Origin of the sequence: Rahnella perminowiae (genome assembly GCF_019049695.1) — a bacterium.
In the GTDB taxonomy this organism is placed as follows: Bacteria; Pseudomonadota; Gammaproteobacteria; order Enterobacterales; family Enterobacteriaceae; genus Rahnella; species Rahnella perminowiae.
This window is the reverse complement of sequence record NZ_JAFMOT010000184.1, coordinates 115,343-230,685: the sequence shown is the minus strand read 5'-3', so window position 1 is coordinate 230,685 and position 115,343 is coordinate 115,343. Positions and strand designations below refer to the sequence as shown.

General features: G+C 50.3%; 101 protein-coding genes, 6 pseudogenes and 1 riboswitch (2 of these 108 running past the window's edge). Of the genes and pseudogenes, 48 read left to right on the top strand and 59 right to left on the bottom strand.

What is annotated here, in order from left to right; genetic code table 11:
- Window positions 1–669, top strand: the 3' portion of a protein-coding gene (locus tag J1781_RS19265; protein WP_129953386.1) for a GntR family transcriptional regulator. 42 nt of this gene lie to the left of the window's left edge; 669 of the gene's 711 nt are visible here — the last part of the coding sequence; the start codon falls outside the window, past its left edge; it ends in the stop codon at window positions 667–669.
- A 5-nt stretch (window positions 670–674) separates the two neighbouring features.
- On the opposite strand, the gene J1781_RS19260 is transcribed toward J1781_RS19265, so the two are convergent.
- Window positions 675–1,874: an enolase C-terminal domain-like protein gene (locus J1781_RS19260; protein ID WP_217219459.1), complete on the bottom strand. Its 1,200-nt coding sequence runs from the start codon at window positions 1,872–1,874 to the stop codon at window positions 675–677.
- Window positions 1,875–2,194: 320 nt separating this feature from the next.
- On the opposite strand from J1781_RS19260, the gene J1781_RS19255 reads away from it, so the two are divergent.
- Window positions 2,195–3,595 carry a PTS transporter subunit EIIC gene (locus J1781_RS19255; protein ID WP_217234024.1) on the top strand — a complete coding sequence of 467 codons (1,401 nt, stop codon included), beginning with the start codon at window positions 2,195–2,197 and terminating at the stop codon, window positions 3,593–3,595.
- Between the two features lie 6 nt (window positions 3,596–3,601).
- Here the strand turns inward: J1781_RS19255 and J1781_RS19250 are convergent, their stop codons facing one another.
- Window positions 3,602–4,474, bottom strand: a complete 873-nt coding sequence (locus J1781_RS19250; protein ID WP_129953383.1) for a fumarylacetoacetate hydrolase family protein — start codon at window positions 4,472–4,474, stop codon at window positions 3,602–3,604.
- Between the two features lie 158 nt (window positions 4,475–4,632).
- Here J1781_RS19250 and J1781_RS19245 point away from each other — a divergent pair, with 158 nt between their 5' ends.
- Window positions 4,633–5,556 (top strand): LysR family transcriptional regulator, encoded by a 924-nt coding sequence (locus J1781_RS19245; protein ID WP_129991100.1) that lies wholly within the window; start codon window positions 4,633–4,635, stop codon window positions 5,554–5,556.
- A 16-nt stretch (window positions 5,557–5,572) separates the two neighbouring features.
- On the opposite strand, the gene J1781_RS19240 is transcribed toward J1781_RS19245, so the two are convergent.
- The 8 genes from J1781_RS19240 to parA all read right to left on the bottom strand — a co-directional run bounded on the left by J1781_RS19240 (window position 5,573) and on the right by parA (window position 14,696).
- Window positions 5,573–6,538: an ABC transporter ATP-binding protein gene (locus J1781_RS19240; protein WP_129953381.1), complete on the bottom strand. Its 966-nt coding sequence runs from the start codon at window positions 6,536–6,538 to the stop codon at window positions 5,573–5,575.
- Window positions 6,535–7,539: an ABC transporter ATP-binding protein gene (locus tag J1781_RS19235; RefSeq protein WP_217234023.1), complete on the bottom strand. Its 1,005-nt coding sequence runs from the start codon at window positions 7,537–7,539 to the stop codon at window positions 6,535–6,537. The genes J1781_RS19240 and J1781_RS19235 overlap by 4 nt, the downstream gene beginning before the upstream one ends.
- On the bottom strand, window positions 7,536–8,483 hold the full coding sequence (opp4C, locus tag J1781_RS19230) for an oligopeptide ABC transporter permease (protein WP_217234022.1): 948 nt from the start codon (window positions 8,481–8,483) through the stop codon (window positions 7,536–7,538). The genes J1781_RS19235 and opp4C overlap by 4 nt, the downstream gene beginning before the upstream one ends.
- The gene (locus J1781_RS19225) at window positions 8,483–9,442 is read right to left on the bottom strand and encodes an ABC transporter permease (RefSeq protein WP_129953378.1); all 960 of its coding nucleotides are present in this window, start codon (window positions 9,440–9,442) and stop codon (window positions 8,483–8,485) included. Before J1781_RS19225 ends, opp4C begins: the two co-directional genes overlap by 1 nt.
- A 51-nt stretch (window positions 9,443–9,493) precedes the next feature.
- The gene (locus J1781_RS19220) at window positions 9,494–11,113 is read right to left on the bottom strand and encodes an ABC transporter substrate-binding protein (protein ID WP_238483191.1); all 1,620 of its coding nucleotides are present in this window, start codon (window positions 11,111–11,113) and stop codon (window positions 9,494–9,496) included.
- Between the two features lie 390 nt (window positions 11,114–11,503).
- A complete protein-coding gene (locus tag J1781_RS19215; protein WP_217138784.1) occupies window positions 11,504–12,490 on the bottom strand; it encodes a replication initiation protein in 987 nt (328 codons plus the stop codon).
- 1,373 nt (window positions 12,491–13,863) lie between these two features.
- Entirely contained in the window at window positions 13,864–14,073 is a 210-nt protein-coding gene (locus tag J1781_RS19210) for a plasmid partition protein ParG (protein WP_014341719.1), read from the bottom strand.
- Window positions 14,070–14,696, bottom strand: a complete 627-nt coding sequence (gene parA / locus J1781_RS19205) for a ParA family partition ATPase (protein WP_014341720.1) — start codon at window positions 14,694–14,696, stop codon at window positions 14,070–14,072. The genes J1781_RS19210 and parA overlap by 4 nt, the downstream gene beginning before the upstream one ends.
- Window positions 14,697–16,566: 1,870 nt before the next feature.
- On the opposite strand from parA, the gene J1781_RS19200 reads away from it, so the two are divergent.
- Window positions 16,567–17,835 carry a 4-aminobutyrate--2-oxoglutarate transaminase gene (locus tag J1781_RS19200; protein WP_217234021.1) on the top strand — a complete coding sequence of 423 codons (1,269 nt, stop codon included), beginning with the start codon at window positions 16,567–16,569 and terminating at the stop codon, window positions 17,833–17,835.
- Window positions 17,836–18,075: 240 nt separating this feature from the next.
- Here the strand turns inward: J1781_RS19200 and J1781_RS19195 are convergent, their stop codons facing one another.
- Window positions 18,076–19,533 (bottom strand): sugar porter family MFS transporter, encoded by a 1,458-nt coding sequence (locus J1781_RS19195; protein WP_217234020.1) that lies wholly within the window; start codon window positions 19,531–19,533, stop codon window positions 18,076–18,078.
- A 352-nt stretch (window positions 19,534–19,885) separates the two neighbouring features.
- Here J1781_RS19195 and fabV point away from each other — a divergent pair, with 352 nt between their 5' ends.
- Window positions 19,886–21,082: an enoyl-ACP reductase FabV gene (fabV, locus tag J1781_RS19190; RefSeq protein WP_129953373.1), complete on the top strand. Its 1,197-nt coding sequence runs from the start codon at window positions 19,886–19,888 to the stop codon at window positions 21,080–21,082.
- A 140-nt stretch (window positions 21,083–21,222) separates the two neighbouring features.
- Here fabV and J1781_RS19185 read toward each other — a convergent pair whose 3' ends face one another.
- The 3 genes from J1781_RS19185 to J1781_RS19170 all read right to left on the bottom strand — a co-directional run bounded on the left by J1781_RS19185 (window position 21,223) and on the right by J1781_RS19170 (window position 22,991).
- Complete coding sequence (locus J1781_RS19185; RefSeq protein WP_129953372.1) at window positions 21,223–21,525, bottom strand: TM2 domain-containing protein; 303 nt, start codon at window positions 21,523–21,525, stop codon at window positions 21,223–21,225.
- A gap of 323 nt (window positions 21,526–21,848) precedes the next feature.
- Complete coding sequence (locus J1781_RS19180; protein WP_217219551.1) at window positions 21,849–22,109, bottom strand: helix-turn-helix domain-containing protein; 261 nt, start codon at window positions 22,107–22,109, stop codon at window positions 21,849–21,851.
- A gap of 576 nt (window positions 22,110–22,685) precedes the next feature.
- On the bottom strand, window positions 22,686–22,991 hold the full coding sequence (locus J1781_RS19170; RefSeq protein ID WP_129953370.1) for a YdgH/BhsA/McbA family protein: 306 nt from the start codon (window positions 22,989–22,991) through the stop codon (window positions 22,686–22,688).
- 294 nt (window positions 22,992–23,285) lie between these two features.
- Between J1781_RS19170 and J1781_RS19165 the strand changes: the two are divergent.
- The 5 genes and pseudogenes from J1781_RS19165 to J1781_RS19145 all read left to right on the top strand — a co-directional run.
- Window positions 23,286–23,659, top strand: a pseudogene (locus tag J1781_RS19165) (LysR substrate-binding domain-containing protein); the annotation flags it as partial.
- A 558-nt stretch (window positions 23,660–24,217) separates the two neighbouring features.
- Complete coding sequence (locus J1781_RS19160) at window positions 24,218–24,625, top strand: H-NS family histone-like protein (RefSeq protein ID WP_217219549.1); 408 nt, start codon at window positions 24,218–24,220, stop codon at window positions 24,623–24,625.
- 209 nt (window positions 24,626–24,834) lie between these two features.
- Entirely contained in the window at window positions 24,835–25,368 is a 534-nt protein-coding gene (gene cybB, locus J1781_RS19155) for a cytochrome b561 (RefSeq protein WP_129953368.1), read from the top strand.
- A gap of 161 nt (window positions 25,369–25,529) precedes the next feature.
- Window positions 25,530–25,990: pseudogene (locus J1781_RS19150) on the top strand (STM2901 family protein).
- A complete protein-coding gene (locus tag J1781_RS19145; protein WP_129953367.1) occupies window positions 25,975–26,319 on the top strand; it encodes a DUF1493 family protein in 345 nt (114 codons plus the stop codon). The pseudogene J1781_RS19150 and the gene J1781_RS19145 overlap by 16 nt, the downstream one beginning before the upstream one ends.
- A 21-nt stretch (window positions 26,320–26,340) precedes the next feature.
- Here J1781_RS19145 and J1781_RS19140 read toward each other — a convergent pair.
- Window positions 26,341–26,511, bottom strand: a pseudogene (locus tag J1781_RS19140) (type VI secretion system tube protein Hcp); the annotation flags it as partial.
- A 301-nt stretch (window positions 26,512–26,812) separates the two neighbouring features.
- Window positions 26,813–27,736 (bottom strand): 2-dehydropantoate 2-reductase, encoded by a 924-nt coding sequence (gene panE / locus J1781_RS19135; RefSeq protein ID WP_217138789.1) that lies wholly within the window; start codon window positions 27,734–27,736, stop codon window positions 26,813–26,815.
- Between the two features lie 82 nt (window positions 27,737–27,818).
- Between panE and J1781_RS19130 the strand changes: the two are divergent.
- Window positions 27,819–27,926, top strand: a pseudogene (locus tag J1781_RS19130) (Fic family protein); the annotation flags it as partial.
- 192 nt (window positions 27,927–28,118) lie between these two features.
- Here the strand turns inward: J1781_RS19130 and J1781_RS19125 are convergent.
- From J1781_RS19125 to rhaS (J1781_RS19110), 4 genes are all read right to left on the bottom strand, one after another.
- The gene (locus J1781_RS19125; protein ID WP_217219553.1) at window positions 28,119–29,081 is read right to left on the bottom strand and encodes an ABC transporter permease; all 963 of its coding nucleotides are present in this window, start codon (window positions 29,079–29,081) and stop codon (window positions 28,119–28,121) included.
- Window positions 29,082–29,137: 56 nt separating this feature from the next.
- A complete protein-coding gene (locus tag J1781_RS19120) occupies window positions 29,138–30,151 on the bottom strand; it encodes an ABC transporter permease (RefSeq protein WP_129953365.1) in 1,014 nt (337 codons plus the stop codon).
- The gene (locus J1781_RS19115; RefSeq protein ID WP_129953364.1) at window positions 30,148–31,662 is read right to left on the bottom strand and encodes a sugar ABC transporter ATP-binding protein; all 1,515 of its coding nucleotides are present in this window, start codon (window positions 31,660–31,662) and stop codon (window positions 30,148–30,150) included. The genes J1781_RS19120 and J1781_RS19115 overlap by 4 nt, the downstream gene beginning before the upstream one ends.
- A 68-nt stretch (window positions 31,663–31,730) precedes the next feature.
- A complete protein-coding gene (rhaS, locus tag J1781_RS19110) occupies window positions 31,731–32,723 on the bottom strand; it encodes a rhamnose ABC transporter substrate-binding protein (protein ID WP_129953363.1) in 993 nt (330 codons plus the stop codon).
- 391 nt (window positions 32,724–33,114) lie between these two features.
- Between rhaS (J1781_RS19110) and rhaS (J1781_RS19105) the strand changes: the two genes are divergently transcribed.
- The 4 genes from rhaS (J1781_RS19105) (at window position 33,115) to J1781_RS19090 (ending at window position 37,431) form a co-directional block, all read left to right on the top strand.
- Window positions 33,115–33,933, top strand: coding sequence for an HTH-type transcriptional activator RhaS (rhaS, locus tag J1781_RS19105; protein WP_129953362.1), 819 nt, complete (start codon window positions 33,115–33,117; stop codon window positions 33,931–33,933).
- A gap of 187 nt (window positions 33,934–34,120) precedes the next feature.
- Window positions 34,121–35,560, top strand: a complete 1,440-nt coding sequence (gene aldA, locus J1781_RS19100; RefSeq protein WP_217157937.1) for an aldehyde dehydrogenase — start codon at window positions 34,121–34,123, stop codon at window positions 35,558–35,560.
- A gap of 72 nt (window positions 35,561–35,632) precedes the next feature.
- Window positions 35,633–36,214, top strand: a complete 582-nt coding sequence (locus tag J1781_RS19095; RefSeq protein WP_217219548.1) for an LUD domain-containing protein — start codon at window positions 35,633–35,635, stop codon at window positions 36,212–36,214.
- Between the two features lie 140 nt (window positions 36,215–36,354).
- Window positions 36,355–37,431, top strand: a complete 1,077-nt coding sequence (locus J1781_RS19090; protein ID WP_217219547.1) for a hypothetical protein — start codon at window positions 36,355–36,357, stop codon at window positions 37,429–37,431.
- A gap of 19 nt (window positions 37,432–37,450) precedes the next feature.
- Here J1781_RS19090 and J1781_RS19085 read toward each other — a convergent pair whose 3' ends face one another.
- Complete coding sequence (locus J1781_RS19085) at window positions 37,451–38,209, bottom strand: alpha/beta hydrolase (RefSeq protein ID WP_217219546.1); 759 nt, start codon at window positions 38,207–38,209, stop codon at window positions 37,451–37,453.
- A 797-nt stretch (window positions 38,210–39,006) separates the two neighbouring features.
- On the opposite strand from J1781_RS19085, the gene pqqU reads away from it, so the two are divergent.
- Both pqqU and J1781_RS19075 read left to right on the top strand, forming a co-directional pair.
- A complete protein-coding gene (gene pqqU, locus J1781_RS19080) occupies window positions 39,007–41,160 on the top strand; it encodes a TonB-dependent receptor PqqU (protein WP_129991105.1) in 2,154 nt (717 codons plus the stop codon).
- Between the two features lie 199 nt (window positions 41,161–41,359).
- Window positions 41,360–43,759: a glucose/quinate/shikimate family membrane-bound PQQ-dependent dehydrogenase gene (locus J1781_RS19075; RefSeq protein ID WP_129953356.1), complete on the top strand. Its 2,400-nt coding sequence runs from the start codon at window positions 41,360–41,362 to the stop codon at window positions 43,757–43,759.
- A gap of 79 nt (window positions 43,760–43,838) precedes the next feature.
- Here the strand turns inward: J1781_RS19075 and J1781_RS26365 are convergent, their stop codons facing one another.
- Entirely contained in the window at window positions 43,839–44,000 is a 162-nt protein-coding gene (locus J1781_RS26365) for an SH3 domain-containing protein (RefSeq protein ID WP_240783454.1), read from the bottom strand.
- A gap of 8 nt (window positions 44,001–44,008) precedes the next feature.
- A complete protein-coding gene (locus J1781_RS19065; protein ID WP_217218908.1) occupies window positions 44,009–44,467 on the bottom strand; it encodes an acyltransferase in 459 nt (152 codons plus the stop codon).
- Window positions 44,468–44,681: 214 nt separating this feature from the next.
- On the opposite strand from J1781_RS19065, the gene J1781_RS19060 reads away from it, so the two are divergent.
- Window positions 44,682–45,044, top strand: coding sequence for a DUF596 domain-containing protein (locus J1781_RS19060; RefSeq protein ID WP_217218907.1), 363 nt, complete (start codon window positions 44,682–44,684; stop codon window positions 45,042–45,044).
- A gap of 6 nt (window positions 45,045–45,050) precedes the next feature.
- Here the strand turns inward: J1781_RS19060 and J1781_RS19055 are convergent, their stop codons facing one another.
- Window positions 45,051–45,695, bottom strand: a complete 645-nt coding sequence (locus tag J1781_RS19055; RefSeq protein ID WP_129953353.1) for a hypothetical protein — start codon at window positions 45,693–45,695, stop codon at window positions 45,051–45,053.
- 136 nt (window positions 45,696–45,831) lie between these two features.
- Between J1781_RS19055 and J1781_RS19050 the strand changes: the two genes are divergently transcribed.
- Window positions 45,832–46,212, top strand: coding sequence for a nuclear transport factor 2 family protein (locus J1781_RS19050; protein WP_217218863.1), 381 nt, complete (start codon window positions 45,832–45,834; stop codon window positions 46,210–46,212).
- Window positions 46,213–46,218: 6 nt separating this feature from the next.
- On the opposite strand, the gene J1781_RS19045 is transcribed toward J1781_RS19050, so the two are convergent.
- The 4 genes from J1781_RS19045 to J1781_RS19030 form a co-directional block, all read right to left on the bottom strand.
- Window positions 46,219–46,458: a DUF1272 domain-containing protein gene (locus J1781_RS19045; protein WP_129953351.1), complete on the bottom strand. Its 240-nt coding sequence runs from the start codon at window positions 46,456–46,458 to the stop codon at window positions 46,219–46,221.
- A gap of 164 nt (window positions 46,459–46,622) precedes the next feature.
- Complete coding sequence (locus tag J1781_RS19040) at window positions 46,623–46,994, bottom strand: VOC family protein (protein WP_217138793.1); 372 nt, start codon at window positions 46,992–46,994, stop codon at window positions 46,623–46,625.
- Between the two features lie 97 nt (window positions 46,995–47,091).
- Window positions 47,092–47,781 (bottom strand): helix-turn-helix transcriptional regulator, encoded by a 690-nt coding sequence (locus tag J1781_RS19035; RefSeq protein WP_217218864.1) that lies wholly within the window; start codon window positions 47,779–47,781, stop codon window positions 47,092–47,094.
- Window positions 47,782–47,821: 40 nt separating this feature from the next.
- Entirely contained in the window at window positions 47,822–49,243 is a 1,422-nt protein-coding gene (locus J1781_RS19030; protein WP_217218865.1) for an MFS transporter, read from the bottom strand.
- Between the two features lie 134 nt (window positions 49,244–49,377).
- On the opposite strand from J1781_RS19030, the gene J1781_RS19025 reads away from it, so the two are divergent.
- The gene (locus tag J1781_RS19025; RefSeq protein WP_129953349.1) at window positions 49,378–50,286 is read left to right on the top strand and encodes a LysR family transcriptional regulator; all 909 of its coding nucleotides are present in this window, start codon (window positions 49,378–49,380) and stop codon (window positions 50,284–50,286) included.
- Between the two features lie 78 nt (window positions 50,287–50,364).
- Here J1781_RS19025 and J1781_RS19020 read toward each other — a convergent pair whose 3' ends face one another.
- Window positions 50,365–51,438 carry a hypothetical protein gene (locus J1781_RS19020; protein ID WP_217234019.1) on the bottom strand — a complete coding sequence of 358 codons (1,074 nt, stop codon included), beginning with the start codon at window positions 51,436–51,438 and terminating at the stop codon, window positions 50,365–50,367.
- A 162-nt stretch (window positions 51,439–51,600) separates the two neighbouring features.
- Window positions 51,601–52,263: an exodeoxyribonuclease X gene (exoX, locus tag J1781_RS19015; RefSeq protein ID WP_217219041.1), complete on the bottom strand. Its 663-nt coding sequence runs from the start codon at window positions 52,261–52,263 to the stop codon at window positions 51,601–51,603.
- A 388-nt stretch (window positions 52,264–52,651) separates the two neighbouring features.
- On the opposite strand from exoX, the gene J1781_RS19010 reads away from it, so the two are divergent.
- The 7 genes from J1781_RS19010 to J1781_RS18980 all read left to right on the top strand — a co-directional run bounded on the left by J1781_RS19010 (window position 52,652) and on the right by J1781_RS18980 (window position 59,789).
- Complete coding sequence (locus tag J1781_RS19010; RefSeq protein ID WP_217219042.1) at window positions 52,652–53,806, top strand: mandelate racemase family protein; 1,155 nt, start codon at window positions 52,652–52,654, stop codon at window positions 53,804–53,806.
- A 98-nt stretch (window positions 53,807–53,904) separates the two neighbouring features.
- The gene (locus tag J1781_RS19005) at window positions 53,905–55,500 is read left to right on the top strand and encodes an ABC transporter substrate-binding protein (RefSeq protein ID WP_129953730.1); all 1,596 of its coding nucleotides are present in this window, start codon (window positions 53,905–53,907) and stop codon (window positions 55,498–55,500) included.
- 41 nt (window positions 55,501–55,541) lie between these two features.
- Window positions 55,542–56,558: an ABC transporter permease gene (locus J1781_RS19000; protein WP_129953729.1), complete on the top strand. Its 1,017-nt coding sequence runs from the start codon at window positions 55,542–55,544 to the stop codon at window positions 56,556–56,558.
- Window positions 56,555–57,460: an ABC transporter permease gene (locus J1781_RS18995; RefSeq protein ID WP_217138798.1), complete on the top strand. Its 906-nt coding sequence runs from the start codon at window positions 56,555–56,557 to the stop codon at window positions 57,458–57,460. The genes J1781_RS19000 and J1781_RS18995 overlap by 4 nt, the downstream gene beginning before the upstream one ends.
- Complete coding sequence (locus tag J1781_RS18990) at window positions 57,432–58,298, top strand: ABC transporter ATP-binding protein (protein ID WP_129991132.1); 867 nt, start codon at window positions 57,432–57,434, stop codon at window positions 58,296–58,298. The genes J1781_RS18995 and J1781_RS18990 overlap by 29 nt, the downstream gene beginning before the upstream one ends.
- A 24-nt stretch (window positions 58,299–58,322) precedes the next feature.
- Complete coding sequence (locus J1781_RS18985; protein WP_217157009.1) at window positions 58,323–59,093, top strand: ABC transporter ATP-binding protein; 771 nt, start codon at window positions 58,323–58,325, stop codon at window positions 59,091–59,093.
- A 444-nt stretch (window positions 59,094–59,537) separates the two neighbouring features.
- Window positions 59,538–59,789, top strand: a complete 252-nt coding sequence (locus tag J1781_RS18980; RefSeq protein WP_217234018.1) for a hypothetical protein — start codon at window positions 59,538–59,540, stop codon at window positions 59,787–59,789.
- Window positions 59,790–59,894: 105 nt separating this feature from the next.
- Here the strand turns inward: J1781_RS18980 and tssG are convergent, their stop codons facing one another.
- From tssG to J1781_RS18935, 9 genes are all read right to left on the bottom strand, one after another.
- A complete protein-coding gene (tssG, locus tag J1781_RS18975) occupies window positions 59,895–60,929 on the bottom strand; it encodes a type VI secretion system baseplate subunit TssG (protein WP_217219153.1) in 1,035 nt (344 codons plus the stop codon).
- Window positions 60,929–62,704 (bottom strand): type VI secretion system baseplate subunit TssF, encoded by a 1,776-nt coding sequence (gene tssF / locus J1781_RS18970; RefSeq protein WP_217219154.1) that lies wholly within the window; start codon window positions 62,702–62,704, stop codon window positions 60,929–60,931. Before tssF ends, tssG begins: the two co-directional genes overlap by 1 nt.
- 13 nt (window positions 62,705–62,717) lie before the next feature.
- Window positions 62,718–65,816 (bottom strand): ImcF-related family protein, encoded by a 3,099-nt coding sequence (locus J1781_RS26230; RefSeq protein ID WP_217219155.1) that lies wholly within the window; start codon window positions 65,814–65,816, stop codon window positions 62,718–62,720.
- A 2-nt stretch (window positions 65,817–65,818) separates the two neighbouring features.
- A complete protein-coding gene (locus J1781_RS18960; protein ID WP_217234017.1) occupies window positions 65,819–67,258 on the bottom strand; it encodes a KPHS_23130 family T6SS system protein in 1,440 nt (479 codons plus the stop codon).
- Complete coding sequence (locus tag J1781_RS18955; RefSeq protein WP_129953339.1) at window positions 67,258–67,515, bottom strand: PAAR domain-containing protein; 258 nt, start codon at window positions 67,513–67,515, stop codon at window positions 67,258–67,260. The genes J1781_RS18960 and J1781_RS18955 overlap by 1 nt, the downstream gene beginning before the upstream one ends.
- Entirely contained in the window at window positions 67,512–69,548 is a 2,037-nt protein-coding gene (locus J1781_RS18950) for a Tle3 family T6SS lipase effector (protein ID WP_217234016.1), read from the bottom strand. Before J1781_RS18950 ends, J1781_RS18955 begins: the two co-directional genes overlap by 4 nt.
- Window positions 69,549–69,551: 3 nt before the next feature.
- Window positions 69,552–70,418, bottom strand: a complete 867-nt coding sequence (locus tag J1781_RS18945; RefSeq protein ID WP_217234015.1) for a T6SS immunity protein Tli3 family protein — start codon at window positions 70,416–70,418, stop codon at window positions 69,552–69,554.
- Between the two features lie 8 nt (window positions 70,419–70,426).
- The gene (locus J1781_RS18940; protein ID WP_217234014.1) at window positions 70,427–71,317 is read right to left on the bottom strand and encodes a T6SS immunity protein Tli3 family protein; all 891 of its coding nucleotides are present in this window, start codon (window positions 71,315–71,317) and stop codon (window positions 70,427–70,429) included.
- A gap of 74 nt (window positions 71,318–71,391) precedes the next feature.
- A complete protein-coding gene (locus tag J1781_RS18935; RefSeq protein WP_217234013.1) occupies window positions 71,392–73,893 on the bottom strand; it encodes a type VI secretion system Vgr family protein in 2,502 nt (833 codons plus the stop codon).
- Window positions 73,894–74,494: 601 nt separating this feature from the next.
- On the opposite strand from J1781_RS18935, the gene J1781_RS18930 reads away from it, so the two are divergent.
- Window positions 74,495–74,761, top strand: a complete 267-nt coding sequence (locus tag J1781_RS18930) for a hypothetical protein (RefSeq protein ID WP_217234012.1) — start codon at window positions 74,495–74,497, stop codon at window positions 74,759–74,761.
- 222 nt (window positions 74,762–74,983) lie between these two features.
- On the opposite strand, the gene J1781_RS18925 is transcribed toward J1781_RS18930, so the two are convergent.
- From J1781_RS18925 to J1781_RS18890, 8 genes and pseudogenes are all read right to left on the bottom strand, one after another.
- Window positions 74,984–75,391, bottom strand: coding sequence for an SMI1/KNR4 family protein (locus J1781_RS18925; protein ID WP_217234011.1), 408 nt, complete (start codon window positions 75,389–75,391; stop codon window positions 74,984–74,986).
- The gene (locus J1781_RS18920; RefSeq protein ID WP_217234010.1) at window positions 75,388–75,990 is read right to left on the bottom strand and encodes an HNH/ENDO VII family nuclease; all 603 of its coding nucleotides are present in this window, start codon (window positions 75,988–75,990) and stop codon (window positions 75,388–75,390) included. The genes J1781_RS18925 and J1781_RS18920 overlap by 4 nt, the downstream gene beginning before the upstream one ends.
- Complete coding sequence (locus J1781_RS18915; RefSeq protein WP_217234009.1) at window positions 75,987–79,241, bottom strand: ATP-binding protein; 3,255 nt, start codon at window positions 79,239–79,241, stop codon at window positions 75,987–75,989. The genes J1781_RS18920 and J1781_RS18915 overlap by 4 nt, the downstream gene beginning before the upstream one ends.
- Window positions 79,242–79,251: 10 nt before the next feature.
- Window positions 79,252–80,112, bottom strand: coding sequence for a hypothetical protein (locus J1781_RS18910; RefSeq protein ID WP_238483580.1), 861 nt, complete (start codon window positions 80,110–80,112; stop codon window positions 79,252–79,254).
- A gap of 10 nt (window positions 80,113–80,122) precedes the next feature.
- Window positions 80,123–82,381 (bottom strand): dynamin family protein, encoded by a 2,259-nt coding sequence (locus J1781_RS18905; RefSeq protein ID WP_129952092.1) that lies wholly within the window; start codon window positions 82,379–82,381, stop codon window positions 80,123–80,125.
- A gap of 14 nt (window positions 82,382–82,395) precedes the next feature.
- Complete coding sequence (locus tag J1781_RS18900; protein WP_217234008.1) at window positions 82,396–83,370, bottom strand: dynamin family protein; 975 nt, start codon at window positions 83,368–83,370, stop codon at window positions 82,396–82,398.
- A gap of 9 nt (window positions 83,371–83,379) precedes the next feature.
- A complete protein-coding gene (locus J1781_RS18895) occupies window positions 83,380–84,276 on the bottom strand; it encodes a helix-turn-helix transcriptional regulator (RefSeq protein ID WP_217234007.1) in 897 nt (298 codons plus the stop codon).
- A gap of 631 nt (window positions 84,277–84,907) precedes the next feature.
- A pseudogene (locus J1781_RS18890) lies at window positions 84,908–85,617 on the bottom strand (site-specific integrase); the annotation flags it as partial.
- A gap of 105 nt (window positions 85,618–85,722) precedes the next feature.
- Between J1781_RS18890 and J1781_RS18885 the strand changes: the two are divergent.
- Complete coding sequence (locus tag J1781_RS18885) at window positions 85,723–85,932, top strand: hypothetical protein (protein WP_217234006.1); 210 nt, start codon at window positions 85,723–85,725, stop codon at window positions 85,930–85,932.
- Window positions 85,933–85,953: 21 nt separating this feature from the next.
- Here the strand turns inward: J1781_RS18885 and J1781_RS18880 are convergent, their stop codons facing one another.
- On the bottom strand, window positions 85,954–87,036 hold the full coding sequence (locus J1781_RS18880) for an acyltransferase family protein (RefSeq protein ID WP_217234005.1): 1,083 nt from the start codon (window positions 87,034–87,036) through the stop codon (window positions 85,954–85,956).
- 297 nt (window positions 87,037–87,333) lie between these two features.
- Between J1781_RS18880 and J1781_RS18875 the strand changes: the two genes are divergently transcribed.
- Window positions 87,334–87,603: a hypothetical protein gene (locus J1781_RS18875; RefSeq protein ID WP_217156316.1), complete on the top strand. Its 270-nt coding sequence runs from the start codon at window positions 87,334–87,336 to the stop codon at window positions 87,601–87,603.
- 181 nt (window positions 87,604–87,784) lie between these two features.
- Here the strand turns inward: J1781_RS18875 and J1781_RS18870 are convergent.
- Together J1781_RS18870 and J1781_RS18865 are read right to left on the bottom strand one after the other, a co-directional pair.
- Window positions 87,785–87,987: pseudogene (locus J1781_RS18870) on the bottom strand (integrase); the annotation flags it as partial.
- Between the two features lie 222 nt (window positions 87,988–88,209).
- Window positions 88,210–89,667 carry a hypothetical protein gene (locus tag J1781_RS18865; RefSeq protein ID WP_129952086.1) on the bottom strand — a complete coding sequence of 486 codons (1,458 nt, stop codon included), beginning with the start codon at window positions 89,665–89,667 and terminating at the stop codon, window positions 88,210–88,212.
- A 781-nt stretch (window positions 89,668–90,448) separates the two neighbouring features.
- Between J1781_RS18865 and J1781_RS18860 the strand changes: the two genes are divergently transcribed.
- Window positions 90,449–90,661 carry a hypothetical protein gene (locus J1781_RS18860; protein ID WP_129990604.1) on the top strand — a complete coding sequence of 71 codons (213 nt, stop codon included), beginning with the start codon at window positions 90,449–90,451 and terminating at the stop codon, window positions 90,659–90,661.
- Between the two features lie 30 nt (window positions 90,662–90,691).
- Here the strand turns inward: J1781_RS18860 and J1781_RS18855 are convergent, their stop codons facing one another.
- The 3 genes from J1781_RS18855 to J1781_RS18845 form a co-directional block, all read right to left on the bottom strand.
- Window positions 90,692–92,197 (bottom strand): CDP-glycerol glycerophosphotransferase family protein, encoded by a 1,506-nt coding sequence (locus J1781_RS18855; RefSeq protein WP_217234004.1) that lies wholly within the window; start codon window positions 92,195–92,197, stop codon window positions 90,692–90,694.
- 503 nt (window positions 92,198–92,700) lie between these two features.
- Window positions 92,701–93,414 carry a DUF2461 domain-containing protein gene (locus tag J1781_RS18850; protein ID WP_129952083.1) on the bottom strand — a complete coding sequence of 238 codons (714 nt, stop codon included), beginning with the start codon at window positions 93,412–93,414 and terminating at the stop codon, window positions 92,701–92,703.
- 172 nt (window positions 93,415–93,586) lie between these two features.
- A complete protein-coding gene (locus J1781_RS18845) occupies window positions 93,587–93,775 on the bottom strand; it encodes a hypothetical protein (RefSeq protein WP_238483579.1) in 189 nt (62 codons plus the stop codon).
- Window positions 93,776–94,284: 509 nt separating this feature from the next.
- Here J1781_RS18845 and J1781_RS18840 point away from each other — a divergent pair.
- The 6 genes from J1781_RS18840 (at window position 94,285) to J1781_RS18815 (ending at window position 99,331) form a co-directional block, all read left to right on the top strand.
- Window positions 94,285–95,727, top strand: a complete 1,443-nt coding sequence (locus J1781_RS18840) for a sugar porter family MFS transporter (RefSeq protein WP_255466661.1) — start codon at window positions 94,285–94,287, stop codon at window positions 95,725–95,727.
- A 48-nt stretch (window positions 95,728–95,775) separates the two neighbouring features.
- Window positions 95,776–96,330: a sugar O-acetyltransferase gene (locus tag J1781_RS18835; RefSeq protein ID WP_217218803.1), complete on the top strand. Its 555-nt coding sequence runs from the start codon at window positions 95,776–95,778 to the stop codon at window positions 96,328–96,330.
- Between the two features lie 324 nt (window positions 96,331–96,654).
- Window positions 96,655–97,050 carry a (R)-mandelonitrile lyase gene (locus tag J1781_RS18830; protein ID WP_217139555.1) on the top strand — a complete coding sequence of 132 codons (396 nt, stop codon included), beginning with the start codon at window positions 96,655–96,657 and terminating at the stop codon, window positions 97,048–97,050.
- Window positions 97,051–97,318: 268 nt separating this feature from the next.
- Window positions 97,319–98,398: a diguanylate cyclase domain-containing protein gene (locus J1781_RS18825; RefSeq protein WP_129952079.1), complete on the top strand. Its 1,080-nt coding sequence runs from the start codon at window positions 97,319–97,321 to the stop codon at window positions 98,396–98,398.
- A gap of 24 nt (window positions 98,399–98,422) precedes the next feature.
- Window positions 98,423–98,776 (top strand): hypothetical protein, encoded by a 354-nt coding sequence (locus tag J1781_RS18820; protein WP_129952078.1) that lies wholly within the window; start codon window positions 98,423–98,425, stop codon window positions 98,774–98,776.
- A 33-nt stretch (window positions 98,777–98,809) separates the two neighbouring features.
- On the top strand, window positions 98,810–99,331 hold the full coding sequence (locus tag J1781_RS18815) for a cupin domain-containing protein (protein WP_129952077.1): 522 nt from the start codon (window positions 98,810–98,812) through the stop codon (window positions 99,329–99,331).
- A gap of 39 nt (window positions 99,332–99,370) precedes the next feature.
- Here J1781_RS18815 and J1781_RS18810 read toward each other — a convergent pair whose 3' ends face one another.
- Window positions 99,371–99,616 (bottom strand): hypothetical protein, encoded by a 246-nt coding sequence (locus tag J1781_RS18810; protein WP_129952076.1) that lies wholly within the window; start codon window positions 99,614–99,616, stop codon window positions 99,371–99,373.
- A gap of 301 nt (window positions 99,617–99,917) precedes the next feature.
- Between J1781_RS18810 and J1781_RS18805 the strand changes: the two genes are divergently transcribed.
- The 4 genes from J1781_RS18805 to cspE all read left to right on the top strand — a co-directional run bounded on the left by J1781_RS18805 (window position 99,918) and on the right by cspE (window position 104,659).
- Window positions 99,918–102,017: a prolyl oligopeptidase family serine peptidase gene (locus J1781_RS18805; protein WP_217234003.1), complete on the top strand. Its 2,100-nt coding sequence runs from the start codon at window positions 99,918–99,920 to the stop codon at window positions 102,015–102,017.
- Between the two features lie 190 nt (window positions 102,018–102,207).
- The gene (locus tag J1781_RS18800; RefSeq protein ID WP_129952074.1) at window positions 102,208–103,338 is read left to right on the top strand and encodes an ABC transporter substrate-binding protein; all 1,131 of its coding nucleotides are present in this window, start codon (window positions 102,208–102,210) and stop codon (window positions 103,336–103,338) included.
- Window positions 103,339–103,534: 196 nt separating this feature from the next.
- On the top strand, window positions 103,535–104,272 hold the full coding sequence (locus tag J1781_RS18795) for a DUF2076 domain-containing protein (protein WP_217139328.1): 738 nt from the start codon (window positions 103,535–103,537) through the stop codon (window positions 104,270–104,272).
- A 177-nt stretch (window positions 104,273–104,449) separates the two neighbouring features.
- Window positions 104,450–104,659 carry a transcription antiterminator/RNA stability regulator CspE gene (cspE, locus tag J1781_RS18790; RefSeq protein ID WP_009636912.1) on the top strand — a complete coding sequence of 70 codons (210 nt, stop codon included), beginning with the start codon at window positions 104,450–104,452 and terminating at the stop codon, window positions 104,657–104,659.
- 66 nt (window positions 104,660–104,725) lie between these two features.
- On the opposite strand, the gene J1781_RS18785 is transcribed toward cspE, so the two are convergent.
- The 3 genes from J1781_RS18785 to crcB all read right to left on the bottom strand — a co-directional run bounded on the left by J1781_RS18785 (window position 104,726) and on the right by crcB (window position 107,424).
- The gene (locus tag J1781_RS18785; RefSeq protein ID WP_129952072.1) at window positions 104,726–105,913 is read right to left on the bottom strand and encodes a multidrug effflux MFS transporter; all 1,188 of its coding nucleotides are present in this window, start codon (window positions 105,911–105,913) and stop codon (window positions 104,726–104,728) included.
- Between the two features lie 9 nt (window positions 105,914–105,922).
- On the bottom strand, window positions 105,923–106,579 hold the full coding sequence (locus J1781_RS18780; RefSeq protein WP_205951551.1) for a TetR family transcriptional regulator: 657 nt from the start codon (window positions 106,577–106,579) through the stop codon (window positions 105,923–105,925).
- A gap of 461 nt (window positions 106,580–107,040) precedes the next feature.
- Complete coding sequence (gene crcB, locus J1781_RS18775; protein WP_129952070.1) at window positions 107,041–107,424, bottom strand: fluoride efflux transporter CrcB; 384 nt, start codon at window positions 107,422–107,424, stop codon at window positions 107,041–107,043.
- Between the two features lie 66 nt (window positions 107,425–107,490).
- A riboswitch (Fluoride riboswitch) is annotated at window positions 107,491–107,553 on the bottom strand.
- A gap of 83 nt (window positions 107,554–107,636) precedes the next feature.
- Here crcB and J1781_RS18770 point away from each other — a divergent pair.
- Window positions 107,637–108,059, top strand: coding sequence for a GNAT family N-acetyltransferase (locus tag J1781_RS18770; RefSeq protein WP_129990595.1), 423 nt, complete (start codon window positions 107,637–107,639; stop codon window positions 108,057–108,059).
- 4 nt (window positions 108,060–108,063) lie between these two features.
- Here the strand turns inward: J1781_RS18770 and J1781_RS18765 are convergent, their stop codons facing one another.
- Window positions 108,064–109,410 carry an aminotransferase class I/II-fold pyridoxal phosphate-dependent enzyme gene (locus tag J1781_RS18765; RefSeq protein WP_217234002.1) on the bottom strand — a complete coding sequence of 449 codons (1,347 nt, stop codon included), beginning with the start codon at window positions 109,408–109,410 and terminating at the stop codon, window positions 108,064–108,066.
- Window positions 109,411–109,619: 209 nt separating this feature from the next.
- Here J1781_RS18765 and J1781_RS18760 point away from each other — a divergent pair, with 209 nt between their 5' ends.
- The 6 genes from J1781_RS18760 to tatA all read left to right on the top strand — a co-directional run bounded on the left by J1781_RS18760 (window position 109,620) and on the right by tatA (window position 114,893).
- A complete protein-coding gene (locus J1781_RS18760) occupies window positions 109,620–110,576 on the top strand; it encodes a substrate-binding domain-containing protein (RefSeq protein WP_129952067.1) in 957 nt (318 codons plus the stop codon).
- Between the two features lie 45 nt (window positions 110,577–110,621).
- Entirely contained in the window at window positions 110,622–111,416 is a 795-nt protein-coding gene (locus J1781_RS18755) for a deaminated glutathione amidase (protein WP_217234001.1), read from the top strand.
- 194 nt (window positions 111,417–111,610) lie between these two features.
- Window positions 111,611–112,519 (top strand): ABC transporter substrate-binding protein, encoded by a 909-nt coding sequence (locus tag J1781_RS18750; RefSeq protein WP_129990592.1) that lies wholly within the window; start codon window positions 111,611–111,613, stop codon window positions 112,517–112,519.
- Window positions 112,516–113,499, top strand: coding sequence for an amino acid ABC transporter permease (locus J1781_RS18745; protein WP_129952064.1), 984 nt, complete (start codon window positions 112,516–112,518; stop codon window positions 113,497–113,499). Before J1781_RS18750 ends, J1781_RS18745 begins: the two co-directional genes overlap by 4 nt.
- Window positions 113,496–114,293: an amino acid ABC transporter ATP-binding protein gene (locus J1781_RS18740; protein WP_129952063.1), complete on the top strand. Its 798-nt coding sequence runs from the start codon at window positions 113,496–113,498 to the stop codon at window positions 114,291–114,293. Before J1781_RS18745 ends, J1781_RS18740 begins: the two co-directional genes overlap by 4 nt.
- Window positions 114,294–114,686: 393 nt before the next feature.
- The gene (gene tatA, locus J1781_RS18735) at window positions 114,687–114,893 is read left to right on the top strand and encodes a Sec-independent protein translocase subunit TatA (protein ID WP_217234000.1); all 207 of its coding nucleotides are present in this window, start codon (window positions 114,687–114,689) and stop codon (window positions 114,891–114,893) included.
- 98 nt (window positions 114,894–114,991) lie between these two features.
- Here the strand turns inward: tatA and lipA are convergent, their stop codons facing one another.
- A protein-coding gene (gene lipA / locus J1781_RS18730; protein WP_013576503.1) for a lipoyl synthase crosses the window boundary here: on the bottom strand, window positions 114,992–115,343 show its 3' end. Its footprint extends 614 nt past the window's final position; only the last 352 of its 966 coding nucleotides appear in the window; its start codon lies beyond the right edge, outside the window; the stop codon is at window positions 114,992–114,994.

Genomic DNA, 115,343 nt, shown 5'->3' with positions numbered 1-115,343 from the left:
ATTTATCAGAACAGTGGTTCGTTACCGGACAAGTTACCGCCCGAGCGCCAGCTGGCGGAAGAATATGGGGTGTCGCGCTTTACGGTGCGTAAGGCATTAGAAAAACTGGTAAGTATCGGGGCGGTACACATTGTGCAGGGCTCAGGAATTTACATTAACCCCGGCGTGAGCAGTAATCCGCTGGTATACAACTCGATCACTGAAAAGAAATTCACCGAAATCAGCTTTAAAATGCTGGACCTGCATAAGCGGCGTCCGGATAAAGAAGAACAACAGGTATTCGATCTGAATACCGATGATTTTATCTGGGCGTTCACCCGCTTGCGGCGCGTCAGTCAGCGCAACGTACAGATTGAATATTCCCGCATGCCCGCCAGAGAATTTGGCGATCTGAATCAGAAGACTATTGAGCATTCCATTCAGCAATATGTTCTTAGCAAAGGCTATGTGATTTCACATTCCCTCACCCGCTATCAGGCGGTGACGGTGAGTAAAGAACAGGCATATATTCTGGGATGTAAAAAAGGCATGGCCGCCATGCATATTACCAACAGAGGCATTTTGCAGGGCGGCAAGGTTTACGCATTCAGCGACATTATCGACATCGATTATTCCTGCACCTACGTTATCCCGTTTAATCAGGACAATTTGGCTTTCCGCCAGAAGTAAGCGTGTCAGGGCGTGTGGATCACGCCGTCCGGCAGGCGGCTTTGCGTCCATTCATGCGGACGATATACCACCGGAAACTCTGCCGCCGCCTGCGGGTTAAAGCCCACGCCGATCCCCGCGCCTTCTCCCGGATAGAAATACCCCTTCACCGGTGCCTGTGCGCCCGGAAACACCTGTTGTGTGTTGGCGGGATAGGCAACAAACTCCTGGATCGCCGCATTATGCAGATGAATATTGAGGTGCGTATTCACCGCTGCGCCAACCGGTGTCATATCCGGCGGACAATGCCACGCCAGCCGCACGCCAAAGCTCTGGCAGAAATGCGCCAGTTTCAGCGCCGGTGTGATCCCCCCGATTTGAGAAACGTGGCAGCGGATAAAGTCGATCCGGCGGTGAATGATCAGATCCTTCCATTCCGCCGGATTATTGAATAACTCGCCGGTCGCCAGCGGCACAGCTGTCTGGCTGCGGATCTGCGCCAGCCATTCGTTCTGATCCGGAGGCAGAATATCTTCGATAAAGTAAGGCCGGTATTGTTCCACCGCTTTGGCGAACTGCACTGCCTGTTGCGGGAACAGCCTTTCGTGAACGTCATGCAAGATATGGAACTGATTGCCGTATTTTTCACGCAACGCTTTAAACATCGTCAGTGTGTTATCAATGTACTGATCCTGATCGTAATAAGCGCCTGCTGTCGGTTCGCGGGTACTGTGAAGTTCACGCGCATTGCCACCGTAAAAACCCAACTGACAGCGGATGTGACGATAGCCTTCAGCCAGTAAACGATCCACTTCGCCGTATAATTCTTCCAGCGTTTCACCGGTCGCATGGCTGTACGCCGTTACGGCATCTTTAGACTTGCCGCCAAACAAGTGGTAGAGCGGCATATTTGCCAGCTTACCTTTGATATCCCACAGTGCCATATCAATACCCGCAATAGCGTTATTGATCACCGGCCCGTTACGCCAGTACGCGTTCACCATCATCATCTGCCATAAATCTTCGATATGATTCGCATCACGCCCTATCAGCAACGGTTTGAGATACTCATCCACCATCAGTTTGACCGCCAGCGGGCGCTGCTGGAATGTCGCGCAGCCAAGGCCGAAAACGCCACGATCCGTTTCAATACGGACCACCACTAAATTATGACGATCGGGGCGCGTTATCTGACATTCGATATTCGTCATCAGCACAGGCTGCATGATTAATCCTTCATAAAAGCCGTTATTTTTAATTAAAAATCGGCGGTGATATTTGTATTACCGTTATTTCAACGTATTTTTATCCTGCTTGTAAACCTTAAATTCAGGCTTTTATTTTGGTTTAAAAGCACACCTGAATATCGATAGAAAACGGACCAATTCATTCATTATGTGCGAACAAGCCCCATCTGCGTGAAGTTTTGTGATGAAGATCCTGTTTTATTGGTTTGTTTTATAAAAAGGCCGTCATTACACTCCCCTTCCATCTGACAATGAATAATGAATTTTTCGTCGCGGGGTTCAGGGTGAATACAGAAATAATGCATTCGGTTATTAAGCTGGTAGGCGGAGCGGGAAATATCAATAAAGTCTGGCATTGCATGACCCGTTTGCGCTTTGATTTACACGACGAAAATAAAGTGGCCTGGGATGAGATTAAAAATCTGCCCGGCGTGCTCGGCGCACAAAGCCAGAGTGATCAGGTGCAGATCATCATCGGGCCGAAAGTGAATGTCTGGTACGACGCCATCGTGTCACAACTGGATCCTGTGACCGGCAACGCCGAAAAAACAACAGGAAATGTTTCCACAAAAGGGCGGAAAAGCCTGGTGTCGATGTTCATGGATACCGTCTCCGGCGTCTTCGGCCCGATCGTTCCGGCCATTGCGGGCGCAGGGATGATTAAGGGTTTGCTGGCCGGACTGATTGCTTTAAAAGTGATTTCAGCCAAAAGCGAAACGGTGATGATTATCGATTTGATCGCCAGCGGCGTGTTTTACTTCCTGCCGTTTTTCCTCGCCGTTTCTGCGGCGAAGATCTTTAAAACCAATGAATATCTTGCTGCTGCCGTGGCCGCCTGCCTGATGTACCCGACGCTGACAGATGCTGCGAAATCGCTCGCCAGTCATACAGCCGGTGCACCAACTGCGCTGTATTTTATGGATATACTGCCGGTGTCCATTTTCAATTATTCGGCCAGTGTCATTCCGGTGATTTTCTCCGTGCTGGCGCTGAGTTATATCCATCGCTGGGTGGATAAAATCATGCCGGACGTGTTGAAAACCGTCTTTACCCCGACGCTCACATTATTTATTGCTGCGCTGGTGTCGCTGACACTGATTGGCCCGGCGGGGATTTATCTCGGTAAATTGCTGGCATTTGGCATTCAGGGGTTGTTCGGAGTATCAGCGGTGTTTGCAGGCTTTATTGTCGGCGCGATCCGTCCTGTGGCGATCCTCACAGGCATGCACCATGCGATGACACCGGTTGCCTTGCAGAACTTTACCGATCAGGGCTGGGATATGCTGATGCCGATGATGTTCATGGCCAACATGGCAATTGCAGGATCGACGTTTGCCATTTATTTCCACGTCAAAACCCGCGAACAAAAATCCGTCGTGCTGTCAGCCGCGATTTCCGGCTTACTGGGGATCACCGAACCGGCATTGTTTGGCGTGCTGACGCGCTACAAAAAAGCGTTTATCGCTACCACCATCAGCAGCTCCGTGGCGTCGGCCTTTATCGCTTTCTTCGGCGTGCGGCTGTACGGCTATATTCTGTCGAGCATTTTCAGTCTGCCCGCTTACATCGGTCCGTATTTTATTTACATCCTGATGGGCGTAGCGCTTTTGCTGGGGCTGTCATTTACGCTGACTTATCTGATGGTCGTCAAACACAAAAGCACCGGACAAACGGTGCCTTTGGTTAATCAAACGCGCTGAGGTTTATCAGGCCGCTGTTTTTGAATTTGTCATCTCAGACAGCGGTGCATTCTGGATAAGATTGGTCAGCCGGCCGATATTTTCAATTTCAACTTCAATCTTATCATTCTCATGCAGGAACAACGGCGGCACGCGGGTTTTTCCAACGCCACCCGGGGAACCGGTCATGATCACATCGCCGGGAGAGAGCCGGGTAAAGGTACTGATATACGCGATAATTTGTGGGATGGTGTGCACCATATTGGCGGTGGTGTCATCCTGCACCAGCCGGTCATTCAGCCAGGTTTTGATGCTCAGATTTTGCGGATCACCCACTTCATCCGGCGTCACCATCCACGGGCCAAACGCGCCTGTCGACGGCCAGTTTTTACCTGCCGTATACCACTTATGCTGCCAGTCACGCACCGAACCATCCATATAGCAACTGTAACCGGCAATATAGTCCAGCGCATCATCAGCGGAAATATTGCGACCGGTACGTCCGATAATAATCGCCAGCTCACCTTCATAATCAAACTGCTCGGAAGAAGCCGGTTTGATGATCACACCATTATGACCGACCTGCGAATCCGCAAAGCGGACAAACAATGTTGGCGCGTCGCTGGTTTCATTGAATTCTTTGCGTTTTTCTGCGTAGTTCATGCCCACACCAAAAATTTTTCCTGGCCTGTCGATAACCGGCAGGAAACTGATGGCGTTTAGATCAAGATCCGCAGGCAACTGCACGTAACGTTGCAAGTCTTCCAGCTGATAATGTGCCATGAATTCGTTAATGTCCCGGCATCCCGAGCGGGCACCGACATCGACAATCCCCTCTGCCTGGAAGATGCCGAAGCTTTTGGTGTGGTCTTTACTGATGATGAAATTAACAATTTTCATAGATGCACTTAGAGTCTTATTTTACTTAAAACAGGTGGATTTGCTGGTGTTGTCTTCGTGATGACGTCCGCGCCACTGTGAAGATCGCGAGATTATTGACCCTGCGTTTCATGCCTTCTACTATATTTTATTACCTAATCGATGAATTTCAGGAATCAATGTTAAATAACAGAGACTTAGATTATTTCGTCACTGCTGCGCAGATGATGAATTTGAGACTTGCGTCACAAAATTTAAATATAACTCAGCCTGCTCTTTCAAAATCGATCACCCGTCTTGAGCGTGAACTGAACATCAAACTGTTCAAACGGGCAGGTCGCGGGCTTGAACTGACCGAAGCAGGACGCATTCTTTATCAACGTGGTATCGCGCTGCAAAGTGCGTATCTTGAGATTGGCGAAATCATGAATGAACTGAGCAGCGGCGCGGGCGGGATCGTTCGCGTGGGCGTGTCCGGTTCAGCCACGCAATTCCTGTTACCTGAGATCTGCAAAATGCTGCAATCTCAGGTACCGAATATGAAACTGGAAATCCAGATAGGCATGAATGACGTGCTTTTTACCCTGCTGGAACGTCATGCGATTGATGTCATCATCGGCCCGCTGGTCAATTACGACAGTCCGGTGGTGCAGTTGCCCGTGACTGCCGACCGGGTGATCGTCGCCGCGTCCCGTGATCATCCGTTGGCCGGTAAACCCGCCAGTCTGCGCGAACTCAGCCGTTACGGGTGGATTTTGCCAGCGAAAACCGTGTCGATGCGCCAGTGGCTGGATAAAATGTTCTATGAAAACCACTGTCCGCCACCGGATGTGAAAGTGGAAATCAGCTCGCTGGCCTCGGTGCCGGGGCTGATTGCGAAAAGCGGATTACTGAGTTTTTTGTCGGAGAATATTTTGGTGGAAGAAGAATTTCTTTCGCGACTGATCCGTATTGATAACGATCAGTTAGTGATGGAGCGCCGCGTCGGGATCACCTGGCTGGAAGGCGCATTTCTCTCACCGGCCACACAGAAAGTGATCGACGTCACCAAAAGTGTCGGGCAAAAAATGCAGACGGAAGCCCGCCGGATTTTAGAAGACTGAAATCCGGCAAGCTTTTTTACACCAGATGGCAGGCCACGCGATGGCCTCTTTCTATTTCACGCAGTAACGGGATTTCTTTACGACAGTGGTCGGTTGCACGCGGGCAGCGGGTATGGAAACGACAGCCAGCAGGCGGTTTTGACGGATCCGGAATTTCCCCACTGACCATCGCCACCGGCTCACTGTCCGGGTCAAGCGTCGGCACTGCTGCCAGCAGCGCCTGTGTATAGGGATGCAGGGGCTGCTGGAACAACGCATCGCGGCTGGCCGTTTCCACTAACTGGCCGAGATACATCACCGCCACGTCATCACAAAGGTGCTCCACCACACCCAGATCGTGGGAGATAAACAGAAACGTCACGCCATGATCGTCACGTAAGTCAGCGAACAGATTGATGATTTGCGCCTGAATCGACACGTCCAGCGCGGAAATGGGTTCATCGGCGATAATAAAGTCCGGTTGCAGGATAAGCGCGCGGGCAATGCCGATACGCTGGCGCTGTCCACCGGAGAACTCATGCGGGAAGCGGTTGTAATGCAGCGGTGACAGACCGCAGATCTTCATCACATCCAGCACCTTTTCATGCAGTTGCGCCCGTGAACACCGTTTATGTTCCAGCATCGCTTCACCGATGGCATCACCAATGCGGATCCGCGGGTTAAGCGAACTGTACGGATCCTGAAAAACCAGCTGGATTTTCGGGCGCAGTGCTTTCAGTTGTTTCGGCTTCAGGCCGTGCAGATCTTCACCACGGAACTTCACGCTGCCCGCGGTTTTGTCATACAACCCAAGCAGCGTACGGCCCACGGTGGTTTTGCCGCTGCCGGATTCACCCACCAGCCCGAAAATCGTGCCTTTACGAATGTTAAAACTGACGCCATCCACGGCGCGCAACTGGCCGGTTTCCTGCCCGAATACGCCGTCACGGATCGGGAAATACTTTTTCAGGCCATCCACTTCAATCAGATATTCAGCATTCATGGCTGTAATTCCCTGTTTTCGATGTCACTTACGGTGCTCAGTCCGCCGTAAAAACACGCCACCTGCCGGTGCCGGCCTTCCAGCGCAGGAATGCCCTGGCGACATCTGTCAGTTGCGCGGGCGCAGCGTTCGGTGAATGCGCAGTAAGGGGGCAGTGCGGCCAGATCCGGCACCTGGCCGGGAATAGAATACAAGCGACGGCGGCGTTCGCCCGGCGTGGGTCTGGAGGCAATCAGCCCCTGTGTATAAGGGTGCAGCGGATTGCTCAGCACTTCAGCTGTCGCGCCCTGCTCCACAATTTTACCGGCGTACATCACCACAACGTGATCGGCCATTTGTGCGATCACACCTAAATCGTGGGTGATCAGCATCAGCGCCATGTGATTCTGCTGAGCCTGTTCACGCAGCAAACGCAGGATTTGCGCCTGTACGGTGACATCCAGCGCGGTGGTGGGTTCGTCAGCAATCAGTAACTGCGGCTTACAACTCAGCGCCATCGCAATCATGATGCGCTGCAACATGCCGCCCGAAAGTTGGTGCGGATAACTGCTCATCAGGCTTTCCGCCCGCGCCAGACCGACTTCGGTGATCATATTCGTCGCATGTGACCACGCCAGTTTCGGTGATTCACCGAGATGGCGGATCAGCGGCTCGACCAGCTGTTCCCCCAGAGTCAGCACCGGGTTCAGCGCGGTCATCGGCTCCTGAAAGATCATCGCCAGCTGGTTGCCGCGCAAGTCCGCCATCTGAGAGGACCGCAGCCTGAGTAAATCCCTTCCCTGAAACAGGATTTCACCGCTATCAATACGCGCAGCCTGTGGCGGTAACAACCCCATCAGCGACATCGCCGTGACACTTTTCCCGCAGCCAGATTCACCGACAATACCCACGGTTTGACCGGCCTGAACGTCAAAGGTGACATCTTGTACGGCACGCACACGGCCCTGATCACTGGAGAACGACAGAGAAAGCTGATTAAAACGGATCAACGGTTGCGTCATTTTTTGCTCCGTTTCAGTTTGGGATCAAGCGCATCACGCAGGCCATCGCCCAGTACGTTAATTGCAATCACCGTAATAAAGATCGCCACGCCGGGCGGCATCCACAACCACGGGCGACGCTGGAAATCGATGAGACTGTTCGCCGCATCCATCATATTCCCCCATGACGGTGTCGGTGGCACAACCCCGAGCCCGAGATAACTGAGCGCGGATTCGCTGAGAATGGCATTCGCCACAGCCATTGTTGCCATCACCACCAGAATTGGCACGGTATTGGGCAGTAAATGGCCAAACAGCCGACGACGCGAAGACAAGCCGAGCACCTGCGTCGCCAGCATAAAATCACGCTCACGCAGGGAGAGGATTTGCCCGCGGACCAGACGCGCCAGCTTCGGCCATTCCAGCAAGCTGAGCATTACGATCACCATATACACACGGGAATCCGGCGAAAAATCCAGTTCCGAAAGCATCGCACCCATAACGATCAGCAGCGGCAGGCTCGGAATAGTCATCACCAGATCGGCAAAACGCATGATGATTTTATCGGTTACGCCGCCCAGATAGCCGGACACCGCGCCCATGAGATATCCGAACGTCACAGATAACAACATGGTCAGCATGCCGATAATTAGCGAGATACGTCCCGCCAGCAGCAGCCGCGTATACACATCGCGCCCGAGAAAATCGGTGCCCAGACAATGTTCCGCATTTGGCGCTTTGTTGATCATCAGCGCATCGGTGGCATCATCGCGCCAGGGAGAAAAGTAAGGACCTGTTATGCACCAGACGGCCATTACCAGCAGCAAGACTAAGCAAAACATCGCCAGTCTGTTCTGACGTAGCGCCCGCCACGCCTGCCGCCAGGGTGACGGTGTCACCTGAGCAAGCGCCGGAATTTGTGCTTCGCGCAGACGGCGGTTAGTCGAAAATAAAGAGCCAAACATTATGACCTCACACGAATACGCGGGTCAGCCCACGCATACAGCACGTCGGCAATCAGATTGCCAAGAATGGTCAATACCGCCAGGAACAACGTGAATCCCATCAGAACCGGGTAATCACGCGCTGCCAGCGAATCAATATGTATATGCCCGGCACCTGGCCAGTTGAAGACCTTTTCGGTGATCAGCGCCCCGGAAAACAGCCCAGGCAACTCAAAACCCAGCAGCGTGATAATGGGCAGCAGTGCATTTCGCAACGCATGTTTCAGGATAACTGTACGTTCACGTAACCCTTTGGCACGCGCGGTACGAATGAAATCCATACGCACGACGTCGAGCATACTGGCGCGGAAATAACGTGTCAGGCTGCCTGCCTGTAGCATCACCAGCGCCACCACCGGCAATACCAGATGTGCGGCGACCTGCATCACCCATGCCCATCCTGTGGCGTCACTGCCGGTGTTGGTCATGCCCCCCACGGGCAGCCAGTGCAAATCAACGGCAAACCATTTAATCAACAGCAAACAAAGGAAAAACGTCGGGAAGGACATTGCGGCGAAGATGACCACACTGACTGCGTGATCAAACAGGGAATAAGGCTTCATCGCGGAGACAATGCCAACCGCCAGCGCGATCCCCCAGTACAGCACCATCGCAATAGTCGCGAGCAGGAAGGAATTCCAGATGTACTGATTCAGCAACTGGCTGACCGGGATCTGATATTGCAGCGAGAAACCCAGATCCCCCCGCAACAGATTACCCAGCCAGTGCAGATAACGGCTGAGCAGCGGTTGATCCAGGCCGTATAAAGCTTTCAGTTCAGCAGCGCGTTGTGCGGTCAGCGTAATATTGCCATCGATAAAGTCGCCCGGCGTTTTGGCAAACAGCATAAAGATGAGCAGCGAAGCGAGGAACAACATCGGAATGGTTTGAAGCAAACGACGCAGAATGAAATTTCTCATGACTTTCTCATTGAAGCTGCCGGAAGCGTCCGGCAGCTGCGTTATTTCTGATTATTTTACAATTTTGACGTCCGGCAGGCTGCCGGTCAGGCCGTTATAGATATCCGGTTTAAAACCGGTCACTCGGGCACTGCTGGCCGAAAGGATTTTGCGGTTACCGAGCAGGATCACCGGCGGATCGTTAGCCAGCACTTTATACAGCTCATGGTAAATCGGCTTACGCTTTTCGATGTCCAGCGTAGCGTTCCCTTCGTTGATCAGCTTATCGACTTCAGGATTGTTGTAGCCGGATTCAGTAGCTTCGGTGCTGTAATAATCCCACACGCCATCGTGCGGATCGTTAAGCGTGCTGGTGCTGAAGGAGGCCAGATCGTAATTGCCCGCTTTACGTTGTGACATCAGGGCGTTGAAGTCCACAACCTGTGGTTTCAGCAGTACGCCGATTTTCTGATAATCTTCTTTTGCAATCGGGATCAGTGCATCGTTGAGCACTTTTTTGCTGACCAGCAGCGTCAGTTCGAGACGTTTACCGTCTTTCACACGAATACCGTCACCGCCCACTTTCCACCCGGCTTCATCCAGCAATTTATTGGCCTGCGCCGGATCAAATTTGTACGGATTCACGCCGTCAGTGTTGTACGCCCAGGAAATAGGCGCGATCGGCTCAATCGCCACGGAGCCGTACCCCTGGTACACCACGTCAATCAGCTTCTGGCGATCCAGCCCGTAGATCAGCGCCTGGCGCACTTTCACATCCTGCAACGCCGGACGATGAACGTTAAATTCAATTTTGCTGTAATCACTGGATCCGTACAGGTTAATGTTGGCAAAGCCGAGCATTTTCAACTGCTCAATGTCATCCGGGCGGGAAGTGAAGGCATCGTAATCTGTATCGCCCGTCTGGAATAACTGGAAGTTAGTCGACGGATTGGTCACCCGATAAATGAAGCGCGGTGTCGGAGGGACACCGCGGTAGTAGTTTGCATTGGCGTGAAAACGGATCTCCTGCCCCGGGATATACTTATCGTATACATAAGGGCCATTCCCCAGCGGTTTACCATGAAGCGTGCGCAGGTAATCGAGATTTCCGCGTTGGTAACCTTTACCGTAATAAGCTTTCGACAGTACAGGTCCGCCGATTTTTTGCAGCGTTGTGGCTCCCGGTTGTGTGGTGGTGACCTGCAATGTCAGCGGGTCAATCACCTTCAGACCGCTGATGCTTTCTGCTTTGCCTTGCTTGTATTCATCACCACCTGCAATATGCGCCAGCGTAATATCGGTATCCCCGTCATATTTTGGGTCATAGAGCACTGTCAGCGTAAATGCGACGTCTTCGGCGGTCAGGGGTGAGCCGTCGCTGAACTTCAGGTCAGGGCGTAATGTGATGGTATAGGTTTTGCCGTCAGGGCTGACTGTCCAGCTTTGGGCCAGACCGGGAACCAGTTTTCCCTGGCTGTCCCAGTCAATCAGGCGCGCGAAAATCACGTTAGTGACGTTTTCATCCCAGCCGTTGACGAAGAAGTATGGGTTAAAGATCCCCTGTGGTTCGGAGATCCCGGCAATCACAGTATCAGTGCGCAGTTTCGCAGCAGCAGGGATCTGGCTGGCATCAGTGGCCGGTGTAATGCCTTCTCTTAAAACATCATCAGCGAATGCAAAAGAAGACAGCATCACGGCACTGGCCAGTAATGCAATTTTGAAAGAAGCAGTACGGCGCGCGCGTTGTGCGACTGGCGCGAATGCAGAGCGTAATAACGTAGCCAAAAGACATCCTCATCAAAAGTGTGCAAACGATTTACAAAACATGACAAAGAGTAAGGATGCCATTAGGCCTTGTCTAACAACGAAAAAATATGGCTTATAGCTTTTAAACAGTACGCTGGAAAAGCCGCCAAAACGGCTAATGTGGAAAGATTTTCTGATACAACCCAGTAAGCACTTACTAACCTATTAACGCTTATTCAGAGGCGTATAGACGTTAACAGTTGGGTCTTTAGCCTAAAAAAAACGGCGTATCTTTCACAAGATACGCCGTTTACTTTTATTTTCGGATCATAGCGCTCAGGCAGCGGTTTTTTTGCTGCGGGAACTGACTTCCGCAAGGATCTCTTTTTGTTTATTCTTCTCACCGATCAGCTTATACCAGCCTGACAGCTTGCGCAGATCCGGCAATGTGGCCTTTTCATCCGCATCGTAAGCGCTTAGCTTTTCACGATACTCTTCGAAGATCGCGATGCAACGGCGTGCCCATTCGCCTTCCAGCGCCGATCCGGCGACAGCACGCGGACGGCGCGGTAAGCGCGGGCGCAGCGGTTTGCTGGCTTCTGGCGCGGATTCATCCACATAGGCAAACTTGATGGAGACGACAGTTCTCCCCTGCTTTACCGGCTCCCAGACCACTGAAATATCGGTATTGGCATTAATCCGGTTGATCGTCGGCTCAAGAAGTTTCTGGCGGAAGTCACGATAATCCTCGTATTTGCCCGCCAAACCGGCCTTCTCACGCATCCAGTTGAGATCCAACGTTACTTCTATGGCTTTGCCGCTGCGGCGCCCGTAAAGGTTCTTAGCTTTGATGAGCCAGCCATAGAGTCGTACGGAAAAAGGCGTATCAAGTTTTGCAATGTTGGCAAAATTCAATTTGGTAAAAGATTCTTTAAGTTCATAAAGATACGGGGCGACATCCTGCCCGAAACGCAGAACCACCGCGCTGTGATCATCGCTGCTCACATATTCGAGACGTGAAAACCAGGAGAGTTGCACAGTACGGACCTTGCCGGTTTTAACATCCGGCTTGTAAATGGTGACCGGCTTTTTCATCAGGCTTTCAGCTGCTTCGCGCAACTGGCGGTGGCTGCTTGTCGGGTTTACCCCGTAGATCCGCTGATAATCCTGAGGGAAAAGTCGATAAAGCGTATCTGGCTGAGGTTTCCTGCTATCAATTTGTGCCAGTGCCAGGTTTAGCAGGCGCATTTCATCCAGAGTGACGCTGTAAGCGCCTTCAAGAAGATCATTCCCCTGAACTACGGTGAGTTTATTCAGTTCCATGTAGCAGGATCCATAAGTGGAAAGTAGCTAAATTATTCCACATAAAAAATGCCGGCGTAAAGCAAAAACAAGGGTTATTTATCCTTTTATAATCAGCATGTTAGAAAAGGATCGAAAAAGTCGGATCAGGAAAAACCTCCACATATGATTTTCGGCAGCACCAGGGATCCTTTTTTTAACACCTTGGATCGTCTGGACTTTTACAGGAAATTATTCCACATATGCAGAAGAGGATCTTCGCAAAAAACTATCAGCCATTCACAACCAGAATCTCTTCTGGATCAGAAAATCACTCCACATATGAGGCGCTACCGCAAACTAAAATACCAGAATCAGCTTTGTGATCCCCTTCTCACTTCGTTACGGGCCGTGGTTTATCGCTCAGAGACGACCCACAGGAAAACTCTCCACGTATTGCGAAGCATGGGATCAGAAAATGTTTCCACATTAAGAACACATTGGCCGTATTGACAGGAAATTACTCCACATAATCGGTACAGCCGTATGCACAGAAAATCTTTCCACATAACGGCACCAACAGGATCAGGAAATATCTCCACCTTAATTCGCTCCATATGTGTATTCAAACGGCAGGCTTCATGAATATCATCGTTTTAGAACAGGAAAACATTCCACATATAAAGTTGTGACAGCGTCACATAAATTGCAACCAACTGATTTATAGTTATTATTTAGGCAGGATTGTGGAAAGATGACTTTCAGGGATCAGATAATGTTTCCACATAGGCTGTTTCAGGATCAGGAAAAGTTTCCACATATACCTCTATCAGCGGCCCAAAGAAGGTCAAACTGCTCTACCTGTGGATGGCAGGGATCCGTTAACTGACTATGTGACATAACGTGACGCTGTAACAGGAAATTGTTCCACGTATTGGTGTTATCGATGGATCAGGAAATTCTTCCACTTATAAAAAATGCCTGTTGTGACAGCCTGTTAGAGAGATGCTAAGCTTAGGGCGATTACTGAATGACCTGTAAATGAGATATCCACAGAAAATCACTCCACATAGGTAATGGTTTGATCCATAAAGAAATTATCCACAGAAAAAACGTCTACATTCGCCATGAAAAGGATCCACATCCAACAGGAAGGATCTCCACCTGACGCAGGAAATATCTCCACAATACCCTTCATAAGCTGCTGATAATAAAAAATAAAATACCTCTCTAAAGAGAAAGATCTAAACTTAGAAAATAAACAAAACATTATTTGATCTTAAGATCTGATCACACAGAAGAAGAGAGTTGACGAAGGGATAAGTTCGCACTGAAAGCAGACAGAGTCAGGAATGTAAGCATGTGGTCTTCGGAAACGGGCCCTGAAAGACCCGGTCCAGCCAGTGTTCAGTGCATTACGTGCGTTCGTTGGTGATAAGCCAGGCCTCGATCAACTCGGTCAGGACGTCTTTCATTTCGCGATCTTGCAGGAAGCAGCTGGTTTTAAAACGACGATGCAGCTCTTCATCGATGTTGGTCTGCAATTTTTTTACTGATGCAGGTGGTTTAGAGACTGCTTCCAGTGCTGTCGTCAGTTGTCTGTGCTGGCCAAGTTTCATTTTCATTTCAGCAACTCCGTGATTTCTTTAGTCATAATTTCAATTTCCCCTTTCGCGTTTCCGTCTGTCGTATCGAAAACAGTACCGCCATCCATCATTGTGCGGATGTAAACCTGGCGCTGCGTCGTACCAGTACGCAATGCGGGAACACCGGTATCGGCAATGGATTCTTTCAGCACTTCAAGCATTTTAGCTGAAGCGACTTTTTTGGTGATTAGAAAACGGGCAATCACCGGCTGCAAATTTTCGCGAGCTTCCACGACGGCCAGAATAGCGCCACAGGCAGCAAAATCTAAAGGTGACGGTGTCACAGGAATCAACACCAGATCACTCACCATCACAGCAGCGGAAGAAATTGCTGATATAGCAGCAGCGCCATCTATTACCACGTAATCGTATTCTTTTAATTGTTTGCGAACGGTATAGACTTCTTTTTCTGAAGCCGCCTCTGCAAGGTCGAACTGGCATTTGCTTTCGTCATACCAGTTACTGATACTTCCCTGCGGGTCGGTATCTACCATTACGACTTTATGTCCTTGTCGGGCAAGACAGGTCGCTATGTTTATAGACGTTGTGGTTTTCCCTACTCCGCCCTTCCCGTTCAGGAAAGAAATAATTTTCGCTGCCATGACAACCTCTGATGAAGCGTTCAATGAAGATTATAAGATTCTGAAACCCTAAGATTTAGTAATCTTATAATGATAGAATCATAGGATTATGAGATTTTTAAATCCATGAATCACAGGATTAGATGACTACTATAAAGTTTGCATCCGGGGATTTCAACCTTTTAGGATTATCGAATTATCATATCCCATGATTTTAAAATCACAGGATTACAAGATTTCTATCTTGTCTTCGTCAGTATTCACCAATTGATTTCAGGATGAAATAATCCCGTGATTAGGTGATTAGGTGATTAGGTGATTCTATGATCCCATCAAGGCGCATTTCTAAAATTGACGTGAATTGCTTAATAACCATGGAGATTAAGAGATACATCTGGATTGCAGGATTTTGTAATCTTAGGAGTATGGGATTCTGTGATGTGACATGTTTTAAACTTCTCCATCTTCATGCTGGACGTAAGATACTCCTGAGATAAAATCTCACCATCTCACCATCTCACCATCTCACCATCTCACCATCTCACCATCTCACCATCTCACCATCTCACCATCTCACCATCTCAACATCTCAACATCTCAACATCTCAACATCTCAACATCTCAGTTTTCGCGGTTTGGGATACCTGTGCTTCTGGGATTGTGGGATTTCGAGATTGTAAGATTACGGGATTTCAGGTTGTTCATCATAATGTATGGGATGCTGAACGTTTGGAATCTTGTGATTATAGGATGTGAGTGCATCGTTATACTTGAATCCTGGAATCTAAGAATCATGAGATGAAATCATTAAAAACGACGTCACACCTGGGCGCCGAAACATTTGTTCAGTTGTATTCTATGATTACAGGATTCTGTAATCTTCCCAAAGATTATAGGATTGCAGGATTATATAGATGGGCGATACTGAGATAGTGTGACGATAACAACTCTCAGTCACGGAATCCTGGAATCCTAATATGTGAGTATGATTACAAAATCCCATGATTATCATCAAGTCAAGGATTACAGGATTCAAAGATTTTATTATGTTTTTCAGTGCATTGTTATGAATGTATAAATGCGAGAAAGTTAAATGATTCAGTGATTATGGGATTGTATTGGGATGATAGTATCCTGGGATGTTGTTTGGGATTATATGATTACAGGATTTTTAACCAGAGTGATGGGATTGCAACAGCCGGTGCGAGCAGTGCTGGGATTACAGGATAGTATCCTGAGACTAACAGGATTCTTGAATCCCGAGATTACAATAAGGCGTTATAAGTATCACAGGATTATAAGATTGAAGTTGGTCAGGATTACACTATTGCGAGAATGATAGCTTACAGAATTCAAGGATTATATGATTTCAGGATTATATGATTATACAGGGAAAGGATGCATGCACGGAGGCGGGGAATTTCGAGATTCTATGATAATAGGATTCTGAGAACCCACCATTCAGTGATTCAGTGATTACAGGATTTTAAGATTCAATGATTAATGTGTCGCAATATCTGGCACCCTGAAATATTCAGGCCGCGAGGTGCATCACCGGACCGGGCGGCTAATCCAGCCCTATGACAAGGTCTCTTGAGGACGGTAAACGTTGCCGGCTGAAATACTGTCATCAAAAATATAGCCTGTTGTCATACCTGATAAACCTTTTTGCTCAGTGTGCCGGACCAGGCACCAGAAAACTCAGTGAGACGCTGCATAATGAGGCCAGAAAGCAATGAGCGCAAAAGTGGAACCTCAAAATAAATAGAACGGGTTCTGGATTATAGGGCCGCTGATGGGATAAAAAACAAGAACAGGTTGCTATTCAGACAAGTTGTTCAACGTGTAACCGGCAATCTAAAAATCATCAACCTGCAGGCAGGAGCAAAAGATGAATCACAGTGAACTGGAAAAACGCCGTCAAGAAGCGACACCACGGGGTGTCGGTGTAATGTGTGATTTCTATGCGGCGAAGGCGGAAAACGCCACATTATGGGATGAGCACGGGCGTGAATACATCGATTTCACCGCCGGGATCGCGGTACTGAACACGGGGCATCGTCACCCGAAAATCGTAGAAGCCATCCGTAACCAGCTTGACCTGTTCACACACACAGCCTACCAGATTGTGCCTTACGCCAGTTTTGTGAAACTGGCTGAACGCATCAATACAATTTCACCGGTAAGCGGCAAAGCGAAAACGACATTCTTCAGTACCGGCGCGGAAGCCGTCGAAAACGCGGTGAAAATTGCCCGTTCCGCCACCGGCCGTCCCGGTATCATTACTTTCTCCGGTGCATTTCATGGTCGCACGCTGCTGACTCTGGCACTGACCGGCAAAGTGATACCCTACAAAGCGGGCTTCGGGCCGTTCCCTGCTTCGGTCTTCCATGCCCAATATCCAAACGCCGTTCAGGGGGTTACCACTGAAATGGCACTTGAAAGTATTGAGCGCATTTTCCGCAGCGATATCGCGCCGCAGCAGATTGCCGCGATCTTGTATGAACCGGTACAAGGTGAGGGCGGTTTCAATATCGCACCGGAAGAGTTTGTGAAAGGTCTCCGCGAAATCTGTGACCGTCACGGCATCGTGATGATTGCGGATGAAGTGCAAAGCGGGTTTGCCCGCACCGGCAAAATGTTCGCCTCAGAATATTATCCGGATGCCAAACCGGACATCGTCACCATCGCGAAAAGTCTTGGCGGCGGTTTGCCCATCTCGGGTGTAACGGGGCGCGCCGCACTGATGGACGCGCCGGAACCGGGGGGACTTGGTGGCACTTATGCGGGGAATCCACTGGCTGTAGCTTCTGCGCTAGCAGTCCTGGATATCATTGAAGAAGAAAAACTGTGCCAGCGTGCTAACCGTCTGGGCGCTGAGCTCACCGAAGTGCTGAAGAGAGCCAAAGCGGGTTGCGCAGCGTTGGTGGATGTCCGTGGTCAGGGGTCAATGGTGGCGGCTGAATTTAACGATCCGGTCACCGGCAAGCCATCGGCTGACCTGACAAAACAGTATTTGCATAAAGCACTGGACGCAGGATTGCTGATGCTCAGCTGTGGTGTGAACGGTAATGTGATCCGTTTCCTCTATCCGCTGACCATACCTGATATGCAGTTCAAAAAGGCGCTGGCCATTTTGTCCCGGGTGCTGGCTGACTGAGAACACTGATATAAAACCTGTTGCGCCACTACCATCTGGTATTGATGATCTTCACGTTGCGGCAGGTGATTATCTTTAAGCATAGCAACAAAGTGCCTACACCCCGGACAGGGAACAGGCTGCAGAAACGATCATACAATAGGGTGCATCAAATATAGGGGCAGGGGAGGCTTCTCTGACCTTTGGCGCCCCTGTCCGGCCAGGTAACATGCCGGCCGGACAGGGATTAACATCACAAACTTAACTTCCCGCTTCCTGCGGAGCTGGATCATCCTGTAAGTGCTTTTTAAAGTGTTTTTCAATCTGCTCTAACGTTTTGCCCTGCGTTTCCGGCGCAAAAATAATGGCAAATATCCCGCCTGCGACGCCGATGGCGGCAAAGCAGAAGAATGACATCGTCAGCCCGATAGATTCCAGCATAATCGGGAACATAAAGGCGATGGAGAAATTGGTCATTTGCATGGCAAATACCGATACGCCATTTGCCATGCCGCGGATGCGCATCGGAAAAATTTCCGATAACAACAGCCAGGTGACAGGCGATAGCGCACCTTGCTGGAAGCACAGGAAAACCAGCATGCCGCCTAAGACCAGATAACTGCGCACGGTATCCGGATGCCCGTTCACCGTTTCCGGCATCAGCCAGGTGATCAGCCCTATTGCCAGCAACGTACAGGTACAGCCAATTTGCCCGGTCAGTAACAGCGGACGACGACCAAAGCGGCTCAGTAACATAATGCCGACAAACGTCATCAGTACTGAGATCACTCCGTTAGCGATGGTGGCGAGCAGGGAGGCATTGGTGCTCAGTCCGGTGGTCTGTAACATCGTTGGCGCATAGAACATAATGGTGTTCACGCCGGAAAGCTGTTGCAGCATGGCGATGCCAATCCCCAGAAACACCAGACGCTTCATCCAGACGGAGATCGTTTTCTGACGGCGGGAATGTTTCTCGCTTCTGGAGCTCATGGAACTGCGGATTTCGCTCAGTTCTTTCTCCACTTTACTGGCTTTGCGGGTACGTTCCAGCACGTCACGCGCTTCGCGATAGCGGCCGTGCATGGCATACCAGCGTGGTGTATCAGGCAGGAAAAGCATCCCGACCCACAACACCACAGCCGGAACGCAGGCGACACCCAGCATCCAGCGCCAGGTGGTTTCGCCACCCCACACTTCGTTGATGGCCGCGTTACTGGTGTACGCAATCAGCTGACCGGAAACAATCATCAGTTCCTGTAACGTCACGAACTGCCAGCGGCGATGAGAGGGCACGATTTCCGCAATATATATCGGTACAATCGCTGCCGCGCCACCGACCGCCAGACCCAGAATAAACCGGCAGATAATCATTATCACGACGTTGGGTGCCGTAGCACAGCCGAGCGAACCGGCCATAAAGATCAGCGCCATTACCAGAATGACTTTTTTACGCCCGAAACGGTCGGCCACGCGACCCGCGCACACTGCACCAACGGCTGAGCCCAGTATCAGAAAACTGGTGACCATCCCGGTTGTTAAGGATGTCAGATGCAGATCGTGCTTCATGAACAGCAAAGCACCGGCAATAACCCCGGTATCGTAGCCAAAAAGTAAGCCACCCAGGGTGGCTATAAAGGCAATGACTTTTACCAGCGGTTCAGTCGGTTGCGGGGCTTTCGCCGCCTCATCCTGACCGCCACTGTTTATTTTCTTACTCACAGATGCTCCCTAATCATGACTTTATTATGGTTTTTGTGTGATTCAGATCACACGTTATAAATCTAACGCATAATCCGGATTTTGAAAGGAGACGGGAGAAATGAAGGGGAAACAAGGCTTCTGGTGCTGAATTTTCAGAAAATAGGTAACCTGCCGCAGGCACGCGGTCACAACTGAATTACACTCAGCAGAGCAATTTTTTGTCTGTTTTTTCCGCTTTCTGAGCAAACGACCCCCATTCACGGGTCAGAGAAGTCTGTTTACGCGGCGATAAAGCGTCAGGTTTTGCCTGAAACGGCGCAAACCTATATTCTATCGGCCAATTTACTGAGACAGTTGCAATGAGGTCTATATGATTATCAAACCACGCATTCGTGGCTTTATCTGTGTTACTGCCCATCCGGAAGGTTGCAAGGCGAACGTTAAAGAACAAATCGACTATGTTACCGCACAAGGTAAAATCGCAGGCGGTCCTAAAAAAGTCCTGGTGATCGGCGCTTCGACCGGTTACGGCCTCGCTGCCCGCATCTCTGCTGCTTTCGGTTCTGACGCTTCCACGCTGGGCATCTTCTTCGAACGTCCGGGCGATGAGTCTAAAACCGCCACTGCAGGCTGGTACAACTCAGCCGCATTCGAAGAATTTGCCGATGCGAAAGGCCTGTACGCAAAAAGCATCAACGGCGATGCGTTCTCCGATGAAGTGAAGCAAAAGACTATTGAGCTGATCAAACAAGATTTGGGTCAGGTTGATCTGGTGGTTTACAGCCTGGCTGCACCGCGCCGCACCCATCCTAAAACCGGTGAAGTGTTCAACTCCACCCTGAAACCAATCGGTAAACAAGTCACTATTCGCGGCATCAATACCGACAAAGAAACCATCAACGAAACCACGCTGGAACCGGCAACCCCGGAAGAAATCGCGGGCACCGTGGCAGTGATGGGGGGCGAAGACTGGCAGATGTGGATCGACGACCTGAAAGCTGCCGGTGTGCTGGCTGAAGGCGCGAAAACCACGGCATTCACCTACCTGGGTGAAGAAGTGACGCAGGATATTTACTGGAACGGTTCTATCGGTGAAGCGAAGAAGGATCTGGACAAACGTGTTCTGGATATCCGCAGCACACTGGCAGAACAGGGCGGTGATGCACGCGTTTCCGTACTGAAAGCCGTTGTGACGCAGGCGAGTTCTGCTATTCCGGTGATGCCGCTGTACCTTTCACTGCTGTTCAAAGTGATGAAAGAAAAGGGCACCCACGAAGGATGTATCGAGCAGGTTTACGGTCTGTACAAAGACAGCCTGTACGGCGCTGAGCCGCTGGTCGATAACGAAGGGCGTCTGCGCGCTGACCTCAAAGAGATCGCGCCGGAAGTGCAGGAAGAAGTCGGTAAACTGTGGAATGAAGTCACTAACGACAACATCGCTGAACTGACTGATTTTGCGGGTTATAAAAGCGAGTTCATGCGTCTGTTCGGCTTTGGCCTGAACGGTGTTGATTACGCTGCCGATACCAATCCGGACGTGAAAATCAAACATCTGATCCAGATGTAATGTGATTTAACATACAGAGATGACTGAAACCCGCATTCGCCGAAAGGTGGGTGTGGGTTTTTTTATCAACACTTCACGCAGTTTTTAGTAGATTCTAAAAAGCCACTTTTGAAAGCGGCTTTTATAATCAAATAATTCACTCAACCGTATTTTTTGGCGAAGTTTTCATCTGAATCACACAGATAAATAATGAATTCAATGAAGGCAATTATTGAAGGAATAAACGTCCAGCAGAAGATGAGGTATAAGAATCCTTGCCCGATTTTACCCAGATAAAACTTATGAACACCAAAACCACCCAGGAAGAAAGCCAACAAAGCTGCAGCAACCCTGCTTTTAGTTCCCTGAGGATTAACGTTTTGAGTTGCTCCACAATGAGGGCATGATTTAGCCGACTCATGGATCTCCTTTCCGCATCCTCTACAAAAAACCATAGATCCCATTTCTATTTCCTTACATGTTATTATTCGGACTAATCTTACCCGTAATTATCATTAAGAAAAAGAGAATGATGATGCCTCAGCGAGAAGGGGATGCGTTCTGCCAGCTTACCGCGCGGGCAATGAATGGTCTTCAATACGCTTTATTATCAATAAATAACGCCGCAAACTCCACGGGCTGCAGCGTTTTTATGTCAAAACTACCTTCCATGCACATCAGCCATAAGCCACTTTGTGATTGATATGGTAAAAGGTCGCGGTGGCAGATTAGCAAATTTTTAAAACGGCCACTAAAAAGGGCGCATTCCGCACCCTGATATCAATTTCTATATTCTGTGCGACGATCTCACCGTCCGCTGAATACGTTTACGGGTCTTGGGATCAAAATACCGGCTTGGCCAGATGGTGCTTGGGTGTATTTCCAGTGCCTGGGCAATCAGGAGCTCGCCTTTCGGCCAGGGTCTTGAAAGTGCGTTAGACAGCGTCGAGGAACTCAGACCGGCAGCACGGGAAACGGCGGCCAGCGTGGTGCCTTTCTTACGCAATGCGGCAATGATATCAGCCTGATGCCAGTCGTGATTATTCATGACGGGTTACTCCTGTTTTTGACAGCGCAGGAACAGCAGGGCAGAAGGGCAGAAACGTAGGGGTATGTGATAGTTTCATGTTTTGAATCTCTAACGTGTGGATATAAACCACCGACAGAGCTGCGAAACTCTTATTGGTGGAAGCTCAGACAGGGTTCGCAGTACCGGCGAACGTTAGAAACCCGGCCAACCCGAAGGTTGCCCTGCCTGAGCCACCATTGAATGTACAAACACGATATCTCTGCGTTTGACAGGTACAGGAAGGCTCAACACATAATTATGACATATGTGTTTCTAACGTGGTATTCAGGCTGCGAAACCCGGCAGCGGATTTTGCCGCGGCGCACGCACTATAGCGTAATTGAGTGAGCTAAACCAACGGGTTAACTGCGGAAATGACGGGTGCTTTCCAGAGAAATTTCGGGCGTTGCAGCGGGTTACATGATTGACCCAGATGTAATTCGGTTTCATGCCAGGAGGTTGCAGAAATCCCCATCCGCCGAAAGGTGGGTGGGGGATTATTAATGTCTAAACGCCGCATGCACACGGCATTTTTATAGCGCCCTTCCATACACATCAGCCATAAGCCACTTTGTGATTGATATGGTAAAAGGTCGCGGTGGCAGCCATGACGTGTTGCTGCTCTTTACCTGGTTTGTGCGATTCCACATGGGTAATGTGGTAGCCGACGGCACCGGCATCCAGCGCTTTTTTAACAAATGCGTTATTGAGTTCTTCCATGGAGGTAGCCCAGGACACCGTGGTCACACCGACGGCCTGCAGCGAGGCAATCTCGCGATGTGATAACCCCGGGCGGACCAAAACAGGCTTAACCGCTTTGGGTGAGAATATAGACAAGACATCATTCACTAAGCCTTTCATGGATTTACTCCTCATCAGGTCATTTTTCTAAATCGGATCTTGAGTTGCACCGTTAATGAATAAAGAGGTTAACGCACCTGAAATATTCAGCGGGCATTGCTAATAAATACCTTTTCATGTAATGACCTTTAGCTTTAATTGCTAATTCTTTGTTAATTAATCTCCTGCCACAATTAACGCGAAAGTAAAAGAGGATATTTTCACCTGGTTACAGGTTAGGTGTTTTTGAAATGAGTACAAAAAGGGGCACATGTCACCCCCCATGTCTGCGGAATGTGCACTTCACTTTTCATCCACGGTTCTGTGACACGCGGTCAGGATGTTAACGGGGAGATTCTCTATGCATTCCGGTCGAACTGCTCTTATCGCCGTCATTTCGAAAGCTGGTTTGCGGATGATGGCGCTGCACCGGGGAAAATTTACGAAATGGAGTCCTATCACGGCATGCTGGCTTGTGTGATAGCCGGAGGCGGTCTGGCGCTGATGCCACGTAGTATGCTGGAAAGTATGCCGGGCAGCAGCACGGTGAGCATCTGGCCGCTGGCCGATAATTATCGTTTTTGACCACATGGCTGATATGGCGACGCGGCGTGTTAACCCGCAATCTGACAGAATTTGCGGCTCTGGCCCGTCAGCTGACGGTTAACCTTCCGCAACCTGCAAAATAATCTGCCAGTCCAGCGCGAGTTTCAGTACCACGCACGCCGCGCAAACAACAAAAATTGTCTTAAACATGGAGTCAATAAAATCCCTATGTGATGTAAATCACATTTTAATGGGCCGCAGCATAAACTTCATTTCATTTTTTGTGCAGAAAATGCTTTTTGGCGGTTTCGGCAGGGAGTTAGGGTTTATGGCAAGGCGTTATTTAGCGCTATGAATAAGCCAGGTACTGAGGGCCGCGCCAAAAGAAAAGAAATGACCCTGTTTGTACATAATAGCACCGCATGTTATTCACGCAGCGATACTATTATAAAGAGGGGAAAATTTAGCTTAACAATTTTTTTCTGCTTATTTTGGGCTGCTCAGGGAGGTTTGTGCGGGGAGATTTATTAATCCATCATCTGTTCTTATAAAATAATGCATTAAAATTCAATAAACCGAAGCGACTCACACAGGAATTGTGTAATAAGGTGTAATATTATCCTGACGCAATTGATATCATTATTTGTTTGTGTAGAATCAGAGTGACTAATTTAATGAAACGCCTCTAAAGTGAGCACATCATGGACAATGCATTAAACGTTTTGAATAATATCCGTACACTTCGGGCTCAGGCTCGCGAAATGCCTTTGAGTACCCTGGAAGAAATCCTTGAAAAACTGACCGCCATTGTGGAAGAAACTCGCGAAAATGCAAAAGCGCGCAGTGCACAGCAACAAGAGCGCGACGAAAAATTACTGAAATATCGCGAAATGCTGGCAAACGACGGCATCGCGATTGATGATCTTCTGGGTCATCAGAGTGCGAAAATCACCACCAAAGCCAAACGCAAGCCACGTCCTGCTCTTTATGAGTACACCGACACTGACGGTTCTAAAAAAACCTGGACTGGTCAGGGCCGTACACCTTCTGCCATCAAAGCAGCACTGGATGCTGGCGCTACACTGGAAAGTTTCCTGATCGCGCGCTAACCGAACGGTTGATGTGCTGAGTTTCTTCTGCCCTGCTTTTTAGCCGGGCAGGAAATGCGGTTCACTGTCAGTTTTTATTTTCTTATTTCCTCTCTTAAACGTTTCACTGTTCTGTTTTTTTCCCCTTTCATTGCTATCCCGCATTGTTCTTAATGTAAGCTTAAGTCTTGGGAAGTAAGGTTAACGTATCTTCGTTTACCGGAACTTCTATGCGTAGCCGATACTCCTCTGTGCAAATTGTGATTCACTGGCTGGTGCTGGTTTTAGTCGTTTTTACTTATACTACGATGGATATCAAGGGGGCGTTCGCCAGGGGCTCTCAGGTACGCGAACTATTAACACTGACGCATTACAGTCTGGGTTTTTGCGTATTATTTCTGATGTGTGTACGGGTGTTTGTGCGTGCAATGTATAGCACGCCGCCTGTTAAACCTGCGCCACCCCGCTGGCAACATAATCTTGCGGTGCTAACGCACACGGTGATTTATCTGATGTTTATCGGATTACCCGTACTGGGTATTTTATCGAAATATTACGCCGGTCATGACTGGACAATGTTTAACATCATGATGCCAAAAAGTGTTTTCCCGGATATGGAATTGCAAAGGCAGCTTAAAACAGTGCATATGTGGCTGGCCAATACGGGTTATTACCTGATTGGTTTACACGCTCTGGCGGCGCTCTGGCATCATTATCGTCTGCGTGACAATACACTGGTGCGGATGCTACCGGGGAGAAAATAGCGCAGGGAATGGCGGACATGAAAAACCGTTACGAGATGTTAAGTCAGACGATGTGATTAAAGTGACACGCCGGGCAGAAAGGGGATTCGGTGTCAGGGAACAATTGTCTGCGTATGAAAGCGGCGGTATTCTAAAACCCCTCTAATCAAAAGGATATTGAAATGGATACGACTGAAGAGCTGAGCGGAACGTACTTTTATCACGGGCATGCCAATCTGAGTAACCAAGAGTTATTTGGTCTAATTTTTATTGAAAGCTTATCAAACCACCTTGGGTTGGATACTACGGCTACAGTTCTCATTATTACAGGGCAGCCTTACATTCCGGTTCCGGGCAAGATGGTAACTGCAATACCGGGAACCAGCGTAGCGTCAAAGCTATCGAGGGCCCTTTTAAAGCAAGCCAAACTGCCCTTTGGCCTTAGAGCGTGGACGCCGGTTGGTAAGTCGTTCAATACCTTGACTATGCGAAAAACCACGAAATGGGCTGCACTGATAGATATGTCCCCTTTGTTGGATATGCAATGGCAGTCATATTAATTCAGCAGGTGGCCGCCGAAACCAGATCAAAATATAATTTAATAGCACGTCCAGAAGATCGTATTGCATGGACGTACTTTTAATGGAAGAAAAAGTCTTATTAATGTTCCGCGAGGAAATACCTGGTTACTACGATTTCGATTTGAAAAGGGAAGTGCCGCTTGAGTTTGATACAGAGCTACAAGATTTTGCTCCGGGTGATGATTTCGTATATGCCCTCGAAGCCTATGAAAAAACCTTTAAAGTGGATCTGTCAGTTGTAAATTGGTCCTTCTACTTTCCTTGGGAAAACCTTCCGTTTTTCACTCGCTGGTTTAAGGTTAAGCGTAAGGACATAGAAAAGACCAGAAAGCCCTTAACGGTAAGAATGTTCGCAGAATCGGCGAAGGCGGGTAAATGGCTTTATGACTAAGGGGCTTTTGCCCCTTTTTAATCATGCAGTTTGGCGATCATTCCACGAGTCAGCAAATATGATGTTCCCATCATTATGCTTCCAGGTAATTTTCTCGTAGCGTAAATCAACGCTCTCAAGATGGCCCGTGCCGGGACAGTTGCGGGTATCGTGCATCATAGGAGAAACGGAAATCACCTTCACCACTTCCAGGTGGTTCCGCTTTTCCCCGTACTGAGATTTGACGTCATACATGATCGGCCCCGCGCCCATTTCCCCGAGCTTTCAAACAGTCCAGAATTGATCACCTCCCCACATGATGGCGGTTTTTTTGTTTTAATGGATGACAGATTGTCTGCGCCATAGATAAGGCAATGTGTGGCAGCTTGAGCATTTCTGCTCTTGGTGCATTTTGGGGGCAATCGTAGGAGTGATGCTGCGCAATAATGGGAAATCACAGATTTTGAATACGCCCGTTCTGCATGTAAAAAATGCGCGAACAGGCGGATGGTAATTAGTTTAATTCTCGGTTTTTCTGATACACACAAAGGTGTGTATACGCCGCCTGTAACAGCGGAATATTTATCCCCACACGCGTCGCGCGCCCGACCAAATCACCAATAATCTGGTCGGCTTCAATCGGATATCCCTGCGTCATATCGCGGTACATGGAAGAGGTTTGTGGCGAGTTTTTATCAGTGACCGCTTCCCTGACTTTTGCCACGGCCGCCGCGCGTTCCGCGTAGCCAAAGGCTTTCATGGTGGTCAGTGCCTCGGTGACAATAGCCTGCGCGAACTCTGTTCCGCCGGGTGCAGAAGCCACCTGGCCGATGTTTCCGCGCATGGTGCAGGTGATCGCGCCAAAGCTCGACAGCAGCAGCCACTTTTCCCACAAATCGCTGATAATGGTTTCAGAAAGCACCGCGTCGATACCCGCACTCTGGAATGCCTGATCGACTTTCAGAATACGTTCGGTTTTTTCGCCGGAGAGTTCGCCATAAATAATCTGGTGCAAAGGCGTCATCTGATGAATATGTCCTTCAGCATCCAGCGTCGCGTTGATCTTGCACAGACCACCGATTAACGCATGTTCACCGAAACGCAGACTCAGTGTCTCCATATGTTTCATCCCGTTAAGTACCGGCATGACCATCGTATTTTCACCCACTACCGGTGCGATATCTTTCATTGCGGCTTCCAGTCCGAAGCTTTTTACTGTCAGCAAAATCAGATCATACGGGCCGGTCAGCTGAGAGGCCTGTATTACATTGGGCTGCACATGGAAATCACCGTGCGGGCTGTGGATCGTGAGCCCGTCCTGTTGTACCGCGTGCGCGCGTTTTTCACGTAAAAGAAATGTCACGTCCTGCCCGGCCTGCGCCAGCCGTGCCCCGAAATATCCGCCGGTCGCACCAGCGCCCACGACTAAAATCCGCATTTTTTTCCCCATCGTTCAAGACATTCAGAAATCAACCAGTGGGTTTTAAACTACGGGAAGAGGGCAACAGGAAGCAAGAGGGGATGATGTATTAAAAGCACACCGGTTGCTGATGGCGGGACTGGTTGATGCACCCGGACAATTGCGCAGCGGCGATGTGGGCGTTTATCGAGATAATCAGCTTATTCATAAAGACGCCTTTATTACCATTCCAATACTGGCTGAAAAAATGATACTCAGTCGCAGATCTATCGAACGTAATAATAAACGACTTCAGGATAGCCATCGGATTGAAAGGGCGGGGCCAACCAAGAAAGAATTCTGGAAAATACTGTGACTCCCCGCCCGCCGCCAGGGAGCCATAACAGAGGATATAACCGGGTTATTTCCCCCGCGCCAGAATCTTGCGGTAAAGCACCGGCAGTGAAATCACCACGATCAACATCGCACCGACAATCACTGACATCACAATCCCCGGCACATTCAGCAGGCTGAGGCCGAATGTCAGCAGTCCCATCAGGAACGCGGCAATAATCACGCCGGTCATGCTGCCGGAACCGCCGAGTACACTGACACCACCGAGTACAGCCATGGTAATCACGCTCAGCTCCCAGCCGAGCGCCAGTGTCGGTCGCGTACTGCCGAGGCGCGATGTCAGCAGAACTGCCGCCAGCCCGGACATCACGCCCACCAGCACGAACAACGTCAGGTTGTGTCGCTTGACGTTGATACCGGAATACCAGGCGGCAACCGGATTATTACCGATTGCATAAGTGCGGCGGCCAAAGTTAGTTTTGTGCAGCAGGAAATAAAATACCGCGCCCAGTACCAGGAACAACGCGAATTCAAACGACAACGGCCCCCAGACATAACCCTGACCAAACCACGCAAAACTGGCGGGATATTTATTCAGCGACTGATCACCCAGCAGTACATAGGTAATACCACGGAACAGACTCATGGTCCCGATGGTAATCACGATAGAAGACAGATTCAGCCGTGTCACCAGCAGTCCGTTGATCAGCCCGCACAATAAACCCACGCTGAGCCCCACACCCACCAGCGCCGGTGTGGGTAAACCAGCCTGAGCGCAGAATCCCATGATGGTGGAACTCAGCGCCATGGTGGAAGCGACCGACAGGTCGATCTCGCGGGCGATAATCAGCATCGCCATGGGGAGCACAATGATGGCTTTTTCGGTGAAGTTAAATGTTGCGTCCGACAGGTTCCATATATTGAGGAAATAGGGTGAGGCGAACGCATTCACCACAAACACCAGCAGCGTCACCAGCAGTAAAAAACCTTCCCAGCACATCAGGCGGCGGAAAAACGGCGTGACGGCCATGGTGGTTTTTTCGCCGGAGGAGGAATGTGGCGTGTTGCGTGACGTTAAGGTTTTGTTCATGAGCTTACCCCGGTTTCAGTTCGCACAGGCCGGACGGCAGGCGAGTGGCGCAGAATCAGCCGTCCTTTACGTTTATTGGCACGTTCATTGAGGATGACGGCAATCACAATCACGCCGCCGGAAATCGCCATCTGCCAGAACGGCGACACTTCAATCACCGGCAGGGCATTGTTGATGACGCCGAGGAATAGTGCGCCCAGCAGGCAACCGATCACCGAACCGATACCCCCCATGGTGCTGATTCCGCCAATAACGCATGCCGCGACAATTTGTAATTCAAAACCGTTGGCGACATCCACGTAAGCCACGGCAAAGCGTGAGATCCACAGATAGCCGCAGAAACCCGCCAGCGCACCGGAGAGACAGAAGCTGACGAATTGCATTTTGCCCGCGTTGATGCCGGTGTAATACGCTGCGGTGGCATTGCCGCCAGCTGTGTATAGCGCACGTCCGGTACGGCTGTAACGCAGAAAATATGCCACCAGAATCAGTGCGGCAATCGCACACCAGCCCAGTAGCGGCAGGCCGATAAAGGTGGTGCGTGGCAGACTGAGAAAGTCAGGGCTCATCTGGTGAGCGTTGATCCAGCCACCGTTGGAGAGCAGAAAGATAATGCCGCGATAAATGCTCATGGTTCCGAGCGTTACCACAATCGGCGGAATACCGACTTTCCACACCAGCAGACCATTAATCGCGCCCATCACCAGTCCCAGAACAGTGGCCAGTAACACCAGTGACCACACCGGGATATCCGGATGGTGGAAGTTAATCAGTGCGACGATCATACCGGTCAGCGCCAGATTGGCGGCCATCGATAAATCGATACCTTTGGTCAGCAACACCATCATCTGCCCGAGCGCGAGGATGATTAAAATCGAGGTGTCGTTAAACATCTCAAGCAGGTTTCCGGCACCGACAAACTCCGGCGAACGCGCGCCGACGCTGAGCACCATCAGCACTATCACCACCGCCAGCAACAGCTCGCGATATTTCAGCAGGTTTCTGATCATGCTGCCTCCTCGCCCGCGCCGCTGGCCGCGCTGACAATCCTTTCTGCGGTGGCTTCGCCGGCATTGAATTCTGCGACCATCAGCCCTTCATGCATGACGATAATGCGATCGGCCATGCCCATGACTTCCGGTAATTCGGAAGACACCATAATTACCGCCAGCCCGCGCCCGACCAGCTCAGACATAAACTGATGTACCGCCGCTTTCGATCCGATATCAATGCCCTTTGTTGGCTCATCGAGAATGATGATATCCGGTTTGGTCGCCAGCCATTTCGCGATGACCACCTTTTGCTGATTACCGCCGGACAGCGTGCCCACGGCCTGTTTCCAGCTGGACGCTTTCACCTGCAACCGTCTGGCGTAATCATCGGCCAGCGCCCACTCTTTTTTATCATTGAGGACGCCGCGCGGATTAAGCTGGCTGAGTTGCGGCAAACTGATATTCTGGCTGATCGGCAAATCAATGATCGCTCCCTGTTTCTGCCTTTCTTCCGGCACGTACACAATCCCGGCGCGGATGGCCTGCGACGGGCGGGAGAAATGCTGTTCTTTGCCGTTGATGAGGATTTTTCCGCCGTTTGGCTGTGTGACACCAAACAGCGCCTGCATCAGCTCGGTACGTCCCGCCCCCACCAGCCCGTAAAAGCCGAGGATTTCGCCTTTGCGCAGCGAGAAATTAATGCCCGCAAATTCGGTCGGATGGCTCAGGTTTTGCACTTCAAGCACGGTTTCCCCAGGCTCGCAGTTCACTTTCGGGTATGCCTGACTGACTTCACGGCCCACCATCATGGTCACCATCTGCTGCTCGCTGATGTCACTGATTTTGCCGGAGCCGACATAGCTGCCATCGCGCAAAACGGTGTAGTAATCGGAGAGGGTGAAAATCTCGTCGAACTTATGTGAGATAAACAAAATAGCTTTACCCTCATGTTTCAGGCGTTCGACAATCTGATAAAACTCAATAATTTCGTGCTGAGAAAGGGCGGCGGTGGGTTCGTCGAGAATCACCACCTGGGCATCAAACGACAGTGCGCGGGCGATCGCCACCATGTGGCGTTGCGCGATACTCAGTTCTTTGAGGATAGCGTGAGGGTCAATATTTACTTCAAGTCGCGTCAGGATATCACGCGCCTGCTGATGCATCGCCTGCCAGTTCAGACGCTTGAAAATGCCGTGATAAAGATAGTGGCCGACAAAGATATTCTCGGTGACAGAAAGTTCGTCAAACAGTACGGTTTCCTGATGGATAGCGGTGATGCCAACTTTGTGGGCGGATTCGGGATTCGGCAGTTTTATCGGAATAGCTTTATAGTGCAACTCCCCTTCCTCCGGCTGATAAATGCCGGTCATGACTTTCACCAGCGTTGATTTTCCCGCGCCGTTTTCGCCAATCAGGGCGGTTACTTTACCCGGATACAAATCCACGTGAACGTTATTTAACGCCCTGACACCCGGAAAGACTTTGCTGATGCCCTGCAATGACAACAGCGGTGTCGCTGAATCACTCATGTTGTTTCCCCAGTCTGACTAAGTACAACAAAACGGCTGACCGGTAATCCGGCCAGCCGCGTTCAGGATCAGAAGATTTTAGAGAATTTATCGATATTACTGGCGTCGTAGACAAAAGGTTCAGCCATTGCACCGCTGCCGTCTGCATCAAGTTTCACTTTACCTAAACGGCCCATGCTGGCTTCCGTCTTAGTGGCGGTGCCTTTCACCAAATCATCAGCCAGATAGGTGGCGGCGTAACCCAGATCTATCGGGTTCCAGATGGCAAAACTTTTCGTTGCACCGGATTTCACTGCGCCTGCCATTTCAGACGGCAGCCCGAGTCCTGTTACGTAAACCTTACCGATTTTGCCCTGATCTTTGACCGCCTGCGCCGCTGCCACGATACCCACGGATGAAGGGGAAATAATCACTTTCAGATCCGGATAGGATTTCAACAGACCAATGGTTTCGCGGTAGCTTTTATCTGACAAATCATCACCATAAGCGACGGTCACCAGATTCACCGAAGGGTATTTCGGCAGCACTTTTTTCATTTCCGCAATCCACAGATTCTGGTTGGTGGAGGTAGGGGTTGCGCTCAGGATCGCGACATCACCTTTCTCCACATTCAGCGCTTTCAGCGCGTCGGCAGCCAGTTTGACGTTGGTTTCGCCAATCAATGCATTGTTGGAGGGATTGAGATGGATTTGGCGGCCATCTTTGGCGACACCGGAATCCCAGGACACCACTTTAATGCCGCGCTGCATGGCTTTTTTCAGCACCGGCACCAGTGCATCGGGGTCATTGGCCGAGACGGCGATGGCGTCGACGCCCTGCGCAATCAGGCCATTTAGCACTTCGATTTGCGCTTCGGCGGTGGTCGTTGTCGGGCCGGTATAGATTACTTTTACATCACCCAGTTCTTTGGCAGCCTGCTGAGCGCCGACGTTTGCTGCTTCAAAAAAACCGTTGCCCAGCGACTTTGCCACCAGTGCAATTTTCACTTCTGCCGATGCCGCGCCTGCCAGCAGAATACTGCCCGCCATCAGGGTGAGGCTCAGTACGTGTTTTAATTTCATTGTTTGTACTCCGCATAAAGTTTAACGACTAAAAAATTGCCGACGCGCCAGGCGCATGATCACGACTCTAGGAGGTTGCTGACAGGCTCACCTTTCCGCGAGTGCCAGTTCAGCGCGAACTATGGCAAAGATGCAAAGGTTTAAGCGAACAACCTCACAATTTGATAACAATCTTGTTTCGGTCATGCCAAACGGTCAGAAAAACACACATTACCGGTCTTAGAAAACCGCACTGAAATTGGGCATAAAGCTACGCAGGGTGCCGGATTGCAAAGGATTTAATAAGGAAGGGAATGTTTTGTTCAAAAGCGGCTGGCGGATCACAGTTTCAACCCGATGGACACTCCGGCGCCGACTAAGATATTACGATAATGTTAATAAGGAGTCGGAAATGACCGTGTTACGCAGTAGTGAGTATTTTCTCTCAGGAGATTTCCCGGTCGCTATTGAACCCCGTTATCCGCAGGAAACCTTTCCTGAACATCATCATCAGGATTTCAATGAAATTGTGCTGGTTGAGCATGGCACCGGCACGCACGTTTTTAATGATCAGCCGCTGATCCTGAGTTCGGGCAGTGTGTGTTTTGTACGCCACTGCGACCATCATCTCTATGAAGATACCGACCACCTGCATCTGACCAACGTGCTGTATCGCAGCCCGAATGCGTTTCGTTTTCTCAACGGCGTCGGTGATTTACTGCCGCAGGAAGTGGACGGGGTCTATCCTGCGCACTGGCGCATCAGTCCGAATCAGATAATCCAGGCTAAAATGCTGATTGATTTGCTGGCGCGATCCCCTGCTATGCAATCTCCGCAATCGCAGGCGCAGCAGGAATTATATTTTATGCAGCTGTTATTGTTACTGCGCAAAGGCAGCCGTGAGGTGGGTTATCGCGGGCAGGGCGGTGATCTGAACAATCTGCTGGACTGGTTGAATGAGCATTACAACGAGGACGTCGACTGGCCTGAACTGGCTGCGCGGTTCTCAATGTCGCTGCGCACCTTGCATCGCCAGATGAAACAGCAAACCGGCTGCACACCGCTCAATTACCTCAACCGCCTGCGTCTGCTCAATGCGCGTAACATGCTGCGTTTCAGCGACAGCCCGATAACCGAGATTGCGCACAATTGCGGTTTCTGTGATAGCAATTATTTCTCCACATTGTTTAAACGCGAATTTGGTTATGCCCCCCGAAGTGTGCGCCAGTAGCCCCGTAATTTGCAAAAATGTTATGTCAGTCAGTCCGACCATGACATTTTTGCCATTTCTTAAAATTAAATGGCAACCACGGAAAGGTAATGACTCCCCGGATAGAACAGGCTGTTAAAACTTCACAAAAAAGAGCTTTTTTATTAACAATTCGTTCATCACCTCTATCCGTATTTGGAGACGCTACATGAGCACAGTTCAGAAACGTATGTACATCAACGGCGAGTTCGTCGAAAACACGGGCGGTAAATGGATTGACGTTGTGAATCCGGCGACAGAACGCGTGATTTCGCAGATCCCCGAAGGGTCGGCTGAAGATGCTAAAAAAGCCATTGATGCGGCCGAAGCGGCGCAACCGGGCTGGGAAGCCTTGCCTGCAGTAGAACGCGGCGTGTGGCTGCATAAAATCGCCGACGGTATCCGTGAGCGCGAAGCCGAACTGACTGAAACCATTATTGCGGAGGGCGGTAAAACCTACGGCCTGGCGCAAACCGAAGTGCTGTTCACCGCCGATTATCTTGACTACATGGCGGAATGGGCCCGTCGCTATGAAGGGGAAATCATTCAGAGCGACCGGCCAAATGAAAACATCTTTGTGTTCCGCAAAGCCATCGGCGTGACCACCGGTATTTTGCCGTGGAACTTCCCGTTCTTCCTGATCGCCCGTAAAGCAGCACCGGCGCTGATCACGGGTAACACCATCGTGATCAAACCGAGTGAAATCACGCCAAACAATGCGGTGATCTTCGCGGAAATTATTCACAAAATTGGTCTGCCAAAAGGTGTGCTGAATATTGTCACCGGCTACGGTCCGACAGTCGGGCAGGAACTGGCGGCGAATCCGAAAGTCGGCATGGTCAGCCTGACCGGCAGCGTAGCAGCAGGCATCGCCACCATGACCGCAGCGGCGCAGAATGTCACCAAAGTCTCGCTGGAACTGGGCGGCAAAGCCCCGGCTATCGTAATGAATGACGCAGACTTGGATCTGGCGGTGAAAGCCATCGTCAGTTCGCGCGTCATCAATACCGGGCAGGTGTGTAACTGCGCGGAACGCGTTTACGTGCAGGAAGGGGTGTATGACGAATTTATTTCCCGCATCAGCGAAGCGATGAAGAAAGTCACATTCGGCAATACCGCTGAGCAAAAAGAGCTGGATATGGGGCCATTGATCAGCGGTGCAGCATTGCAGCGTGTGGAAGAAAAAGTGGCGAAAGCCGTGTCACAGGGCGCAAAAGTATTGCTGGGTGGAAAGCGTCATGGTGATAAAGGTTTCTTCTATCAGCCGACAGTGCTGGTGGATGTAAAGCAGGATATGCCGATTATGCATGAAGAAGTGTTTGGCCCTGTACTGCCGGTTGCCACGTTCAAAACGCTGGATGAGGCGATTGCCATGGCAAACGACAGTGAATACGGGCTGACGTCATCGATTTACACCAGCAACATCAATACGGCGATGAAGGCGCTTAAGCAGCTGAAATTTGGCGAAACGTACATCAACCGCGAAAACTTCGAAGCCATGCAGGGCTTCCACGCGGGCTGGCGTAAGTCGGGTGTCGGTGGCGCCGACGGAAAACACGGTTTGCAGGAATATCTGCAAACACATGTTGCATACCTGCAGTTCCATTAATGAACACACTGTGGCCGGAGCAGGGTAACCTCTCTCTCCGGCTGGCTGACTTTCATCTGACAAGGAAACCCCGTGAGCCGCAATGATTTCCTGACCGGCATTCGTCAGCATAAATTTATGCAAATGCTGTTCCCGTCGCCCGCTGAAAAATCTACTCCGTCAGAAGAATTTGGCCGTGCGCTGACCCTGATGGGGGGGATTTGGGATGACACTTTCCTGCGGACGTCGCCACACGGTTATATGACCCTCAACGCCTATCTGCGCGGGTTATATCCGGCAGATTCTCTGTTTTGTTCCGCTACGCCGGAGATTATCGCAGAGAGGAATCTTGACGCCCGGATGCAGGCCGCATCGCTGAAAGATGTCGATGTCGGCGTGGTCCGTGCCTGTTTTGGTGTCGCAGAAACCGGCGCTGTATTTCTCAGTGATCCGCAACTTTGTGTGAATTCCCTCAGTGCGATGGCTAAAAATCTGGTGGTGCTGCTCGACATTAATCACATCATCGAACACCTGCACCTTGCCCACCGCCAGCCGCAGCCATTCAACGCCCGCTACGCGATCCTGGTCACCGGCCCGGCGGCGATGGCCGACAGCGAAAGTGCGCTGATGCTCGGCGCGAAAGGTGTCAAAAGCCTGCGGGTGATCGCGATTTAAGTCAGAAAATCCACGGATCCTGCTGTACTCACCTCGCGTAAAATAACTCCTGTAAATAAAATAAATCCTATCTGATACAATGAGTAAACAGGTGCACAACGGGCGTGTCCTGACTTTTACGGCAAGTGAGTGCGTTAACCATGAGCGTGATACAGAGCCTTATCAAACAAGCATTTGGAACCGGTAACGGCAACGAAGCGGCCACTTTCCTGGCCAGCGCGTGCAACCGGATGAAGGCCATGGATAAAATGACCATTGCCCGTGAAGTAGAGAGCGCACTCAGAGGCGTCAGTTTCAGCCGCGCCGAGTCAGAGAAAACAAAAGTAAAAACTGTTTACAAAGACACCGCCGTCACGCTCGAAAAACTCCTTTCACTGGAAAAACAGGTCCGCAGCCTGACACATGAACTGGCCGTTGCACGCAACCAAACACATGGCGGCAATACAGAAGACGTTGAGCGGATGAAAGGGGAATTATCACGTCTTAATACGCGAATCAGCGAACTGCTGCGCCAGGCCGATATACAGAAAAAGCAGCACGCCGATGAACTGACCTTGTTGCGCTCACGCCAGCGGGCGACTGGCAATTCAAACTCCGCAGAACTGGATGCCGCAAACCGGCTGATTGCTTATACCGGCAGTCAGATGGCTGCGATGGCGGCAGCGCGCGATACGCTGCAACAGCGTTTAAGCCGGCTGGAAACCGAGTCGGAACGCCAGATGCGTGAGGAAGAGGATAAACGCCACGCTGCTAACCGTCGTGCCGACGGGAATTACGCCCTGCTCGGGCAACAGAAAGAACTGACGGCTGAGGCGAACCGTAAAATCACACAGCTTCGTGCCAGTCTGAAACTCGAAGAGTATGAAGGGCAGAGTGCGAAAAACGAAAAGGCAAAACTGAAGAAGCAAATCGCGGATCTGGAAGAGGAAAACAGCTGTCTGGCCGAGCGTTTGCGTGATAACGAAGAAGACTGTGAGCGTCTCAGCGACGCGCTTGACCGGACAAATCAGGAATTTGCCGCCTACAAGGCGCAAAAGGAACGCCTGAACCGCTGGATCCACGTACCGGGTGCCATGATGGGGATTTCCGTCGTGGCACTGGTATTGTATTCAGATGCCCAACCCGGACATCTGTTTGACAGCCTCGCCCCCGCTGCATTTCTGGGCTGTGTGGTCTATGCCCTATCCCTGATGATCGCGTTTACCCGCAGGGCGTAGAGGAGCGAGTTTCCTGCCTTTACTTCACCGCCCCTGTTGCCGCCTGCTCAATCAGTGCGGCCACTTCTTTTGGATGTGATTCATAAACCGAATGGCTGGCACCGGCGATTTCGACGGTGTGGCTGTGCGCGCGTTTGGCGTACATACGTTCTAAATCAGGATTAATGATCTTGTCGGACTTCGCCACCATGTACCAGCTTGGTTTCACTTTCCATGCCGGATCAGGAATGTTTGCCGTGAATACGCTGGCGGACGTCAGCATCTGTGCCTGCGCTTCAAATTCAGCCTGTTTGCGCGGCAGGTCTGCGGCGAAATCAGACGGGAAATTGGCCGGATTGATGTACAGGAAACCGTCCGGCGTTTTCACAAACGGATGCGCAGAGTTCGGGTATTTCTTGCCGTTAATCGCTTCCGTTTCACCGTTATCCAGCGCATGTGCTGCGATGTAAACCAGCCCCGCGACGTGCGTATCATTCCCTGCTTCCGTAATGATAGCGCCGCCGTAGCTGTGACCGACCAGGATCGCCGGACCGTTTTGCCTGTCCAGAATACGTTTGGTGGCGGCGACGTCATCCGGGAAAGACGTCAGTGGCTCCTGCACCAGTGTCACTTTATAGCCGTCATGCGTCAGGATGTCGTACACCGGACGCCAGCCTGAACCGCCGACAAACGCGCCGTGAACCAGCACAATATTTTTCACCGGCGCAGCGTTGGCTGCCTGAGAACCGAACGCCGCTGTGGCGGCAAACAACAATGTTGAAACTAAACGTAAACGCATGGCATGACCTCTTTTACTGTGATCAGAAATGAAACTCAGTGTGTGAGGCCACTTTGAGCGCGGTGCTCTGACAGAGGAATGACGTGCGGATGACAAAAACGTCATAAAGCCGCAGAAGCCGCAGGCCCCGAAAGGCGCTGTGAAAACGTTTCCCCGGCATTATTTGCGGGTATTTTAGGCGTGGCGGGAATTTTCCATTTTATATGTTTTGTAAAGAGGTCGGGTTTCATTATGCGAAACGGATCGTCTGAAAAAACGGCGATCAATATGTCGCCGTCTTAAAAGAATGGTCTATATTTATTCTGTAGCCTGCATTTTCGCGTGGGTTTCGAAAGACGAAGCGGAATTAGCCCACTGAAAGTCTTCTCTGATAAATACGTGTCTGGTGTCTTTTTCGTTTTTCAGAGATATGATAATAATCAAGTGGTTATATATTATGTAATCGTTACCACCGGGGCGCGGATAAATAACAGGCGAGGGTAGGGCGATTTTTCGAATGAAAGCAGATTCTTATTTTTTGTGGTAATAAAAACGGGTACAGGCGAATAAAACCCCGTATTTTGCGCGGAGATGGAATGTGAAATCGGGCCCAGATGTACACTGCGTGCGGTATTTTGTTAAAAAGTTATATTTGTAAAGTTGCGTATGTACTAACAGGAAGAAAAAATCTATAGTGAGCCCCTTCACGGCTCTCAATCAGATTGGTCGATTTATGTCTACTTCTTATGTCCAAAATTGAGAGATGCGTCGTATTTTTTTGACTCAACCTTTTAACGTAAAACAAAAGAAATCATAAAGTGAACGCCAAAACCTCTGCTTTTATCATCACGTTTCTGTCATTTTTTAACCCGGTATCTGTCAGTTATGCCCAGTCTTCGACGGCGTTACCGAAAGAGGATGCCGGTGACAGTTCCGGTTCATCAACACTGATGGTCATCAAGCGTGAAAGTACCGGGAAACTCTCCGAACTCGATACGCCGGCTGCGGTCAGCGTCATTGATGGCGACGATTTCAGAAACAGCAAAGCCCAGGTCAATCTTTCTGAAAGTCTCGGCAGCGTCCCCGGTTTACAGGTTCAAAACCGCCAGAACTATGCACAGGATTTGCAACTTTCTGTTCGCGGATTCGGTAGCCGTTCCATGTATGGCGTGCGCGGCGTGCGTATTTACGTTGATGGTATTCCGGCCACCATGCCGGACGGACAGGGGCAAACGTCTAATATTGATCTCAATTCCGTAGACCGCGTTGAAGTGTTGCGCGGGCCGTTTTCGGCACTGTATGGCAATTCTTCAGGCGGCGTGGTGAATGTCGATACCCAAACGGGTTCACAGCCTGCCAAACTGGAAGCGGGTACGTATTTCGGCAGCTATGGATCGTTTCGTAACAGCATTAAAGCCAGCGGCGCAACCGGAGACGGCACGCATGCCGGTGATGTGAATTATCTGATTTCCGGTTCCCGTTTCACCACTGACGGTTACCGCGACCACAGTGGTACGCAGAAAAATCTCGGCAATGGCAAACTGGGCGTGCGTATTGATGATGCCAGTACCCTGACGCTGATGTTTAACAGCGTGTCCGTAGATGCCAATGATCCGGGCGGCCTGACAGAATCTGAATGGCACGATGACCCGAAGCAGGCTAAACGTGCCGATCAGTACAATGCCCGTAAGAGTCTGGATCAGACCCAGGTCGGATTACGCTATCAGCGACAGATGAGCGAAAACGACGAGTTCAGCCTGATGACCTATCACGGCGAGCGTCACACAACGCAATACCAGACGATTCCTGCGGCATCGCAGAAAAATCCGCTGAACGCGGGCGGGGTGATTGTTCTTGAACGTAAATATTCGGGTGTGGATACCCGCTGGAAACATGACGATCAACTAGGTTCTGTGCCGTTCTCGGTCACCGGCGGTCTGGATTATGAAACCATGACTGAACGTCGTTTCGGTTATGAAAATTTCAACAGCGAAGGCGATCTGGGCGTCAAAGGTGACGAGCGTCGTAACGAAAAGAACGTCATGTGGAACCTCGATCCTTATCTGCAAACCACGTGGAACCTGACATCGCGCTGGACGCTGGATGCCGGTGCGCGTTACAGCACGGTCAGTTTCGACTCGCAGGATTATTACATTACCGGCCGCAATCCTGATGACAGCGGTTCGCGCCGTTATCATAAACTGCTGCCGATGGCGTCCCTGAACTATGCCGTAACGCCGGCACTGAACACCTATATTTCTGCCGGTCGTGGTTTCGAAACGCCGACCATTAATGAACTGTCTTACCGTAGTGACGGCCAGTCTGGCCTGAATCTGGGGCTGGAGCCTTCCACCAGTAACACCGTGGAGCTGGGCAGCAAATGGCGCGTGGGTAACGGTTTAGTGACCGCAGCCGTATTTCAGACTGATACCGATGATGAGCTGATTGTGGCAAAAAGTGTCGGTGGACGTTCGAGCTACACCAACGCGGGTAAGACCCGTCGCCGTGGTCTGGAATTGTCGTTAGATCAGCAAATTGAAGAGAACTGGCGCGTGAAAATGGCCTGGACGCTACTCGATGCGACCTTCCGCAACGAGACCTGTGGTGCGGGCGATTGCACACCCGCAGGCAACCGTCTGCCTGGAATTGCGCGCAACATGGGCTACGCTTCCCTTGAGTGGGCGCCGCCGGAAGGTTGGCATGCGGGTGCCGATGTGCGCTACATGAGCGACATCGAAGTGAACGACGAAAACAGTGAACAGGCACCGGCTTATACCGTCGCCAGCGTGAATGCGGGGTACCGCTTCAACTGGAGTAACGTGACGCTTGATCTGTTTACCCGCGTCGACAATCTGTTTGACAGAAATTATGTCGGTTCTGTGATCGTCAATGAAGGCAATGGGCGTTATTACGAACCTGCGCCTGGCAGGAATTACGGTGGCGGCGCTACGCTTTCTTATAGTTTCGAATAATTTACAGTCCGCAAGCATTTTACGAACAGTAAGAACGTTCAGTCAGTAACAACACGAACCACGCAGTGTTGCCTGTTACCTGCAATTCCTGACGCAGGCAGCACCTGCAAGGAATGACACCCGGTGAGAACCGGATGTTCTTGAAGATTCAGGTCGTCCCTGAATCGACGATTATAAAAAATCAGTAAGGTCATCAACTATGGAAACGAAAGCCTCGTTATCACGCATCGTCGTCATAATTACCGCTTTGTTCGCCGCGTTAAGCGGGATTTATCTTCTTGTCGGCGGTATCTGGCTGGCAAAATTAGGGGGTTCTCTTTATTACATTATCGCCGGTGTTATTTCGCTGGTGACTGCGTGGCTGCTCTACCGCCGCCGCTCGTCTGCATTATTGCTCTATGCAATCTTCCTGTTCGGCACCACTGTCTGGGCTGTATGGGAAGTGGGCACCGATTTCTGGGCACTGACGCCGCGTCTGGACGTCACCTTCTTCCTGGGGCTGTGGATCCTGCTGCCTGTCGTATATAACCAGATGCTGGCGAAGAATGGCTTCGCCCGTGGCGCGCTGGCCGTTTCTCTGCTGTTCACGGTTATTGTGCTGGGTTACTCCATCTTCAACGACCCGCAGGTTATTAACGGCACCCTCAAAGCGGCGGATTCTGCTCCGGCAAAATCTGATTCCGGCATTCCGGATGGCGACTGGCCGGCGTATGGTCGTACTCAGGGCGGTACCCGTTACTCGCCACTGAGCCAGATCAATGATAAAAACGTCAGCAAGCTTGATGTAGCCTGGACTTTCCGTACCGGTGATCTGAAGACCCCGAACGATCCGGGCGAAATCACTGACGAAGTGACGCCAATCAAAATCGGCGACATGCTTTACCTGTGTACACCGCACCAGAAGCTGTTTGCTCTGGATGCCGCGACGGGTAAAGAGAAGTGGAAGTTCGATCCTGAGCTGAAACCAAACCCAACCTTCCAGCACGTCACCTGTCGCGGTGTGTCTTACCATGAGACCACGCCAGCAGCAGAAGGTAACGCGACTAACGGCGCCGCGCCTGCTGTCTGTTCCCGTCGTATCATTCTGCCTGTCAACGATGGTCGTCTGTTTGCGCTGGATGCCGAAACCGGTGCACGTTGCCCGGCATTTGGTAACAATGGTGAACTGAACCTGCAAGGCAACATGCCTTATGCGACACCAGGCCACTATGAGCCAACTTCACCGCCAATCATCACCAAATCAGTGATTATCGTGGCCGGTGCGGTGACCGATAACTACTCAAACCGCGAGCCTTCCGGCGTGATCCGTGGCTTTGATGTTGAAACCGGTAAACTGCTGTGGGCTTTCGATCCGGGTGCTGCTGAACCGAATAAATTGCCGGCTGATGGCCAGCATTTCACACCAAACTCCCCGAACTCATGGGCACCTGCGGCTTATGATGACAAACTGGATCTGGTTTACCTGCCAATTGGCGTGGCAACGCCGGATATCTGGGGCGGTAACCGCACACCGGAGATGGAACGTTATGCGAGCGGCCTGCTGGCGCTGAATGCGACCACCGGTAAACTGGCCTGGTTCTATCAGACTGTTCACCACGACTTGTGGGATATGGATGTTCCGGCGCAGCCAACTCTGGCTGATATTACTGACAAGAACGGCAACAAAGTTCCTGCGATTTATGTCCCGACCAAAACCGGTAACATCTTCGTGCTGGACCGCCGTGACGGTAAACTGATTGTCGATGCCCCTGAGAAACCTGTTCCGCAAGGTGCAGCGAAAGGTGACCATGTGTCTCCGACTCAGCCATTCTCGAAACTGACCTTCCGTCCTGAAGCTAAGCTGACTGGCAAAGACATGTGGGGTGCGACGATCTACGACCAGCTGATGTGTCGTGTGATCTTCCACAAACTGCGTTATGAAGGCACCTTCACACCGCCATCCGAGCAGGGCACCCTGGTATTCCCGGGTAACCTCGGTATGTTCGAGTGGGGCGGTATTTCTGTGGATACAGACCGTCAGGTGGCTATTGCTAACCCGATCGCCCTGCCATTTGTGTCTAAACTGATCCCGCGCGGTCCGGGCAATCCGATCGAGCCAGATGCGAACGATAAAGGCGGTTCCGGTACCGAGACGGGTATTCAGCCGCAGTACGGCGTGCCATTTGGCGTGACGCTGAATCCGTTCCTGTCTCCGCTGGGCTTCCCATGTAAACAGCCTGCATGGGGTTACATTTCCGGTGTTGACCTGAAAACCAACGATATCGTGTGGAAAAAACGTATCGGTACCGTGCGCGACAGCTCACCATTACCGCTGCCGTTCAAAATGGGTATGCCAATGCTGGGCGCACCGGTTTCTACCGCCGGTAACGTGTTCTTCATCGCGGCAACCGCAGATAACTACCTGCGCGCGTTCAACATGAGCAACGGTGATAAACTGTGGGAAGCACGTCTGCCAGCAGGCGGCCAGGCGACCCCGATGACTTACTCTGTGAATGGCAAACAGTACGTTGTTATCGCAGCAGGCGGTCACGGTTCGTTCGGCACCAAACTGGGCGATTACATCATCGCTTACGCACTGCCAGATGCTGACGCTAAGTAATCAGGTGTCATAAGATCTGAAATTTGAAAGGCCGCGAAAGCGGCCTTTTTTGTCACGACCGCGCGGGTAACTTTAGCCTTCACGCGATGATGTTCCTTACGTTTTCTTCAGGCACCCAGCCTGATTCCCCGGATTTTTTACATGCCCAGAACCAGCCATTGAGCTTTTTCTCCAGTGTGAGGATTTCCCCCGGAACAACCGATAATTCATATGCCGTATATTTTTCAGTGCAAATTCCCACCAGACGAGCTACAACGCCCGCAACCACCGTGCCGGATTTCCCGCGTAAACGCCTTTCACCGTGATGTCTTTCGTCACTACGCTTCCTGCACCAATCACTGTACCATCGCAGATTGTGACGCCCAGAATGGTCGCACCGCTGCCAATGGAAACATCGTTACCCACGTGAATTCTGGCCCATGAGTTTCGTTCCGCATCAGGCCTGCCGGTTTTAAACATATCATTAGCAAACATCACACCGTGGCCGATAAAGCAGTTTTCCCCGACAGTGACATATTCACAAATAAAGGTATGCGACTGGATTTTTGTCCCCCGTCCGATGCTGGTGTTGGCCTGAATTTCCACAAAGGGTCCGACAAAAACGTCGTCATGCAAAGTGCAGTCATACACATTAGCGGGTTCGTAAATCACCACATTCTGGCCTGCTTTTATATTACGGATTTGCACGTTGCGTGAGGCGTAATACATTTTATTTCTCCTGTCTGAAGTTACCCGAACAATTTCGATGAATATTGCGGGTGATAGACCGATGAGTCTTTAGTTTTTAGATATTGGGAAGTATCGTTCATCATAAAATAGCAAGGAAAACGCGTTATGACAGATATGGACACTGGCCGCAGGATGAATAGCGGAGTGTTTTGCTGTTAATATCCAAATTATTTGAATAATAAAGGCTCTGGTAATGGAAATTAAAACAGTCTGTGATGCTGTTTCAGAAAGTGCCTGCGGGCTTTCAATGGGGGCCGTTTGGCAACATATCAGTGTCGAATGCGCGCACATTCCTGACAACGATGCCTTTCGGGTTGAGGTGTTTTTTACCTTGCTGGAAAGATTGATGAGTGAAGGGGAAATCAGACTGGCTTGTAACGGTGAATTTCTTAGCGGAACCCATGCCCGGCAATTACAGCAGTTAAAAGACGCGTGGCCCCGGGGGAATTCAGAGGATGAATTTGACGACCTCGATGATACCGGTTACTGGTTTTTAGCCCGATCACCGGCAGGAATTGTCTGGATCATGCCCGATGGCAGGGAAATCTGGACATAGGTTTCGCTATTTCCGGCAGCTTGTCACTTGCGGATAATTGCGGCAAACCAGCATGAGTTTATCTTTCGGCTCGAAATCTCTGTCTAACATGCATTGCTGGATTTTTGCAGCCTGCATTAGCGTCGGCTCGAAAGGGCGGGAGCCCAGAGGTTCCGGGTAACCACATTCGTACATGACGCTGATGGCGAGGCGATCATTTTCAAGTTCATGTGAAAAATGTAACGAAGCGCCCGCTTTACGCCAGCTGATTCGCTGGGATTCTACGACGCCTGAACCCGGTTTAATCGGATAAAATCCTTTATCAGCAAGAAAAGGTAAAGCATCAAGTTGTTTCTGGCTGAGCGGATGTCCCTGTTGTTTTTCAATGCACGCCGGTGTGCTTTTGTGGACATCACAGATATGAAAATCATGCTTATAGGTAAAGCCTTTCCCCTCCATGCACTGGTAATACAGCACCGTTTCATTAGCGGTAAAATCAGGTTCCGGTCCCGGCAGCGGAACGCCACATTGTCCCATTGCAACACGCGCGTCATCTATGGTGCTGCCAGGGCGCTGCCACTGGGTTAAATCAGGTGGGGGCGGACAGCCGGTGAGCAGAAAAACCGAGGCGATCAGTGCAGATAACGAAACCAGAGAAGTGGTGCGGGGCATAAAAATCCTTTTTAATAATAGTGTTATGGAATTCTTTAACTCCCTTATGCAGCGGGAGTAGCAGGAGAAGGATAACTTTAGTTCAGTTTCAGGAAACAGACGCGTTTATATATATCCTGAAGTAAGGAGAAGACCGATGACTGTTGTTTTGGATGAAATTAAGGCACTGGAATGCAGTCTCCATGGTGTCCGGCGGAAAGACAAATTATGGCTGGAAAAGGTTTTGCATCCGGATTTCAGGGAAATCACGCGTTCGGGGGTGATGGTTGACCGGCAACAAACAGTGGCGGCGCTGACTGCTGAAACGCAGGATTTAAGGCTTGAAGCAGAGGGTTTTCAGCTACAGACGCTTAATGAAAGTTGTGTGATCCTGACGTATAAAACCTTTCTGAACAGAGGCAACGAAAACCGCCGTTACACGTTACGCGCATCTTGCTGGACGAATGCCCGAGGAACTGGCTGGCAGATTATTTTTCATCAGGGCACGCCAGCGGCTGAAACGCTGACGTGCGGATAACGTTCACTAAGAAGCACAGCCCTCAGGCTTAAAGACCCGCGTGGTGGAGGCCGGATTATTTGCCAGTTTGTTCGCCGGTCTGCGCGGACGGGCAACCAGTTCTCCGCCGCAGTTGGGGCATATCCCGTGAAGTTTGTCTTCGGCACAGGATACACAGAATGTGCATTCGAATGAGCAAATCCTTGCGTCGGCGGAAGGCAGCAGATCGGTGTTACAACACTCACAGTTAGGTCTCAGTTCCAGCATAGAATTTATCCTTCAACAGTATGACTTCAGGGATAACCATCAGACGTGCGCCGATTTGTTTCGACATAAACATATCCTGAAACAGGTGATTGGGAAAGTTCCGGCGCATGGGCTGACCGCGTTGATTTAAGCAGAGCACCCGGGGGCGCTCTGGGTTGCGTTATTTACTCCATCGACAACCGGTAAACCCGCAGGCGATGCCCGTCAGGATCCAACGCGAGGAAGGTATAGCCAAAATCCATTTCAACCGGCTGCTGTAAGATGTCCAGCCCGTTGTTGCGCCAAAGAGAGTAAAGAGCATCGACCTGTTCATTGCTGTCGGCAGGAAAGACGAGCTCGCCATTTCCGGCACAACCCTGAGCGGCGGGTTCGACAGTATGTTTTGACCAAAGCCCCAGTTTCATTCCGCAGGGCAGAATAAACATGGCGAAAGTAGGTGAAGATTCAACGGGCTGTTTTTCAAGAAGACTTTCATAGAATTTCGTACTGACTTGCGGATTGTTGACGTACAAAATAACGAAGTTTGAATCAATCATCAGTGGCCCCTCAGGAATGAAAAGACATCCGGTTTGATGTCTGTTACTGAGTATCTTAGTGGCCACCACTGCCAGTTTCTGTCAGTAGTGATTCGGGTTACTGAGGTGAAATCTGTTCCTTGTCCTGCCACTCTTTCAGCAATCTCTGACGCCGTTTCGGGTAGCGCTCATCTCGCCGTTTAAGAGAGATAATGCAGTCGGTGCGGAAATGACGAAAACTCTGACGCGACTCGCACCATGCGATCAGTATCTGAACCTGTTCGAAATAACCGAGGGCAAAGGGCCAGATCACCCGTGAGGAACTTTCATTTTTCAGGCTGCGATAAACAATTTCAATCTTACGTTCGTCTTTAATTGCCTGACGGATTTGCGGCAATAACGCTGCATCTGCGCCAGAATTGTCTGCAGGGCCGATGAGCAAGGTTGTCGATTCCAGGGACATGCGCAGATCTTCGGGAAGAACCGCTGCAATTTTGGCCAGCGCGTTTTTTGCTGCCGCACTCAGTTGCCCGTCGCTACGTTTGGAGACCCAGCGGGAACCCAGCACCAGCGCCTGGATTTCATCCTCGGAAAACATCAGGGGAGGAAGCATAAAGCCGGGTTGCAAAATGTATCCCAGCCCCGGCTCGCCCTGAATATTGGCGCCCTGTTCCTGTAATGTTGCGATATCCCGGTAGAGCGTTCTGACGCTGATATTGAGCTCTGCTGCCAGCGTTAACCCCGTCACCGGAAACCGGTGACGGCGGAGGATCTGAATTAAATCAAGCAAACGCTGGGAACGGGACAAGGTGTGATTCTCTTAAGTATCAGGTTATCTATTATTTCCATTATTTCTCCGCCTGCAAGTGTCCACGCTGACCTCGCAAGCGGCTGATGCTGATCAGCATCGCCACAACCGTCGCAATCACCGCCACCCATAAACTGACCTGTACTGCCTGGGCTTCCTGCAACACACTCCTGGCTGAATAAATTGTCAGGATAACGCCGACGCAGGCGGCACCGAGACACTGGCCGAAGGTGCGCATAATGGCCAGTACGCCGGAGGCATAACCACTGTTTTCGCGAGAGGCATTAGCGAGCATTTCGCGGTTATTCGGACTCTGGAAGCAACCGAAGCCCACACCACAGATAAAGCTTCTCAGGCCGATATCCCAAACCTGTGGATGCGCAGGGAGTTGCGTGAGTAATAATAATCCCACCGCAAATATTGCCAGACCCACAGTAGAAATAATAGCTGCGGGATAGCGGTCGGCAAGGCGTCCTGCATGCGGTGCCGCCAGAATGATCCCCAGCGGCCACGGCGTGAAAAGCAACGCGGAAACGAAGGCGCTGTAACCGTACACGCTCTGGAACAGGAACGGCAGCGCGACAAAAGTAATCCCCTGGCTGACGAAAGAGGCCAGCGAGGTGAAGGCCGCCAGCGTGAACCGTGCAGAGGCAAACATGCCGAGCGGCAGCAGCGGTTTCGGCGCGCGGCGCTGACGCCAGACAAAGGCCACGCCTGTGATGATCGCTGTCAGGCCATAGGTTATGGCGGTAGCAAGTTCGTCATTTCCCGGACGCGCAAAGGATTCAGCGGCCATAATCAGCGCGCCCAGGGCCACCGCCGATAAAATTGCACCCGCCGTATCAAACGGCTGTGGCGTGCCGGACGGATTTGATGGCACCACGCGCAGCGCAATAACGACGGCAATAATGCCGAGTGGGATATTAATGGCGAACAGCCATTGCCAGCTCATCGCGGAAAGTATTGTGCCGCCCAGAACCGGCGCGACGGCGGTGCTGGTGGCAATTATCAGGGCATTCAGCCCCAGTATTCGCCCGAGCAGACGGTTGGGGAACACGGAACGGAAAATCGCCGGGCCGATACTCAGTGTGGCTGCCGCACCGATGCCCTGAAGCACCCGCATGATAATCAGCATATCGGGGGATGTTGACAGCACACAGCCCAGAGAGGACAGGGTAAATACTGTCAGCCCGGCGGCAAACTGCCGGCGAAAGCCGATGTGACTGGCCAGCGCGGCGAAGATTGCCAGCGTCATGGACGCCGACAGCAGATAACCGTTCGACACCCACACCGCTGCGCCTGCTGAAATATCCAGCGCCCGTGCGATTTGCGGCAGCGCGATGTTGACCATTGAGCCGTCGAATACTGCCATCGTTGCCATGATCATTACAGCGGCCATCGCGAATCCGCGTTCGCGGCCCGGTAATCCTTCATCGCCTGGTTTATCGGAAAATAATTCCATTACGCATTCGCCTTATTGATATTGAGTTTTGCAACTATACCGGCAGGTAATAAAGTGCGGAAGACGCAGCATCTGCATTAAATACCTGCACCAAACGCCTTCTCTCATTTTTATCGCTGCGCTAGTATGGCGGGATGAATGAACCCGATCTGAACTTACTTATTGCCCTCGATGTGCTCCTGACTGAAGGAAGTGTCGTCGGTGCTGCCCGCCGTTTGGGATTAAGTGCCTCCGCCATGAGCCGCACACTCAGCCGCCTGCGGGCTACCACCGGCGATCCACTGCTGGTGCGCGCCGGGCGAAATATGGTACTGACGCCTTATGCTGAAGAAATACGCCAGCGTACGCAAAATGCGGCCTTTGAGGCGCGTGCCCTGTTGCGGCCTTCTTCCGCTGATTTCAACGTATCCCGGCTTGAGCGTACTTTCCTGATCCGCTCCAACGATGGTTTTGTGGTGTCGTTTGGTGCCGCGATGATCAGCGCCGCTGCGCAGGCTGCCCCTTCCGTATGTTTACGATTTATGTCCAAACCGGAAAAAAACTCAAATGCGTTGCGGGAAGGACGGGTCGATCTTGAGATCGGCGTTTTAGGCGAAATGGGGCCGGAAATTCTTTTACAGACGTTATTCCGCGACAGGTTTATGGGGGTGGTCAGAAAAGACCACCCGCTGGCAGCAGGGAAGGGGATTACCGCACAGGCGTATGTGTCGTTCGGACACGTTGTCGTTTCACGCCGTAACAACACATTTGGCCCGGTAGATGACGCGCTGGCCGAGGTTGGCCTGACACGTAAAATTGCCGCTGTGGTGCCGGGTTTCTCCGCCGCTCTGGCGATTGCGCGAAATTCCGATCTGGTGGCGCTGATCCCTGCCTCATTTCTAATTTCCGAACCTGACGGGCTGTATGCTTTCGAGTTGCCGTTAAAAACCCGCGAAATCACCATTTCCCAGATGTGGCATCCCCGCTCAGATGTTGATCCGGCGCACCGCTGGCTACGGCAACTGGTGCTGAGTGTATGCCGGGCGAGCATGAAAAAGGAATAAAAAAACTACCCTGCCAATGAACAGGATGCAGCCATGAATGCTCCGGTTTCCGTTAACAGAAGATTCCCGGATGAAATATCAGTTTTTTACAGCAGCCTTAATATCATTTTGGAAAGCCTCCCCTTTAGACAAAAGACTTTCCTTCATAAGGTCTTCGGCACTTTTTACTGCTACAAGCATGTAATAAGGGGGCGTGTCGGTGCATTTGAGTCGTGAAAAGGCGTATTCATAATTCCGGGGTATGGCCATTCTGTAATCACCTGGTCCCACAGTCATAAATAGAGCATCTGGCCTGCCTGGGATTATCATGTAATGTTTGTTGCAATAGAACGTTGTCCGTGAATCGAGAGGCATTGTTCTGTGGAATACATATTTCATGACAATGTTAGTGTTAACAGTATACGCAATGAAAAATATGTAACCGATACTAAAGCATGTCAGGAATATAGTGGATGTTTGTTGCTTAGGTACAATATACCTTCCAAAACGCTGCCGTTTTTCTTTGAGGTTCAACGACATGAGAGGTAAAGTAATGAATACAAAAAGTGCGCTAAACATGAGGCTGTAGAGTAGGGCGGCGTAACCTAATACACTGACTTTATTGACTGTTTGCTCATAGGGTATATCACTTGTCTCCATCATTATACTTCTGGCCAGAAAATAACAATAGGTGGAAATCAATATCCAGGAAAATTTCAAAACGTTTGTGGAAAATTTTATGATTAATTTATATCTTTCGTCGAGATGTGATATCAGATAATAAAGTGAAAAGTACATGTTCAACAACGTCACGACACTGAGTGTCCCTATCGTTGTCGCGGATGCTGAATGCCAAAATTTTATTACGACGCAAGTGATGAAAAAAAAGCACATTGAGCTGAGGCTCAATAAACTGATTGTTTCATTTTGAGTATAGAGAAACCTGGCCTTCCGTGGCTGTTTTTTAACAAACTTTCTGGTAAATAACGCCCGGATCTTAGGTCCTGAAATTTTTTCCCAAAAAAGATAAGCTAAACAAGCCAGAACACCTATTATTGCAATGATATTGAATAAATAGTTGTTTTTCGGAGTTATGACCAAAACAGAAAGATAAATAAGAATGACTTGCAAACGAAAAGCTAAAGTTAAAAGTGATTCTTTGGATTTTTGCATTGAACGGATCAACTCCCTCTATAATTTGTGCCGGGTTAAGGTTTACGGCAGAATTTGCTAAATTCAATCGTTCAGCGGCGGTTTTGACCGCTATCAACCGGCTACCTCAGGTTAGGGTAACCGGCCGTGAGCAGATGCCGGGAAATATCATAAATTCAGAGGTTATTGCCCTTCCAGATAATGCTTCAGTGTCATGCGTAAATCAGGGGTGAGTTCTTTGATGTTGTTCAGCATCCAGCGCAAATACATCGGGTCGTCTTCAGCGATTTCGGCAATTTTCCTGCCGCGATATTTGCCGAACATCATGGTGCTGACTAAAGCAGGGCGCCCGGTAATGGTCACCATTTCTTCGGGCGTCCAGCCTGATTCTTCCATGATGCGGATAAGTAACGCGGCGGTGATGTAGCAGTCAAACAGTGCGCGGTGATGATGCAGATCCGCAGGCGTTGCCACTTGCAACTTGAGAGATTTGTAGAGCGCCATGTTGCTGTATTTAATTCCCGGCCATAAACGGCGCGCCAGTTTCACGGTGCAGATCCAGTCGCCCTGCATTTCAGGCAACATGCGTTGGTCAAAACTGGCGTTGTGAGCCACATAATATTGACTGCCGTGATAACGTGGAACGATCTCCTCAATCCACGGTTTATCGGCCACCATGGCCTCGGTAATTTTGTGTATTGCCATCGCCTGATGGCTGATAGGACGGTCTGGCCTCACCAGATCACTCATCGGGTTGACGATTTTTCCGTCTTCAATATCGACCGAGGCCACCTCCACGACGCCGCCTTGTAATCCACAAGTTTCGGTATCAATAACGCGCAACATATCCCACTCCGGCTGTTCACCAAGCACTTTCTAAAAACACTAGCCTAACGGATTGGCTTCATTGTGCCCACTTTTCTCCTCACAAAGTGAAGACCGGGATATTCCCCTACACCCCATCCGACTATTTCCTGTACAGATCACATTTTACCTTACTTTCGTGAAAATGCTCACAGTCTCCCGTGCATATGCCCAAACTTACCCGCAAATTTTCGGCTTTTAGCCGTGGAAATGCGCCCGTAAAGTGGCTAACTTCGATAATGAAACACCATTTTATTATTGTTGGATTGCGATTTTAAAGCAGGGTGAGTGCGCTCACGCTGCTCAATGAATGCGCAGTTACGGAGCGCTCCGAAGAGCGTCAACTCTCTCAGTAATGGCAGGTATCGCTGTGAAAATAAGTTCTGTTGAAGTCTCTGTTTTTACTTATCCGACCCGTCGCGTTTCTGACAGTGCGGGTCATTCTCATCCGGGTGAAGAAAGTCAGGCGAAAATGGCCATGTTAACGATCACCACTGACGAAGGCGATTGTGGGTATTCGTTCGCGCCGCCGGAAGTGGTGCGTCCGCACGTTGTGAATGCCTTTTTCAGAAAAGTGCTGGTGGGTCAGAACCCGTTCGACCGCGAACGGCTCTGGCAGGATCTGGTGCACTGGCAGCGCGGCAGTGCACATCAGCTGACCGAGCGGGCGCTGTCGTTTGTCGAGCAGGCGTTGTGGGATCTTATCGGTCGCAAACTGAATATGCCGGTGCATAAACTGCTGGGCGGATTCCGCGAAAAAGTCCCGGCGTACGGCAGCACCATGTGTGGCGATGAACTGAAGGGCGGGCTATCGACGCCGGATGAATTCGGGCAGTTTGCCGAAAAACTGGTGGCGCGCGGTTATCAGGCCATCAAACTGCACACCTGGATGCCGCCGGTGGCGTTTGCACCGGATCCGAAAATGGACATCAAAGCCTGCGCCGCCGTGCGTGAGGCGGTCGGGCCGGATATCGAACTGATGCTCGACGGTTACCACTGGTACAGCCGCAGTCAGGCGCTGACCATCGGTAAGGCGCTGGAAAAACTCAACTTCGCGTGGTTCGAAGAGCCGATGGAAGAAGAGAGCATGGCGTCCTACGCGTGGCTGGCAGAAAATCTGTCTATTGATGTGATCGGGCCGGAAAGTCTGGGTGGTAAGCATCACAGCCGTGCGGACTGGGTGAAAGCCGGTGCCTGCGACATCTTACGTGCCGGTGCCAACGGCGTCGGTGGCATATCGCCGTGCATGAAAGTCGCCAGTCTGGCGGAAGCGTTCGGTATGGATTGCGAAGTGCACGGCAACGGCGCAGCCAGTCTGGCGGTGGTCGGCGCCATCCGTAACTGTCGCTGGTACGAACGCGGCCTGTTGCATCCGTTCCTGGAATATGACGAGCCTGCGGCGTATCTGAACAGCATTGTTGACCCGATGGATGAACACGGCTTCGTGCATCTTTCTGATCGCCCCGGCCTGGGTGAGGACATTAATTTTGATTACATAGAAACCCATACCGTCAGCCGCGACTGACCTGCGGGCAGAAAAATAATAAACCTCTGACTCTACCCGGAAGGTACATCATGAACTCTGGCAAACCGTGGGGCGCGTGGCTTTTCGCGCTCCTGCTGATGACGTCTGGCTGGACGGCGCAGGCAAAAACGCCGCCCGACCAACTGATCATCGGCATGAACATGAATAACCTGTTAACGCTCGATCCGGCTGCGATGACCGGCAATGACATTGTCGGCATCGTGGTCAATCTCTACGACCCGTTGATTGAGCTTGATCCGCAAGAACTCACCAACGTACGACCGGCGCTGGCGACCTCGTGGGAGGTCAACGACGCCCGTAACCTCATTACGTTTCATCTGCGCGATGGAGTGAAATTCCACTCCGGCAATCCGGTCACCGCGAACGATGTGGTGTGGTCGATGCGCCGCATTTTGCATCTCAATCTGGCACAGGCCTCGGTGTGGAAATCCTACGGCTTCAGTAAAAAGAATGTCGATGAGATGGTGCGTTCGCCGTCTCCCGGTGTCGTCGAAATTCAGTTACCTAAACCCAATGACCCGAAACTGGTGATTTACTCACTGGCGGCGCTCGGCAGCGTGGTGGCGCTGGACAGCAAAACCGTGCAGGCGCATGAAGTGAACGGCGACTGGGGCAACCGCTGGCTGACCACTAACGAAGCCGGTTCCGGGCCATTTCGCCTCGACAACTGGCAGGCAAAAGACGTGCTGAACATGAGCCGTAATCCGCACTACTGGCGCGGTGAACCGAAACTGTCGCGTGTGGTATTCCGTCATTTTCAGGAATCCCAAACCCTGCGCCTGATGATTGAAAAAGGCGATCTGGATATTGCCAATAACATGGCGGTATCCGATGTGAAAGCGCTGAGCCACGACCCGGCCATGCAGGTCGATCAGGTGAAAAAAGGCACTATTTATTACGTGGCGATGAGCATGAAAGAGCCGCATTTCGCTAACCCGAAAGTGCGTGAAGCGGTGCGCTATCTGATTGATTATCAGGGTATCGGCAAGGCGCTGATGAACGGTTATGGCATTGTGCATCAGCGTCCGATTCAGGTCGGTATGCCTGCAACATTGCCGGATCCGGGCTATACGCTGGATATCCCGCGCGCCAAAACCTTGCTGGCGGAAGCCGGTTATCCTGACGGTTTTGACACCACGCTGCGGGTGCTGGCCGATCAGCCGTTCCTTAATATCGCGATTGCGGTGCAGTCTACGCTGATGCAGGCGGGGATCCGCGCCAAAATCGTTACCGGGACCGGCAACCAGATTTACGGCGCGATGCGTGAGCGCAAGTTCGACATGCTGGTCGGGCGCGGCGGCAGCGGCGTGGAACCGCATCCGCATTCCAGCCTGCGTGCGCTGGTCTACAACCCGGATAACAATGATGCCGCGCGGCTGACCAATTTTCAGGGCTGGCGCACCGGTTTCTATGACAAACAGCTGAATACGGATATCGATCAGGCGCTGCTTGAACGTGACCCTGAGAAACAGAAACAGGATTACTTCGCCATTCAGGAACGTTACGACGCGCTGATCCCGGCGCTGGTGCCGCTCTCGCAGATGGTCGACTCCATCGTGGTGCGCAGGGATGTGAAAAACTATCTGCCCCATCCTTCCGCGACCACGTTCCTGCGTGACGTTTATAAAGACAATGCCACCGATGTTCCGCCAGCCGGAGGTAAAAAGTTATGACCATGCAAATTCCTGCTCCTGTTTCAAAGCCAACGGTGCGGATGACCTTTCCCGCCGGACGCATCGGTAAGCGGCTGGTGCAGGTGGCAGTCACGTTGTTCGGCCTGCTGCTGCTGACGTTTTTTATTGGTCGCGTAATGCCAGTGGATCCGGTACTGGCAATTGTCGGACCGGACGCTGACCACAGTACCTATCAGCAGGTTTATCATCAGCTTGGTTTTGATAAACCGTTATGGACGCAGTTCGGCATTTACCTTTCCGGGCTGGCGCACGGTGATTTAGGGAATGCGCTACTGACCGGTAAACCCGTGACCCAGGACATTCTGCGGGTCTTCCCGGCCACCATGGAACTGGCGACGCTGGCGATCCTTCTCGGCGCGGGTGTGGGTATTCCGCTCGGTGTGCTGGCGGCGGCAAAACGTAACAGCCTCGCGGATTATGGGGTGCGTATCATCAGTCTGGCCGGTTATTCCACCCCGATATTCTGGGTCGGCATGATGGGCTTACTGGTGTTTTACGCCTGGCTGGGCTGGGTCGGCGGTGCCGGACGGGTAGATTTCAGCCTTGACGGACAGGTCACGCGCCACAGCGGCTTTATGCTGATCGACGCGCTGATCGCCGGAAACTGGGAAGTGTTTCGCAACGCGCTCAATCACCTGATTCTGCCGGCGTCACTGCTCGGTTTTCACTCGTTAGCCTACATCAGCCGCATGACCCGTAGCTTTATGCTGGCGCAGCTTTCGCAGGAATTCATTATCACCGCCCGTGTGAAAGGACTGAGCGAATGGCATGTGCTGTGGAACCATGCGTTTCGCAACATCCTGGTTCAGCTGTTAACCGTGGTTGCGCTGGCATACGGCTCGCTGCTCGAAGGCGCAGTGCTGATCGAAACCGTGTTTTCCTGGCCAGGTTTTGGTTCTTATCTCACCAGCAGCCTGATGCTGGGCGACATGAATGCGGTGATGGGTTGCGTACTGGTGGTGGGCATGATTTTCGTGGTGCTGAATTTGCTCTCCGACCTGCTATATCAGGTCTTTGATCCGAGGACAAAAGTATGACGATTTCCCTCGATTCCGTCACGCTCAGCGCGGGCGACGAAAAACGCCAGCGTGTGAAACGGGCGCTTGGCCGCGCAGGCCATTTCCTGTGGCAGATGGCGCGTAATCCGCTGACTGCTATCGGTGGTGCGATAATACTGATGCTGATGATTGTGGCGGTTTTCGCACCGTGGATTGTATCGTTTCATCCGCTGGTACAGGATTTAAACAATGCGCTCAGCCCGCCGTCGGCGGTGCACTGGTTTGGCACAGATGAGTTTGGTCGCGATATCTTCAGCCGTCTGGTGTATGGCTCGCGCATCACGCTGTATATCGTGCTGCTGGTGTCGGTCACCGTCGGGCCGCTTGGTTTGCTGCTGGGCGTCACCGCCGGGTATTTTGGTGGCAAAACCGACATGGTACTGATGCGCGTTACCGACATCTTTATCTCCTTTCCGAGTCTGGTACTGGCACTGGCGTTTGTCGCCGCCCTCGGGCCGGGGCTGGAACATGTGGTGATCGCCATTACGCTTACCGCCTGGCCGCCGATTGCCCGTCTGGCGCGAGCCGAAACGCTCTCTCTTCGGCAAGCCGATTTTATTTCGGCGGTGCGTTTGCAGGGCGCGAGCCCGGTGCGGGTGTTGTGGCGTCACATTGTGCCGCTGTGCCTGCCGTCTGTGATTATCCGTATCACTATGAATATGGCGGGGATTATCCTGACCGCTGCGGGTCTGGGCTTCCTCGGCCTCGGTGCACAGCCGCCGGATCCGGAGTGGGGCGCTATGATTTCCAGCGGCCGTGCTTACATGATGGAGTGCTGGTGGGTAGCAACGATCCCCGGTCTGGCGATCCTGATTAACAGCCTGGCGTTCAACTTTTTAGGAGATGGCTTACGTGACATTCTCGATCCCCGAAATGACTGACGCTCCGGCGTTACTCGACGTGCAGGACCTGCACGTCAGCTTTGTGAATGGCCGTCAGATCACGCAGGCGGTACGCGGTGTTTCCTTCCAGCTCGGGCGCGAAAAACTGGCGATTGTCGGTGAATCCGGCTCGGGTAAATCCACCATTGGTCGTGCGTTGCTGCATCTGCATCCGTCTAAAGCGCGTATTACCGCCAATAAAATGCAGTTTGCCGATGTGGATTTACTGCACGCCAGCCCGTCGCAGATGCGGCAGGTACGCGGCAAGCGGATTTCAATGATTATGCAGGATCCGAAATACTCGCTGAATCCAGTGTTGCGCGTGGGTGACCAGATTGCCGAGGCGTGGCGTTCGCACCACAAATGCTCCTATAACGATGCCAAAAACAAAGTACTGAACATGCTCGACGTGGTGCGTATCCGTGACCCGGAACGCGTGTACGGCTTGTATCCGCACGAGATTTCCGGCGGTCAGGGACAACGTATCATGATCGCGATGATGCTGATCACAGACCCTGAAATGGTGATTGCCGATGAACCGACCTCGGCGCTTGATGTCTCCGTGCGTTTACAGGTGCTGGCGCTGCTTGATGACCTGGTGAATACCCGGGGGCTGGGACTGATATTTATCAGTCATGATATCAATCTGGTGCGCAGTTTCTGCGACCGCGTGCTGGTGATGTATGCCGGACGTATTGTCGAATCCATTGCCGCCACCGATCTGGATAACGCGCAGCATCCGTACACCCGTGGCCTGCTTGACGCGCTGCCGGATATGGATAACCGCCGTTACCCGCTGCCGGTGATGCAGCGTCAGGCCAGCTGGCTGACCGATTAAGGAGCACCAATGCAACAGAAAATCATGATCGACGTGCGCAACCTGAACCTGACTTTTGGTGAAGGTGCGAAAAGCGCGCAGGTGCTGACAGATGTGGACATTGCCGTGCGCGAGGGTGAGATTTTCGGGCTGGTGGGTGAATCCGGTTCGGGCAAAACCACGGTGCTGAAATGTCTGGCAGGGTTGTTTACTCACTGGAAGGGGGAATTGGAAATCGACGGTCAGCAGCTTGAACACCGCATTGGCCGGGAGCGCTGCAAACTGGTGCAGATGGTATTTCAGGATCCGTACGGTTCACTTCATCCGCGTCACACCATCGGCGACATTCTGGAAGAGCCGCTGCAAATCCACCGCATCGATCAGCGGGAGCAGCGGATCAATACCATACTGGAAAAAGTCGGTCTGAACCGCGCTTTCCGCAGCCGTTATCCGCATCAGCTTTCCGGCGGTCAGCGCCAGCGGGTGGCGATTGCGCGGGCGCTGATCCTTAAACCCCGCGTATTATTGCTCGACGAACCGACTTCTGCGCTGGATGTCTCCGTACAGGCGGAAATCCTTAATTTACTGTTCGATCTTCAAAAAGAGGAAGGGTTGACGTATCTGATGGTGACGCATGATCTGGGCGTTATCGCCCATCTATGCCAGCGTGTCGCGGTGATGAAATACGGAAAAATCCGCGAAACGCTGGACACTGGCGCCCTGCTGGGCGGCGATATCCGTGATGATTACACCCGCACGCTGGTCGATGCCAGCCGTGATTACAGCCGCGAAATGGCAGCGAAAGTGATGTTATAAGGTGAGGTAAGGATAAAGGTCGCTGTAACGCCAATGGTGCAGCGGCCTTTTTACTTTTTATTCCTGATCCTGCCCAACGTAATTCCCGGCCATAAACGGCGCGTCAGTTTCACGGTGCAGGAGTTGCGCCACTCACATCAGCAAAATTTGTTTCAAGATGTAATTTATCCGCGTAAATGAGAAATTCATATTAGCAAAGAGGGGGCAAAAATTATTAAGAATGGTCTTAATCACCGGGTATTCATTCTTTTTAAAGTAAAATGAATTCAATATAATGAAAGAAACTTCTGTACTAAGATAATGCTTAATGTACCAGAAAATAAAAATGTGTCTTTGAGTTTTGCTTTAGAAAGGGATGGGTTGATATAAAAAATCATAATTATCATCATCGTACGTTTGCCAGATGCCTGCTATCTTAGTTAAAAAAACTGTTGGGGCGAAGGCATGAAACTGCTGAAAAATGTATATGAATACCGTGACTGGATGATTAAAGACTTTCTGCATCTTGATGATACATTCCCCTCGGTTTTCGAACCTGACGAGATTGAAATAGATATTTTGCGGCAGGCACCAAAAGAATTTCCGTGCCTTGTGCAACTTGTAGAAGATGAGTCCGGTAATTATCCACAGTTTTTTCAATTTATATACCGATCGCAGGTAGAAGAATGGGCCCGGTTCTTCGGTATTGTTCGTTAGAGAAAATCTTTATTTCAACGGGCTACCTGCGGCGGTGTTTTAATGCTTAACTTTACCGGCCAGTTAAACAGCGAACCATTCACTTTTCGCAAAGCGATTAAACCATTAACCCCTTCTTTCATTCCTGATCCTGCCCAGTTTCATCGTCACCTCTTTCGGCATTTTATCCAGATTATCTTCCCGCAACCCCATCACCACGTTGTAGCCCGCCATTAGCATGGGATCGCCCAGGCGTGGTAATGGAGCCAGTTTTATCGGGATAGTCAGTGCCAGGCTGACATCATAATCACACCCCAGATAGACACGTAGCAGGGTGAACACATCTTCACGCAGTTGTCCGCCGGGCAGCCAGCCTTTGGCCTCAATGGGGTCTTCAGTAAACATCTCCACACCGATGCAGTAGTTGGCATCGGAGGTTTCACTGCCGAGGACCAGATGATCGCCCAGCCGTTGTTGTTCTGAAAAAGAGAACCTTGCCCGTTTTCCGGCGGGCATCCGCGTGACCTTGTGAGGCTTCACGATTACGTGAGTGTTGGGTGCCTGCGAGCGGATCACACTGACAATCCCTTCCGCCGTGCGGGTGGTTCTGACCAGCGGCTGCAGTAACGCCAGCAATCGCGAGGCGGGTACGTCGTTACTGTCGGTGATACCGGTCAGGGCCATCAGACTGCGCGAGGTTTTGTCGGTACCGCCGCCCTCAAAGGTGGCGGGGTAGCTGTACTTTCGCCAGATGCGGTAAAACTGCGTCATCATCCGGTGGTTGAAGATATCTAAAAAGGCCTCCAGCGCCTCATGGCCTTCGCGCTTTTGGGCGATGTCATCGATGTAGCCGGTTGGCAGCGGCGAGTCCACGCCGTACAGCCCCATGAAGGTAGTGCGCGCCGACGGCGGCGCGTCCGGGCGTTCCGCACTCGTGTCCACTGCTTTAAGCTCGCTGACCGGAAAACCCATGCCCGGATGCGGACGAAAACGCACCGCGTCGTTTTTCGGCGAGAAGGTGCTGCCGAGAGGTTTATTATCCGATAGCTGTTTTTCCAGCAGCTGGCAAAAACGGTAGAAATTAAAGGCGTGCGCCCGGTCGTTACCGTCTTCGTCCCGCCAGAATTCTTCCAGACGTTTTTCGTTATCTTCCGTTTTCATCAGAATAAAACCCGTGTCAGTCGTCGTTCAGGCCATATCCATTGCTTCCCGGACTGACTGAGCGACACCGTCAGCTGAATGAATCTTCGGATATCGGCGTACTGGGTGTAGAACTGCTCCAGGATCTCGCAAAACAGCAGGGCATCGCCCTGGCCACAGAACTGATGTTCATCCAACGTTACGCGGATGGCCACGCCGTGCCAGCCTTCGGCAGGATAGTGAGAGGGCGTATACTCTACGTGCGTGATACCCGTAATGCGGCGCGCGTTGTCCGGGTCATGCGTCCAGTCCAGCAGGCTGAGCGCGTGACGCAGCGTGTCGATTTCCATCAGACCGGCGATGGCCTGCGGATGCAGCAGCGATAACACCTGCCACTGATAAAGTTCAGCGGTTGGCGGGTAATACGGCATGGAAGGACGCGAGCGGGTGGCACACTTCAACTCAAGGTTGCCCAGCGCAGTTTCGCCGTCGAAGACGCTTTCCTGCAACGCCATGCGCGGCCAGGCACCGTTGGTGCAGGTCATGTTCAGGCGCATTTTCAGGCCGTTCTGCGCCTCGTGCGTACGGCCTCCGAGCATTAAAATGGTCTCAAAAAGCCCGGACGTTCCCCGGTACATGCGGGTGTGGTAATAACGGTCGGGCCAGTTTTTTGCATACTGGAGCATGCCGCCTTTCTCACGGAACTGGCTGTAAGGCACGTAGCTGAATTCTGTGTTGTCCTCGGTCACTTGTGCGACATCATTGACCGCATAGATTTCGGTGTGTCCGTCGCTGAGCCGGTGCGGCCGCAGACGGTAATCACTGACCGCGGTGGTCACGGTCAGCGGTTGGGCCAGCAGGCGGAACAGGTTGATCACCGGTACGCAGTGCAGGCGGATAGCGTCCGGAGGGACGGCCAAATCGTACGGCCAGCGTTCGCTGAGCGTTACCTCGATATCAAACGAGGTGGTGTCCGCCGGAAAGGTCAGGGTTTCCAGTCCGCGCAGCTGCATAAAGAAATATCGCCCGGGTGAAGTGAAATACTCCAGCCACGGGCGCACTTCGCCGCACAGGGCCGGGCTGTCGCTCTCCGGCCACTGTGAGGCATCATTTTCTGTCTGCCAGCGTGGTATAAACTGCACGTCCACCGGCGTCAGCCCGGTCGATTCCTGCCAGAACCTCACACTCACCCGTTTCACCTGACGGCTGAGAGCCAGATACAAAGCCGACTGCAGCACACGGTCGCCGTTCAGGTACAGGCTGATGTTCTGCCAGTCGGCGCGGCGGATTTCAGTGAGGGCGGGCAGGGTGAAGCGCAGTTTCAGCGCCTGCTGGCCTTCTGGCAGGGTGAATAACGAGACGTTATCAAGGGCAAACGGATGCACTGTCAGGTCGCGGGTCGTGCGGTAGACGCAGCGCTGACGGTCATTACCCGGCTGCCGGGTAAGCACTTCGCTTTCAGCAGGCAATACCTCCTTACGCAGGTGCAGCTCCGGCTCTGCCGGTGTCAGTTCGACAATCGCGGTGGAGGGCAGGGTGCGGTTGATCACCGGCAGCAGGTGCGAGAGCAGCGGCTCGGTCAGTTCGGGAATATCATCATCAATCTTCTGCCGCAGCTTGGCCATCATCAGCGAAAAGCCCTGAAACAACCGTTCGACGGAGTCATCGCGCGGAACCGGACTGCCGTCTAACCCCAGTGCGCGTCCCAGTTCCGGGAATTCTTTCGCAAACTCCAGCCCGGCGTCCTTCAGATAGCGCATTTCGCCGTCAAAATATTTTAAGAAATCGTCTTCCATGTCGGTGCCTGTGTTATCGGAAAATAGTATTGGGTAACCTGAAGCCGCTGAGGTTCAGCAGACTGACCGGGTCGTTGCCGGCGGTAAAGGCCAGTCGGTAGTTAAGAGGCAGGCCGTCTTCAGCGGTCCAGACCACCTGATAATGCGTGTCGTCCACCGGCGTAATCTTGGCCATCTTCAGTAACCGGTAAAACGCCCAGGTGCCAGGTGTATCAAAACAGAGCCGCGCACCGGCGCGGACGCTGGTCCACATCAGCGATGCACCGGGAGCCCAGGTATCGCCAGGCCACTGAATATCCTGCCAGAACGGCATCTGATTGAAATACACCAGCTTCTGGCCGTCGATAATCAGCTCGGTCTGCACCACGTCTCTGGCTGTGCCCGCCTCCAGCCTGAAGCGAAAACCCCAGCCCGTATCGTTAAGCATGTGACCTAAGCGGTCGAGTTGATTCAGCTTGTTCACAAAGGATGAATTGACCGACAGCCCCGGCGGCAGCTTATCCGCCTTCTGCCAGCGGTTGTCTTTGTATTCCAGCACGCCGTTCAGGTGTTCACGGATAAAACCGGTAATCAGGCCGGTCTGCGGGTTGATAAAATCGTTCAGCGCGGCCAGCGAGGCGTCGTTAGGGCTGTCGGCGAACGGGAAGGTATTATCAAACTCTTTATGCCAGGCCGCGACGATCTCCTGCTGCCACTGCGCATCCATACCTTTTACGCCGGCGGTCATCACCTCTTTCCAGGTCTGGCTGAGCGGCGCTAAAAACAGCGCCTGCGCCATCGGCTGCCAGCCGTTGCCCAGCTGAACGCGCAGACGGGCGGGTAACTCAGAAACCGTGTTATCAATCTGCGTACCGCGAAATACCGACTGCGAGAGTGCCGCCGTGCCGCCGGTGGCCGCCGACAGGTTGCGCATCTTGTCGCGCAGTGTGGCCGTTTGTGACCGCCAGCCTGACAGCGTAATGCCGGCCCCTTTACCGGCACCGGTTGTCATCGAGACGATGCCGCCAAATACCGGCTTCAGGGCCGGGTTCAGCGCATGGCGTCGCTCGTTCGGGCTGCCCGCCAGCCCCTGCCACGCCAGCTGTTTCATCAGCGCTATCTGTGGCGACCGGCTGACGTCGGCGGCCAGCGTCAGTTGCTCCACCTGATTAGCTGTCGTATGCGCCTTCATCTGGTTGAGCGTTTTCTGCCATGTGGTGCCGTATTCGGCAAAATAGCGTGCCGTCAACCGTTCCCCAAGCGCGGCAGGTGAGCGCGAGGCTTCCACCGGCTGTCCCGGCCCGGCCAGCACCCAGCCGACCTGTTCCTCCCGCCGGGTGACCAGCGCGGCAATCTCCGGCGCGATTGCCCCTTCATACGCCTGGCGGGTAAAGCTGCCTGGTACGTCGGCGTCGAGGGTAAACATTCCGCCCGAGTCCTGACCGTTAAGCAGCTGTGTCAGCGACAAATCCGCGAAGTTGCGGGAGGTGCGGTAAATCAGGGAACCATAAAGTTTTTGCTCCGCGTCCGCGCCGCTCATGGCGTTCAGCAAGGCCGCCCGCGCCTGCGCGACCACCGCGTTGTCAGGCTGGATTTTCCAGTCAGGATGCCCGGCGAACTGCGCGGCAAAGAAGGTGATATCCTGCGGTTCGATGTTCTTCAACAACGGCTTCAGCTGCTGCGCAAAATAACGCTGCGCGTTACTGTCTGCGGTTTTATCGGGATGAGCCAGCATCAGGTAGGTTTTCAGCTGGTCATAGTCAGGGGTTGCTGACGTGAGCAATGCGCTAAGTTGATGCTGTGCCGGTTGCACAATAAGCCGCTGAGCCAGCGTGTTATATTGCGGCCAGAGTGCGGGCAGTAAGCGGTACGTAACATCCAGTCCAAAACGGCGGTACAACGGCGTCCCTTCCTGTTGCTGAGCCAGCAGGGTTTGCATGGTGTGTTGCAACGCAGAGAGCACGGCAGGTGAGGGAGAGGTTTTCGCCTGCTTAACCTGCTCCGCGCTGCCGGTCACCAGCCGGTAGTTGCTGATGCCGGATACTGTCGTACCGATGGCCAGAACCAGCATCGCGGCGGCGCTACTCCACTGCGCCACTGTTCGCGCCGTCATCCCAACCGGACGACCGGCGCGGCGATGAATACCCGCAGACAACTCCCGCCAGACCGGAGAATCCGCGCGCTCATGCGGGCTGTACGCCTGAAACACCAATGCCGGTGAAAACACCACGCCGTACAGCGGCAGCTGAAAATAGCCACTGAGCAGCGGTTTGAATGCATCTGCCCAACCGGACAGGCGGGCTTGTAAATCACTGGCCAGTTGCAGCAAAAACGTATGACGCATATTTTCACTGATTTGTGCCATGCCCTGCGCGCGCAGTTCGGGGAGCAGGGACTCCACGGAAGACGATAAAGACGCCGGCGTCAGCCTTTTGTGCTCCAATACACCGACCAGCTGCACCGGCCGTTCAGGCTGCGGCCAGCTCAGTTCACGCCGGTCCAGCAGATACACCGGCAGTTCCCAGCGCAGCCGGTGGCGGACGATTTTATAACCGCGAAGTACCGCGTCTGCCTGCTCCGTCTGGGTATAGTGCGCCTCATGACTGACCCAAATCAGCGCATCGGCAGGGGCGTGAGGGCGCAGACGGCGCAATGCATGAAGGTCTGCCGGATTGCCGCCCGCCGCCAGCGCTCCGCCCCATAGCAGCAGGGTATTGCCGACCGTCATCCAGCCGGATTGAGTCAGCCCCGGCGCGACCGCTTCAATATCGGTCACTTCACCCATTACCAGCAGCCAGGGGAGTTTGCGCTTCCAGCGCAGGCCGTAGCGATGCCTGAGGGCAGATCTCAACCGGCCAACATCAATGGACGGCTGAACAGGCCGCTCCGATTCTGTACCTGCCGGTGCGACTTTGGGGCGCACAGGAACCCGCCAGCTGGCCGACGTGGTGACGAGGGTAAATGACAGGGCAATAAGCGCGACAATCAGCGTGATGATCAGAACGGTCATTAAAATGCCGGAGTGCTTTGAGGACGAAGAAAACACGCCGTATTGCCAGATCACACTGATAACCGCAACTGCAACGGCCAGCAGTAGGAACAGTATTCCCAGTGGCTTAATGAATTTCTTCACAATCAGCTTCCTTGCTGCGCAGAACGGATAAAGTGCGGCTCAAGCAGGCGATTCAATATGATCCGCAGGCCCACGGCGCTGCTAATCATTGTGACAACCAGTGTCAGGATCACCGTGATCGCGCCCCGGAAAGAAAACAGCCAGTCCGGGAAGGCATGGCCGAGGGACCAGAACAACACCAGATTGAACAGCAGTGAAGCGACCAGGCATCCGGCAGGGTAGACATCGCGGGGTAACTGGCTGTGATAGTCAGCCTGAACCGGCGCTTGAGTCCCGACAACCACCGCCCAGGCTGACTCTTCTGCGGCGGCCAATACCCACTGGCTGCCCTGCCCGCGCTTAATCATGTCGGCAGCGGCCCCCAACATCAGCCAGCCCGAAAGAGAACCATACCCTCCACAACCTTTGTCGAAATCCAGTTGCCCACCCATAGGGGCTTCCTGGCGCAGCGGTAATTTCAGGTCATGGACAACGGCATTGAGCTTCTGACGCAGGGTGCCGGTCAGCCCGGAGAACCACACCAGACGAAGAGACTCTGCCGGTTGTTGCGACATATCGCGCAGTTCCCGCAAATCTTCCGGCAGTTTTTTCAGGTTTAACGGCATGGCTCTGAAGAGCTGCGGGGCATTTTGCACGGCATCGGGTCTAAGCAAGTTGGCGGGGGAGAGCAGCAGGCCGGTCGCGATTTCGCTGAGAGGCTTTTCCTCCACACCGTCGTAGTAGTGCATCGCAATAACGAGAGAGGGAGTGCGTGCGTCTAAGCAGGTTCCCACAGTTTCTAGAGACGCCTGCGGGCCGACAGGGTTTACCTGTAACGAGTAACCGGGATAAAGCGTTTGCCAGAGCTCTTCGAGGTAGAGAATGTGTGTTTCAGTCACCTCTGTTTGCGTCTGCACATAGAGTCTGAACGTTCCTTCCCTGGGCAGATTCAGCGTTTTGATTGCGTCTTCAAACGACGTCAGGATATGGCGGCAGATGATTTCAAAGCGATAAATCCCCGGCGGCACGTCATCGTCAGGAAACAGCAACACGGCAGGCTCCTCGTTATCGCCTTCTGGACGGGAGAGGCCCGCGACCCGCGGGTATAAATCCAGCCTGGTGGTGAAGTTCACGCTATCAACGATATGCAGATGCTGATGTGTCCAGTTTTGCCATGCTGCATTGGTGTTTGCCTGCCAGTGTGTCCAGCTGTAATACATCAGCGCACCGGTTTCCCATGTCAGGAGATAAAGCGACAGACACGACAATATCCCCACCAGCGTGAAGCCGGTCAGCGGCAGATAATGGCCTGAAGACAACGGATACAACCCGGTTGATGGCGTATCGAGCACTACCCAGACCAAAGCCAGTGCAAAAGCCGTCAGGAAGATAAACACGCACACCCACGGTGACCACGCAGGTGGCTTTTGCTGAGGTTCAGCCTGAGGAACTGACCAGCCCATTATTCGAACCCTGCATCAGGGAAGCTGGCATACACTACCGACCCACATTCAGTTTTGCACAGATGTACCACAATCCCTTTTCCCTGCTCCTCATAACCCGGCTCACATTCGATAATGCGGTTCGGGCCATGTTCCTCGCAGCTCACCATGTCATGTAGCAACGCCGCATTTTTGCCCTCAATCTCAAACGTCGATGAAGCAGAAATCACCGTGCCGCCGTGGGAGGTTTTATCCCCAAGAACTACGACATTTTTCATGCGAGCTCTCCCTGCGGTTTCTGTGCCCGGACTAACGCGATATTGTCAGCCTCGGCCTTTTTCACTGCGGCGTCATAACGGTGCTGGGCATCAGCATCTACGTCTTTACGAATAGCCGGTGGCAGCGGAGGTGGAGTGAATGTGCCTGTTTTGTAATAATTATCAGAACCTAACGCGGTCCAGTCAGCCATTTTCCTTAACATCAGCATCCATTCATCCTTCTGCCCGATATTACAGAACCCTATCGGCAAGTCGTAGGCCATTATTTGCTGAAGGAATAATGGGTTCTGGGGTAAATCACTGTGGTCGGCAGGCCGGGATATATATTGGCTGATACGTGAGCGCATTTTCTCTACGGATTCGCGATCGACATTCTTGCTATTAATGAACGGGGGACTGTTTTTATCTCCCTCAGGAACAGTAAAGGTTTTGCGCTCATTGAAGCCATACAGCTTGATATAGTATTTGTATGTATTGTCGTTGGGCTTGCCTGTTTCCGGGGCATTGGTGCTCCAGCTATACCCATAACTGTCGTAGTTTTTATCAGCCAGATAGATCTGATGTGCTGCTTTATCGGCGGGTAAGTCTTCAATGTGTTTGCGGTCTTTATCGAAATCAGCCAGCTGCTCCGCAGTAATAGGTTGAGGGACCTGTTCGGCATTGATAAACAGCTTTTGGTTTGGGTCCGGATCAGGCCAAGCCTGGCGGCTAAACACAGAATCATTGCTGTCCCAGAATTTTTTACCGCCATTTGGTTTCCAGTCCCTGCTCATATCCGGCAACGTACCGAACGGCGTTTGGGGGTTGGGGGCTTCGCCACAGGCCATATTTCGGGCGAGCATGCGCACAAAAAGTGAGTTTTCCGGCACCATCGCAAAAACAGGGTGCGGCTGGGTATAGTTGCTGGCTTTCGTATTGGGAAGCCCTTGCCAGCCAATACTCAATAAGGGTGACGACCCCATTACCCGGTCATGTGGGCTGCAATAAATATACGTGCGTCCGTGATTGTCCCGCTCAGGAACATCCGGATTGGAAGTTTTCCCATCCGGTTGCCAGTTCTCGCACGCACCATCAAGACCACAGACGAGTTTCTTCGGGTTGGCGTTCTTAAGCCGGTCCTTATTTTCAGCCACTTTTCCGACAATATCAGCAAAGGTGACGCGTCTCGCGGCTTCAGAAATACATTCCGCTAATGGATAGGAGAGATAGTCCATCCCCTTACTTTCCAGACAGAGCGGAGAATTCATCAAAAAGAGCGCATCAGGTGCGGCGCCCTCCATTGCCGCCGCTGCGGTGGCAATCATGGTGCCCTGACTGTGAGAGATAACCGTTACGGTATCCGTCGGGCTGAGTTCGCGGATCTTTCTCACCAAATTAGCCAGTCGTTCAGCAGCATGCGAATAATATTCACGCGGCGGAGCATTCGCCAACAGACGGTCTGTTTCTTCATTGATAAACTGCGTACTGAAGGGGATAGGGATTTTTTTGACCCATTTACTGAAGCCGTATTTGCTCCACAAAGAATAGAGTGATGTGCAGCCATTTTGGAAGGGCCCCCCTCCCCAGAAAAATGGATAGATATTATTTTTCAGTTCTTCAGAATTAAGATCTCGATAGCTTGCACCTTGTTCGGTTCGTAGTGGGATCAAATACTCAGCTTCCGTACCTTTGGGGGGACGGTATCCCCAGTAAAACCGAATAATTGGAGAACGCTCATTCTTAGTGATCTTTACCGGAAAAGTGCTGTCTCCATTATATGCATTGGGTTTTAGGACAAAATCTGTGCCTTTCAGACCAAGGCGCTGATTAAGTCCTTCACAAAGGTTTTCTTCCGCTGGTGTGTACCATTCGCCTTCCGAGTTTACGCCGTGAACAAAGATAACCAAGCCGGGGAGTTGAATGCCTTTTCTTACTTCCCCCCGAACACAAACATTTTGCGGGCTCATAGTACTTCTGGCTTGTTGAATACCATTAGGTGTCGTTTCACTGTTCAGTAAGCGAGTAGGTTGATGGTGTTGATAAGCTTCAGACATAAATCATCCTTGATTTTTAGATTGGTGGGGAAGTAAATCGAGATTGCAATTTAAGTGAGTTGTACTCTGAGGGGAGGACTTTAGGTTAGGCATTTCATCTTGGGGCGTTTTATTCCTTATGTCATAATACATTGTGTTTATTTTACTTCCTAATTCAGAAAGTTGCTCGTCAGTATATAAGTATTTAGTTGATAATAACTGGCCACTTACTCCCAAAGGATTGTCCTTATTAAATGCATCTGAGGGGATTCCTATTGTCAACATTTTTTTGTAAAAAATATCGTTTATTAAAACCTCTCGTGGCTGTATGAATGCACCTGTACTATTGACCATATATTTATCAGCGGTATAACCTTCATTTTTGATATAGATAGCGTCATCAGTCAAAACGATTGTGTAATTTTTAGAGTTTGAGCTGTTAATTGCCCCAAACTTAATATCACTAAATTTTTTGCCGCCATCATTACTGGCTGACAAGATACTGTAAGCACAACCTCTTAGAGAGTCCCCGCATGCATCGTTATCACCACTCACTAACGGAATCGCCAGCATGTCGTCGTTTTTCGCTGCCCAGATAAACTTGCCCTTATAGTTCATTGTTCCCTTAGAAAGGAACCAGAGCTTAGTTTTTATCTTCTTGTTATCATTGTGATAATAAATCGACCCATCATCGCAGTTCGAATAATCCTCCAGCGTGAGATAGCGATTTTTATCGATACGATAAATCACCTGTGGTGGGTTATGGATGGGTTGTACTGCCACCTTTCCTGGCTGCGTGGATGTTTGCACCGGAGGCGGTGTCACCGCACAGCCATTCAGGCTGGTCAGCGAGAATACTAATGCACCTGCGAGTAAAGTTAGCTTTTTCATGGTCATCCTTAATTTGTTAGCTGAGAAGGGACCATTGCGGCATTGCAACTAAACTGGTCGCTGGCAACAATACTTCTCTTTATATCGGGAAGCTTTTCGGTGTGTGGCGAATCATTATATTTATTAAATAGAGCACCGGCTTTTATACCCAGTTCATTAACTTGCGCATCGGTATAGTGATACTTATTTGTTAGCCATCGGTCTGAATATCCCATTGGATGTTTTTTATCTAATACATCTTCAGGAACACCTAACTTGATCATCCCTTTGTAAAACTCATCCTGAATCCAGGCTTGTCTTACGTTATAAAATTCAGCAGCGCTATTGATGGCGTATTTCTCAGCTGCAAGATAGCGATCACTTTTTATGTATATGGCGTCATCAGTGACAACAATAGTGTAATCTTTAGAACCTGAGCTATCAGTTGCATGGAATTTAATATCACTAAATTTTTTGCCGCCATCGTTACTGGCTGACAAGATGCTGTAAGCACAACCTCTTAGCGAGTCCCCGCATGCATCGTTATCACCACTCACCAATGGAATCGCCAGCATGTCGTCGTTTTTCGCTGCCCAGATAAACTTGCCCTTATAGTTCATTGTTCCCCTGGAAAGGAACCAGAGCTTCGTTTTTATCTTCTTGCTATCATTGTGATAATAAATCGACCCATCATCGCAGTTCGAATAATCCTCCAGCGTGAGATAGCGATTTTTATCGATACGATAAATCACCTGTGGCGGGTTATGGATTGTTGCAGCCAATTGTTGCTTCTTAGTAGCCTCAATTTTTAAAGCTTCTTGCCTTTCATTATATTCTCGAGCCTGACGAGCTTCCGCTATTCCGGAAAAAGGGTTACCTATAGCCAGCCCTCCCCAGGGGCCAACAGCACAACCTGTCATACTTATCACCGCAGAAAGACTGAGCGCGCTGACGATTAATTTAGTTATTTTTTCATATTCGGTCCTTGAAGTCCTTATTCGCCATCCAGTAACGAAATGACCATATCCTGCGCGGCTTGTGATTGAGTGAGAGAGGTCATGCCTTTTTCATCAGTCAGCCCTTCAATGATCTGTCCGTCATCCAGCGTGATTTTATATTTCTGGGAAGCCAGTGGTTTGCCGTTGAGCGGATGAGTAACGACAAACCCTTCATTGAACTGTTCCGGCTCGAACGATTTCATCGCGCTCTGCATGCTGGCCGAGCCCTGCTTGACGATGCCGCCATTTTTCACCAGCAGTTTCCCCGGCCCGCCAATTTCAACGTTACCGCCTTTCAGCTTGATGTAGGCTCCGCCGCAGATCAGAACCAGCTCGTCCTGTGCTGTCATCGTCATTTTTTTGCCACTGGCAATATGCGTATCGTCCGTTGACCAGGTGGTGAATTTCCCGCCCTGCGCCTGAACGTCAATGTCGCCTTTGGCGGCAAACATTTTGGTGCCCTGTCGGCTATAGAGGCTGATTTGCTCACCGGCGGCGACGGTGAATTTCTTCGTCGCGCCGATATCCACCTGCTTACCGGCGGTCAGCGTCAGGCTGTCTTGCGCGTACAATTGCATACTGTCCCCGCTGACAATACCGACGCCTTTTGGTGCGCTTAAAAGCAAAACGGCTTGCTGAAGTTTGTCGAGTTTCTGCTGTAACAGCGTCTGTTGCCGGTCGATGTCTGCGGCTAATGCCTGGGCCTGTTGAGCACTGGCCGACAGGCTCTGCATTTCTACCATCGCACTGGAAAGGAGTGCTTTGGCCTGTTGCATGTCCAGTTGCTGACCTCCGGCACAAGCCTGCATATCGGCGGAAATAAACACACCCTTGCCGCCACGAACGGCAACCCAGTCGTCGGTGCGCAGCTCGGCGCCGTGACCGCGATCTTTACGCTTGTCATCGACCAGCGCACCCAGGTTCAGCTGGCTTTTGCCGCTGGCCGGTGTGGAAAGCTTGATGTGTTCTTTCCCGCGCGTATCGTCCAGTCGCAGTTTGTTATTAGCGGGAGTGCGGATAACGTTCCGCTTGTAGTTCGGCAGCGCCACAGGGTCCGGATGCCGTGAATCGTGCAGCGCATAAGCAATGTACGGCCGGTCAACGTCGCCGTTCTCGAAGGCAATCGCCACGCCGGTGGAGTCCAGCAGCGGCATATGGAAGCCGCAGGTATCCCCGGAATAGGGTTTTGCCAGACGCAGCCAGCAGCTCTCAAAGCCTTTCTGCCATTCGGTGCGGTCGAAACCAAACCGGGCGCGGTACAAACCGTCGGCGCTGATATGGGCATAAGGTTCATCCGGATGCGCGCTGGAGATGCGGGCAGGCAGCGTGCCGGTGACGGTCGGCCACGGCAGCAGAGCGGGGCGATACGGATGCCGGGTATTGCGTGGCACGGCGGTGAAGGTGACAAAATACGCCGTGTCGCGGGCGACGTTGGTAGAGTTCGTGGATACTATCAGCAGGCCGTCCGGCGCTTCCGGCCAGTCTTTACCGGGCGTGGTAATGACCATCCCCGGACGCAGCGTCATGCTGTTGGACTTGCCCTCGAAGGTGGTTTGTTCGCTCAGATAACGCTCCTGACGGCGTCTGGCGTACCACATACCCTGACCGGGCTCGTTGCTGTATTCCTTGCCCGGCTCAGGATAGGACTCACCCCAGCGGTAATCTTCGGCAACCAGCGCCGTGTAATCCGGATTGGTGGTCGCCGTGGCGGTCATATCGCTTTGCACGGCCGGATAGTAATCGTCGTTAACCGTCACCGATTTCGGGATGGCCTTGCGGCTGACCGACATCTCCCAGACCGACTCCTGGCCGCCGTCAAACAGTCCCGCCGGGTTACGGAACGGGATGGCGACCGGTTCCGGCCAGGCGTAAGAATGGTCGGCCAGCACCATGACGTCGCAGTTGTTCTCTTCATCGTATTCAAAGAAGTACGAGATGCCGCTGTCGGCCAGGCGGCGCGCGATGTGCGCGTATTCGCTTTCGCCGAACTGCATCATGAATTTTTTCAGCGGGTACTGTTCATTAAGGGCAAACCGGAAATCCAGCCGGTCCATGTAGTAACGCAGGAAGGTGTTTTCGGTCATGCTGATGACGCTGTCGTTCTGGTAAATCGCGTTATTGCTGCCCTGATTTAACCGGGTGACGCGGTGTTCCAGCGTGGCGACGTAGCGGGTCTCATCGGCGGAGGTGCCGCACTGGCGGAACTGGGTGATGACGCCGGGGATAATGCGTGGTTTAACCGGCTCCCACGGCTTACCGTCGGGGTACATCAGGAGCAGGGCGGAATAGTTGATGATGTGCTGAGCGGGAATGTCTTTCACCGCACTGGTGAACGCAATTTCATAGCGCAGGATATCGCTGATGGCCTCGCTGCCGCTGAACCTGAGCACCGAAATATCAACGCCGGGCTGCCGGGATTCCAGTCGTTTAAGTCTTAACTGGTAATGGTTGTGGACCGGTAATTTACTGCCAGCAAGAATGTATTCCTGAATGCTCATCGTTTAAGTCCTTTTAACGCTCATGGGCGTGAATACCAAAACTGAAACCAAATAACGGGCAATCACGTTATGTAAACAGCAATGACTACTTAAAGCTCTTCCTGCTTATCAATCCATAGTGCAGCAGTGGAAGGCGATGATAATTGATGGTCATAATTCAATAATAAAGCATTGATGGTGTGAATATATCAATGAGTTTAAGTTTTCTGCATTAACAGAATACTTACAGCACACCATTGTCTTAAATCTTCCGTTCCCGAAATGAGAAAATAGCATAAGTCAGTGATGCACTAAAGCAAACTAGGTCACGGAAAAATGTAACGAAATTATTAATGAGGGAGGGTGTGGAGATTTATTAGGACTATTCTCGCAAATCACTCGGATTTTTCTTTAGCGAAAAGTCTGAATGATTAGATGCTTGCTAATTAATTGAATGATCGCGCCTTCACTAAAGCCAGATTTTTCTCATCAACTTGATAAAAAACAATGCATCACTAATGTTACTTATTCCTTTGAATAAACAGTGCAGCGATATCTGAGATATGAAATTAGCTTTCATGCCAGAGGTATTCTGAACCCTTTTCCGGTAAAGTCCCAAAAAATGCCGAGCTTCGACCAAAGCATGCCGGAACAAAAACAGGCTGATGTCTTTGTTTTCCTCCAGCCTGGCAAGCCGGATAATCTCCGCAATGACTTCAATGTAGCTTTGTGCCCTGACATCATAATAATCGCGCCGGTGGGTGATGGAATGCGCATTCACCTTGTAGGTGTAATCCTTGCAATCCGACAGATAAAAGCGCCCGTTGCTGGTTGCGAGATGGATGGTCCAGAGAATATCTTTGTGGCTTTTGCCAGCCTGAAAGGATAAGGAATGTTGCCGGATACCATCCAGCGCGAATCACGACAAACCCAAATTATTTTTCTGTGCTTAATGCTGTCACTGTGATGATTCAGTTATAGGATTCCAGTTAGGGGCACTATGATATCCGCTCCCGAAATTTGTCTCTTTTTATTTACAGCATTACCCGCTAGCTATTCCTAGCTGACGGGTTTATTTTATGGACTAATTAAGCGGAATACTAAGCATTTATTATTTAACATCAAAAATGACACGTAGCAGGAAGGCTTCAAGCGTCTCATCACTTATTTCCACCACCCCGGTTATCATCGACCAGGTGAGGATTTTGCACTGACGATTGTCGTAGAGAGAATAGTAACCATCGCCGATATCATAAAGTGGTACGGCCTGCTGTGGATAATCCTTGCCTTCACGTAGCGGTTCTATCGCGCTTAGAATATTCAGATGTGAAGTGGCAGGGACGCCAAGACCGTAAATTTCCGTAGCACCAGAGGCGACCAAACCAAACTCAGACAAGTAGGTTTTATATTCCTCTGAAAAATGCATACGCAGCGCCTGTTCCGCAGCGTTAATTTCATTTTCTGTTGCAGGGCGAATATCGGCGTCGTGCGTTGCAACCTGCTGCTCTAACTTTTTCATGCTGCCTCCTTTTCCTGAAGTAGCTTAATCTCTTCCGCTCGTGCTTTCCAGTGCGCTTCGCGCTCTTTGCCGAATGCCCCACGGTCGATTTCAGATTCTTTTGTAGTGTCATGCAAGATAGTATTATTTCCACCTTCCATATGCTGCGCGTGCGTTAATTCTGCCAGCGGGGAATCTGCCTTCTGCCCGACATGATGTAATTCTATAGGTTTACCATTGGCATCCAGCGGCGCTTTGCCCTTTTCCATACGTTCAAGATTGGTGTCACCCAGGGAATCTGTTTGGTCCAAATCGATTTCAGTATTAATTAACGCATCATTGCCGTTAACGGTCTGACATTCCAGCCCTGCATCCTGATAAATCGCCGCCTCTTCTTCGCTGGCAATACTATCGATAACTTCGTCGCTGTAACCTTCCTCGCTGAGAACCTCTTTAGTTTCGTCAGAAAGCGGCGTCAGTTCGTTGCGCAGTAAATCCAGATCAACGGGCCTGTCGAGATCTTCAACATTAATGTCCTCGATCTTCAGGTCTTTCACACTTTCCATCAGATCACCCAGTGCTTCCATCGCCAGCTCTTTTAATACAGCCATTTCAATCATGCTATAGCCTCCGCGGTGACGTGTTTACGCCATGCGGCATAGACCTTCAGGTATTCATCATTTCTGCCAGCCAGTTCGCGCATAAAACACTGCTGCACCGCCCGCTCAAGTCCTGCGGGCAGTTCACCGGTTTGCTTAGCAATAAGCTGGCGGAACGACTGTTCCAACTGATTGAAGTCCGGAGCGGCGCGGACGCATCGTTCAATGGAGGTGGTGCAGTCGAGAAGGTTAACTACCAGTTTTGCCATGCGAGTAAAATGCTGTTCGTTTTGCAGATTGATTCCTCCGGTTGCGCGGAACTCTTCAAATAGTGTTTTCAGCGCAATTTTTTGCCCGGTTGCCAGCAAACTACCTTCCAGCCCAGCTTCCAGCGACTCCAGGGGGATCTCCTGAGGCTGGCACAGGCGCGGAGCCATCAGCCAGGCAATCAGTTGCTGGTTAAAGAGCTGGTGATTGTCGGTAACAACGGCTGTGGCTTCGTAATGGAATATCTCTTCTTTACCGGCAAATTTATTAATCCGGCATAGCACCGGCTCCAGCCAGTCGTTTTGGTAAACTAGCGCCACCCCTTGCGGTAGCCGCGCCAGCTCATCAAGCTGCTCGTCGTTCAGACCTGCGGATTTTCCCGCGATACGCCGGTCAGCCTCCTCTGGCAGGCGCATGATAATTTTAGTGTTGGTATTACGAATCGCAGAAATATCAACGGCATAAGGGGATTGATCAGCAATAATAAACCCTTCACCCCAGGTACGCATTTCGGCAATAGCATTAGAGAGCATCTCCACCGATTTTCCCGTAATGTCATTCCCTTCGCCGCCACCGCCAGAGGTGTTGCGTCTAAGAATGTTGTGAGCTTCTTCCAGCACCGTGACATGTTTCAACGGCTGGTTCATACCTGAAAATGCAGCGCGGTGTTCACTCAGGCGGATAACCAGAATCCCCATAATCAGGGATTTCGTCTCTTGAGAGCCAATGCGGCTAAGATCGATAATCACATTGCTGTCGAACAACTCCGCGTTATCAATTTCTTCACCACAGAAAATCAGTCCATTCAATCCGTTAGTCAGCGATTTTACGCGTGTCACCAACGAACCGGTGTAATTGCTTTTTAGTTCCTGAGAGTAGGCGGAATCATCAATCACCGCTTTCAGTTGCGTTAGCAGATCGTTGAATGTCGGGAACAGCGCTGGGGTGAAACGGTTGACGGAACTCACCATATTCCAGCCGCATTCACTATAGCTTTGCAGAATTGCTTCTTTCAGAATTGCTGGCATAGCGGCATACATTGGCCAGCACATGGTGAATATTTCCACCAGCCGGTCAATATGCTCAAGGACATGGGTTTCATCCGGGAAGCGGAATGGGTTTATGCACAACAATTCGCTGTACTTCGCATTGCTGCCCAGAACCCGCACATCGCTGCGGTGACCAAACATATGCTTGTATTCGCCTTTCGCCGGTTCAATCACCATAAACGGAACCTTATGATGGCCCAGTTGGGAAAGCACCTCGTAAATAGCGTTGCTTTTCCCCGCGCCGGTTGAACCCGTCACAAATAGGTGGCTCGCTAACTGGTTGACATCTAAGTTGATAGTTTGTGGTAGATCGTTCCAAAGATGGCGTATAGAGCCCAGGCAAATTTCGCGTTCAGCATGCGTTCTAATGCCGTTGCTATCAAGGCGTTGAACTTTACGCCCGAAAGCCTGCGTCTGAAGTACCGCCACGGTGGAGGTAGAGCGGCGCGGCAGGCTAAGCTGAATCGCCATTTCTTTGCCTGAAACAAGCGTTGCAGGCGTCAGGTAATCAATATTGATGCCTTCAGAAAAAACTGGAGTCAGGCGCGGGTGTGTAAGCGTTGCCAGCCAGTCGAGCACCATTTTTTTATTTTGTGACTGCCAGGTCGTGAGTGCAAAATCTTCAGTACTGGAACGACTGCCGCGCATCAGGCCCAGGAAAATACTGGCTAATGATTCCGAAGAGGCCGCACTGTCACCGATAAAGTAGGCAGCGGTTTGCCAGCCGCCGTAGGTTCGTGCTTCATTGACGCGCTCCAGGTGGTGGTCAACTTTTTCCAGCATCTTTTCAATAGTTTTATCGCTGATTTCAAAGGAAATTTGTTGACTGTTACCCTGGGTTTTATTCAGCGATTGGCTGTCGGTATGGCTGGTCGTATCGGTTTTGCTCGTCGTTGAACTGTTGGCTTGTGACAGGTTAGTAGTATGACTATCGGAAAGACTCTCTGACCCGCCACTATTCTGGCTGGCAGAAATATTTCTTGGTAACACTGTATTTTTCAGCAGGGTGCCGATACCGCCGACTACCCCCATTCTATCGCCCTGAGCGCGTGCCTGTTGATATTCATCATAGGTGCGCGTGAAAGCGTCGGACGTGCTTACGGTTTGCGACTCTCCCCAGCTTTCCGTGGTCGATTTACTGGTGGTATCGGAAGTTCCTTTGGTTTCAGTCATTCCCAGGCTTTCACCCAACGACTGGCTCAACCCTTCACTGATGCTCAGACCAACGCTTTCGCTATCCTGTACCCCAAACGAATACTGCCTTTTTGCCAGGCAAGAGAGCTGTGTCGCTACTTGCTCATAACCGGTGCGGATCACTTCCAGATTTTGTGGCGAGACAGGTTCTGCAAGGATGAGTGCCTGATAAACACGGCTTTCCGCTGCATCGATAAAATGCTCCAGCCCTTGCATGAAATGCTCATGATTATCGGTAGACAAGGATGGCACGCCCGTGACAGCGGTGATTGTCGCCGAAGGTTCATCCTGTTGCGCCAGCGCCCCATCAAGCAGTTCGTCGGTTTCACCCGCTGCAAGCGGTACCAGGCTGCTGCCGGAAAAGTGCCCTTTGAAGGTTTCTTTCAGCAGTTCACCTGAGTTATGCCCCAGCATTTTTCCCGGCGTACCGCGTGTGCCAATGTACAAATTGGTTTCACGTCCATCGGATTTCAGGAACAGAAAGACGGCGTAACCGGCTGCACCCAATGCGGTGTAAGCAGCCGTGGTGCTTTCAAGCACCGACTGTTTGTTTTCCTGCACGATGCGTTCGATGCGGAAAATACGAACATCCCCGGCACGATTGGTTGGTAGCCCTGTCTGAGTGGATATAGACTGCAACGGGTAATTTTTCATCTCCGCCAGATAGCTGCGATTGATGAGCGTTCTTGCTGATTGCAAAGTTACATCCGTGCGCTGCTCTAGTTCTTTCAGGCGCGCTGGCGTCATCGTTAATTGCGTCATAAATCCATCCTTAGAGTAGAGAAATCACCAGCGCCGCCAGTACTGCCAGTGCCCCGCCAGCCATCAACGCGATACGCAGAAAGCCAGGCTGTGGGTGGGAGGAAGCATCAGAGTGCGGGCGTGGAGCTGTCTGTGACTTAGGCTTCGGCTGGGTTTTTGGCTTGATAATGATGTGCTCAAAACCTTTAACTCCGTGCAGGCGCAGCGAGTTTCGTACCGTAATCAAGTGTTCGAAACGGACTTTGGCAAAGTTGCTATTCAGATAAGAAGTTTGCAGGTCGTAGTAATCGGCATCCCACTGGCTGGGGTTGTTATTCATTTTCCCTGCCAGAGAGTTTTCTTCATAGTCGACAAATAAATCGGCGACCCGTTCCTGTGTCCAGGCGACGGCCTTGTTGATTTCATTATCTTCAAGGCGGTTGTTTTCAAGCTCATTGATTAAGGCCGAACGCACCATGCTGGTAACGCCTTGTTCAACCATTCTTGCCAGATTAGCGCCGGGTAAATAGCCTTGCATATTCATTGTGTTCGTTCCCTCTGTGCGCCCGGTTACCGGCGCTTTTGCAAATCCAGCAATATCATTACGAATCAGATACTCACGAACATCAATAAGATGACTGATGCGCTTCTCGGCGAAGTTGTTCTGCGCCAGCTTGCGTTGGCGGTCGAAATACCCGGCGTTCCAGTCAAGCTCATCCGGCTCAATGGCCGCGAAGATCTCGTTGACCAGGTAGTCATCAAAGAAATCAGCAATAGCGGCGCTGGAGGCAACAATCTGGCGTATTTCATCGCCTTCCAGTTCGTTACGGGTTAACTGCTCAAGTAAATTCTGGCGCAGGCTTTGCCGTGTTTTAGATTTATCGTCCATCATGACTTCCTTATTAAATGGCCAGCGTATTATCAAGCTTCGCTTTAAAATCGATAATCCAGCGCTGCTGCTCTCTCGCCTCAGCGATAGTCTGCTCGCGAACCTCTTTATTATTTAGCTGCTCTTGCATCGCGCCGATTAAAGCTTCGAACTTCTCGTTAAATTCGCGTTCAATAAAGGCCAGATAGTTTTTCACCAGCTTATCTTTATCCGACTCAAATTTTTTCAGCGCGCTGGCCCGGAAGTCATTAAACTCGCTTTCGATGATGGTTCGTTTCTCTTTCCAGGTTTCATTCATATCGACATATTCGACGGTGCGGTAATCGTATTCGGTACGCTTACGCCCCCAGGAGAATGGGTTATACCAGTTGGAGTCGCTGACCTCGCGGCCGTTATAGCGTTCCTCTTTGGTTTTAACATCGCGATCGTTGAGGCTAAGGTTAAGCGACATATCCTGCATGCTCTCTTTGAGGCCCTGCAGCAAAGGCAAAGCCAGGGTGCGGGCTTCACCAAATATCTCGGCGATAAATTTCAGATACTCTTTTTGTAATTCATCTTTAATATGCTGTTGACCGTCCGAGAAGGCAATTTCAAAATTACCGATCAGATCGTTACTGGCAAACGTCAGTTTCCGCTCGGCATTTTCTAATTCAATTTTTGCACGGTTTACATCCACCTCTCCCTGAGCGCTAATTTCATTGGACAGTTCCTTTAACAGGCGGCGGAATTTCATATCTTCCTGAGTGAATCTTTCAGCAATGAACGCCGGCAGCCCTTTCCCTTCACGGCGAAGCTGCTCTTTATAAGCTTCGGTATTCAGCCCCTTTTTATGCCTTTCCTGCAGCAAAGTAATTTCATCATTAATCAGCACCAGCTCTTTTTCATCTTTCTTGAGCTGCTCGGCAAGCTGGGTTTCTTTCATCCCCAGACCAATGGCACGATGCAGCGCGGCATAAGCGCGATTCAGACGAGTTGGCACGTTATATTTATCGATGTATTCATCAATCATCACTTCTACGGCGGGCAAACCGCTGCGCTTTAGCACATTGGTAAAGCCACGCTCTTCAAGACTCCGGCGCACGCGTGAGGTAAGCGGCATGTATTCCGGGAAGTTCATCGTCGGCTCTTCGAGGAACAGATCCGTCAGGGTATTCACATCTCCGCGTTCTTTGCGGGTTAAGGAATCCGGGTGTTTGCGTAACAGACGAGTTAAGTGTGCTGATACCGGGTACACCTGCGGGTTCCGGATACCGTTACTTTCAAGATAGGTCTTCACCCGCTGCAGCGCTGCACCAACATTTTCGCCATTTTCAGGGTCAAAAGCATCCATCTTATTCACGACGAAAATGAAACGATCTTTACTTTGTTTACCGCCTTTTTGCATGGTTTCAGCGACCAGACCCAGCAGGTTTTTATCGTCGTTAGTGCCCAGTTGCGTACCGTTGAGCACATAAAGAATCAATGGGTTACGTCTTGAATCCTTAATGAAACCCATGGTTTTAAGCTCATGATCTGCATCCTGGCTGTTATTTGGTCCTGGCGTGTCGGTCAGTACAAGACGAACATGATCGCGCGGTTGCATCGCCACGATATTGCCACGCAGTTCAATTTCCTGCGTATCCGGTAACTGGTTCCACTCTTTGAGCGTATCAACGTTGATTTCTGGCAGCGACTCTTCCTCACCTGCGCTTGAGAAGCGGCGCGCCGTAAAATTTGCCCCAGTGGTTTTATCATCAATGATTTGCGCGATGGTTGCGGTGGTAGCTTCGTTTGCCGCGGGCAGCAGATCCTGGCCAAGCATGGCATTGATTAACGTTGATTTGCCCGAAGACATGGTTGCGACAACATATACGTTAAAGTCATTGTTGAAGGCTTCGCGAAAATCGTTACGCACCTGTTCGTTGTTGACGATGTAGTCATTGAACTGCGGGTTGAGCTTCGCCTCTTCCATCAGCGCATTAATCTCGTCCAGACGGTCTTCCGTCGCACGCACTGGTTGCCAGCGCAGGCTAATTTCCATGCCGCTCTCACGTGCTTTTGTGGCGGCATCCTGTACATCCATAAAGTCCGATTCAACGCCTTTAAACTCAACCTCAAGCTGTGTTTCTCCGTTAAGCAACGCCTGTATCTCGCTAAACAATGATTCCACCCAAAGCTGTAAGCGCGCTTCTTTATAACTGGAGAGTTTACATCCTGGCGCAGGCTCGGTTCCGTTGACCAAAAACGTAGATTCCACGGTAAAGGGGTTATGTTCCAGATATATGCTGTTCATAGATTTCCAAAGGATTAATTATGCTGTGAAAGAAAAATTTCCAGGGTACGAATACCGCTGTAGGCAATAAATTGAGTCAACTCAGTTTTATCAAACATGTCTGACTGCATATTTTCAGGCAGTGTCCTTTTCAATTCGGCGCGAACTTTGCGCTTAATCGCCACAGAAATATGTGATACTTCATTCAGACTAAATTTGTTTTCTCGAAAACGCTCGAGTTCGGCCTGCAAACGATGCTTTTGATTACGCGTAATACTTTTGCGGTTGAGTACTTTTTTGGCAATTAAGGATGTTTGCATCATCGCCGGTATAATCACCGGTTGCCGGTACCCTGTTTGTTCCAGATATTGTCGAGCTTTTTCAAGAAAAAGCTCTATGGTCTCGCCGCGCTCGTCATCAAGCTGATCCACTTTATTGAGGATAAAAATAATCTGGTTGCCTGATGCTAACGCCGGGCTATTTTTTATCTCTTGTAGCAGTAACTTATCGTCAAGAGTAGCCAGTTGGGTTGCATTGAGCACATATACCAGCAGTTTTTTCCCTGGTAATGTCAGCGCTGCGTCCAATAGGTGTTTATGACTGGCATCCTGGCTGTTGTTCGGCCCTGGGGTGTCGTAAATAACCAGCGGCTTCACTGTTTTGCGCAAGCTGTCAATACGGCAATCCAGCTCGATATATTTCACTGCCTGATGACCGTTCCACTGCCTGAGCGTCGCACTTTGCACATTGTTACTACGTTCATGGCATTCGCCCTGTTGATTGTAGCTCACTCCTTCGATGCGCTGACGTAAACTACGGTTATGAGTAATACGTGTTAGCGTCGCCGTTGCTGCTTCATTAGCCGAAAAAAGAATTTCATTGCCAAGTAGCGCGTTAATAAGCGAAGTTTTCCCTGCACTCATTGTGGCCGCAATAATTACATTACAATGTTCCGGCCTGGTAAATAGTTTCCTGGCGGACTTTTTTTTGCCTGGTTTATTTTCTGCCATGCCCTTACCTTATATTCCCAGATAATTTCTGATTACTTTTTCCATTTCCTGCTGTAAATTTTCAGGTGAAATAATTCTCAAGTGGGGTAACCAGTATTGCACCACAGGCAAGACTTCATTTTTATGCGATACATTTGTAGATATAATTAACCCACCATCAGTCAGTTCTTTTTCTATGATCTGTCCAACTACCAAATCCCGGCGCTGAAAGTATTCAGCCACTTCAGGGGATACTTTTATTACCACTTCAAATTTTTGTTCAGTACTCCATACACTCTCTTCATTTTTCAACGTTTCCGTTAGCGCCTGAGAGCGCTCAAAGAGATCGAAAGTACAATTTAAGGCAGATATTTTACCGAGCGTGAACTTCTTAATTTTTTCTTCATGCTGCGCGGCGAGATACCAGACCCCGTTGTGGTTAATCAACTGATAGGGCTCTACGCTGTAACTTCGCTGTTCGGCGCGTTTGTAATAGCTAAATGACACACGACGACGTTCATCAATTGCCTGCTGTAAACGTGTGAAATTGTCAGTTTGCTGCTCACTTTTGATGTAGTGATGGCCCATCACAAGGATATTCTGCGTCGAAGTCGGGTAAAACATGGACTGAAGCATTTTCCTGTCCAATACTGGAAATAATCCTTTTACTCCCGCTACGCAGGCAAAAGTATCAATGCTTGAGGCATCAAACTTTCCCAGATACTCAGGACGCAGACTATAGCCGTTGAGAGCAGCGTTTTTTACAATCCCCGTAATGGCGAGTCGCTCTTCTATATCACGACGGATGGTGCGTTGATGCACCCCGTATTCTTCAGCCAGACCGCTAAGCGTTAAAGTTTCACCACGGTTAAAACGTAATAAAATATCCGCAAGACGCGTAGCCAATAAGAGATTTTTTTTGCTCATTTTTCACTTCCGTGTTGTTCATCTGTTGGTAAGCTTACATGCGCTAGTTGACAGGTTGTGTCACGTATGAAAAAACTCTGACATTAATTATTCTGTCGAAAGCTATTAAGAATAATATCGGCACTCAGGCGTAAAACTTAAGCGATTATCCCATTGTTTTACCACAGGCGTCGCCTGTATCACGGAGGGGGCGGGAGGAACTGAAGGATGAAGGGCTAGCTGAAATATCCCTTAATGCTGACTGGACTACATAGACATGGAATCGCACCAACAAAGTCGGTGCCGCGAATGAATAGACTTTCCTACGTCTGAACTGACCAGGCCAAGAAGCAAATCAAAGCACATCTACATTTGTTGAATAATAAGACGATATTCAGAGATGTTGGCAGCGTGGTGATTCACAGTGACAATCACTAGCCTCGAAGTTGCTTATTTTTTCAGCGAAATATGATTGGGGGCCTAATTGGGGGCTCCGGCGTTTTTCGAACAGGCAAAAATACTGTAATAACAAGGGCTGTAATGGCTATATTCGAATCCTGTAGGGGACCATTTCAAATCAATTAGTTACGCCTTCTTCACTTCACCATCACCATCCAAAAGCGCCAGAGTAGTCACATGAATTGCCATAACGTCATCGATTTTTGCATGCGTGCTCGGTCAGGTGATTTGGCGACAGGTGTGCATACCTGCGTACCATCTCGATAGATTCTCAACCTCCCATTTCCTGCAGTGCAGAAAGTGGCAACCTAGCCTGGACCAACCAACTTGCCTAAATGTGTCTCAGGTCATGGAAACGGAAATCTGTAATACCAGCCCGCTTTAAACCAGTCCTCCTGGCCGTGTTATCATCAACGCGCATCTTTCTCACCTCAGCAGTCTTTGTTCCATCAGCGCGGTGCTAGCTGAGTTATGAACAAACACGAACTTGTGGTGGCGACCAATCTGCTCTTTCAGAACTTTGCATGCGGTATCATTCAGTGCGACGTCAATAGCCTTGCCCGCTTTGGCGTTCTCCGGATGTATCCACGCTACCCGTCGCTGCATACCAATCTGCGACCATTCCAAATCCTAAATGTTAGACCTGCGCACTCCTGTGGCCAGCGCGAAGATCACAATCGGTTTGAAGCCGTCCGGCATGCATTCGATGAGCGTTAATGCCTCTTCGCGTGTCAGCCATTTTATGTGGCGGGAGATTGGCTTTCTCGTCTTGATGACAGGTGCTTTGCTTAGCCACTTCCATTCATCAGCGGCGATCCGAAATAATCCGCGAATGAATGAAAGGTATTGGCTGCGCGTGGCCGCTGAAATCAGCTTTTCTTTGTACTCATCTAACGGTGATGTTGGCGGTTTCCCGGGTGGCGGTGGAGCCGGTAGTTCGTCTGGCCAGTCTTCATACGGTGCGGGTAAAGGGGCTAACGGCTGCATCACACTTGAGGAGCACGCATAATGATTAAGAGTTATGCTCTCATAACAAATGAAACAATATTAGTCGTAAACACTATTGTTGCCGATGAAACATTTCAAATTGAAGGTTATTATTTGATGGAAATATTAGATGGAATACTTTGCCAAACCGGCATATATTATAATGAATTAGATGGGTTATTTTATTATGGCGAAGGCTTTACCACCACTATTAGAGTCACGTTGGAGTAACTCTAATAGGTTGAAATGTAATTAACTGAAATTAAGAGGTGGTGCTTTGAATCGCATGCAAATTTTACGTGATAATTTAATTGCAGGTTTTTCAATTAAAGTATGCGCAATGTTTGCAGCTATATAGCAAAGTGCTATCATTAAGCTAAAACATATAAATCTCTGCGTGTCGGTTAGTTGGTGTTTTTCAAAAAAATATTGCCTGAAAAACGTCATCACAGGGAAGTGAATGATGTAAAGTGAATATGAGATATTACCCGCATTGTTTAAGAAGGATGATTTAAATGTAGGCCCATACTTATCAATGCATACAGTAGCGATGAGCAATGGAAGTGCAACCCAGAAACTTCCAAATAAACCAACGGGTCCAAATCCGAAAATGATAACAACCGAAATGATTACAAATAGACAAGTTAGTAATATATAGCAGGTAGTAGACTTGCCAGGTTTATGATTGAATTGCATGAAAGCCTTAGCGACCAGCATCCCAGCTATAAACTCAAAAAGGACTGTAGTACTCAATATTTTTGTTGGAACCATCCACCACTCGCTTATGTACAATTTTGCAGACATTTGAGATGAAAATGAAAATTCATGATTGAATATTAATTGCATCCCAGCGACAATAATTAAGATAATTGCAGAGCATACAGCAACGCGGTACTTTTGCGAGATTGCCATGGAGACACAAAAAATAGTATAAAAATAAATTTCATAAGTTAATGTCCATGGGGTACCCATTAAATTGAAACCGTATGCTGGTGCATTTCTGTAATTATAATCATTGTGAAACAACAGAAGTGATTTTATTAAATCCTTCCATGAGGCGTTACTATATATTGTCAGAGAAGCAATAAACCACACCACTATAAAAAGTGGGTATATCCTGAATAGTCGCTTAACTGCAAATTCTGTTACACTCTCTTTTTTCTGTGTCGCATAAGTTATAATAAAACCACTTATTATAAAAAACGTGTCTACACCAACGCCATCGGTTGTTACATATTTTTGTGCGTATTCTGGAAGTACAAAATTATAGTGAAGAAATACAACGAGTAGAGCAGCGACCCCTCTCAAATAGTGAAGGTTATGTAGCTTTCCCATTATTTATCACTTCTCCTTATTATACATTTTGATACAACCTGCTCGCCAGACACAAGCTAATGCAACAAAAATAGCTAGCAAACCTCGAACGCCACCGGATCTTTTAAGTCTTTGCATGAAATTATACCTTTGAATTTTGTCTCAAGATTGTAGCAATAAGGCCCCTTACAAGAAACCTTCATCAATCATTCTTTCGTTGCTGATCAGGCACCAGAGATTTCTCCGGCTTTTCCCGCTTCATAATTTAAAATTATCGTGATAATGCTGTATGCATGAACAGTATTTGTGAGGTGGGTTATGGGTAAGGATTCTAATTTCGACATCGTGTATAGGGAAGAGGTGAGAGACTGGATACCGCTTGGCAGATATATCTTCTTTCAGCGACGCGAGGAGTATGGTGGTGGGTATTGGCTTGGACAAGTTTACGCCGACTGGTTCAGCTTTGTTGTGGAAGAACCGGTTTCGCTACATCGTGGCATGCAGTATCTGATATCAATAAAGAGCAATGAAGAGGGGATTATGAAATTCGATGACAGCCTGGATAATTTTATGCTGACGAGTGAGTGACAAATTAGTGACGCACCTATAGTGCCGCAAGAGTGTCGCTGATATGTCATTACTTTCCTGTGTGTCACTTGTGAATGCAGGATAAGCCAGTTAAAACAGTGACTTATTGATACGCCGACGTTCTTCTAAGCCTTAGGTCACAGGTTCGAGCCCTGTAAGGCGTCCCATTCAAATCAAGCAGTTAACTGTCAGCCGTTCCCTCCCAAATTTGCGAGTGGGACAGATTTGGGACTGGAACCCTAAAAATAACGTCTATCTGCTTCGCGTGCTCCGTTAAATGATTTGTCGCCAGATGCGCGATCGCCGTACCATCTCGAGCGACTCCCAGCCGCCCATTTCCTGAAGAACTGATCGCGGGACACCGGCCTGAATCAGCCAGCTTGCATCAGCACTAAGAAATGTCTGATAGATTCAGCTAAGCACAAGAATATGGTTTGGTAAATAAAATACTCATAGGTAGGAAATGAAATGATCAAAAAATCCTGAATCTATGGCTTGATTACATTGATACTGTTGAAGGAATAAATAAAGCTACTGAAAAAGACATACAGCCTGGTCTGTTGAACCAGGCTAAGAATAACAGAAGCTAAAATATCCGTCATATATCTAGTAATTTAAAGTTGATTTCAGCATTGCTTCATTTGGTTGAATGGTAATACAGTTTTCAGAACAATTGTTGCTATTGGAAATCACAGGGTTTTTGGGTACAGAGTATGAGAATCCCTTGCTTTTCTTAATAGTTAAAAGTATGCCTCTTGCAGCCCATGGTGCATAGACAGAGTTCTCTCCGAACTCGTCATATCTCACAATACGGGAAAAGGCACCCCAGTTACGCTTAGAGATATCTACCATAACGGCTCCGCTAAAAGATTTATCTACTTTGTTACTAATTTCAGAAGCTACGGATTCTATCTCTGATATCTGGTTAGATATCATATAGTTATTTATATTTCCTGTCGCGGTCACTCCGGCAGATGCAATCAACAGAACTGATAATACTCCAGCTCCTTTGATTCTGAAGTGTGTGAATAAAAAGTCAGAAAATTTCATTAAACCAAATAATGAGACCGCAACTATACAGATAGACATTGCAACAATGGATCTTTGTGCAGCCCAACTTTCAGATACGTATAAGTTAGGGAAGTACGACCCAGCAATAAAAACAAGCGTGAAGAGAACTTTTTTAATTCCATCTTTATTACTGTAGATATAGGCCAGGCCCATACAAAAGAAGACAAGACCAATTATAAGCATGGGTTCGCTGGCAGATATACTGTAGTTAGCCAAGGAGTTTGGTATAGCTTCACCAAAAAACCATCGGATTTTACCCGTTGGGTTATCTGTCATCGTAGAGCGAGATAATGTTTGTCCAAAAGCTAGCAGAGGGACAACTTTAATCATGATGAGGCTTGAAAGCATGCCAGAGCACATCATCACAAAAGAATTAAAAAGAACGCGGTAATTAACGGATTTTGGTGACAGGCACTGATCTAACAAAGCAAAAGCCATAAATGCCATGCCGGCAGGTTGATATATTGCAAATGAGCAACATATAAACATCCATGATATTAACCATCTGACCAGTTTTTTGTTAAAAAAAGAAGAAGTCAAACAAGAGTAAGATAAACCACTAAACAATACAGCAAGAGTAAAAGGATAACATGTTGCCCAAGACGAATACACCTGAAAAGAAGGAAGCAAGGCAATCATCAAGGGAAATGTGAAATTATATTCGTCCCTGTTAAAAAGATGTATTTTAGTTATAAATCTGTTTATAAATACAGCAAGAGCAAAAAGAGATATCACTGAAAACGATCTCTGCATCCAAAGGTCTTCAATGCCACTAGTTATCACTCCATCTATTATTCTGAAAAGGGCAAAAAGAGGCCTGCCTGAGGATATATCAAATACATAGGGTGCATCTAAACCTGCTAATGCGTTTTCAATAGTGCCAAAATCATCCAAAAAAGCATAAGTGGATGTTAAGACACTTGAGTAAAAAGAAATTATTACTATGAAATAGGATAATAATATAAATTTTATATTGTTAAGATTTATAGGCATATGTAAATTCCATTGCTTAATGGCATCTTTTAAATGATTAATAAGTCTTTATGGTTCTTTAGGATAAGTCTTATCTCAAACGATCGCAATAATTACTGAAAATTACTTGCGGCAAGCATAGAAAAGCCCGGTAGCTGGAAGGATACAGTCTTAGTTCGTATCAGCAGATTGCGGTATAAGGTATTTAAGATTAGTGACTTATTGCGCCGGCTACCCGGCTAACACTCCATCTTTTCTTAAAGCTTTACCCATCTGTTGACTGGTACGCCTTGATCAAAAGTGCTGAATGATACAACCATTTATTCATTCAGAATCTTCAAAGGGGCCTCATCACCATCACCATCCAAAAGTGCCAGAGTAGTCACATGAATTGCCATAACGTCGTCAATTTTTGCATGCGCGTTTGGCCTGTTGATTTGCTGACAGGTATACATGCCTGCGTACTATTACGATAGATGAGCCATCTTCCATTTTCTGCAATGCCGAAAGTGACACGCCGGCCTGAGCCCGGCAGCTTGCCTGCGTATTGCGAAGGCCATGAAATCAGTAATACCCTCCGCCTTGGTATTCTCCGCATACATAATTGTTGAGTACTACAACTCCCGTGCCGCAGTAAGTATCATGGTCGGGGACAGGCAAACCGGGTTGAAAGCCGATGCCGGAAAATCTACAGCGGTAGCCTGTTGCTCTGTCATAAAATTCAGTCAGTAGTTGATGTTGAATTGGGAAGTGTTAAGATAATGCTTACTGGCAATAAACAATCATTTTGCAGGGTAGGGTAATGCAATCATTAGTAAACCATAATGCCATCCATGAAGAATTGCCTGTCGCGGCCAATGATGCAAATGCCTTAGCAACCACTATTGATACTATGGTAACTGCAAAGGGTATAATCCCTGCCTGTGCTGCAAAAATTTTATATGTGGCTACAGAATTCAATAATGAAACATACGATATAACAAAAAAACCGGCTTATCCTATATTTCGTTATTAACATAAGCGCCCAATAAGGGCGCCTGTATCATTAAATGTTTGATTTAATATCGTTTGCTATTATCTGATGAACCATGCCTTTGTTGGGTAGTACAATACTTTCCAGTTCAGCGATTTCATTATTTTTATCTTCAAGACTCCCATCATTAAGTTTGTCGAGGAAAAATAGAACACTAGCGAAATCATTCGCTATGTGATTGCATTTTGCAGCAAGAATTCCTAATTCGTTGAACTCAGCGTGGTTATCATTTTCAATAAAAATGGATGGTTTATGGAATAAAGGATATTCTACAATAAACGATATACCATCGGTCACAAGGATATCGGACCAATCAAAGGAAGCAACATAATCATAATCGTCGTCCATGCTGGTATTATTCAGCGATGCCCATTTAGAAAGAAAATAATCAACATTGCTCTTTATTTCGTCAGATTTTGCCCGCATAAAATCAAAAAGAGCCGGATGCGGTCTTAATTTGATGTGAACATCTTTATTTTCTTCAGCGTAACGCAAAAAATCCAGATAATTTTTATCGAATGTACCAAATGATAACCACCCTTGATCTACACTATGATGCGGTGCCCATAATATATTTGTAATTCCGGATTTTTTTTCAGAATCGCCAGTTTCTTTCATTTTAGTATGTATGTAATCAAGCTTCGGGTGTCCGAAGTATCTTGCGTTCACGCCGCGTAAAAGAGAGTTTTTGCACAGTTTTTCATAGGCATATTGTGTGTCACAGTAAATCCGCCAACTATTATTGTGCAGATCCTGATTTGACTGGAAGTCAAAGTCTGTTCCTGATGAAATATTTTTTACTATATTCACTGCATAATAAGGAACATAACATAATTTTGCGAAATTTATTCTGTTAGCACTGAATCCTGGTGGAATATCATGATCCCATGGCGATTGCCTAAATATAACATCAGGAGATAGTGTTGTGAGGATTGTAGAAATTTCCTTGTCAGAATAACTAGTAATTCTCATATGATTAATGCCGATTTTTGATAAGGCAGCACTGGTAATCTCTTCGCCAGAATAACCCTCTACACCAGGGAAGGATCTCGGTATGCTTGCAATGGTTACTTTTAAATCGGGATCTTGAGATAATTCAAGAAATAAATTAGCGACAGAATACCATGTATTCATATTATGAATTAAAAATAAAACATGTGGTTTGATTTTATTATATGAATTTTTCTTTGATATAATATTCAGTAAGCTAAAGATTCGCTCTGCATCCTCTCCTTTAACCGGCGATTCTAGCAGTTCTAAAACTCCAGAGGAAATAGTATCTAAAGATTTATTCGTTAATTTTAAAGTTTCTATTTGTTCTTTTAGTATTACTAATTCATCTGTAATACGAGAAAGTGCTAATTGCTCTTTTTCTTTCTCAGTAACAAAAATGTCTTGCATGTTTTTGACTGACATTAATAAATTATCAATGCCTGATTTATTTTCATTAATACCATAATGAATGTTATCAAATCTTTTAAGGAAAGGTGATAATAAATATTTAGCCACTTTTTTCATTGTTAAGCCTTATTTATGAAAATAAATTCAAATTGTCATTGAAATATACTGTAACTTAACACAATAGCTATCAAGGGTATTAGAGATTTCTTTGAGAAAAGTCTTAGAAGTGGGCATTGATATAAATTTATTTGCTACCGGTCACTCAAGCATGGGAACAATGAGTGGCCTGAGTGATCCGAAATCGAGGCCCTTAACCCTGTGTATTCCACTACGAGACCTCTGGCTGATTGCTGTTATGACGGCTTAAAGTGAAATTTTGGCTATTTGGGTATCAGGAGTCATATCTGGCTTCATGTGATCACGACTTTTACTGGGTGGCAACTGTCTACGCAAGGGGATTCGCTAACTATCAGCGCACCGGTAAAGTGTGTCCTCCGATTTAACACGGAGGAGAGATAAGATCTTTGACTTTCCTTTTGATACAGGTATTTCAGTCAACATCTTTTATGCCTGAACTTCAGTCCATGTAAAAGGGCCGGGACATTTCTACTCAGCGGGGACTAAAAATCCAGTTCAAGAGCAAAACACAGGTAGGACATCAACGGCGCACAATGTCTGAACTGTTCTGCGCAAAAATCGATAACATCAGGCTTACACAGATCCTCAAAAGCGATGTTTTTAATTGCGATAAAATCTTTGCGTTTTAATTCAGCTAACAATGGGTGATTTTTATCGAAGCCTCTTGGCGGACGACTGAGACTGTCGCCATCCATTACAAACCCGTTATCATGCAATGTTTTGAGCGCTTTTTGATAAGCATTGGGGTTTTCATCAATGCACGCGCGAATCGCGTTTAACGCTTTTGATTCCGGATGCCAGATCCCCGCTGCAATAAAACAACCGTCTTCGGCGATGTGCAGATAGAGTCCCGGAGCGTGAACATCTTTGCCCTGAAAGTGACGAAACTGAATGCCAACATTGGTTTTGTATGGCGTTTTATCTTTGCTGAACCGGCTGTCGCGCTGCGGGCGCATCAGGCTGCCGCCCACTTTTTTCGCGACGGCAGTCAGTCTCGGAGAAATGGCAATAATCTCAGGCTGCATTTGCTCGATAAAGCGCAGCGCGGGGGTTCTGAGCGTGTTCTCGTATTCATCCTGATTGGCTTTAAACCAGTCGCGGGTATTGTTTTGCGCGAGCTTATTCAGAAATTGCAGGCCGGCGGCGCTAAAGATTGTCCCAGCCGCAACCGGCGTTTTAGGTGTCTGAGTCGTCATTATCATTGAACCTTTCTTACTGCTGATGGAAGAATCAGGGAAGATCCTGACGCCTGAACCCATTCAGTGCAAACTGAAAAGTAAAAAATTTTCATGATTAAACGATGTGGGGAGCAGTGTGCTCTCAAGCCCGCCAGTGGAGTTCGGCGGGCCTTTTCATGTCTGAGACCGGTCAGTTAATCGCGGCAGTTACTTTTCCCGCTTTCCCTAACCCGCCATTCGCCCGTTCACTCAGCTCAAACAATACGGGTAATAAATGCGCGGTCGCCTTCAGATAGGCGCTGACCTGCGGGATGCCTTCCGGCGGTACTATCTCGCCATTCTCCAGCCCTTCACTCAGGCACAATAAGCCGTGACACAACCCTTCGGCAGAGTCGGATGCCAGCGCGCTGATACCATAAAGACGACCACCTGAGACGCTAAACTCGGGTGGCAGCTCAGACAGGGTTAGCGTACCGGCTTACACGAATCCGATGCTTCTTGCGAAGCCCCTGCCTGAGCCACCATTATTTGGGGTGAATCAAAGCATACGAAATTATCACATAATTTCGTCGTGTAAGTATCGGAACGCTAATTCCGGCTGCGGATTGTGCCGCAGCGGGGAAACTTTATTCCTGCTGCCGGAACAAATAAACAGGCTGGATGCATTTACAGGGAGTTGTATTCAGATTTGGAAGACATCTCGCAAGGTTCTGCTCTGCCTGTCTTTTATTCTGCCGTAATATTTCCCCGTCATCTTCTCTCCGGTGATCCCGATCACAAAAAGTCCGGCGCAGCACGATTGTGTATATATGTGCCTTTCCTGCTCTCACCCCACAGGGCACTTGTGCTTATCGTAATGACTGAATGATTTTTTTCTGATGTCCGTTGCTGTATTCCCTCTTTCCGGAGAAAAAAATGTCGTCATCTGATGTAGCAAAACTGACTGAAAGTCCGCTCAAAAATACCAAAGTAATGAACCTGTTTGTGTCTTTTGCGGCGGCGATGGCGGGGCTGTTATTCGGTCTCGATATTGGCGTGATTTCTGGTGCGCTTCCCTTTATTACTGATCATTTTGTGCTGAGCAGTCGTCAGCAGGAATGGGTTGTCAGCATCATGATGCTTGGTGCGGCGTTCGGTGCACTGGCCAATGGCTGGCTTTCTTTCCGGCTGGGACGTAAATACAGCCTGATGGCGGCGGCACTGCTGTTTATCCTCGGTTCTCTGGGCTCGGCTTTCGCTTCGAGCGTCGAAATCCTGATGGTGTCGCGCCTGATCCTCGGCTTTGCTGTCGGCATTGCCTCCTACACCGCACCGTTGTATCTGTCTGAAATGGCGTCAGAAACTATTCGCGGTAAGATGATTGCCATGTATCAGCTGATGGTGACACTTGGCATTTTGCTGGCCTTCCTTTCTGACACCGCCTTCAGCAGCAGCGGTGACTGGCGCGCGATGCTGGGCGTGCTGGCTATCCCGGCATTTGTTCTGATGATCGCCGTGTGTTTTTTACCGAACAGTCCGCGCTGGCTGGCTGCCAAAGGGCAGCATATTGAAGCCGAGCGTGTGCTGAGAATGCTGCGCGACACCTCGGAAAAAGCCCGTCAGGAACTGAATGAAATCCGTGAAAGCCTTAAACTGAAACAGGGCGGATGGGAATTGTTTAAAGCCAACGGCAACGTGCGCCGCGCCGTCGGTTTAGGCATGTTGTTGCAGGCAATGCAGCAGTTTACCGGCATGAATATCATCATGTATTACGCGCCGAAGATTTTTAACCTGGCGGGATTTACCAGTACACGCCAGCAGATGATCGCCACCATTATTGTCGGGCTGACGTTCGTGCTTGCGACGTTCATTGCCATCGGCATGGTCGATAAGGCCGGACGCAAACCGGCACTGAAAATTGGGTTTAGCGTGATTGCGCTCGGCACGCTGGTGCTGGGATATTGCCTTCAGCAGTTCAATCTGGGCACGGCCGGTACAGCACTTTCCTGGCTGTCGGTCGGTATGACCATGATGTGCATTGCCGGTTACGCCATGAGTGCTGCGCCGGTGGTGTGGATCCTGTGTTCTGAAATTCAGCCGCTGAAAAGCCGTGATTTTGGTATCACCTGTTCGACGACCACCAACTGGATTTCGAACATGATTATCGGCGCTACTTTCCTGACACTTATGGATAATATCGGTGCGGCAGGGACATTCTGGCTATACACCGCGCTGAACGTGGTGTTTGTGGTGATCACTTTCATCCTGATACCGGAAACGAAAAACGTCACGCTGGAGCAAATTGAAAGAAATCTTATGGCCGGGAAAAAACTGCGCGATATCGGGCAGTAAAGACCCCGATCCTTCATAGTGGATGTGAACTTTATCAAGGAGCAGTTGATGCGCGATTTACATAAAATGACGGGTGGGCTGGATTACTATATTAATGACGACGAATTACGCGAAATTCGTTATCAGACCCGAGATAAAGTGGACGCATTTAATGCGCTGGGCGCCCGTCAGACGGCGGAGAAAGATGCCCTGATCAGGGAAATTTTTGGGGAAGTAGGCAGCAATGTCCATTTTGAAAAAGGCATGCGCATTGACTACGGCATAAATACCCGGATCGGGAATAATGTGTTCATCAATTTTAATTTCGTATTACTCGATTGCGCGCCGGTCACAATAGGGAATAACGTTTTTATCGGCCCTGATGTGCAAATTTATACCGCACAGCATCCGCTGGATATCGATTTACGTCGTGAACATATTGGCAGCGCCCGGCCGGTGAGCCTGGGTAACGATGTCTGGGTTGGCGGCGGATGCGTGATATTACCCGGTGTGACCCTCGGCGATGGCTGCACAATTGGCGCCGGAAGTGTCATCACTCGACCGGTGCCTGCGGGGGTTGTCGCCTGTGGAAATCCCTGCCGGGTGGTACGCAACCTGACGTAATTTATATCTGACAGTCTTTCAGACATAAAAAAGCCCGCTCCAGGCGGGCTGCAAATGCAAAAAGTACAATATTTCTTAAAGTGCGGACAGAATGAGACACAACTTAAATAAAATCAATTAATTATCTTCATGAAATAAGTATCAACACTCTTTGCGTGTGTTTTGATTAAATAGTGATCGGTGCGACTAATTTTTATATCGCAGCGCATCAAGCAGCAAGGCAAACTTGCCCTCTGGTCGCAAGAAACGAACGGCGTTATGGTTTATCCCATGACGAACTTTCCAGCAGTGGTTACCGAAGCGGAGAATGAGATGACAGATAAAATGAAAATTACCAAAAGCGGTTCTGTACCTTCACAAACAGGGCCGGAAAATTATTTTACCGGCAAAGTACGTATCGACGCGCCGTTCAGCGGCACCGAATCCGCCCGTGTCGGTGGCGCAACCGTGACCTTTGAACCGGGCGCACGTACCGCATGGCATACGCATCCGTTGGGTCAGACGTTGATCATCACACACGGCCGCGGCTGGGTGCAGGAAGACGGCGGCGAAATCCGCGAAATGAATGTGGGTGATATTGTGTGGATCCCGGAAGGGGTGAAGCACTGGCACGGAGCTACTCCGGAGAATGCGATGACTCACATCGCGATTGCTGAATCCCTCAATGGCAGTCCGGTTGAGTGGATGGAGAAAGTGACGGAAGCTCAGTACAGTAAGTAATTTTTTGCTGTTGTGAAATTTATATCACTTTGCTCAAAGGGGGGGGTAAAAGCCGCTTTTTTGCAGCATAAGGTAAATGCTTAAAATCACGACAGCTATTTCTGTTTTTCCGGCTTTTTAACCTAAACTTTTCGGTTAACCATTGACCTGTCTTATTTAACGCTAAAAATCCACGCTGTTCGGCCCATTAAAAACACCGCTTTCAGTAGCTCTGAGATCAGTAACTCGACTAATATAAATAAAAATCAACTCAAGAGCCGTTTCCCGTATGCCATATTATTCTCCAGGTGAAAGTCTCGTTCGCGAGCGCTCAGAGCGCTTCTTGCGGCGAATGTACTTAATGCGGATACTTGGCACTTTTCTTTGCTTTTTTCCTGTATTTTCGGTGCTTCTTGAACGCAATGCATCCTGGATACCCATCAGCCTGCTGGCGCTGAATGCCTTTGTCTGGCCGCATATTGCCATGCTGATTGCACAGCGTTCAAATCATCCTAATCAGGCGGAATTCCGAAACCTGGCATTCGATGCCATCGCGGGAGGCGCCTGGGTGGCGCTGATGGGGGTTTGCCCGCTGCCGTCGGCCATTATTACGGCTATTCTCATCGCTGACCGCTTTTCCGCCGGTGGCTGGCAATTGCTGCGCCGCGCCGCGTTGTTTTATTGTGCTGGTTTTATTATCTGCTGGCCATTATCGGGAATGACGTTTTACTCCACCGTTACCAACCGGACGTTGTGGCTGACGTTGCCGCTTTCCACGATTTATATTATTGCTTTCAGTGCCGCCAATTATTCTATTTCCAGAAAGCTGCGGGATAAACAACACGAGCTGGAAAAAGCCGCCCTGATGGATCCTTTTCTCGGTTTGCCTAACCGGAGGCTACTCGACCGGCGGCTGATGCTGGAGTTTGAACGCGCAAAACATGATTTATCCTGCCTGATGGTGCTGGGCGTCGATGATTTGAAAATGGTGAATGATTTGTTCGGGCGTGAAGCGGGGGATTATGTTTTGCGCTCGGTATCAGCGATTTTACGTCAGGAAACCGGGCAAAATGATTTCCCGGCTATTCTGGGGGGTGACGAATTTGTGGTAATCCTGCCGGGTATTTCCGAAGAAGAAGCGTATGCCGTGGGTTACCGGTTATTACTCAAAACCTCAGAAATACGCTTATCGCAGGATTCAGGTTTCCAGTGCTCGCTGAGTATCGGCGTGGCGACATCCCGAAATTATGATGATTATAACCAGTGGCTGGAGGCTGCCGAACGGGCATTGGTGAATGTGAAACACAATGGCAAAAACAGTATTGGCAGCGTGAGCCGGACGGATGTCTCTGCTCAGCTACACTTATAACGTTAACGTTTTCCGGGATGAGTAATGAAAAAGATCACCATGATGTGGGTTGCCGCGGCAGTCGCTGCGGGTTTACTGGCAGGCTGTTCATCTATCGATAAACCGGTTGGCGATGCTCCCTATCGCCCGGCCAATTTTGACCCTTCCTTCACCCAGGGTGAGGCAAGTTACACAACGTCCGTCTTTTCAATCCTTGAACGTCAGCGCCGCGCGGACACTTATAAAAAGATTTTCGATTTTTGTACCGGCAAATTCCAGACAATGGGGGAGAGTAATGACGGTGAGAAGGTTCATATAAGATTTACCTGCTTGCCGAAACAGACTGTACAGACGCAAAACTCGTACTCCATGCAGCAGACGTCACCTTCGTTGTACTAAAAATGACTATCGGCAACTTTATCCGGAGATTTTATGCACAAGGAAAGACCTGATTTTATCCGACACTGGACCGAACTTGAAGGTCCTGACGACGGCAATTATCCCGGTGATGATGAACTGATGTCGCTGGGTGCCCCCCTTGGCAGAGCGCTTGGCCTGACGAAAATTGGCATTCATCACGAACGTTTGTTACCGGGACGTCGTACCTGTTACGCCCACGCGGAAAGTGCTGAAGATGAATTTGTGTATGTGCTGGAAGGGCATCCTGATGCGTGGATTAATGGTTATCTGCACCCGCTGAAACCGGGCGATGCTGTGGCATTTCCGCACGGTACCGGTATCTGCCACACCTTCATAAACAACAGCGATGAGGAAGTGCGCCTGCTGGTCGTCGGCGAGGCCAACAAGCCGGAAAATCGCATTTATTATCCGCTGAATCAGGAATATGAAGCGACGCGCAAAGACCGCTGGCGGGACGTACCGGAGCAGCAATTTGGTGATCATGACGGCCTGTCGGATTTGCATCGTGAGCAAAAGAAAAAACCGGTCAGTTGAATACCGGCTTTTCTCGTGAAGACGTGCTTTTAAGCCCATTTACTGAATGGAGAGCGATTGCCAGCGCTGCTGACAATACGGCATCATTCGGTGAATTTTCAGGCTCTGTGCCTGATGACGGTTCAGTGAATAGCCCTCCGGCGTAATTTCTAACGTGTCGCCGGTTTGCAGCTTAAAGTCATTATCAACGGACAAAATCAGCTTCAGGTTTTTAAAAGCCTGAATGCAGATATATTTCAACCCGCTCTGTGGGATATTCAGGATTTCTATGATTTTCCATTCCATACGCGCACTCCTTTTCTGTTACTGCCTGATTTTTCGTTTCCCTTTTCTACATCAGTTCCCTGTCATTTTTTGTCATCACAAGGTAATGATTTCTTTATAGGCGTTCCTGTTATTTCAATGCTTGAAGTGACTCACAAAAAAGGATTGCAGAAACTCCTGCAGATCGCAGAATGGATTATTTAAGAAAATAAACGCGATTTTCGGAAGGTTATTCCGAACCTGACAGAAACGTAAAAGACTTGAAATCACTATCCGAAAACAGGTATTTCTGAACTCTTTATAATTTTCAGGGCTGAATATTATGACAACCGGTTCAATCTTTCCCCCACAAGATGATTTCATCTGGCTCGAAGGTTTACGCAACGAGAAAGCGCTGGAATGGGCGCGTGAGCAAAATACCATCACACTGGCCGCCTTTACGCAGGGCAAAGATTTCGACCCGCTGCGGGAGAAAGTGCTGGCAGGCCTGAACTCACCGGACCAAATCCCCGGTGTGTGGAAATGTGGCAACGACTGGTACAACTTCTGGCAGGATGCGAAGAACCCGAAGGGCATCTTACGCAAGACCACGTTGGATGAATTCCGTAAAGCCGAACCGCAATGGGAAACCGTGCTGGATATTGATGCACTGGGTAAAACTGAAGGGAAAGAGTGGGTGTTTCACGGTTTCTGGAATTTGAAACCGGATTTTGACCGTGCACTTTTAGTGCTGTCTCCGGACGGGGGGGACGCCTCTGAAGTGCGTGAGTTTGATTTACTCACTCAGGATTTTGTGACGGACGGTTTTTATTTACCGGTCGCTAAAAGCCGCATCAGCTGGATTGACCGCGATCATTTATTTGTTGCCACCGATTTTGGTGAAGGTTCCATGACCGGTTCCGGATACCCGCGCATCGTTAAAATCTGGCAGCGCGGAACACCGCTTAGTGAAGCGGTCACCGTATTCAGTGCCGAAAAGACAGACATGATGGCGGTGGGGTATCGCGATGCCCTGAAAGGGTTTGAGCGCAATTATGTGGTGCGTGTCACTGACTTCTATCACCGCGAAGTCTTCCTGCTGGATGACCTTAAAAACTTAGTCAAAATCGACGTACCGGCGGATGCCAAATTCAGTACCTGGCGGGAGTGGATCCTGATCCAGCCTTCCAGTGAATGGCAGGTGAACGGTAAAAGCTGGCCATCCGGTTCGCTGCTGACCATGAATTTTGACGCCTTTATGGCGGGCGAACGCACGCTGAAACCGCTGTTTGTACCGGGTCCGCATATTGCTCTCAGTGGTGTTACGTCAACCCGTGACCAGCTCAACGGCTATTCCTACACCCGTGATCATATTATTCTCAGCATCACGCGGGATGTCGTCAACCGGCTTGAAGTGCTGACGCCGAAAGATGGCAGGTGGCAGCGTGAACCGTTCGGTAAAGTGCCGGAACTGAGCAAAATCAACGCGTGGGGCGTGGATGATGAGACCAATGAATATTTCATGAGTGTCAGTGGTTTCCTGCAACCGGCCAGTTTGTCACTCGGAAATCTCGATAACGGTACGGACGTTGCAGCCGAACTGCTGAAACAAGATCCTTCGCATTTCGATGCCACCCGTTATCAGGTCAGCCAGCATTTCGCGGTGTCCGACGACGGTACCCGTGTGCCGTATTTTGTCATCTCGTCCAAAGACGTGGCGTATGACGGCAGAAATCCGACGCTGCTGTATGGCTACGGCGGTTTCGAGGTCTCACTTGAGCCGTATTATCTTGGCGTCAGTGGCGTGGCGTGGCTCGATCGCGGCGGCGTGTTTGTGGTGGCGAATATACGTGGCGGTGGTGAGTACGGACCGGAATGGCATAAAGCGGCGCTGAAAGAAAAACGTCTGCGCGCTTATGAAGATTTCGCGTCTGTGGCGAAGGCACTGATTGCCAGCAAAATCACCTCACCGGCCCACCTGGCGGCGCAAGGCGGCAGCAACGGCGGCTTGCTGGTTGGCAATATGCTGACGCGCTACCCGGAATTATTCGGGGCCATCGTGTGTGAAGTGGCGCTGCTGGATATGTACCGGTACACGCAAATCTCGGCAGGCGCGTCGTGGATTGCTGAATACGGCGACCCGCAGAAACCAGAAGAGTGGGCATTTATCCGCGAATTTTCGCCGTATCATAATATCGATCCGACAAAAAAATATCCGCCGGTATTGTTCTCAACAGCGACCAGTGATGACCGTGTCGGGCCTGACCATGCACGTAAAATGGCAGCGAAAATGCAGGCGCTGGGTATTCCGGATGTCTATTTTTACGAGAATACGGACGGCGGCCACAGTGCGGCGGCTGACAAAAAACAATCCGCGTTTAAACGGGCGATGGTGAGCGAATTCCTGCTGCACTTTATCGGCCGTGACAAAGCCGCCGGTTGATATAACCTGTGAGAGTCTGATGTAAAACGGGATGCCTTGCGGTATCCCGTTAATATTTCGACATGTTTTATCCCTTCATATCGGCTTTAAAAACGTTGCTCCTTCCACCTTTCCTTGTTTATTATTTCGGCCTGAATTGATAACAATTATCAAAATCATTTTTTATTCATTCTCATTTTCGGGTGATCGTATGTTAAAGAACACTGCACGTGTGCTGGCTGTTACCGGTCTGATGGCGACTTCCTTCGCCAGTTTTGCTACCACCTATCCGCTGACGGTCACGGATATGGCCGGCCAGAAAGTCATCATTGATAAAGCACCTCAGCGGATTATTTTGCAGGACGGACGCGATCTTCTGGCCCTGGCCGTGTTAGATAAAGCCAATCCTTTTCAGCATGTAGTGGCCTGGAATAATCTGCTGAAGAAAAGCGACAGTGGCACCTGGGATATGCTGAAAAGCAAATGGCCTGAATCGGCGAAAATTCTCGATATGGGATTCAATGATAAAGGGCAGGTGGATCTGGAAACAGTAATCGCTAAAAAACCGGATCTGATGATTGCGCAATTGCGGGCGAAAGATTCACTGGCTCAGGCGGGCGTACTGGATAAACTTGCCGCGCTGCATATCCCTGTGCTGTTTGTCGATTATGAATTGGATCCGGCAAAAAATACCGCGCCAAGTATTGAGCTGCTCGGCAAAGTGATGAATCAGGAAGACAATGCCCGCGCTTATACCACATTCTATAATCAACATTTCCAGGCTATTCAGAAAGCCGTCTCGGCGATTCAAACCAGGCCGCATGTCTTTATCGAGCCGATTGCCGGTCGTGACGACTCCTGCTGTTTCACCCACGGTAATGCAGGATGGGGAAAACTTATCCAGGCGGTAGGTGCCAGTAACATCGGCTCCAAACTGCTGCCCGGCGCATCAGGCACTGTTTCTCTGGAACAGGTGATCAGCATGAAGCCGGACGTTTACATCATGACCGGTTCGGCACGTCCGAAAAGCGGTTCCGTGACGCACATTCTGCCGTTCGGCTACGGCGCAGATGAAGCGGATGTGGAGAAAGAGGCTAAAGTGTTGCTTTCACGCACCGGCGTGGCGCAAATCCCTGCAGTGAATGCGGGCCGTGTTTATGGTGTTTATCACCAGTTCTACAACCATCCGTATAATATTGTCGGCATGGAATACCTGGCGAAGTTTATTTATCCGCAACAGTTTAAAGATCTGGACCCGGCGAAGACTTACCACGACATCGTGCGTAACTATACTAACCTGCCGGATCAGGATTTCATCTTCGGCTGGACGCCGAAAAAGTAAGTACAGATATTTTCCCCGCCTGTGGCCTCACAGGCGGATTTTCAACCCCTCAGCGCGTTTTCCTCACTAACTTTACCTCCGTCACATTTGTTGACACTCCGTTAATTCATACAAAAATATAACTGTATTACTGTATCCGTATAACGCCGACTGGCGTCGTTTCTGACGCAGTGCGACACATCAACAAGGTGAATTTATGCAATCTGAAGAACAGCGTTTAATTGACGGGCTTTTTAGTCGCTTACAACAGGCTGAGTCCAGTACGGCACCGCGTGATGCGGAGGCTGAACGTGTGATTCAGGCTCATATCCGGCAGCAGCCGTCTGCCCCGTATTACATGGCGCAGGCGATGATTATTCAGGAAGCGGCGCTGACTAAACTGAATGCGCAGGTACAGGAACTGCAACAGCAGGTACAGCAGTTGCAACAACAGGCACAGACCGCTAAACCGCAAAGCACCGGTTTTCTGGCCGGCTTGTTTGGCGGTGGCTCGTCTCAGCCTGAACCGCAACGCCAGACGTCGCAGGGCAGTCAGCCCATTCCTGGTACGCAGGCGTGGGGAAACCCGCCTCAGCAACCGCAATATGCCTCACAGCCGCAACAGCAGGCACCGGCTGCACCGCAGCAACCAGGTTTTCTGGGCAGTGCATTGCGCACGGCGGCGGGCGTCGCGGGCGGGGTGGTGCTGGCAGATATGCTGACCGGTATGTTCCATCACAGCCAGCCGCAGGAAATCGTCAATATCATCGAAGAACCGCCGGTTCAGGATCTCAATCCGGCTGATAGCAGCTTCCTCGATAACAGTCAGAGTTTCGACAGCAATCAGCCTTCATGGGAAGATGCGTCGTTGCGTAATGATAATGCGGATCCCGGTTTCGGAAATGATGATTTCGACACTGATGATTTCAACAATGATGATGACTCATTTTTCTAACCGCTTGATGTCAGACGGCTATTAACGGCCCTTTTGGCAGCAGAAAAAAGTAACAGAAAGCGAAGAGTGAGAGGTTTATCGCTTATTGCCATCAGAATTCTGGACAAAAGTGAAATCTGTTGCTGTACTGTATTTGACACACGTTTTGTGTCCAACATTCACGTAAAGGTAAGTTTGATGTCTAAGATTAAAGGTAGCGTTAAGTGGTTCAATGAATCTAAAGGTTTTGGTTTCATTACCCCTGAAGATGGCAGCAAAGATGTTTTCGTTCATTTCTCTGCTATTTCCAGCAACGGTTTCAAAACCCTTGCTGAAGGCCAACGCGTAGAGTTCGAAATCACCAATGGTGCCAAAGGCCCGTCGGCTGCTAACGTTATCGCTATCTGACTTTAGCCGATTTATTAAAAAAACCCGCCGAAGCGGGTTTTTTTTTGTCCGTCATGCGTCAATACCTTACGCCGGTTTCCGCACCAGCATGACGAACATCACGATGGCAATCGCGTAGCAGCCGAGAATGGTCAGCCCCATCGATAATGCGGGCTGGCTGCCAAAACCTGTTACCGGTACGGCAATCGCCCCGAGTGCAAACATACACACCCCCAGCAGGGCAGACGCGCTGCCTGCATTTTTCCCCTGACTTTGCATCGCCAGCGATCCGGCATTCGGGCTGATAATCCCGATCACCATCACAGAGAAGAAAAGGGGCACCAGCAACAACACGAGTGGCGCATTCAGGCTGGCGGAAATCACCAGCGCCACAGAAGCCACTGCGGCGATGCACAAACCGGCTTTGACCAGCGCCATTTCGCCGAAGCGACGGCTCAGGCGGGTAGAGACCTGGGCGGAAATCACCAGACCGATGCCGTTAATCGCAAAGCACAGGCTGAACATCTGCGGGCTGAGATGGTAAATCTGTTGCAAAACAAAAGGTGATGCGCCGATATACGCGAACATTCCGGCCATAATAAAGCCCTGCGTCAGGCATAAACCCATAAACGGACGATGTTTCAGCAGGCCGAATACCGAGCCTAACAGACTGAAAATACCGCCCCGGGCACGGCGTTCGGGCAATAAGGTTTCATGCAGTTTTAGTGATGAGAAGCTGAACAGTAAGATGGCAATAAACGCCAGTACACCGAATATTCCCCGCCAGTTAACCCAGCTCAGCAATGCGCCGCCCAGTACCGGGGCGATGATCGGTGCCAGTCCGTTCACCAGCATCAGCAATGCAAAAAACCGTGTCAGTTCATGCCCGTTATACAAATCCCTTGCCACTGCGCGTGATAATACCGCGCCACCGGCTCCGGCGATGCCCTGTAACAGACGGGCGACAATCAGCTGATTGATATCCTGCGCCACCGCACACCAGACCGATGCAGCCAGCAATAAAGCCAGGGACCACAACAGCGGGCGCATACGACCATAACGGTCACTCAGCGGGCCGAACAGTAACTGACCGAAACCGAGGCCAAGTAAACCTGCGGTCAGGCTTAACTGTGCGCTGGCGGTGGACGTATTCAGATCGCCCGCCATTTCCGGCAATGCCGGTAAATATAAATCTGTACATAACGGCCCGAGTGCGGCGAGCGAGCCGAGAACAAGGGCATAACCGAGGCGTTTTTCGTGCAGGTGAGCGCTCATGGTAAAAGTTTATTCCCGTTTGCTGGTGGTAAAATCCGTTTCGAAGAGGCTCTGGAAGTAGCGATGGTATAAGGCTTCCAGAAGCTCAGCGTCGGCGTGAACAGTCGTCATACGACGAAAAGCAGTGCCTTCACAAATCACGGCTAAGGATTCGACTTTTGCTGTCATTTCAGCATCAGAAAATTGAGGAAAAGTGGCAGTGAGAAAAGATTTTGCTTCCTTAAACAGCTGCTTTTCGGAATCACGCCAGATTTTTTCCACAATCGGATTGCGGGTCGCTTCTGCAGCGACTTCCAGCATCAGGGCATGGTCAATTTCGGCCTGCTCTTTTTGTCCGGCGCACTGATCTTCTTTATACGGCGCGCTTAAATTGCCGATCCGCCGGTGCGCCAGGTTGTGGGCCACCTGTTGCAGATTGTGCGCGTTGCCGGTCATCAGCCGGATTTTCTTCATCACAATTCGCCGGACAATTTCTTCTATTATCGCGTCTTTATTGGCGAAATAGCGGTAAATCTGTCCCACACTGAGCTGCGACGTTTTCGCTATTTCAGCCATACCTGCGGCGTGGAAACCATGCTTGCGAAAGCACAGACGTGCAGCGGCAATGATCTGGTCGCGTCGTGCGCTGATGCGCGCATCTTTAGTGCATTGTGGTGGGGGATGCATGAGATATCCGGTCATTTGGCTGATGTGGATTGTGAACGATCATTCTCAAGTATAGGGAATAGAGAGAGGCAGGTAAATATTTGTATTATGAATGGGGTAAAAAGCGGTTTTTATTTCTGCGCTATTAAGCACAATATAGACATGAAAACGGCGCCATCAGGAAGAAAGCGCCGTTTACGGAAAGAGATAAAGCTGCGGGCTACGCGGGGCTGTTAAGCAAAGTATGCCTGCAAAAATGCCACCACAGTCAGCACACAGAGGGCTACAGTCAGGAATTCAGAAGATGTTTTTGGAACAGAAAACATGTCATGCCTCAAAGGTAAACCAGGTTGAACTGACACTATTATCTGCAGATAAGATGAAGGAAACATTAAGATACGCGCGTGAGGAGATGGACCGCCATCACAGATTTATCACAGCGATGCCTCTTGTCATAAAAAAGGCATCGCCGGAAGATAGGATTAGTGCGCGCTGAACCAGCTGACCAGCATAAACGCCAGTAATGTCATGGCCAGTGAACCGGCCATGTTCAGCGCCATGTTCAGCAGCGCGGCACCGAAGCGGCCCTCCTGAAGCATGTAGACCACTTCCAGCGAGAAGGTGGAGAAGGTTGTCAGGCCGCCACAGAAACCGGTGGTGATCAGCAGCTTCCAGACAGGGTCGATATGGGTCAGGCGGGTGAAAATTGCGATGCCCAGGCCAATGATAAAGGCACCGACCAGATTCACGGTCAGGGTGCCGGCGGGCAGTACCGGACTCATGCCGTTCATTTTGAGACTGACATACCAACGCACAACGCTGCCTGTACCACCGCCAATAAAGACTGCAAGTAAGGTGCTAAACATAGTAATACCTTAAAAAATAAATGAAATTCAGAAAGGTCCGGGCACAACGCTACGAACCTCTCGCGAGATTGCGCAGACATCATCAGCCGGTAAAGGCGGTTTGGGAGGAATGTCATCTCCCCGGTACAGAGTCGTGAAGGCGCTCAGTTTACATCGTGTTATGACGCTTGTGTAGCCGTGTTTCCGTAACAGTTTTTTAAAGAGAAAATACCATGTTGATCAGAGAAGGTACCGTGCAGGATGCGCCGGTTCTGGCGCAATTACTGGGGGATTTGGATTATCCCAATACGTCTGAAGCGATAGCAGAGCGTGTGGCAAAAATGGCCGTCAACCCGGACAGTCGTCTGTTAGTGGCCGAGAAAGAAGGCAAAGCGGTCGGCTTTATTTCGTTACATTTCATCCCGCAAATTGCGCTGGCCGGAGAATTTTGCCGTATCAGCTATTTGTGTGTCAGCGATCATGCACGTGGCGGCGGTATCGGCCAGAAATTGCTGGATGAGGCCGAACGTCTGGCAGCAGAGCGGGGCTGTGACCGGATGGAGGTTCACAGCCATACCCGCCGCGTACGGGCCCACACTTTTTATGCGCGGGCACAGTACGAGGAATCACCGAAGTATTTGCTCAAAAAACTCTGAGCAATCAGGCATCCAGCGCCAGCACGATAGCGTCGGCGATCAAATCAACCTGCTCAGGTTTCACCTGACTGGTGCTGATACGGATAAATTGCCCCGGCCCGATGCGGCTGCGCTCACCGGGCAGAACTGCAATACCGCGCGCGGCCAGGGTCACCAGCGCAAACTGTTCTGATGGCACCGGGATCCACAGCGCCAGCCCGTCTCGGTCGGGGATATTCACGCCGCGCATGCGCAATGCATCGGACATGGCTTTGCGACGTTCCGCATACACTGTTTTAGCATGCGTAATTCCTTGCTGCGTTTTCGGATCGTTAATCAGCCACGCCAGCGCTTCCTGCAAAATACGGCTCGACCAGCCGGCACCAAAATTGCGGAATGATTTGATTTGCCTGATTAAATCATGTGAACCCGAGATAACCGCCAGCCGTAAATCCGGCCCGTAGGCTTTGGAATAAGAACGGACATGCACCGTGCGGTCCGGTAGCTTGCTGCCCATACTCAGCGGCGCATAACGCGACAACTGGCCGATACCGTCATCTTCAATAATCAGCGTGTTACTTTGGCTGAGGATATCGGCCAGCGCAGCATAACGTTCTGCGTTAATTGCGTGGCCGCAATGTGAATGGGTGCGTGGCTGAAAAATAAAAGCGGAAGGATTTTTCAGCAACGCCTGGCTGAGTGACTCCGGTATGGGCCCGAATTCGTCGCACTTCACCGCAATTACCTGTGCGCCCAGATTATCCAGCATATCCAGCAGTCGTGTGGCGGTCGGATCTTCAATCGCGACAACTGACCCCTGCATCAGCAGGGTTTGCAGCGTCAGATTCATCCCATCAAATCCGCCATCCGCCGCCATAAAAGCGGGGGCGTCATAGGGCCAGTCCTGCCGCGCGGCTTTAAGCAGCGACGGCGCAATAGCCTCACGCTGATAGCTGTTCAGATTGCCGGCACCCACACCGTGCTGCATGGCTTCGTGCAGGTCAGGTAACAGTGCCGGATCCGGCGACGACAGGGCCAGATCCGCAATAATATGCTCACCGAAATTACCGATTTTTTCAAAGCGTGCCGGTCTGGGTGACAGCATATCGCCACACACCCAGACGCCGTTGCGTCCGCGTCCGGCGATCACTTTCTGACGTCGTAACTGACCCCAGGCGGCAGAAACCGTGGCCGGACTGACTCCCAGCGCCTGCGCGAGTTCACGCACGGCGGGAAGATGCGAACCAATCTCGATCACACCGGAACGGATCATCGCCGCGGTTTCAAGCGCAATACCCCGCATGGAACGATCCTGTAATTGTGTCGCTAACCATTCTGCATCCACCGTTTTTTCGAGAGCGTTTTCTGCCATTTTTATGCCTTTTGTTCAGTAACAAAGATTCTATTGTACATATTAATTTATGCCATTAGTATCAAACTTAGCCAACGGAGGCGATAAAATAATCACATTGCCGCAAAGATAAGGGCCTTCGTAAAAAATTTGGTGTGTTTCCGGGGAGGTTTGTAAACGCACCGTTGTTTTTCTGCATATCAACCATGCTGACACTTAAGGGGAAAGATGTGACGATTACCATCAGGCTGGCAGTTCGTGACTGGGATTATTTTACGCCACTGGCATTAGGCGATCTTAAACCGGAAGGGTTTAATCTTGAGATAGACCGCGTGGGGACGCTGGTTGATAACCTGGGCAGCAGCGACAAATACGATGCGGGTGAAGTGTCTTTCAGCCGTTATGCACAAGGGCGTGCGCGGGGCGAATCTGATTTGCTGGCGATACCGCATTTCCTGATGCGTGGATTCCGCCAGCGCTGCATCATCACCCGCGAAGACAGCCCGTTGACCGAACTTTCGCAACTGGCCGGTAAACGTATTGGCCTGACCGGCTGGCAGGATTCCGGCAATACCTGGACCCGTACATTGCTGGCACGGGAAGGTGTGGGCATTGAAGATGCGAACTGGTATGTCGGCCGTCTGACCGAAGCGCACCCGATTGTCGACCGTCTGGCCGGTTTTGGCCGCGAAGGACGCATTGAAGCCGTTCCGCAAGAGCGTCCTCTGATGGCGTTATTACAGGAAGGCTGGCTGGATGCGGTATTTACACCGTTTATGCCTGAGGGCTTTTTCAAGCCTGATTCCGGTTTCCGTCAGTTCCAGCCGGATTTCCGTGCCGCTGAACTGGCCTATTTCAACCGCGTCGGGTATATCCCCGGTATCCACCTGCTGGCGGTCAAACCTGCGCTGGCCGAAGAGCATCCGTGGTTGCCGCAGGCACTGAGCGACATCATTGACCGTTCTTATGAAATCTGGATGGATAAGCGCGCAAAATACGCCGATACCACGCCATGGCTGCTGGATGATTTACGCCGCACCGTGGCCGATTTACCTGCGGACTGGAATGCAAACGGTTACGCCGCCAATGAAAAGATGATTGATGATTTTGCGCAGGAATTATATGCGCAGGGGCTGAGTGCTAAGCGCCTGACGCCGCGAGATTTGTTCCCGAACTTTGCTCAGTAACACTTAACCGATCGCTTTGACCCATGAGCGACAGGGGAGTCAAAAATGAAAGTTGCATTAGGTCAGTTTGCCGTTTCCCGAGAATGGGAAGCGAATGTCGAAACTTGTCTTTCGCTGATGGCGAAATCGCTGGAAGCGGGGGTGGATTTGCTGGTGCTGCCGGAAGGCATTCTGGCGCGCGACATCACCGATCCGGATTTGGTTTTAAAAGCGGCACAACCTCTTGATGGTCCGTTTGTCAGCCAGATGCTGGCGGCCAGCAGGGGGAATCAGATGACCACCATGATGAGTGTCCATACGCCCGCGCCGGATGGCCGTGCTTATAATATGCTGATTTCCCTGCGGAATGGCGAAATTATTTCTGAATACAGAAAGCTGCATCTTTATGATGCGTTCTCTTCTCAGGAATCTAAAAACGTCACCGCAGGCGACGAAGTGCCGCCGCTGGTGAATGTCGCCGGGTTTACTGTCGGCCTGATGACCTGCTATGACGTGCGTTTTCCGGAGCTGGCACGTCGCCTGGTGCTTGATGGAGCCGACGTACTGGTGCTGCCCGCCGCATGGGTGAAAGGCCCGCTGAAAGAAATGCATTGGGAAATACTGGTCACGGCACGCGCACTGGAAAATACCACCTATATGGTGGCGGTGGGTGAATGCGGCGAGCGCAATATTGGCAACAGCATGGTCGTCGATCCGCTGGGTGTGGCGATTGCCCGCGCCGCCGAAGCCCCGGCACTGGTATTTGCTGAACTGGATAAAGATCGTCTGGCTCATGCCCGAAAAGTATTACCAGTACTGGCAAACCGCCGTTTTGGTTTACCGCAACTGCGTAACGACTAACGCTGTGTGGCCGGTCCTCAACGGCTGCCTCAGATTTCATGCAGTACCGCGCCCTCACCAGGGAACGCGTTTATTTCTTATATCAGTCACCATAAATAGAAACACCCGGAAAGCTGCCACGGAAGGTAACCACTCTAAAATACACAACATTCATAAACTCACAGACCGACTTTTAACACAGAGGAAATAAAAGAATGATGGCAAAACAACTCCGTCAGGCTGCTGTACTGACTGCTGCATTACTTTCCGTATCTTCGATAAATGCCTTTGCTGCTGAAAATGTGACAATCCCGGCTCAGACGATGGATCCGGCGATCCATGCAAAATTACCTGCGGATATTCAGAAGTCAGGCGTGATGACCTCTGTGAACAATGGCTCATTCCCTCCGTATGAGATTGTGACCGGTGCCAATGGCCTGGATGGTGCGAGTGCGGATCTGGCGCACGCGCTGGCACAAGTGATGGGTGTAAAAATAGAGCATGCTTCCGTGAGCGGTTTATCCGGCATCCTCAGTGGCATGGCCGCAGGGCGCTACCAGATGGGTATCGGCCCGATTGGCGATTATCCTGACCGTCAGGCAAAAAATGATTTCATTGATTTCGTCAAAGAATACGTTGTTTTCGGCGTGCGCAAAGGTAACCCGGAAAACATCAGTTCCCTCGATGATACCTGCGGTAAACGCATTGCCGTGATGGCGGGCGGTTCTGCTGAACAGGTGATCCGTAAGCAGTCTGACGTGTGCGTTAAAGACGGTAAACCGGCGGTGACAGTACAGTCATTTGCCGATCAACCAACGTCGATTCTGGCGGTTCGTTCTAACCGTTCCGACGCATTCTTCTCTTCTCAGGCACCGCTGACCTATTTTGTTGAAAAAGCCAACGGCCAGCTTGAACTGACCGGTACTGGCAAATCAAATGGCTTTGGCGATATCTTCCAGGGGACGGTCGTTGCCAAAGATTCACCGGTTCGTGACGCGATCCTCGCCGGTTATCAGAAACTGTTCGACAACGGCACGTATGCCATCATCATGAAAAAATGGGGCCTGGAAGGCAATATGATCCCGGCACCGGGTATTAACCTGGCCAAGGCGCAGCCTAAATGACTGATAAAACGTATAGTTCAACACCGGCAGTCAGGGACGACTATACGCAGGATCCGCGACGCAACGTTGAGTTTTCCCACGCCCCGCGTCATTACGGCCGCTGGGTGGCCTGGATAGTGGTGCTGCTGATTGCCGCTGACGTGATCTGGGCGGTTTCGCACAACCAGAACTTCGAATGGCATGTGGTGGCGCAATGGTTCACGGAAGGTTCGGTGATCAAAGGCCTGGGCGTCACGCTCGGCCTTACTGTGGTGTCGATGCTGCTCGGAGTGTTCATCGGCCTGATGCTGGCCATTGCCCGTCTGTCTGACAGCATATTGCTCAGGAAATTAGCGGGGCTGTATATCTGGTTCTTCCGCGGTACGCCGCTGCTGGTTCAGTTATTGTTCTGGTACAACATGTCGACATTGTTCCCGCGTGTGGTGTTGGGGATCCCGTTTGGTCCGCAATATCTGAGCTGGAATACGAATGATCTGATCACCCCGCTGACAGCTGCCATTGCCGGTCTGGCGCTGAATGAGGCGGCTTATATGGCAGAAATCATTCGGGCAGGTTTGCTGTCAGTCGATAACGGTCAGGCGGAAACCGCACAGGCATTTGGCATGAGTCGTGGCCGTGCGCTGCGCCGGATCATTATTCCTCAGGCCATGCGGTCGATTATTCCGCCGACCGGTAACCAGCTCATCAGTATGATTAAAGCGACATCGCTGGTCAGCGTTATTGCCATGGGGGATTTGCTGTATTCCGTGCAAACTGTCTACAACCGTACCTTTGAAGTGGTACCTATGCTGATGGTGGCAGTGATTTGGTATCTGTTTATCACGTCATTGCTCAATCTTGGGCAGTCTGCAATTGAACGCTATTATTCCCGCGGCACACGCCGGACATTGCCTAACGTCAAACGTCGTCAAAGCAATGCGGAAGAAAAAACCGCGCCGATCATCAGTACACCGGACATGGTCCGGAAGGAGGATTTATGAGTCAATTACACGCTGACACACAGTCGTCCGGACAAGCATCACTGGTGATCGCCCGTAACGTGCATAAAAGTTATGGTGATAACGAAGTGCTGAAGGGAATCGATCTTGATGTGAAACCCGGCGAAGTGGTGGTGATCCTCGGGCCGTCGGGCTCGGGTAAATCCACCTTTCTGCGCTGTATAAATCATCTGGAAGATATCGATCGCGGTTCCATTATGGTAGGCGGTGAGCAAATAGGTTATGAACTGCGCGGGGACCGTCTGCATAAATTGCCTGAACGGGCAATTGCGCGGCAGCGCCGGGATATCGGCATGGTATTCCAGCAATTCAATCTTTATCCGCACATGACTGTGTTGCAAAATATCATTGAAGCACCGGTGGGTGTGCATAAAGAAAGCCGCCATGAAGCGGAGAAATATGCGCATGAGTTGCTGCAAAAAGTCGGCCTGAGCGATAAAGCCAATGCTTATCCGCGCCATCTTTCCGGCGGTCAGCAACAGCGTGTGGCTATAGCCCGTGCGCTGGCGGTGAAACCTAAACTGATGCTGTTCGATGAACCGACGTCAGCGCTCGACCCTGAACTGGTCGGCGAAGTTCTGGCCACTATGCGGGATCTGGCCATGCAGGGGCTGACGATGATAGTGGTGACGCATGAGATTGGCTTTGCGAAAGAGGCAGCAGACCGCGTAGTGTTTATGGATCGCGGGGTTGTCGTTGAGCAGGGGGCCGCGGAAGATGTCCTGGTCAGTCCGAAACATCAGCGGACACAGGCGTTCCTGAGCCGCTTTATCTGACCGGTAAGACGGGCTGAAGCCGGGAGTGCAGACTGTTATTCTGCAATTTCCACCCGGTTTCGTCCGTTTTACGCAATGCAGTCCGCAATGATGAATACCGCTAAACCGGATGGTATGAAGCGTTTTCCGCATGGATTTTCATCGCAGGTGGTAAGCCGGAGGGATCATCGGGTCGAAAACAAACATGCCGGGGGAGAGGGTTGCCCGGTAAATAAAAACAGAAATACTTTATGAGCGTACTGTTCACGCTCATAATAGCTCACTCTGGTCACTATGCGCACAGTTCTGGATCCGTTCTGTTACATTTTCGGGTTGTATTAACGTCGCGAATGGCCGTTAATAACGGCATATAGCTATTGCTGTTTTCCAGCACTCAGTGTTAAGAAGGTATGTATGGAAGGTCTAAGTATTACTAAATTGTTGGTGGTCGGCGTGCTGATCGTTTTGTTGTTCGGTACCAGCAAACTCCGTTCTCTGGGCGGCGACCTGGGCGCGGCACTGCGTGGCTTCAAGAAAGCCATGAATGATGATCCTGCTCCCGCTTCTGCTGAAAAAACCGCAGAAGAGAAGCCTGGTGAACGTGTTGAGCATAAAGACTGAGTCTTCAGAGCGACAGTTCCCGGCCCTTTAGCCAAACGAAAAAGGTTGTTCTTGCGAACAACCTTTTTGTTTTTGTCAGACAAAGAAGTTACGAGATGTTACTTAACTTCTAATCCTTTCGCTTGCAGATCGGCGTGGTAAGAAGAACGCACGAACGGACCGCATGCTGCATGGGTGAAGCCCATTTCCATCGCCGCTTCTTTCATCTGATCAAACTCTTCAGGGCTGACATAACGCTGCACCGGCAGATGATGACGGCTTGGCTGTAAATACTGGCCGAGTGTCAGCATCGTCACGCCATGACGACGCAGGTCGCGCATCACTTCGATGATTTCTTCGTTCGTTTCGCCCAGGCCGACCATCAGTCCTGATTTAGTGGGTATTTCAGGATGTGCTTCTTTAAAACGTTGCAGCAGCGTCAGTGACCACTCGTAGTTTGCGCCCGGACGA

Bases quoted from the DNA above. Each gene is read 5' to 3' on its own strand.
- J1781_RS19260 (WP_217219459.1), bottom strand. From the start codon at position 1,874: ATGCAGCCTGTGCTGATGACGAATATCGAATGTCAGATAACGCGCCCC.
- J1781_RS19255 (WP_217234024.1), top strand. From the start codon at position 2,195: ATGCATTCGGTTATTAAGCTGGTAGGCGGAGCGGGAAATATCAATAAA.
- J1781_RS19250 (WP_129953383.1), bottom strand. From the start codon at position 4,474: ATGAAAATTGTTAATTTCATCATCAGTAAAGACCACACCAAAAGCTTC.
- J1781_RS19245 (WP_129991100.1), top strand. From the start codon at position 4,633: ATGTTAAATAACAGAGACTTAGATTATTTCGTCACTGCTGCGCAGATG.
- J1781_RS19240 (WP_129953381.1), bottom strand. From the start codon at position 6,538: ATGAATGCTGAATATCTGATTGAAGTGGATGGCCTGAAAAAGTATTTC.
- J1781_RS19235 (WP_217234023.1), bottom strand. From the start codon at position 7,539: ATGACGCAACCGTTGATCCGTTTTAATCAGCTTTCTCTGTCGTTCTCC.
- opp4C (WP_217234022.1), bottom strand. From the start codon at position 8,483: ATGTTTGGCTCTTTATTTTCGACTAACCGCCGTCTGCGCGAAGCACAA.
- J1781_RS19225 (WP_129953378.1), bottom strand. From the start codon at position 9,442: ATGAGAAATTTCATTCTGCGTCGTTTGCTTCAAACCATTCCGATGTTG.
- J1781_RS19220 (WP_238483191.1), bottom strand. From the start codon at position 11,113: ATGCTGTCTTCTTTTGCATTCGCTGATGATGTTTTAAGAGAAGGCATT.
- J1781_RS19215 (WP_217138784.1), bottom strand. From the start codon at position 12,490: ATGGAACTGAATAAACTCACCGTAGTTCAGGGGAATGATCTTCTTGAA.
- J1781_RS19210 (WP_014341719.1), bottom strand. From the start codon at position 14,073: ATGAAAATGAAACTTGGCCAGCACAGACAACTGACGACAGCACTGGAA.
- parA (WP_014341720.1), bottom strand. From the start codon at position 14,696: ATGGCAGCGAAAATTATTTCTTTCCTGAACGGGAAGGGCGGAGTAGGG.
- J1781_RS19200 (WP_217234021.1), top strand. From the start codon at position 16,567: ATGAATCACAGTGAACTGGAAAAACGCCGTCAAGAAGCGACACCACGG.
- fabV (WP_129953373.1), top strand. From the start codon at position 19,886: ATGATTATCAAACCACGCATTCGTGGCTTTATCTGTGTTACTGCCCAT.
- J1781_RS19185 (WP_129953372.1), bottom strand. From the start codon at position 21,525: ATGGGATCTATGGTTTTTTGTAGAGGATGCGGAAAGGAGATCCATGAG.
- J1781_RS19180 (WP_217219551.1), bottom strand. From the start codon at position 22,109: ATGAATAATCACGACTGGCATCAGGCTGATATCATTGCCGCATTGCGT.
- J1781_RS19170 (WP_129953370.1), bottom strand. From the start codon at position 22,991: ATGAAAGGCTTAGTGAATGATGTCTTGTCTATATTCTCACCCAAAGCG.
- J1781_RS19160 (WP_217219549.1), top strand. From the start codon at position 24,218: ATGGACAATGCATTAAACGTTTTGAATAATATCCGTACACTTCGGGCT.
- cybB (WP_129953368.1), top strand. From the start codon at position 24,835: ATGCGTAGCCGATACTCCTCTGTGCAAATTGTGATTCACTGGCTGGTG.
- J1781_RS19145 (WP_129953367.1), top strand. From the start codon at position 25,975: ATGGACGTACTTTTAATGGAAGAAAAAGTCTTATTAATGTTCCGCGAG.
- panE (WP_217138789.1), bottom strand. From the start codon at position 27,736: ATGCGGATTTTAGTCGTGGGCGCTGGTGCGACCGGCGGATATTTCGGG.
- J1781_RS19125 (WP_217219553.1), bottom strand. From the start codon at position 29,081: ATGGCCGTCACGCCGTTTTTCCGCCGCCTGATGTGCTGGGAAGGTTTT.
- J1781_RS19120 (WP_129953365.1), bottom strand. From the start codon at position 30,151: ATGATCAGAAACCTGCTGAAATATCGCGAGCTGTTGCTGGCGGTGGTG.
- J1781_RS19115 (WP_129953364.1), bottom strand. From the start codon at position 31,662: ATGAGTGATTCAGCGACACCGCTGTTGTCATTGCAGGGCATCAGCAAA.
- rhaS (WP_129953363.1), bottom strand. From the start codon at position 32,723: ATGAAATTAAAACACGTACTGAGCCTCACCCTGATGGCGGGCAGTATT.
- rhaS (WP_129953362.1), top strand. From the start codon at position 33,115: ATGACCGTGTTACGCAGTAGTGAGTATTTTCTCTCAGGAGATTTCCCG.
- aldA (WP_217157937.1), top strand. From the start codon at position 34,121: ATGAGCACAGTTCAGAAACGTATGTACATCAACGGCGAGTTCGTCGAA.
- J1781_RS19090 (WP_217219547.1), top strand. From the start codon at position 36,355: ATGAGCGTGATACAGAGCCTTATCAAACAAGCATTTGGAACCGGTAAC.
- J1781_RS19085 (WP_217219546.1), bottom strand. From the start codon at position 38,209: ATGCGTTTACGTTTAGTTTCAACATTGTTGTTTGCCGCCACAGCGGCG.
- J1781_RS19075 (WP_129953356.1), top strand. From the start codon at position 41,360: ATGGAAACGAAAGCCTCGTTATCACGCATCGTCGTCATAATTACCGCT.
- J1781_RS19065 (WP_217218908.1), bottom strand. From the start codon at position 44,467: ATGTATTACGCCTCACGCAACGTGCAAATCCGTAATATAAAAGCAGGC.
- J1781_RS19060 (WP_217218907.1), top strand. From the start codon at position 44,682: ATGGAAATTAAAACAGTCTGTGATGCTGTTTCAGAAAGTGCCTGCGGG.
- J1781_RS19055 (WP_129953353.1), bottom strand. From the start codon at position 45,695: ATGCCCCGCACCACTTCTCTGGTTTCGTTATCTGCACTGATCGCCTCG.
- J1781_RS19050 (WP_217218863.1), top strand. From the start codon at position 45,832: ATGACTGTTGTTTTGGATGAAATTAAGGCACTGGAATGCAGTCTCCAT.
- J1781_RS19045 (WP_129953351.1), bottom strand. From the start codon at position 46,458: ATGCTGGAACTGAGACCTAACTGTGAGTGTTGTAACACCGATCTGCTG.
- J1781_RS19040 (WP_217138793.1), bottom strand. From the start codon at position 46,994: ATGATTGATTCAAACTTCGTTATTTTGTACGTCAACAATCCGCAAGTC.
- J1781_RS19030 (WP_217218865.1), bottom strand. From the start codon at position 49,243: ATGGAATTATTTTCCGATAAACCAGGCGATGAAGGATTACCGGGCCGC.
- J1781_RS19025 (WP_129953349.1), top strand. From the start codon at position 49,378: ATGAATGAACCCGATCTGAACTTACTTATTGCCCTCGATGTGCTCCTG.
- J1781_RS19020 (WP_217234019.1), bottom strand. From the start codon at position 51,438: ATGCAAAAATCCAAAGAATCACTTTTAACTTTAGCTTTTCGTTTGCAA.
- exoX (WP_217219041.1), bottom strand. From the start codon at position 52,263: ATGTTGCGCGTTATTGATACCGAAACTTGTGGATTACAAGGCGGCGTC.
- J1781_RS19005 (WP_129953730.1), top strand. From the start codon at position 53,905: ATGACGTCTGGCTGGACGGCGCAGGCAAAAACGCCGCCCGACCAACTG.
- J1781_RS19000 (WP_129953729.1), top strand. From the start codon at position 55,542: ATGACCTTTCCCGCCGGACGCATCGGTAAGCGGCTGGTGCAGGTGGCA.
- J1781_RS18995 (WP_217138798.1), top strand. From the start codon at position 56,555: ATGACGATTTCCCTCGATTCCGTCACGCTCAGCGCGGGCGACGAAAAA.
- J1781_RS18985 (WP_217157009.1), top strand. From the start codon at position 58,323: ATGATCGACGTGCGCAACCTGAACCTGACTTTTGGTGAAGGTGCGAAA.
- J1781_RS18980 (WP_217234018.1), top strand. From the start codon at position 59,538: ATGAAACTGCTGAAAAATGTATATGAATACCGTGACTGGATGATTAAA.
- tssG (WP_217219153.1), bottom strand. From the start codon at position 60,929: ATGAAAACGGAAGATAACGAAAAACGTCTGGAAGAATTCTGGCGGGAC.
- tssF (WP_217219154.1), bottom strand. From the start codon at position 62,704: ATGGAAGACGATTTCTTAAAATATTTTGACGGCGAAATGCGCTATCTG.
- J1781_RS18960 (WP_217234017.1), bottom strand. From the start codon at position 67,258: ATGGGCTGGTCAGTTCCTCAGGCTGAACCTCAGCAAAAGCCACCTGCG.
- J1781_RS18955 (WP_129953339.1), bottom strand. From the start codon at position 67,515: ATGAAAAATGTCGTAGTTCTTGGGGATAAAACCTCCCACGGCGGCACG.
- J1781_RS18950 (WP_217234016.1), bottom strand. From the start codon at position 69,548: ATGTCTGAAGCTTATCAACACCATCAACCTACTCGCTTACTGAACAGT.
- J1781_RS18945 (WP_217234015.1), bottom strand. From the start codon at position 70,418: ATGAAAAAGCTAACTTTACTCGCAGGTGCATTAGTATTCTCGCTGACC.
- J1781_RS18940 (WP_217234014.1), bottom strand. From the start codon at position 71,317: ATGACAGGTTGTGCTGTTGGCCCCTGGGGAGGGCTGGCTATAGGTAAC.
- J1781_RS18935 (WP_217234013.1), bottom strand. From the start codon at position 73,893: ATGAGCATTCAGGAATACATTCTTGCTGGCAGTAAATTACCGGTCCAC.
- J1781_RS18930 (WP_217234012.1), top strand. From the start codon at position 74,495: ATGCCGAGCTTCGACCAAAGCATGCCGGAACAAAAACAGGCTGATGTC.
- J1781_RS18925 (WP_217234011.1), bottom strand. From the start codon at position 75,391: ATGAAAAAGTTAGAGCAGCAGGTTGCAACGCACGACGCCGATATTCGC.
- J1781_RS18920 (WP_217234010.1), bottom strand. From the start codon at position 75,990: ATGATTGAAATGGCTGTATTAAAAGAGCTGGCGATGGAAGCACTGGGT.
- J1781_RS18915 (WP_217234009.1), bottom strand. From the start codon at position 79,241: ATGACGCAATTAACGATGACGCCAGCGCGCCTGAAAGAACTAGAGCAG.
- J1781_RS18910 (WP_238483580.1), bottom strand. From the start codon at position 80,112: ATGATGGACGATAAATCTAAAACACGGCAAAGCCTGCGCCAGAATTTA.
- J1781_RS18905 (WP_129952092.1), bottom strand. From the start codon at position 82,381: ATGAACAGCATATATCTGGAACATAACCCCTTTACCGTGGAATCTACG.
- J1781_RS18900 (WP_217234008.1), bottom strand. From the start codon at position 83,370: ATGGCAGAAAATAAACCAGGCAAAAAAAAGTCCGCCAGGAAACTATTT.
- J1781_RS18895 (WP_217234007.1), bottom strand. From the start codon at position 84,276: ATGAGCAAAAAAAATCTCTTATTGGCTACGCGTCTTGCGGATATTTTA.
- J1781_RS18885 (WP_217234006.1), top strand. From the start codon at position 85,723: ATGATTAAGAGTTATGCTCTCATAACAAATGAAACAATATTAGTCGTA.
- J1781_RS18880 (WP_217234005.1), bottom strand. From the start codon at position 87,036: ATGGGAAAGCTACATAACCTTCACTATTTGAGAGGGGTCGCTGCTCTA.
- J1781_RS18875 (WP_217156316.1), top strand. From the start codon at position 87,334: ATGGGTAAGGATTCTAATTTCGACATCGTGTATAGGGAAGAGGTGAGA.
- J1781_RS18865 (WP_129952086.1), bottom strand. From the start codon at position 89,667: ATGCCTATAAATCTTAACAATATAAAATTTATATTATTATCCTATTTC.
- J1781_RS18860 (WP_129990604.1), top strand. From the start codon at position 90,449: ATGCAATCATTAGTAAACCATAATGCCATCCATGAAGAATTGCCTGTC.
- J1781_RS18855 (WP_217234004.1), bottom strand. From the start codon at position 92,197: ATGAAAAAAGTGGCTAAATATTTATTATCACCTTTCCTTAAAAGATTT.
- J1781_RS18850 (WP_129952083.1), bottom strand. From the start codon at position 93,414: ATGACGACTCAGACACCTAAAACGCCGGTTGCGGCTGGGACAATCTTT.
- J1781_RS18835 (WP_217218803.1), top strand. From the start codon at position 95,776: ATGCGCGATTTACATAAAATGACGGGTGGGCTGGATTACTATATTAAT.
- J1781_RS18830 (WP_217139555.1), top strand. From the start codon at position 96,655: ATGAAAATTACCAAAAGCGGTTCTGTACCTTCACAAACAGGGCCGGAA.
- J1781_RS18825 (WP_129952079.1), top strand. From the start codon at position 97,319: ATGCCATATTATTCTCCAGGTGAAAGTCTCGTTCGCGAGCGCTCAGAG.
- J1781_RS18820 (WP_129952078.1), top strand. From the start codon at position 98,423: ATGAAAAAGATCACCATGATGTGGGTTGCCGCGGCAGTCGCTGCGGGT.
- J1781_RS18815 (WP_129952077.1), top strand. From the start codon at position 98,810: ATGCACAAGGAAAGACCTGATTTTATCCGACACTGGACCGAACTTGAA.
- J1781_RS18810 (WP_129952076.1), bottom strand. From the start codon at position 99,616: ATGGAATGGAAAATCATAGAAATCCTGAATATCCCACAGAGCGGGTTG.
- J1781_RS18805 (WP_217234003.1), top strand. From the start codon at position 99,918: ATGACAACCGGTTCAATCTTTCCCCCACAAGATGATTTCATCTGGCTC.
- J1781_RS18800 (WP_129952074.1), top strand. From the start codon at position 102,208: ATGTTAAAGAACACTGCACGTGTGCTGGCTGTTACCGGTCTGATGGCG.
- J1781_RS18795 (WP_217139328.1), top strand. From the start codon at position 103,535: ATGCAATCTGAAGAACAGCGTTTAATTGACGGGCTTTTTAGTCGCTTA.
- cspE (WP_009636912.1), top strand. From the start codon at position 104,450: ATGTCTAAGATTAAAGGTAGCGTTAAGTGGTTCAATGAATCTAAAGGT.
- J1781_RS18785 (WP_129952072.1), bottom strand. From the start codon at position 105,913: ATGAGCGCTCACCTGCACGAAAAACGCCTCGGTTATGCCCTTGTTCTC.
- J1781_RS18780 (WP_205951551.1), bottom strand. From the start codon at position 106,579: ATGCATCCCCCACCACAATGCACTAAAGATGCGCGCATCAGCGCACGA.
- crcB (WP_129952070.1), bottom strand. From the start codon at position 107,424: ATGTTTAGCACCTTACTTGCAGTCTTTATTGGCGGTGGTACAGGCAGC.
- J1781_RS18770 (WP_129990595.1), top strand. From the start codon at position 107,637: ATGTTGATCAGAGAAGGTACCGTGCAGGATGCGCCGGTTCTGGCGCAA.
- J1781_RS18765 (WP_217234002.1), bottom strand. From the start codon at position 109,410: ATGGCAGAAAACGCTCTCGAAAAAACGGTGGATGCAGAATGGTTAGCG.
- J1781_RS18755 (WP_217234001.1), top strand. From the start codon at position 110,622: ATGAAAGTTGCATTAGGTCAGTTTGCCGTTTCCCGAGAATGGGAAGCG.
- J1781_RS18750 (WP_129990592.1), top strand. From the start codon at position 111,611: ATGATGGCAAAACAACTCCGTCAGGCTGCTGTACTGACTGCTGCATTA.
- J1781_RS18745 (WP_129952064.1), top strand. From the start codon at position 112,516: ATGACTGATAAAACGTATAGTTCAACACCGGCAGTCAGGGACGACTAT.
- J1781_RS18740 (WP_129952063.1), top strand. From the start codon at position 113,496: ATGAGTCAATTACACGCTGACACACAGTCGTCCGGACAAGCATCACTG.
- tatA (WP_217234000.1), top strand. From the start codon at position 114,687: ATGGAAGGTCTAAGTATTACTAAATTGTTGGTGGTCGGCGTGCTGATC.